Origin of the sequence: Pantoea sp. Ft-CA_14, from assembly GCF_024520875.1 — a bacterium.
Lineage (GTDB): Bacteria > Pseudomonadota > Gammaproteobacteria > Enterobacterales > Enterobacteriaceae > Pantoea > Pantoea agglomerans.
The window spans coordinates 1-115,343 of sequence record NZ_JALNPM010000007.1; the positions used below are offsets into that span (position 1 = coordinate 1).

General features: G+C 56.8%; 93 protein-coding genes, 4 tRNA genes and 2 other RNA genes (1 of these 99 running past the window's edge). 22 read left to right on the forward strand and 77 right to left on the reverse strand.

All coding sequences use genetic code 11. The features are described 5' to 3' along the window. Positions 1-207: 207 nt before the first annotated feature. Genes hemG through pepQ form a run of 4 tightly spaced genes read right to left on the reverse strand, consistent with a single transcriptional unit; the run spans position 208 to position 4,191 of the window. Positions 208-741 (reverse strand): menaquinone-dependent protoporphyrinogen IX dehydrogenase, encoded by a 534-nt coding sequence (hemG, locus tag NR195_RS12230; protein ID WP_256844562.1) that lies wholly within the window; start codon positions 739-741, stop codon positions 208-210. 17 nt (positions 742-758) lie between these two features. Next, the gene (gene trkH / locus NR195_RS12235; RefSeq protein ID WP_010257200.1) at positions 759-2,210 is read right to left on the reverse strand and encodes a Trk system potassium transporter TrkH; all 1,452 of its coding nucleotides are present in this window, start codon (positions 2,208-2,210) and stop codon (positions 759-761) included. A gap of 32 nt (positions 2,211-2,242) precedes the next feature. After that, positions 2,243-2,860: an IMPACT family protein gene (locus NR195_RS12240; protein ID WP_132499507.1), complete on the reverse strand. Its 618-nt coding sequence runs from the start codon at positions 2,858-2,860 to the stop codon at positions 2,243-2,245. After that, positions 2,860-4,191: a Xaa-Pro dipeptidase gene (pepQ, locus tag NR195_RS12245; RefSeq protein ID WP_010257210.1), complete on the reverse strand. Its 1,332-nt coding sequence runs from the start codon at positions 4,189-4,191 to the stop codon at positions 2,860-2,862. Before pepQ ends, NR195_RS12240 begins: the two co-directional genes overlap by 1 nt. A 186-nt stretch (positions 4,192-4,377) precedes the next feature. Between pepQ and fadB the strand changes: the two genes are divergently transcribed. Next, positions 4,378-6,561 carry a fatty acid oxidation complex subunit alpha FadB gene (fadB, locus tag NR195_RS12250; RefSeq protein WP_256844563.1) on the forward strand — a complete coding sequence of 728 codons (2,184 nt, stop codon included), beginning with the start codon at positions 4,378-4,380 and terminating at the stop codon, positions 6,559-6,561. Between the two features lie 10 nt (positions 6,562-6,571). Then, positions 6,572-7,735 (forward strand): acetyl-CoA C-acyltransferase FadA, encoded by a 1,164-nt coding sequence (fadA, locus tag NR195_RS12255; protein WP_256844564.1) that lies wholly within the window; start codon positions 6,572-6,574, stop codon positions 7,733-7,735. A gap of 81 nt (positions 7,736-7,816) precedes the next feature. Here fadA and fre read toward each other — a convergent pair whose 3' ends face one another. The 3 genes from fre to pepE all read right to left on the reverse strand — a co-directional run bounded on the left by fre (position 7,817) and on the right by pepE (position 10,850). Next, positions 7,817-8,518 (reverse strand): NAD(P)H-flavin reductase, encoded by a 702-nt coding sequence (fre, locus tag NR195_RS12260; RefSeq protein ID WP_256844565.1) that lies wholly within the window; start codon positions 8,516-8,518, stop codon positions 7,817-7,819. A 41-nt stretch (positions 8,519-8,559) separates the two neighbouring features. Next, a complete protein-coding gene (ubiD, locus tag NR195_RS12265; protein ID WP_010257222.1) occupies positions 8,560-10,044 on the reverse strand; it encodes a 4-hydroxy-3-polyprenylbenzoate decarboxylase in 1,485 nt (494 codons plus the stop codon). 80 nt (positions 10,045-10,124) lie between these two features. Beyond that, positions 10,125-10,850, reverse strand: a complete 726-nt coding sequence (gene pepE, locus NR195_RS12270) for a dipeptidase PepE (RefSeq protein ID WP_022624874.1) — start codon at positions 10,848-10,850, stop codon at positions 10,125-10,127. Between the two features lie 206 nt (positions 10,851-11,056). On the opposite strand from pepE, the gene rfaH reads away from it, so the two are divergent. Further along, a complete protein-coding gene (gene rfaH, locus NR195_RS12275) occupies positions 11,057-11,545 on the forward strand; it encodes a transcription/translation regulatory transformer protein RfaH (RefSeq protein ID WP_010257230.1) in 489 nt (162 codons plus the stop codon). Here rfaH and tatD read toward each other — a convergent pair. The 10 genes from tatD to udp form a co-directional block, all read right to left on the reverse strand. Continuing rightward, positions 11,542-12,324 carry a 3'-5' ssDNA/RNA exonuclease TatD gene (tatD, locus tag NR195_RS12280; protein WP_010257234.1) on the reverse strand — a complete coding sequence of 261 codons (783 nt, stop codon included), beginning with the start codon at positions 12,322-12,324 and terminating at the stop codon, positions 11,542-11,544. The two genes, rfaH and tatD, sit on opposite strands and share 4 nt — an antisense overlap. Positions 12,325-12,412: 88 nt before the next feature. Further along, entirely contained in the window at positions 12,413-13,171 is a 759-nt protein-coding gene (gene tatC / locus NR195_RS12285) for a Sec-independent protein translocase subunit TatC (RefSeq protein ID WP_010257238.1), read from the reverse strand. Further along, positions 13,171-13,836 carry a Sec-independent protein translocase protein TatB gene (gene tatB, locus NR195_RS12290; RefSeq protein WP_256844566.1) on the reverse strand — a complete coding sequence of 222 codons (666 nt, stop codon included), beginning with the start codon at positions 13,834-13,836 and terminating at the stop codon, positions 13,171-13,173. Before tatB ends, tatC begins: the two co-directional genes overlap by 1 nt. A gap of 3 nt (positions 13,837-13,839) precedes the next feature. After that, complete coding sequence (tatA, locus tag NR195_RS12295) at positions 13,840-14,094, reverse strand: Sec-independent protein translocase subunit TatA (RefSeq protein WP_010257244.1); 255 nt, start codon at positions 14,092-14,094, stop codon at positions 13,840-13,842. Positions 14,095-14,203: 109 nt separating this feature from the next. Beyond that, a complete protein-coding gene (gene ubiB, locus NR195_RS12300) occupies positions 14,204-15,841 on the reverse strand; it encodes a ubiquinone biosynthesis regulatory protein kinase UbiB (protein ID WP_010257248.1) in 1,638 nt (545 codons plus the stop codon). Next, positions 15,838-16,443 (reverse strand): SCP2 domain-containing protein, encoded by a 606-nt coding sequence (locus NR195_RS12305; protein WP_033785768.1) that lies wholly within the window; start codon positions 16,441-16,443, stop codon positions 15,838-15,840. Before NR195_RS12305 ends, ubiB begins: the two co-directional genes overlap by 4 nt. Before the next feature lie 11 nt (positions 16,444-16,454). After that, positions 16,455-17,213 (reverse strand): bifunctional demethylmenaquinone methyltransferase/2-methoxy-6-polyprenyl-1,4-benzoquinol methylase UbiE, encoded by a 759-nt coding sequence (gene ubiE / locus NR195_RS12310; protein ID WP_256844567.1) that lies wholly within the window; start codon positions 17,211-17,213, stop codon positions 16,455-16,457. A 75-nt stretch (positions 17,214-17,288) separates the two neighbouring features. Then, positions 17,289-18,788: a DNA recombination protein RmuC gene (rmuC, locus tag NR195_RS12315; RefSeq protein WP_256844568.1), complete on the reverse strand. Its 1,500-nt coding sequence runs from the start codon at positions 18,786-18,788 to the stop codon at positions 17,289-17,291. A gap of 85 nt (positions 18,789-18,873) precedes the next feature. Next, positions 18,874-20,142, reverse strand: coding sequence for a tetratricopeptide repeat protein (locus NR195_RS12320; protein WP_256844569.1), 1,269 nt, complete (start codon positions 20,140-20,142; stop codon positions 18,874-18,876). Between the two features lie 92 nt (positions 20,143-20,234). Continuing rightward, positions 20,235-20,996: a uridine phosphorylase gene (gene udp, locus NR195_RS12325; RefSeq protein WP_045140888.1), complete on the reverse strand. Its 762-nt coding sequence runs from the start codon at positions 20,994-20,996 to the stop codon at positions 20,235-20,237. Between the two features lie 303 nt (positions 20,997-21,299). On the opposite strand from udp, the gene NR195_RS12330 reads away from it, so the two are divergent. Next, on the forward strand, positions 21,300-22,133 hold the full coding sequence (locus tag NR195_RS12330) for a dienelactone hydrolase family protein (protein WP_010671680.1): 834 nt from the start codon (positions 21,300-21,302) through the stop codon (positions 22,131-22,133). A 55-nt stretch (positions 22,134-22,188) separates the two neighbouring features. Here NR195_RS12330 and metE read toward each other — a convergent pair whose 3' ends face one another. Further along, positions 22,189-24,459, reverse strand: coding sequence for a 5-methyltetrahydropteroyltriglutamate--homocysteine S-methyltransferase (gene metE, locus NR195_RS12335; protein ID WP_256844570.1), 2,271 nt, complete (start codon positions 24,457-24,459; stop codon positions 22,189-22,191). Positions 24,460-24,603: 144 nt separating this feature from the next. On the opposite strand from metE, the gene metR reads away from it, so the two are divergent. After that, positions 24,604-25,530 carry an HTH-type transcriptional regulator MetR gene (metR, locus tag NR195_RS12340; protein ID WP_003854400.1) on the forward strand — a complete coding sequence of 309 codons (927 nt, stop codon included), beginning with the start codon at positions 24,604-24,606 and terminating at the stop codon, positions 25,528-25,530. Positions 25,531-25,613: 83 nt separating this feature from the next. Further along, entirely contained in the window at positions 25,614-26,093 is a 480-nt protein-coding gene (locus NR195_RS12345) for a DUF1456 family protein (protein ID WP_010257278.1), read from the forward strand. A 531-nt stretch (positions 26,094-26,624) separates the two neighbouring features. Here the strand turns inward: NR195_RS12345 and NR195_RS12350 are convergent. Then, positions 26,625-27,482, reverse strand: coding sequence for a carboxylate/amino acid/amine transporter (locus NR195_RS12350; RefSeq protein WP_033780862.1), 858 nt, complete (start codon positions 27,480-27,482; stop codon positions 26,625-26,627). A 374-nt stretch (positions 27,483-27,856) separates the two neighbouring features. Between NR195_RS12350 and glpT the strand changes: the two genes are divergently transcribed. Next, the gene (gene glpT / locus NR195_RS12355; protein ID WP_010257284.1) at positions 27,857-29,197 is read left to right on the forward strand and encodes a glycerol-3-phosphate transporter; all 1,341 of its coding nucleotides are present in this window, start codon (positions 27,857-27,859) and stop codon (positions 29,195-29,197) included. Positions 29,198-29,247: 50 nt separating this feature from the next. Here the strand turns inward: glpT and yigL are convergent, their stop codons facing one another. Both yigL and pldB read right to left on the reverse strand, forming a co-directional pair. Continuing rightward, positions 29,248-30,048: a sugar/pyridoxal phosphate phosphatase YigL gene (gene yigL, locus NR195_RS12360; RefSeq protein WP_010257286.1), complete on the reverse strand. Its 801-nt coding sequence runs from the start codon at positions 30,046-30,048 to the stop codon at positions 29,248-29,250. 52 nt (positions 30,049-30,100) lie between these two features. Then, positions 30,101-31,093 carry a lysophospholipase L2 gene (pldB, locus tag NR195_RS12365; RefSeq protein ID WP_010257288.1) on the reverse strand — a complete coding sequence of 331 codons (993 nt, stop codon included), beginning with the start codon at positions 31,091-31,093 and terminating at the stop codon, positions 30,101-30,103. Between the two features lie 112 nt (positions 31,094-31,205). Here pldB and rhtB point away from each other — a divergent pair, with 112 nt between their 5' ends. Continuing rightward, positions 31,206-31,829, forward strand: a complete 624-nt coding sequence (gene rhtB, locus NR195_RS12370) for a homoserine/homoserine lactone efflux protein (RefSeq protein WP_010257290.1) — start codon at positions 31,206-31,208, stop codon at positions 31,827-31,829. Between the two features lie 53 nt (positions 31,830-31,882). On the opposite strand, the gene NR195_RS12375 is transcribed toward rhtB, so the two are convergent. From NR195_RS12375 to pldA, 4 genes are all read right to left on the reverse strand, one after another. Then, a complete protein-coding gene (locus NR195_RS12375; protein WP_256844603.1) occupies positions 31,883-32,692 on the reverse strand; it encodes a DUF1460 domain-containing protein in 810 nt (269 codons plus the stop codon). A gap of 223 nt (positions 32,693-32,915) precedes the next feature. After that, entirely contained in the window at positions 32,916-33,539 is a 624-nt protein-coding gene (gene rhtC / locus NR195_RS12380; RefSeq protein ID WP_010257296.1) for a threonine export protein RhtC, read from the reverse strand. A gap of 12 nt (positions 33,540-33,551) precedes the next feature. Next, positions 33,552-35,381: an ATP-dependent DNA helicase RecQ gene (gene recQ / locus NR195_RS12385; protein ID WP_010257299.1), complete on the reverse strand. Its 1,830-nt coding sequence runs from the start codon at positions 35,379-35,381 to the stop codon at positions 33,552-33,554. Between the two features lie 24 nt (positions 35,382-35,405). Next, complete coding sequence (gene pldA, locus NR195_RS12390) at positions 35,406-36,284, reverse strand: phospholipase A (RefSeq protein ID WP_010257301.1); 879 nt, start codon at positions 36,282-36,284, stop codon at positions 35,406-35,408. A 194-nt stretch (positions 36,285-36,478) separates the two neighbouring features. On the opposite strand from pldA, the gene NR195_RS12395 reads away from it, so the two are divergent. Both NR195_RS12395 and rarD read left to right on the forward strand, forming a co-directional pair. Beyond that, on the forward strand, positions 36,479-36,949 hold the full coding sequence (locus NR195_RS12395; protein ID WP_010257304.1) for a thioesterase family protein: 471 nt from the start codon (positions 36,479-36,481) through the stop codon (positions 36,947-36,949). Between the two features lie 23 nt (positions 36,950-36,972). Beyond that, positions 36,973-37,872 (forward strand): EamA family transporter RarD, encoded by a 900-nt coding sequence (gene rarD, locus NR195_RS12400; protein ID WP_010257306.1) that lies wholly within the window; start codon positions 36,973-36,975, stop codon positions 37,870-37,872. Here the strand turns inward: rarD and NR195_RS12405 are convergent. The 10 genes from NR195_RS12405 to NR195_RS12445 form a co-directional block, all read right to left on the reverse strand. Further along, a complete protein-coding gene (locus tag NR195_RS12405; RefSeq protein WP_033767570.1) occupies positions 37,843-38,895 on the reverse strand; it encodes an AbrB family transcriptional regulator in 1,053 nt (350 codons plus the stop codon). The two genes, rarD and NR195_RS12405, sit on opposite strands and share 30 nt — an antisense overlap. 97 nt (positions 38,896-38,992) lie before the next feature. After that, entirely contained in the window at positions 38,993-39,946 is a 954-nt protein-coding gene (gene corA / locus NR195_RS12410) for a magnesium/cobalt transporter CorA (protein ID WP_003854370.1), read from the reverse strand. A gap of 176 nt (positions 39,947-40,122) precedes the next feature. Then, positions 40,123-40,179, reverse strand: a complete 57-nt coding sequence (gene ysgD, locus NR195_RS22970) for a YsgD/CorL family protein (RefSeq protein ID WP_353748370.1) — start codon at positions 40,177-40,179, stop codon at positions 40,123-40,125. A 67-nt stretch (positions 40,180-40,246) separates the two neighbouring features. Further along, complete coding sequence (gene uvrD / locus NR195_RS12415) at positions 40,247-42,409, reverse strand: DNA helicase II (RefSeq protein WP_010257313.1); 2,163 nt, start codon at positions 42,407-42,409, stop codon at positions 40,247-40,249. Positions 42,410-42,563: 154 nt separating this feature from the next. Then, entirely contained in the window at positions 42,564-43,280 is a 717-nt protein-coding gene (yigB, locus tag NR195_RS12420) for a 5-amino-6-(5-phospho-D-ribitylamino)uracil phosphatase YigB (RefSeq protein ID WP_022624864.1), read from the reverse strand. Continuing rightward, a complete protein-coding gene (xerC, locus tag NR195_RS12425) occupies positions 43,277-44,182 on the reverse strand; it encodes a tyrosine recombinase XerC (protein WP_033780856.1) in 906 nt (301 codons plus the stop codon). The genes yigB and xerC overlap by 4 nt, the downstream gene beginning before the upstream one ends. After that, complete coding sequence (locus NR195_RS12430; protein ID WP_256844571.1) at positions 44,179-44,883, reverse strand: DUF484 domain-containing protein; 705 nt, start codon at positions 44,881-44,883, stop codon at positions 44,179-44,181. Before NR195_RS12430 ends, xerC begins: the two co-directional genes overlap by 4 nt. After that, positions 44,880-45,704 carry a diaminopimelate epimerase gene (gene dapF / locus NR195_RS12435; RefSeq protein WP_010257326.1) on the reverse strand — a complete coding sequence of 275 codons (825 nt, stop codon included), beginning with the start codon at positions 45,702-45,704 and terminating at the stop codon, positions 44,880-44,882. The genes NR195_RS12430 and dapF overlap by 4 nt, the downstream gene beginning before the upstream one ends. 28 nt (positions 45,705-45,732) lie before the next feature. Continuing rightward, positions 45,733-45,933: a lipoprotein gene (locus NR195_RS12440; RefSeq protein WP_010257328.1), complete on the reverse strand. Its 201-nt coding sequence runs from the start codon at positions 45,931-45,933 to the stop codon at positions 45,733-45,735. A 147-nt stretch (positions 45,934-46,080) separates the two neighbouring features. Further along, a complete protein-coding gene (locus tag NR195_RS12445) occupies positions 46,081-48,639 on the reverse strand; it encodes a class I adenylate cyclase (protein WP_010257330.1) in 2,559 nt (852 codons plus the stop codon). Positions 48,640-48,954: 315 nt separating this feature from the next. Between NR195_RS12445 and hemC the strand changes: the two genes are divergently transcribed. The 4 genes from hemC to hemY are packed head-to-tail and all read left to right on the forward strand — an operon-like array spanning position 48,955 to position 52,979. Then, positions 48,955-49,896 (forward strand): hydroxymethylbilane synthase, encoded by a 942-nt coding sequence (hemC, locus tag NR195_RS12450; RefSeq protein ID WP_031292611.1) that lies wholly within the window; start codon positions 48,955-48,957, stop codon positions 49,894-49,896. Beyond that, positions 49,893-50,621: a uroporphyrinogen-III synthase gene (gene hemD, locus NR195_RS12455; protein WP_033767572.1), complete on the forward strand. Its 729-nt coding sequence runs from the start codon at positions 49,893-49,895 to the stop codon at positions 50,619-50,621. The genes hemC and hemD overlap by 4 nt, the downstream gene beginning before the upstream one ends. Positions 50,622-50,646: 25 nt before the next feature. After that, positions 50,647-51,780 (forward strand): uroporphyrinogen-III C-methyltransferase, encoded by a 1,134-nt coding sequence (gene hemX / locus NR195_RS12460; protein ID WP_256844572.1) that lies wholly within the window; start codon positions 50,647-50,649, stop codon positions 51,778-51,780. A gap of 2 nt (positions 51,781-51,782) precedes the next feature. Further along, positions 51,783-52,979 (forward strand): protoheme IX biogenesis protein HemY, encoded by a 1,197-nt coding sequence (gene hemY, locus NR195_RS12465; RefSeq protein ID WP_010257339.1) that lies wholly within the window; start codon positions 51,783-51,785, stop codon positions 52,977-52,979. A 1,117-nt stretch (positions 52,980-54,096) separates the two neighbouring features. On the opposite strand, the gene NR195_RS12470 is transcribed toward hemY, so the two are convergent. The 20 genes from NR195_RS12470 to trxA all read right to left on the reverse strand — a co-directional run bounded on the left by NR195_RS12470 (position 54,097) and on the right by trxA (position 70,002). Continuing rightward, a non-coding RNA gene (locus NR195_RS12470) (RtT sRNA) lies at positions 54,097-54,226 on the reverse strand. A gap of 31 nt (positions 54,227-54,257) precedes the next feature. Continuing rightward, a non-coding RNA gene (locus tag NR195_RS12475) (RtT sRNA) lies at positions 54,258-54,387 on the reverse strand. A gap of 31 nt (positions 54,388-54,418) precedes the next feature. Next, positions 54,419-54,495, reverse strand: a tRNA-Pro gene (locus NR195_RS12480). Between the two features lie 20 nt (positions 54,496-54,515). After that, positions 54,516-54,602, reverse strand: a tRNA-Leu gene (locus NR195_RS12485). A gap of 16 nt (positions 54,603-54,618) precedes the next feature. Next, positions 54,619-54,694: transfer RNA gene (locus NR195_RS12490), tRNA-His, on the reverse strand. 98 nt (positions 54,695-54,792) lie between these two features. After that, positions 54,793-54,869: transfer RNA gene (locus tag NR195_RS12495), tRNA-Arg, on the reverse strand. A gap of 158 nt (positions 54,870-55,027) precedes the next feature. After that, positions 55,028-55,768 (reverse strand): lipopolysaccharide N-acetylmannosaminouronosyltransferase, encoded by a 741-nt coding sequence (gene wecG, locus NR195_RS12500; protein WP_031292610.1) that lies wholly within the window; start codon positions 55,766-55,768, stop codon positions 55,028-55,030. A 25-nt stretch (positions 55,769-55,793) separates the two neighbouring features. Beyond that, on the reverse strand, positions 55,794-57,137 hold the full coding sequence (gene wzyE, locus NR195_RS12505) for an ECA oligosaccharide polymerase (protein ID WP_039390475.1): 1,344 nt from the start codon (positions 57,135-57,137) through the stop codon (positions 55,794-55,796). Next, positions 57,134-58,201: a TDP-N-acetylfucosamine:lipid II N-acetylfucosaminyltransferase gene (locus NR195_RS12510; RefSeq protein ID WP_062759457.1), complete on the reverse strand. Its 1,068-nt coding sequence runs from the start codon at positions 58,199-58,201 to the stop codon at positions 57,134-57,136. The genes wzyE and NR195_RS12510 overlap by 4 nt, the downstream gene beginning before the upstream one ends. Continuing rightward, positions 58,198-59,448 (reverse strand): lipid III flippase WzxE, encoded by a 1,251-nt coding sequence (gene wzxE / locus NR195_RS12515; protein WP_163799629.1) that lies wholly within the window; start codon positions 59,446-59,448, stop codon positions 58,198-58,200. Before wzxE ends, NR195_RS12510 begins: the two co-directional genes overlap by 4 nt. After that, positions 59,448-60,578 (reverse strand): dTDP-4-amino-4,6-dideoxygalactose transaminase, encoded by a 1,131-nt coding sequence (rffA, locus tag NR195_RS12520; RefSeq protein WP_010671668.1) that lies wholly within the window; start codon positions 60,576-60,578, stop codon positions 59,448-59,450. Before rffA ends, wzxE begins: the two co-directional genes overlap by 1 nt. After that, positions 60,565-61,272, reverse strand: coding sequence for a dTDP-4-amino-4,6-dideoxy-D-galactose acyltransferase (gene rffC, locus NR195_RS12525; protein WP_256844573.1), 708 nt, complete (start codon positions 61,270-61,272; stop codon positions 60,565-60,567). Before rffC ends, rffA begins: the two co-directional genes overlap by 14 nt. Continuing rightward, positions 61,250-62,131: a glucose-1-phosphate thymidylyltransferase RfbA gene (gene rfbA, locus NR195_RS12530; RefSeq protein ID WP_010257356.1), complete on the reverse strand. Its 882-nt coding sequence runs from the start codon at positions 62,129-62,131 to the stop codon at positions 61,250-61,252. Before rfbA ends, rffC begins: the two co-directional genes overlap by 23 nt. A 19-nt stretch (positions 62,132-62,150) precedes the next feature. Continuing rightward, positions 62,151-63,221, reverse strand: a complete 1,071-nt coding sequence (rffG, locus tag NR195_RS12535) for a dTDP-glucose 4,6-dehydratase (RefSeq protein WP_256844574.1) — start codon at positions 63,219-63,221, stop codon at positions 62,151-62,153. After that, positions 63,218-64,477, reverse strand: a complete 1,260-nt coding sequence (gene wecC / locus NR195_RS12540) for a UDP-N-acetyl-D-mannosamine dehydrogenase (RefSeq protein WP_159227214.1) — start codon at positions 64,475-64,477, stop codon at positions 63,218-63,220. The genes rffG and wecC overlap by 4 nt, the downstream gene beginning before the upstream one ends. Further along, a complete protein-coding gene (wecB, locus tag NR195_RS12545; protein WP_010257363.1) occupies positions 64,474-65,604 on the reverse strand; it encodes a non-hydrolyzing UDP-N-acetylglucosamine 2-epimerase in 1,131 nt (376 codons plus the stop codon). The genes wecC and wecB overlap by 4 nt, the downstream gene beginning before the upstream one ends. Before the next feature lie 10 nt (positions 65,605-65,614). After that, positions 65,615-66,664, reverse strand: a complete 1,050-nt coding sequence (gene wzzE / locus NR195_RS12550) for an ECA polysaccharide chain length modulation protein (RefSeq protein WP_010257365.1) — start codon at positions 66,662-66,664, stop codon at positions 65,615-65,617. Between the two features lie 27 nt (positions 66,665-66,691). After that, entirely contained in the window at positions 66,692-67,777 is a 1,086-nt protein-coding gene (gene wecA, locus NR195_RS12555; protein ID WP_022624853.1) for a UDP-N-acetylglucosamine--undecaprenyl-phosphate N-acetylglucosaminephosphotransferase, read from the reverse strand. Positions 67,778-68,057: 280 nt separating this feature from the next. Continuing rightward, positions 68,058-69,317, reverse strand: coding sequence for a transcription termination factor Rho (rho, locus tag NR195_RS12560; RefSeq protein WP_010257369.1), 1,260 nt, complete (start codon positions 69,315-69,317; stop codon positions 68,058-68,060). Between the two features lie 352 nt (positions 69,318-69,669). Continuing rightward, complete coding sequence (gene trxA, locus NR195_RS12565) at positions 69,670-70,002, reverse strand: thioredoxin TrxA (RefSeq protein ID WP_003851963.1); 333 nt, start codon at positions 70,000-70,002, stop codon at positions 69,670-69,672. A gap of 117 nt (positions 70,003-70,119) precedes the next feature. On the opposite strand from trxA, the gene rhlB reads away from it, so the two are divergent. Both rhlB and gppA read left to right on the forward strand, forming a co-directional pair. Next, the gene (gene rhlB, locus NR195_RS12570; protein WP_022624852.1) at positions 70,120-71,412 is read left to right on the forward strand and encodes an ATP-dependent RNA helicase RhlB; all 1,293 of its coding nucleotides are present in this window, start codon (positions 70,120-70,122) and stop codon (positions 71,410-71,412) included. A gap of 7 nt (positions 71,413-71,419) precedes the next feature. Continuing rightward, positions 71,420-72,904, forward strand: coding sequence for a guanosine-5'-triphosphate,3'-diphosphate diphosphatase (gppA, locus tag NR195_RS12575; protein ID WP_010671664.1), 1,485 nt, complete (start codon positions 71,420-71,422; stop codon positions 72,902-72,904). A gap of 43 nt (positions 72,905-72,947) precedes the next feature. Here the strand turns inward: gppA and rep are convergent, their stop codons facing one another. Beyond that, positions 72,948-74,969, reverse strand: a complete 2,022-nt coding sequence (gene rep, locus NR195_RS12580; RefSeq protein WP_010257384.1) for a DNA helicase Rep — start codon at positions 74,967-74,969, stop codon at positions 72,948-72,950. Between the two features lie 75 nt (positions 74,970-75,044). Here rep and ppiC point away from each other — a divergent pair, with 75 nt between their 5' ends. Then, positions 75,045-75,326: a peptidylprolyl isomerase PpiC gene (gene ppiC, locus NR195_RS12585; protein WP_010671663.1), complete on the forward strand. Its 282-nt coding sequence runs from the start codon at positions 75,045-75,047 to the stop codon at positions 75,324-75,326. Here ppiC and NR195_RS12590 read toward each other — a convergent pair whose 3' ends face one another. Then, positions 75,327-77,387, reverse strand: a complete 2,061-nt coding sequence (locus NR195_RS12590; protein ID WP_050680420.1) for an AsmA family protein — start codon at positions 77,385-77,387, stop codon at positions 75,327-75,329. It abuts the gene before it with no gap. A gap of 284 nt (positions 77,388-77,671) precedes the next feature. Between NR195_RS12590 and NR195_RS12595 the strand changes: the two genes are divergently transcribed. Both NR195_RS12595 and NR195_RS12600 read left to right on the forward strand, forming a co-directional pair. Beyond that, positions 77,672-78,604, forward strand: a complete 933-nt coding sequence (locus NR195_RS12595; RefSeq protein WP_187494921.1) for a sugar kinase — start codon at positions 77,672-77,674, stop codon at positions 78,602-78,604. Positions 78,605-79,127: 523 nt separating this feature from the next. Then, a complete protein-coding gene (locus tag NR195_RS12600; RefSeq protein WP_010671660.1) occupies positions 79,128-80,000 on the forward strand; it encodes an alpha/beta hydrolase in 873 nt (290 codons plus the stop codon). 2 nt (positions 80,001-80,002) lie between these two features. Here NR195_RS12600 and NR195_RS12605 read toward each other — a convergent pair whose 3' ends face one another. The 8 genes from NR195_RS12605 to bcsR form a co-directional block, all read right to left on the reverse strand. After that, complete coding sequence (locus NR195_RS12605) at positions 80,003-81,493, reverse strand: pitrilysin family protein (protein WP_010257399.1); 1,491 nt, start codon at positions 81,491-81,493, stop codon at positions 80,003-80,005. A gap of 246 nt (positions 81,494-81,739) precedes the next feature. After that, a complete protein-coding gene (locus NR195_RS12610; protein WP_256844575.1) occupies positions 81,740-83,029 on the reverse strand; it encodes a dicarboxylate/amino acid:cation symporter in 1,290 nt (429 codons plus the stop codon). Between the two features lie 225 nt (positions 83,030-83,254). Continuing rightward, positions 83,255-85,261 carry a biofilm formation regulator HmsP gene (hmsP, locus tag NR195_RS12615; protein ID WP_010671659.1) on the reverse strand — a complete coding sequence of 669 codons (2,007 nt, stop codon included), beginning with the start codon at positions 85,259-85,261 and terminating at the stop codon, positions 83,255-83,257. A 116-nt stretch (positions 85,262-85,377) separates the two neighbouring features. Beyond that, a complete protein-coding gene (bcsC, locus tag NR195_RS12620; protein WP_256844576.1) occupies positions 85,378-88,842 on the reverse strand; it encodes a cellulose synthase complex outer membrane protein BcsC in 3,465 nt (1,154 codons plus the stop codon). Beyond that, positions 88,835-91,123: a cellulose biosynthesis cyclic di-GMP-binding regulatory protein BcsB gene (gene bcsB / locus NR195_RS12625; protein WP_256844577.1), complete on the reverse strand. Its 2,289-nt coding sequence runs from the start codon at positions 91,121-91,123 to the stop codon at positions 88,835-88,837. Before bcsB (NR195_RS12625) ends, bcsC begins: the two co-directional genes overlap by 8 nt. A gap of 4 nt (positions 91,124-91,127) precedes the next feature. Next, positions 91,128-93,731, reverse strand: coding sequence for a UDP-forming cellulose synthase catalytic subunit (gene bcsA / locus NR195_RS12630; RefSeq protein WP_167433270.1), 2,604 nt, complete (start codon positions 93,729-93,731; stop codon positions 91,128-91,130). Beyond that, positions 93,728-94,459: a cellulose biosynthesis protein BcsQ gene (gene bcsQ, locus NR195_RS12635; RefSeq protein WP_010257415.1), complete on the reverse strand. Its 732-nt coding sequence runs from the start codon at positions 94,457-94,459 to the stop codon at positions 93,728-93,730. The genes bcsA (NR195_RS12630) and bcsQ (NR195_RS12635) overlap by 4 nt, the downstream gene beginning before the upstream one ends. Next, positions 94,459-94,656, reverse strand: a complete 198-nt coding sequence (bcsR, locus tag NR195_RS12640; protein ID WP_050680410.1) for a cellulose biosynthesis protein BcsR — start codon at positions 94,654-94,656, stop codon at positions 94,459-94,461. Before bcsR ends, bcsQ (NR195_RS12635) begins: the two co-directional genes overlap by 1 nt. A gap of 200 nt (positions 94,657-94,856) precedes the next feature. On the opposite strand from bcsR, the gene bcsE reads away from it, so the two are divergent. Genes bcsE through bcsG form a run of 3 tightly spaced genes read left to right on the forward strand, consistent with a single transcriptional unit; the run spans position 94,857 to position 98,241 of the window. Next, entirely contained in the window at positions 94,857-96,392 is a 1,536-nt protein-coding gene (gene bcsE, locus NR195_RS12645) for a cellulose biosynthesis protein BcsE (protein WP_256844578.1), read from the forward strand. After that, complete coding sequence (gene bcsF / locus NR195_RS12650; RefSeq protein WP_033767599.1) at positions 96,392-96,580, forward strand: cellulose biosynthesis protein BcsF; 189 nt, start codon at positions 96,392-96,394, stop codon at positions 96,578-96,580. Before bcsE ends, bcsF begins: the two co-directional genes overlap by 1 nt. Next, positions 96,580-98,241, forward strand: a complete 1,662-nt coding sequence (bcsG, locus tag NR195_RS12655) for a cellulose biosynthesis protein BcsG (protein WP_256844579.1) — start codon at positions 96,580-96,582, stop codon at positions 98,239-98,241. Before bcsF ends, bcsG begins: the two co-directional genes overlap by 1 nt. 128 nt (positions 98,242-98,369) lie before the next feature. On the opposite strand, the gene NR195_RS12660 is transcribed toward bcsG, so the two are convergent. The 12 genes from NR195_RS12660 to dppA form a co-directional block, all read right to left on the reverse strand. Further along, positions 98,370-99,377, reverse strand: coding sequence for a glycosyl hydrolase family 8 (locus NR195_RS12660; RefSeq protein WP_256844580.1), 1,008 nt, complete (start codon positions 99,375-99,377; stop codon positions 98,370-98,372). A gap of 8 nt (positions 99,378-99,385) precedes the next feature. Continuing rightward, the gene (gene bcsD / locus NR195_RS12665; protein ID WP_010671651.1) at positions 99,386-99,829 is read right to left on the reverse strand and encodes a cellulose biosynthesis protein BcsD; all 444 of its coding nucleotides are present in this window, start codon (positions 99,827-99,829) and stop codon (positions 99,386-99,388) included. Beyond that, positions 99,829-103,644 (reverse strand): cellulose biosynthesis protein BcsC, encoded by a 3,816-nt coding sequence (locus NR195_RS12670; RefSeq protein WP_256844581.1) that lies wholly within the window; start codon positions 103,642-103,644, stop codon positions 99,829-99,831. The genes bcsD and NR195_RS12670 overlap by 1 nt, the downstream gene beginning before the upstream one ends. Before the next feature lie 11 nt (positions 103,645-103,655). Continuing rightward, a complete protein-coding gene (gene bcsB / locus NR195_RS12675) occupies positions 103,656-106,607 on the reverse strand; it encodes a cellulose biosynthesis cyclic di-GMP-binding regulatory protein BcsB (RefSeq protein WP_256844582.1) in 2,952 nt (983 codons plus the stop codon). Then, complete coding sequence (gene bcsA / locus NR195_RS12680; protein ID WP_010671648.1) at positions 106,604-108,715, reverse strand: UDP-forming cellulose synthase catalytic subunit; 2,112 nt, start codon at positions 108,713-108,715, stop codon at positions 106,604-106,606. The genes bcsB (NR195_RS12675) and bcsA (NR195_RS12680) overlap by 4 nt, the downstream gene beginning before the upstream one ends. A 49-nt stretch (positions 108,716-108,764) precedes the next feature. Then, entirely contained in the window at positions 108,765-109,568 is an 804-nt protein-coding gene (gene bcsQ, locus NR195_RS12685) for a cellulose biosynthesis protein BcsQ (protein ID WP_010671647.1), read from the reverse strand. Continuing rightward, positions 109,559-110,149 carry a cellulose biosynthesis protein BcsO gene (bcsO, locus tag NR195_RS12690; protein WP_256844583.1) on the reverse strand — a complete coding sequence of 197 codons (591 nt, stop codon included), beginning with the start codon at positions 110,147-110,149 and terminating at the stop codon, positions 109,559-109,561. Before bcsO ends, bcsQ (NR195_RS12685) begins: the two co-directional genes overlap by 10 nt. 760 nt (positions 110,150-110,909) lie before the next feature. Beyond that, a complete protein-coding gene (gene dppF / locus NR195_RS12695) occupies positions 110,910-111,932 on the reverse strand; it encodes a dipeptide ABC transporter ATP-binding subunit DppF (protein ID WP_022624835.1) in 1,023 nt (340 codons plus the stop codon). After that, positions 111,922-112,908: a dipeptide ABC transporter ATP-binding protein gene (dppD, locus tag NR195_RS12700; protein ID WP_010257423.1), complete on the reverse strand. Its 987-nt coding sequence runs from the start codon at positions 112,906-112,908 to the stop codon at positions 111,922-111,924. Before dppD ends, dppF begins: the two co-directional genes overlap by 11 nt. Before the next feature lie 12 nt (positions 112,909-112,920). Beyond that, positions 112,921-113,823 (reverse strand): dipeptide ABC transporter permease DppC, encoded by a 903-nt coding sequence (gene dppC / locus NR195_RS12705; protein ID WP_010671643.1) that lies wholly within the window; start codon positions 113,821-113,823, stop codon positions 112,921-112,923. Positions 113,824-113,832: 9 nt separating this feature from the next. After that, complete coding sequence (dppB, locus tag NR195_RS12710; RefSeq protein ID WP_010257427.1) at positions 113,833-114,852, reverse strand: dipeptide ABC transporter permease DppB; 1,020 nt, start codon at positions 114,850-114,852, stop codon at positions 113,833-113,835. Positions 114,853-115,023: 171 nt separating this feature from the next. Beyond that, positions 115,024-115,343: the 3' end of a dipeptide ABC transporter periplasmic-binding protein DppA gene (gene dppA, locus NR195_RS12715; RefSeq protein ID WP_010671642.1), read on the reverse strand. It continues 1,291 nt past the right edge of the window; only the last 320 of its 1,611 coding nucleotides appear in the window; its start codon lies beyond the right edge, outside the window; its stop codon occupies positions 115,024-115,026.

Below are 115,343 nucleotides of genomic sequence, written 5' to 3' on the forward strand. Positions count from 1 at the left end.
GTATATTACGCTTTCCTCCTGCAGAGTCAACCTCTTTCTCAGAAGTTTTTCTCCGGCGGCGCAGTCTCCTGTGCCTCCTGACCCGTTTTCCGTTTCCGGTTTGCCGTGTCAGTGGAGGCGCATTATAGGGAGTTCGCGCGGGCTGACAAGTGTTTATTACGAAAAGATTATCGTTCGCAGTAATTTTCATCAAATCGCGCTATTTCGCTACGATTTGCCTGGTAACTGTGCAAAATCATTGGCAAAAGTGCTTACCTGCTGCCAGTCCGTGTACTCCACTTCTTTCGTCGAATCTGTCTCACCACTGGTCATGCGCATAATCAACTGGATCATGACGCGATCGAACCAGCGATAGCGCGGATAATAGAGCGCGCCTGCGAACACGGCACAGCAATCAGGCTGCCACGGCGAGTGTGCCAGGAACTTCTGCGTATAGGCATTGGTTTCAGGAGAGCGCTTCTCAGGTTTGCGCGCCGTCAGGTTCACCGAAAAGAAACCGCTGGTACGCTGCTGCAACTCATGAAGGTGTTGTTTAACGAACTTATCGACGACCGGCTGAAAATGGCCATAGCGGATAGATGCGCCAATTAACACGCGATCATACTGTGCCCAGTCAGGCAGAGTGGCATCCTGAATGTTCAGTACATCACACTGCTGCTGCTGACGGATCACATCAGCAATAGAAGAGGCAATCTTCCTGGTTTGTCCGTCGCGAGTGGAATAGAGAATCAGCGCTTTCATGTCAGCATCCTTATTAATTATTCACGCCAGAAAGTAGGCGTGAACAGCACCAGCAAGGTGAATACCTCGAGACGCCCGAACAACATGGTGGAAATAAGAATCCATTTCGCCACGTCATTCATTGAAGTGAAGTTATCAGCTACGACCCCTAAGCCAGGGCCGAGGTTATTGAGCGTCGCGGCAACGGCAGCAAAAGCCGAGAAGTCATCAACACCGGTAGCGATGATCGCCAGCATGCTGATCAGGAACACCAGCGCATAAGCCGAGAAGAATCCCCATACAGCTTCAAGGATACGTTCCGGCAGCGCCCGGTTGCCCAGCTTAATGGTGTAGACCGCATTGGGGTGAACCAGACGCTTAAGCTCACGGTTACCCTGCTTGCATAACAGCAGTATGCGAATCACCTTCAGACCACCGCCGGTTGAACCGGCACAGCCGCCGATAAAGGCGGAGCACAACAGCAGTACCGGCAGGAACAATGGCCAGCGTGCGATGCTGTCGGTCGTGAATCCCGCCGTCGTCGCCATGGAGACCACCTGGAAAAAGGCCTGGTTCAGCGTCTGCCAGCCACTTTCATAGACATTATGGAACCAGAGCACCAGGGTACAGATCAACACCAGCGTCAGCTGAACGCCAATAAACATGCGGAACTCAGGGTCGCGCCAGTACACACGCAGATTGCGTCCGCTTAACATGGCAAAGTGCAGGCCGTAGTTGCAGCCGGAGATCAGCAGAAACACCGCCACGATGGTATTGATAGTGCCACTGTTAAAATAGCCGATACTGGCATCATGGGTTGAGAAGCCGCCAATGGCGATAGTCGAGAAACTGTGGCCAATAGCATCAAACGCTGGCATTCCCGCCAGCCACAATGCCAGCGCACAGGCTATCGTCAGCAGGACGTAGATCAGCCAGAGTGTTTTAGCCGTCTCGGCGATACGCGGTCGCATTTTATTATCTTTCAGCGGCCCCGGCATTTCAGCGCGATAGAGCTGCATGCCCCCGACGCCCAGAATCGGCAGTATCGCCACGGCTAATACGATGATCCCCATACCGCCCAGCCACTGCAGCATCTGCCGATAGAAGAGAATCGCCTTAGGCAACGAGTCCAGCCCCACCAGCGTGGTGGCACCGGTGGTTGTCAGGCCAGAGAAAGATTCAAAGAACGCATCCGTCACCGAAAGATGCGGCTGTTCGGCAAAGATAAAGGGCATCGCCCCTACGCTGCCCAGCACCGTCCAGAACAGGACCACAATCAGAAACCCTTCCCGCGGTTTGAGTTCGGTTTTCTTTTTGCGATTCGGCCACCACAGCAGCGAGCCGATCACCAGCGCCATCATAAAGGTCTGGCTAAACGCCCGCCCTGCGCCATCGCGATAAATTAAGGCGACCAGGCCGGGCAAAATCATCGTCACTGAAAAGAGGATCACCAGCAGACCGACTATGCGGGTAATGGCGCGAAAGTGCATTCAGCCGTTCCTTTAAATAAAAGAGATGAACATCATGGTGTGAGCGGGATCAGCGATAACGCGCCCCGACTAAAGTCTGACAGATTTTTTTTGAACCCGTCGATCTGTCCGTAAGGTACAGCCAGCGTCAACGCAATACGATCCTGAAACTGGCTGTCGGTCACCTTACCTTCAAAACGCTGTACCAGCCGTTCAATATCACTGAGCTGCGCATAGTCACATTGCAAAGTGAACAGCTTCATCGGCACTTTGCGCTGCCTTGGCAACTGCTTAAGCCCCTGCTGGACGCCACCACCATACGCTTTCACTAAGCCGCCGGTTCCCAGCATGATGCCACCGTAATAACGCACCACCACAGCGGTAATCTCGCCAATATCCGCGCCCATCAGTTGCGCCAGCATCGGTTTCCCTGCCGTACCCGAAGGTTCACCATCATCAGAGAAACCGAGTTGCTGAGAATCATTCGGCGCGCCCGCTACCCAGGCCCAGCAGTGATGCCGGGCAGTGGGATGCTCGCTTTTAACCTGCTGGACAAACGCGCGCGCCGCCTCTGCACCCTCGGTGTGCGCCAGTAGCGTAATGAAGCGACTCTTTTTGATTGTCTCCTCAATGCTGCTTACTGGCACAGCGGGAATATCAAAGGCCTCCATCAGGCCAGATGCAGATCGCGGGTCATGTTCTCAACGCGATGCGCATGGATCACCACGTTATCCTCGATACGAATCCCGCCATAAGGCCGAAGCGCATCAATGGCCTGCCAGTTAAAGTGCTGACTGAAACGGCCTTCACGCAGCGGCTTGAGTAACGAATCAATAATATAGAAGCCCGGCTCAATGGTTAATACCATGCCCGGTTGCAGCACGCGGGTGCAGCGAAGATAAGGATATTGCGCTGGCGCGGCGAGATGGGTGCCCTGCTCATCCTGCATAAAACCGGCAACGTCATGGACCTGCAGACCCAGCGGATGCCCCAGGCCATGTGGCATAAACGGACCGGTCAGATCTTCAGCCACCAGCGCTTCTTCGCTGATTCCCTGAGCCAGCTCAAACTTCAGCAACATCTTCGCAATACGCTGATGCATCTGAAGGTGGTAATCGGTGTAGCGTACGCCCGGTTTCAGCGTGGCTATCAGGGCCAGCTCTTCAGTGTTCATCGCCTCAACCATTCTGGCATAGAGCGAACTGCTCTGCGCCGCATAGCTGCGGGTCAAATCAGCGGCATAGCCAAGATACTCGGCACCCGCATCAATCAAAAAGCTATGGCGTTTCGCCGGTGGCTGATGATCCAGCCGGGTGTAGTGCAGCACCGCAGCGTGCTCATTCAGCGCAATGATATTGCCGTAAGGTACATCGGTGTCGCGATGACCGGTAGCGGTCAGATAAGCCTGATTGATATCGAACTCGCTTAAGCCCGCCGAGAACGCCTCTTTCGCCGCGCGATGACCGGCAACCGCCAGCTTCTGCGCCTGGCGCAGACAGGCGAGTTCATAATCAGTTTTGATGCTGCGATGGAAGTGCAGGAAGTCGATGACCGCTTTGGGATTAATATTGCCAGAGGCGATGCCGAGCTGAGATGCACGCGCGTTAACCGGGCCGATATAGGCGACGTTATCACGCTGTGCAGGCAGCAACTGCGCAATCTCGTCCGCATTTTTCAGGCCGATAACGTCGACATCCCCGGTCCAGAAGCTATCCGGCAACGGTTCAACGTTATGCCAGTAATCCACCGGAGAGTAGAACCACAGTTTCGGTTTGTTTACCCCATCAATCCAGAGCCAGCAGTTGGGCACCTGCGTCACCGGCACCCAGGCCTTGAACTGCGGATTCACCTTAAACGGATAAGTGTGATCATCCAGAAACACCGTCAACAACTCACCGGAATGGATCAACATCGCATCCAGTTTATTGCGTGCCAGCACCTGCTGCGCCCGTTGTTGCAACGTGGCGATGTGCGCGTGATACAAGGTCTTCAGTGAATCCATGGACGTCTCTCCAGTGTCGCGAAATGGCCGCAGTTTAGCATACCCCTTGCGCAGATGCCGAAGTCGGCGCAGCTGTGATCTTGTTAGCAAATAAGCAAAGACCAGTTTGCAAAAAATTAACATCGCTCCCACACTCACGATCATCTGGTATGACCAGATCACCTTTCGCGGTTTCAGGAGACGCACATGCTCTACCAAGGCGCTAACCTTACTCTTCACTGGCTGGACGATGGCATCGCCGAGCTGGTTTTTGACGCTACGGGCTCGGTCAACAAGCTCGATACGCAAACTGTCGCCAGCCTGGGCGAGGCAATAGCTGTGCTGGAGCAGCAGCCAGAACTGCGCGGCCTGCTGCTGAGCTCCGCTAAACCTGCCTTTATTGTAGGGGCAGATATCACCGAGTTCCTTTCACTGTTTGATGCACCCACCGAAAAACTGAGCCAGTGGCTGAGTTACGCCAACAGCATCTTCAATCGTCTGGAAGATTTGCCGGTACCGACTCTGGCCGCCATTGACGGCTATGCACTGGGCGGCGGATGTGAATGCGTACTGGCAACCGATCTGCGTATCGCTACTGCGGACGCCCGTATTGGCCTGCCGGAAACCAAACTCGGCATCATGCCGGGATTTGGCGGCAGCGTGCGATTGCCGCGCCTGCTGGGCGCCGACAGTGCGCTGGAAATTATTGCGGCGGGAAAAGATGTCGATGGCAATGCCGCTCTTAAACTCGGTCTGGTCGATGCCGTGGTGTCTCGCGAGAAACTGCGTGAGGCGGGAATCACCATGCTTAAGGCCGCTGCCACTGATGGCAGCTGGCGCGCCCGCCGGGCCCCTAAGCTGGCTCCGCTGAAACTCAGCCCGATTGAAGCGGCCATGAGCTTCACTATCGCGAAAGCCATGGTGCTGCAAACCGCAGGCAAGCATTATCCCGCTCCGCTGATGGCGGTAAAAACCATTGAAGCTGCAGCCAGCCTTGGCCGCGATGACGCGCTGAAGCTTGAAACCGCAGCGTTTGTGCCGCTGGCACAGTCTGATGAAGCACGCGCGCTGGTCGGCATCTTCCTCAACGACCAGTATGTGAAAGGTCTGGCGAAAAAGCGCGGCAGCGAAAGCGGCGCACCCGCTCAGGCAGCGGTACTGGGCGCAGGCATCATGGGTGGCGGCATCAGCTACCAGTCTGCGTGGAAAGGCGTGCCGGTCAGAATGAAAGATATCAATCCACAGGCGTTAACGCTGGGGATGAGCGAAGCCAGCAAGCTGCTCAATAAGCTGCTGGAACGCGGCAAAATCGACGGCAACAAACTCGCCAGTGTGATCGCCACTATCCAGCCCACGCTGGATTACGCCGGTTTTGAACAGGCTGATGTGGTGGTTGAAGCGGTGGTAGAGAACCCGCTGATCAAGGCAAAAGTGCTGGCGGAAACCGAACAGCATCTGCGTGAGGATGCGATTCTGGCCTCCAATACCTCGACCATTCCCATCAGCCAGCTGGCGCAGGCGCTTCAGCGTCCGGAAAACTTCTGCGGCATGCACTTCTTCAATCCGGTACCGCGTATGCCGCTGGTAGAGGTGGTTCGTGGCGAGAAAACCAGTGAAGCGACCCTGAGCAAAGTGGTGGCCTGGGCCAGCAAAATGGGCAAAACCCCGATCGTAGTGAATGACTGTCCGGGCTTCTTTGTTAACCGGGTGCTGTTCCCTTACTTCGCCGCTTTCAGCCTGCTGCTGCGCGACGGCGCCGATTTCCGTCAGATTGATAAAGTGATGGAAAAACAGTTTGGCTGGCCGATGGGCCCCTCATGGCTGCTGGATGTGGTCGGCATCGATACCGCGCACCACGCGCAAAGCGTCATGGCTGACGGTTTCCCGGATCGTATGAAGCATGACTATCGTGATGCGATCGATCTGCTGTTTGATGCCGGTCGTTTTGGCCAGAAAAATGGCAAAGGCTTCTGGCGCTGGGAAGAAGATAAAAAGGGCAAGCTGACAAAAGTGGCTGATACCGAAGTGGATACGCTGCTGGAGCAGGTCTGCCAGCCTAAGCGGGTCTTCAGCGACGAAGAGATCCTGAATCGCATGATGCTGCCAATGCTGAATGAAGTAGTGCGCTGCCTGGAAGAGAAGATTATTGCCTCGCCAGCGGAAGCGGATATGGCGCTGGTCTATGGTCTCGGCTTCCCGCCTTTCCGTGGCGGCGCTTTCCGCTATCTCGATACCCTGGGCAACAGCAATGTGGTGGATCAGGCCCGGCGTTATAGCGCGCTCGGTGGCTTATATGCCCTGCCTGCGCTGCTGGTGCAGAAAGCCCATCAGCATGAAAGCTGGTATCCCGCCGCCAAACCGATTGATGAAGCCGCGCTGAAAAGCGCCTGAGGGCAAAAAGATGGAAAATGTGGTGATTATTGATGCGGTGCGCACGCCAATGGGACGTTCAAAAGGCGGCGCCTTTCGTCACGTGCGCGCTGAAGATCTCTCTGCGCACCTGATGCGCGAACTCCTGAGCCGCAACCCGGCGGTGAACCCGACATCACTGGACGATATCGTCTGGGGCTGCGTACAGCAGACGCTGGAACAGGGATTTAATATCGCGCGTAACGCTGCGCTGCTGGCCGAAATCCCGCATTCAGTGCCGGCCACCACCGTCAACCGACTGTGTGGCTCTTCAATGCAGGCGCTGCATGATGCGGCCCGCGCCATTATGGTCGGCGATGCGCAGTGCTGTCTGATCGGTGGCGTGGAGCATATGGGACATGTGCCGATGAATCACGGCGTCGACTTTCATCCCGGTCTGGGCCGAACCGTGGCAAAAGCAGCAGGCATGATGGGCTTAACGGCTGAAATGCTGGCGCGAATGCATCATATCAGCCGTGAGCAGCAGGATGCATTTGCCCTGCGTTCGCATCAGCGGGCCTGGCAGGCCACCCAGCGTGGGGACTTTGCAACAGAGATTGTCGCCACCTATGGTCACGACAGCGACGGCATTCTTAAACGCTATGACTTCGATGAGGTGATTCGCGAGGAGACCAGCGCCGAAGGACTGGCGGCACTCAAACCCGCCTTCGATCCGGTAAACGGCACCGTCACGGCGGGTACGTCGTCGGCGTTGTCAGATGGCGCGGCCGCCATACTGGTCATGAGTGAATCACGCGCCCGTGAACTGGGGCTGACACCGCGTGCGCGCATCCGCAGCATGGCGGTGGTGGGCTGTGATCCTTCGATAATGGGTTATGGACCGGTACCGGCCAGCAAACTGGCATTGAAACGGGCGGGACTGAGCGTCAGTGATATCGATGTGTTTGAGCTGAATGAAGCCTTTGCCGCGCAGACGCTGCCGTGTATCAAGGACTTAGGTTTGCTGGAACGGATGGATGATAAGGTCAATCTGAATGGCGGCGCGATTGCGTTAGGCCATCCGCTGGGCTGCTCCGGCGCACGCATCAGCACGACATTGCTGAATATTATGGAGCGACGCGATGCCCGTTTTGGCCTCGCCACCATGTGTATCGGACTGGGTCAGGGCATTGCGACCGTATTCGAGCGTCTGTAATACGTTGAGTCTTACTTTGTCAGATTTACCCGCCAGTAAATCGGCGGGTTTTTTCTGTCTGCTACAGGCTGCTACAGGGAATCAGATAAAGGCAAACGCATCGCCATACATCTGTGACTCCACCGCGCCACGCTCGGCACAGAAACGATCGCGGGCAATCTTCGCCATCTCAAAACGTCCGGCGATGTAGATCTCATGCTCGCTCAGCGTACTGAAGTCCTGCATCACTGCCGTCAGTACCGTGCCTGAGCGGCCCTGCCAGCCCGCTTCAGGTTGCTCGACAACCGGGATCACCTTCAGGTTCGGGTGCTTCACCGCCAGCGCATCCAGCTCTTCCAGATCGTACAGATGCTTGAGCTCACGTCCGCCCCAGTAAATGGCGATATCGCGCTCTGGCTGTTCCGCCAGTGCAGTGAGCAGAATCGAACGGGCATAGGAGAAACCGGTGCCGCCTGCAATCAGGATCAGCGGCTTGCTGCTCTCTTCACGCAGCCAGGCATCGCCGTGCGGCATATCAACCGTAATCTGGCGATCGTTACGGATGCGATCCATGACGGCCATGGCATAGAGGTTCAGATCGGACGCGCCGATATGCAGCTCAATGATATCTTTTTCCATCGGCGTTGAGGCCATTGAGAACGGACGCTTGTCACGCTCGTCCATCACCACCATCAGATACTGTCCCGCGCGAAAACTGAATTCCGCTTCAGGGATCAGGCGAACGCGATAGACCGTGTCGGTAATCGCCTCAACCGAAGTTACTTTACAGCTTAACGTTGTCATGCGTTCCCTCTGTCGGGTCGTCTTTATGGTTGTGCTCGCCATCAACGCTGTGGCGGCTGATCAAAAATACCTAGCTCATCCCAGATAGCATCAATGCGCGCGGTGACCGCAGGATCTTTGACGATAGGTGTACCCCATTCGCGCTGCGTTTCACCTGGCCACTTATTGGTCGCATCCATCCCCATCTTCGATCCCAGCCCGGAAACGGGCGAAGCGAAATCGAGATAATCGATTGGGGTATTTTCCACTAATACCGTATCGCGGGCCGGATCCATACGCGTAGTGATCGCCCAGATCACGTCGTTCCAGTCACGCGCATTAACGTCATCGTCACACACAATAACAAATTTGGTGTACATGAACTGCCGCAGAAACGACCAGACGCCAAACATGACACGTTTGGCATGCCCCGCGTACTGCTTTTTAATCGTCACGACCGCCAGCCGGTATGAACATCCTTCTGGCGGCAGATAGAAGTCCACGATCTCCGGGAACTGCTTCACCAGAATCGGCACCAGCACTTCATTCAGCGCCACACCCAGCACCGCAGGTTCATCTGGCGGACGGCCGGTATAGGTGGAGTGATAGATAGGCTTATGGCGCTGCGTAATATGCGTAACGGTAAACACCGGGAAGCTATCTACTTCATTGTAGTAGCCGGTGTGGTCGCCGTAAGGTCCTTCCGGCGCCATATCGCCCGCTTCGATATACCCTTCCAGCACGATTTCCGCACTGGCGGGAACTTCGAGATCGTTCGAGAGGCATTTCACTACTTCGGTTTTATTGCCGCGCAGTAAACCGGCAAACGCATATTCTGACAGCGTATCAGGCACCGGCGTTACGGCCCCAAGGATAGTGGCGGGATCGGCACCCAGCGCCACCGAGACCGGAAAACGCTCACCCGGATGCGCTTTCGTCCACTCCAGATAATCGAGCGCACCGCCACGGTGCGACAGCCAGCGCATGATCAGACGATTTTTGCCGATCACCTGCTGCCGGTAGATCCCAAGATTCTGCCGCTCTTTGTGCGGGCCGCGCGTCACGGTCAGCCCCCAGGTAATCAGCGGTGCCGCATCGCCCGGCCAGCACTTCATCACCGGAATCCGCGTCAGATCGACTTCATCGCCGCTGAACACCTCTTCCTGACAGGGTGCATTGCGCAGGCGTTTGGTCGGCATGTTCAGGACCTGCTTAAACTGCGGCATCTTATCGAACAGATCGCGGAAGCCTTTTGGCGGCTCCGGCTCTTTCAGGAAGGCCAGCAGTTTACCCACTTCACGCAGTGCGCTGACCTCTTCCTGGCCCATGCCCATTGCCACACGCTTTGGTGTGCCGAACAGATTGCACAGCACCGGCATGTCGTACCCTTTCGGGTTTTCAAACAGCAGAGCCGGGCCACCGGCACGCAGAGTGCGGTCGGCGATTTCGGTCATTTCCAGTTCAGGATCGATCGACTGGGTAATGCGCTTTAGCTCACCGCGCTGTTCGAGCAGCGCGAGAAAGTCTCTTAAATCGTGATATTTCATGCGGCTTTAGCTTTCCGGCCAGAGTGAATCGGCCATTATAGGTCTGATTAAGCGGTTATGCTGAGGTTTATATGGCAGCGTCATACGCACTGAAAGGGAACCAGCGGTTGTAACGCGCGGGCATCGTGATACCCCTGAATCGGCTCGCCGTGGCGAAACAGTTTAAAATCTTCGTTTCGCACGCTGTGATAGCGCAGCTGATTGTCGTGAACGTGCAGAAAACTGCCTTCACGCAGTGCAATCACCGACTCAGTCGGATTAACTGCACAGAACTCTGCCAGCCGTTCGTCACGGGTTTCGCCCATATGACTGCTGACGCTGGCATCCAGATAGTGGGGATTAATCTGCACCGGAAAGAGTCCCAGCGCAGGCAGCACCACGCTGCTGCGCACCGGCATATCGTTCGTGGTACGGATTGAGGGCGTCGCCACGTTGCAGCCTGCGCTCCAGCCGACATAAGGTACCTGCCGCTCCCGCACCGCGCGCTGAATCGCCCCGATCAGACCCTGCTCATGCAGCATCTGATTCAGGAACCAGGTGTTGCCGCCGCTGACTAAAATCAGCTCTGCCTGCGCAATCGCTTCAGCCGGTGAGGCGAATGCCTGAACCCGCTCTACCTGAATGCCCAGAGAGGCACTGAGTTCGGCGGCGCGTTGCTGCTGATCGCCACGAATAATCGCATAGGGGATCAGTACCGCCGAGCGGATAGCGCGTCGGGCGATCATGGCGTGCAGTTGCGGCTGCGCATAGCCCAGCAGCGGCGCATCATCCGCCAGCTTGCCGTTGCTCAACAGAAAGAGTTCCATCAGAGGATCCTTTTGCAGATGTGATGGACATTGAGTCTGATACAGAGCAATAGCAGACGTCAATTTTCAGTCACCTTTTCTGCTGCTCTCGGGCATCTTAAGAAAAGTCTCAGTTTATTTTCTTTGCGAGACGCTTTACCCTGCCCCTGCGCTATAACTCTGGCAACAGGTTTGCTATTCTTAGCGTCCATTCAATGGGAGCAGTTATGGAATCCTGGTACTTACTCTATTGCAAACGTGGACAGCTACTGCGCGCGAAGGAGCATCTGGAGCGGCAGGAAGTGCATTGCCTCAGCCCGATGATCGCTCTGGAAAAGATCGTGCGCGGTAAACGCACCACCGTGAGTGAGCCACTGTTCCCGAATTATCTGTTTATCGAGTTTGATCCGGAAGCCATTCACACCACGACGATCAGCAGCACCCGTGGCGTCAGCCACTTCGTGCGCTTTGGCACGACGCCCGCGACAGTGCCTTCAGCCGTGATTGAAGCGCTGGAAACAGACGTCCCGCAAATCCTGCTTGACCCTGAAACGCCGCAAAGCGGTGATGAAGTGGTCATCACCGACGGGACGTTTGAAGGGCTGCGCGCCATCTTTGCCGAGCCGGATGGTGAAACGCGCTCAATTCTGTTGCTTAATTTGCTGAACAAGCAGGTAATGCGCAGCGTCGACAACAAGCAGTTCCGCAAGATTTAAGCCAGTCTGAATAACGTCCGCGCATTATGGTCGATGCGGGTCGCCAGTTCCTCAGCACTCTCACCACGCCATGTCGCCACCTGGTGCACAATATGCGGTAAAAAGCAGGGTTCATTACGGCGCGAAGTCGGGCGTGGACGCATGTCGCGCGGCAGCAGATATGGGGCATCCGTTTCCAGCAGCAGGCGATCGGCCGGAATCAGTGGCAGCAGCTCGCGCAACTCCAGACCACGGCGCTCATCGCATACCCAGCCCGTAATCCCTACCGATAATCCCATGCCCAGACAGGCTTCCAGTTCGTCACGCGTGCCGGTAAAGCAGTGGATTACCGCGCCAGGCAGTTTTGGCAGCCAGGGCGCCAGCACTGCAGCGAAACGCGCATGGGCTTCGCGGCAGTGCAGAAAGACCGGCATATTGAGTTCTGCCGCCAGAGCCAGCTGCGCATCAAACGCATACTCCTGCTGCTCATGAGCCGACAGATTGCGATTGAAATCGAGTCCGCATTCACCGATGGCAACCACTTCCGGTTTTTCAGCCAGGCGACGTAGGGTGCTGGCAATTTCCGTTGACCATTCGCTGGCATGATGAGGATGGACGCCCGCGGTAGACCAACAGAAGCCCGCTTGATCTTCAGCCAGTCGCTGAGCCTGCTGGCTCTCCAGCGCGTTAGTGCCGGTAATAAGCATGCCGGTGACGCCCGCATCACGCGCGCGTTTAACCACCTTTTGCCGGTCGGAGGCGAATTGCGTGCTGGTCAGGTTTACACCGATATCAAACATAATTTTTCCCACAGTTTATAAACAAAAACCGCCCATCAGGGCGGTTTGGATTGATCGCTTCCCGCCAGTGCGGGTAAAGCTGTCCGCATCAGGAGTCGGTATTCTCTTCTTCATCCTGTAACCGGCGGCCTTTACCCACATAGTAACGGGAAAAGAATACGCCGACTTCAAACAGGCAGTACATCGGAATAGCGAGCAAAGTTTGGGAAAAAACATCCGGCGGTGTGAGCAACATCCCGACCACGAAGGCGCCCACCAGAATATAGGGACGTTTCTTCTTCAACTCTTCCGGGCTGGTGATACCGGTCCAGCACAGCAACACAATCGCCACCGGCACTTCAAACGCCACGCCAAATGCCATAAACAGCGTCATGACAAAATCGAGGTATTTGGAGATATCCGTTGCTACAGTCACGCCGATCGGCGCTGTCTTGGTGAAAAAACCAAATGCCAGCGGGAAGACCACGAAATAGGCAAAGGCCACGCCGAAGTAGAAAAGGAAGGTGCTGGAAAACAGCAGCGGCATAACCAGCCTGCGCTCATGACGGTAAAGCGCCGGGGCGACAAATGCCCAGACCTGATAGAGGATCACCGGCACCGCAAGAAACACCGACACAATAATGGTCAGCTTAATCGGGGTGAAAAACGGTGAGGCCACATCGGTCGCGATCATGCTGGAGCCCACCGGCATCTGGCTGATTAGCGGTGCCGCGACCAGCTGGTAGATGTCGTTGGCGAAATAAACCAGCACCAGGAAAATCGCTAATACGGCGATGATGCAGTTCAGTAGTCGCTTACGCAGCTCAATCAGATGACTGATGAGCGGTTGGGTATCTTCAACGGCCATTATCGTTCATCACTTGCAGAAGAGGGGGTAGCGGATTGACGCGCAGGATCTGCCGGCCTGGCGACGTCGCCAGCGGGCGCCTGTGCCGGTGCGCTGGCCACAGCGGTTGGTGCGGCAGAGGATTGCACCGCCGGACCTGATGAAACCGCTGAATAAGCCGATGCCGGAGCAGTGGCGACGGCAGAAGGTGCAGCAGAGGGTTGCACCGCCGGACCTGAGTCTGAAACCTCAGACGGTGTCTGTGCCGGGGCACTGGCCTGGTGTTCTGCTGTAGCCGGTGTCGCCGAAGGCTCAGCCGGAGCAGGCGCGGGCCTGTGCTGAGCCGAATGGATGGTGTTTGCCTCGTCTTCCTCTTTTTCAATGTCGATGCTCTGACTGACCGAGCGTTTCATTGAATCCGCAGTTTTACGCAGCTCTTCCATCGACTCTTTCAGCTCGGGTGAGAGCGTGCCACGGCCCGCTTCTTCCACCTTTTTCAGGCTCTCCTGCAACTCCTGCAGCTTGAGCTCCTGCGCCAGTTCATGTTGTACATTGGCTGCCAGCGAACGAATCGCCCTGATCCAGCCGACCACGGTTTTCACCGCAACCGGTAAACGTTGCGGGCCGAGTACAATCAGCCCGATCACGAACACCAATACCAGTTCACTAAAACCAATATCAAACACGGTTTACACCTGCTTGTCGTTCTTGGCTTCTTCTTTGTTAGCCGAAGTTTGCTGTTTGTCCGCCAGCGTTTTGGCAGCGAAGTCAGCGTCCTGCTCTTTCGGTTGATCCTTTTTGTCGTCCTCGTCACCCATGGCTTTTTTGAAGCCACGAATCGAAGAACCCAAATCTGAACCCAGATTACGTAATTTGTTGGTACCGAACAGAAGTACAACAATCACGGCAATGATTAACAATTGCCAGATACTGATACCGCCCATGAGATAGCCTCTAATATTCTGTGAAAACGATGAGGTAATGCACCACAGAGTGCCCTTTTCAACCGGGCCTGAGCCAGCGACATTACCTTTTTTTAGACGGACGTGACAATCAGTTTGTCTTACGCCAGCCGATTAACCAGGAGACAATTCCTGCTGCCATCAAAACCGCCGGGAAAAAGTCCCAATCCGGTCGGGTGAGCAGCACAGCCGTTCCGCTTAACAGCAACGTTGCACCGACGCCGAACAGGTAACGCGCCTGATGGTGCCGGACGCGCTGCGCATTCATATCGCCCACTAATTTATCGACGCTGTGCCGCAAAAGTTTGTGCTGGCGCATGCTGTCGTAAAACAGCTCCGGCAGCTCAGGGAGCTTCTCAGCCCAGAATGGCGCTTTCTCTTTTACCGCACGGATAATAGCCGGTAATCCCACCTGATCTTTGATCCACTCTTCCAGGAAGGGCTTGGCTGTCTTCCACAGGTCGAGCTGCGGATAGAGCTGACGGCCGATGCCTTCAACATAGAGCAGCGTTTTTTGCAGCAGGACCAGCTGCGGCTGCACTTCCATATTAAAGCGGCGTGCGGTGTTGAACAGGTTCAGCAGCACATGCCCGAAGGAGATTTCAGCCAGCGGTTTTTCAAAAATCGGCTCGCAGACCGTACGAATCGCAAACTCGAAATCTTCTACGTTGGTATCGGGCGGCACCCAGCCTGAGTCAACGTGCAACTCCGCGACCTTACGGTAGTCACGGTTGAAGAAGGCGATAAAGTTTTCAGCCAGATAGCGCTTATCTTCTTTGTTCAGTGAACCCACGATACCGCAATCGATGCCGATATATTGTGGATCTTCCGGATGTTCATAGCTGACAAAAATATTGCCAGGATGCATATCCGCATGGAAGAAGCTGTCGCGGAAGACCTGGGTGAAGAAGACCTGCACGCCACGTTCTGCCAGCAGCTTCATATTAACGCCATGACGTTCCAGCGTGGCAACGTCTGAAATCGGAATGCCGTAGATGCGCTCCATCACCATCATGGTTTCGCTGCAGTAGTCGGAATAGACTTCCGGCACATAGAGCATGCGGCTATCTTCAAAATTCCGGCGCAGCTGAATGGCGTTGGCCGCTTCACGTAACAGATTCAGCTCATCAAGCAGGGTTTTCTCATAATCACGCACCACTTCAACCGGACGCAGACGACGGCCATCCGGCAACAGGCGCGGGACCCAGCGGGCCAGGCGATAGATCAGCTTCATGTCCGCCCGAATCACCGGCAAAATATCGGGGCGAATCACTTTAATCACCACTTTCTTGCCAGTTGATTTCAGCGTGGCGGTGTGCACCTGCGCAATGGATGCCGAAGCCAGTGGCTTGATATCAAAATCATCAAACCAGGTTTCAATCGGCGCGCCCATTGAAGCTTCAATCTGCGCTTTGGCTTTGACGCCATCGAACGGCGCAACACGGTCCTGCAGGATCGCCAGTTGATCGGCAATCAGCGGCGGGAAGAGATCACGACGGGTCGACAGCATCTGGCCAAACTTGATCCAGACCGGACCCAGCTGCTCCATCGCCATGCGCATACGTGCGCCGATCGGTTCATGCTGATGCAGATTAGGGATCCAGAAAACAGAGCGACGCCACAGGCGAAACAGGAAAGTGAGGCGTGTCTGAGGAATCAGTTCATCAAGGCCATAGGTCAGAAACACCTTCATGATCAGATATAAGCGGCGGATCTCTCCAAAACTCATTTTGCCTCCAGCTGCGCCAGACGCGCATCAAGCGCCTCAAGCGAACGTTCCATCGCGTCGACCTCCTCAGAAAACCAGGCTAACTCCAGCGAGCCAGGCGCAACACGCCACTCTTCGGTTATGGCCTGTCCGAGATAATCCTGGCGACGCTGCACTTCACCTTTGAAAAAGCGTAATGCCTGTTGTGAGCGCTGGCTGATCCCCTGTGCGGCGATATCGCCGACCCAGGGAGCCAGATATTCTGCCGGATCCAGCTCAGCCAGATCCATCAGCGCAGAGAACTGCTGCACCACCTGCAGGTCACCTTCAACCTGCAGTTCACCGCTGCGGATCAGCGGCGTCAGCTGCTGGCGATCGCGCAGCTTCGGCAGGGTTTTCAGCGAGGTGATCACCGTGCAGTCACTGCGATCCTGCCAGTCAGCTAACACATCGACCTGCTGTTCACTGAAGACCAGCACCAGCGGATGAGAGAGCTCATTCAGGCGCAGCGTCAGCACTTTACCATTCAGGCGTTGCCGCGCCGGTTTCAGGCCACGATCGCGATAGAGAATACGGTTCAGCGCCGTTTCCAGGCCCGCGGTAATCAAGGGCGTCAGGTTCATTACCATCTCACTCAGAACTTAAATCCACGATGCAGCGCCACAATGCCGCCGGTCATATTGGAGTAAGTGGTATTTTCAAAACCGACATCGTTCATCATCGCTTTCAGGGTCTCCTGATCGGGATGCATGCGGATCGATTCGGCCAGATAGCGATAGCTCTCTGCATCCTGCGCCACCAGCTGTCCGATACGCGGCAGAATGTGGAACGAGTAGGCGTCATACGCTTTGCTCAGCGGATCCAGAACGGGTTTAGAGAACTCCAGCACCAGCAGGCGTCCGCCCGGCTTGAGTACCCGGAACATAGAGGCCAGCGCCTTCTCTTTTTCCGTAACGTTACGCAGGCCAAAAGAGATGGTAATGCAGTCGAAATAGTTATCGGGGAAAGGCAGGGCTTCGGCGTTGGCCTGTACGTAACTCACGTTGCCGACCACGCCCTGATTGCGCAGCTTTTCGCGGCCCATCTTCAGCATGGAACTGTTGATATCGGCCAGTACAACCTGACCCGTTTCGCCCACCAGGCGAGAAAATTTAGCCGTCAGATCGCCGGTACCACCCGCCAGATCCAACACGCGCTGACCGCGACGTAAGCCGCTGCTGTCAATGGTAAAACGCTTCCAGATACGATGGACGCCAAACGACATCAAATCGTTCATCAGGTCATATTTTGCCGCTACGGAGTGAAACACGTCCGCGACTTTGTCAGCTTTTTCGCTTTTGGCGACCGTCTGAAAGCCAAAATGGGTAGTTTCCTGCTGTGATTCATCTGCCATCGGTTTTACCTGCTCCACAAACAATACTTCCCGAAGTGTATCAGAGTCACGGAAGTCAGGCACGCTGCGCCCATACTATTCGTGGAGGCGCCTCACATGCATCTCACTCTCATCCGCATCACTGTCATCATTTGCGTCATCAGCCGCCCGGTTTTCCGGCATGGCTCGTTCGGCCAGCTGAGGATTAATTGGCCGTTTGATCTCCACGCCCAGCGCACGAAATCCTTCAGTCTGCGCAATCAGGTTGCCGCGCCCTTCTGACAGCTTTTTCATCGCCTCGCGATAGCTGTTCTGCGCCTTGTCCAGGCTGTGACCAATGCCGCTCATGTCATCGACAAACAGCCGCATCTTGTCATAGAGCCGCGTTGCCCGATCGGCAATACGCTGTGCATTGCGGCTCTGGTGCTCATAGCGCCACAGATTATTAATGGTACGCAACGCCACCAGCAGCGTGGTGGGGCTGACCAGCATGATGTTCTGCTGCAGCGCCTCACCAATCAGCTCAGGCTGGCGGTCAATGGCCAGCAAAAAGGCGGGCTCCACCGGGATAAACATCAGCACATAATCCAGCGATCGTAAGCCGGGCAATTGTTGATAATCTTTTCGTCCCAGCAGGCGGATGTGCGCCCGCATGGCAGCGACATGTTCCTGAATAGCCTGCTCTCGTTCGATCTCATCATCTGCATTGAAGTAGCGCTCATAGGCCACCAGCGTCATTTTGGCGTCCACCACCACATCTTTGCCCTGCGGCAGGCGCACAATCACATCCGGCTGCATCCTGCCCTGCTGTTCTGACTGAATGCTCACCTGGGTTTCATATTCGTAGCCTTCACGCAGTCCGGAAGCTTCCAGTACCCGGCTCAGCACCACTTCACCCCAGTTACCCTGGATTTTATTATCGCCCTTCAGCGCTTTGGTCAGGTTAAGCGCCTCCTGCGCCATCTGCGCATTCAGCTGCTGTAACTGCCGGATTTCATGGGTCAGGGTATGTCGCTCACGCGCTTCTGCGCCAAAGCTTTCATGAACCTGACGACGGAAGCCATCAAGCTGTTCACGCAACGGACCAATCAGCCCGTCCAGACTTTGCCGGTTCTGTTCATCGACGCGACGGCCGCTGTTTTCGAATATACGGTTGGCGAGGTTTTCAAACTGGGCGCTAAGGCGTTGTTCGCTGTTGGTCAGCAGGCGCTGTTTCTCTTCTGCGGCGAAACGGGTCTCTTCAAGGCGAATGGTCACCTCACGCAGCTCCGCTTCCTGTGCGCTGTTGACCTCCAGCTGATTGCGCAGTTCACGATTAAGCTGCTCACTTTCATTACGCCAGTAATCAAGCTGTTGCAGTCGCTCATTGGCGCCGCTCAGCGCGCCGTGCAGCTGACGAAGCTCCTGCTCACGCTGCTGCGTCTGCTGCTGAAGCTGTTCGATTTGCTGCTGCTGACGCTGTTGCGCCTCTTCCTGCAGACGGCGCTCGGTCTGGAAACTGGCGACCTGATGGCCGGCACGTAACTGTGCCAGCATCCAGCCAATCCCTAACCCGGCAAGCGCCAGACAGGCGCTGATAATGATGTGCTGATCCATGATTTCCCCCGCGACTCAGGCTGCTGAGGGAAAGGTAGAGTCGCACTGTATGAATGTCCAGATAATTTTAGCAGGATTCAGCGCCTTACAGCGCCGTCACCGTAAGCTTGCCAGCCTGCCACTCATCAATCAGGAAAAACGGCATGGGCAATAGCCATTCACCCTTTTTAACCTGCGCCAGATAGTGCCAGGTTGTCCCGCCCGAGGTAATCGCGACGCGCTGTCTGCTTCCCTCAGCGGCGCTGGATTTGCCGGTCATACTGGCAAAACCGGCATTGCTGCCCACATGGAAATGCGGCGTCTGCCAGCGCACGGGGGCATGGTCAGGCCACGGCTGGGCGTGATGAAAATGAAACAGTTCATCGTGGCTCAGGAGGCTTTCACGCACCGTCGGCCACAACGCCACCTTGAGGAAATATTGATCGGTGAAGCGCTGGCTGCCCTGATACTGCGCAATGAAATCGCGCATCGCCTGTTCCACATCCCGGAAGACGCCGTGACAGCCACCCCACATCCCTGCCAGCAGCAGCTCAGTATGGGAGAAGTAGTCACGCATATGGTGGAACCAGTAAGGCGACGCCAGCCAGGCGTTAACCGCTGCCGCTTCGCGCTCCGAGAGCAGCGAGTCGGCATCACGCACGATAAAACGCTTCACGCCCGGATCGTCCATTACCAGGAAACGCCACAGGGTCGGAAACAGCGTTTTCTCGTGGGACATATCGATCAGCTGGACGTGCGGCTGGTCAAGGCGCTGCCAGACATGCTGCGGCACGCTGTCATCGAGATAGATGCGGCAGACCCAGCCGGGATAGAGTTCAGGCGCTACTTCAACGTTTTTGATTAAGGTTTCACAGTAGCGCGGCTGATCGCCATAGAGGCAGAAAGCGATGACATTCTGGTGTGGATGAGTGAGATCGACAGGCTCCGGTTGCGGAGCGGGAAACGTGGCGCGCTGCCCCTGACTGAAACGCGCATCAGAGCGCATCAGCGAGGCCAGGCCATGACGCGCTACCTCGTCCTTTTTATCCAGCCAGCCACACACTTCGGTCAGGCCATCCAGCCAGGTTTCAGAGGCGGTAGCCTGCACCGCGGGCGGCGACTGATAAATCTTCTGGTAGATTTTGTACGATTTATTGTACTGACCCAGACGCAGCAGGCAGAGCGCGTAGTCGCTCAGCACCTGCATCTGATTGGGCATCGTGCGCAATACCTCTTCACAGCATTGAGCGGCCAGCGCATAGTCGCCCTGTTGCATGGCGGCACGGAAACGTTCGGCACTGCGTTCCAGCATGGCTTTGAGTGCGGCCGGATTAGCACCAGGGGCAGGACGTCGGACGGGAATCGTATTGCGCATAAAAACTCTCAGGTTTCACTGATGTTACGCGCCGTTAACTACCGGCAGCAGGTTTTGAGTCTGGACAAAAAACCTGCTGCCAGACGCGGTCGTTATAGTAAGCGACGCGCCGCTTCGACCACAATCTTCACTGCGTCACTTTCTGTCTGTTTCATGGTGACCGCATCCGGGATCTCTTTCTGAGTGCGGTTCACAATCACGCCCGCCACCATGCCGGCTCGCAGACCCTGGCTGGCGCACATGGTTAACAGTGTAGCGGATTCCATCTCATAGTTGAGAACGCCCATATCCTGCCACTCTTTCATCGATCCCCTGAAGCGACTGACTACGCGGCCCGAGACGGTGTCGTAGCGCTCCTGACCCGGATAGAAGGTGTCAGAAGAGGCGGTGATGCCGATATGCGTTTTCGCGCCACAAGCTTCTGCGGCGGCAACCAGCGCGGTGGTGCAGGCGAAATCAGCCACTGCCGGAAACTCCATCGGCGCAAAATGCAGGCTGGCCCCGTCCAGGCGAACGGATGCGGTGGTCACCAGCACATCGCCGACATTGATATGCGGCTGGATAGCGCCCGTGGTACCGACACGCAGGAAGGTACGCACGCCAAGCTGCGCCAGCTCTTCGACCGCAATCGAGGTCGAAGGACCGCCAATGCCGGTTGAGCAGACCACGACCGGCTTACCATCAATTTTTGCCAGCCAGGAGGTAAATTCACGGTGTGAGGCGAGATGCGTGGCATCTTCCATCAGTCCGGCAATTTTCTTCACGCGCTCCGGATCGCCCGGCACAATCGCCAGGGTGGCGCCCTGCAGATCGGCTTTGGTCAGGCCAAGATGGAAAACGTCAGACTGTGTCATTTTCAGACTCCTGTTAAGGGAAGGTAGCGCGCCACTCTACGCCAGCACGCCCAATAAATATGTGACAACATTCACTTAAGAAAATGAAAGTTACATTTCCCGAAAGATAAATTGTGACAGCAATCACACAATAGCATCTTCCGGGTGCGGATAGCTCTCAGTGGGGCTGTGTCAGGGTCAGCGCAATGTTAAAGAGGAGGATGATTTTATTCGCTGCTGATTCTGTGACCCGACACCTGGCGCATACGCTTTCCGGCCAGGCTATAGTTACGTGATTGCGCAAATGCTTGCACGGAGAGAATAATGAAACCCAGTGATAATATGGCACAAAAACCGGCGACGGGCGGCTTTGCCCCTGCCGTGCAGCCCACCGCCTCCACCACCATCATTACCGACAGCCCGGCGATTCACGCGGGTGAAACCTCAGTGCCCAGTCAGGGCGAAAACATGCCGGCATTCTTTGCAAAACCCCAGTCAGCGGAAGGCCCGTGGCCTGTCGTACTGGTCGTGCAGGAGATCTTTGGTGTGCATGAACACATCCGGGATATCTGCCGCCGTCTGGCGCTGGAAGGCTATCTGGCGATTGCGCCTGAGCTCTATTTCCGCGAGGGCGATCCCGCTGAGTATAACGATATCCCGACGCTGTTCAGCGAGCTGGTCAGCAAAGTGCCTGACAGCCAGGTGCTGGCCGATCTCGATCATGCCGCCAACTGGGCCGCACGCAACGGCGGCGATATTCGTCGCATGGGCATCACCGGTTTTTGCTGGGGTGGTCGCATCAGCTGGCTCTACGCCGCGCATAACCCGCAACTGCGCGCCGCCGTGGCGTGGTATGGACGACTGACCGGTGAGCGCACGCTGAAGCAGCAGAAGCATCCTATTGATATTGCGGTCGATCTGAATGCGCCAGTATTAGGTTTGTATGGTGGCCAGGATGAGGGTATCCCGCTAGAGAGCGTCGAGCAGATGCGTCAGGCACTGCATGCCGCCAATGCAACCGCAGAGATCATCGTCTATCCCGAAGCGGGTCATGCCTTTAATGCTGACTATCGTGCAAGCTATCATGCTGAATCTGCCAATGATGGATGGCAGCGGATGCTGGCCTGGTTCAGGCAGTATGGTGTTGCATCGCAGTAAATAAAAAAGGGGCGCTTATGCGCCCCTGATTTTTTCGCCCACCAGACCCGATTCCCTACGCCGTTTCTCCACGCAATCTCTTCGCTGCCGTCACCATGTTCGCCAGCGCCTGACGCGTTTCCGTCCAGCCCCGTGTTTTCAAACCGCAGTCCGGGTTCACCCACAGACGCGCTTCCGGAATACGTTTCGCCGCCTTAAGCAACAGTGCTTCTATCCACTCCACGCTGGGGACGTTAGGCGAATGGATGTCGTAGACGCCGGGACCGATTTCATTCGGGTAGTCGAAGTTCTCAAACGCCTCCAGCAGGTCCATGTCAGATCGCGAGGTTTCGATGGTGATCACATCGGCATCCAGCGCCGCGATAGCATCCATAATGTCGTTAAATTCGCAGTAACACATATGGGTGTGAATCTGGGTTTCATCCCGCGCCACCGCCGCATTCAGTCGAAAGGCCTCCACCGCCCAGTTCAGGTAGGCGGCCCATTCAGACTGGTGCAGTGGCAGACCTTCACGCAGCGCAGGCTCATCAATCTGGATAATCCCGATGCCCGCCTTCTCCAGGTCTTCGACTTCATCACGCAGCGCCAGCGCGATCTGTTTCGCGATGGTTTCGCGTGACACATCTTCACGCGGGAATGACCAGCAGAGGATGGTTACCGGACCGGTCAGCATCCCTTTTACCGGCTTGTTGGTCAGCGACTGGGCATATCTGGCCCACTCAACGGTGATCGCCTCCGGACGACTGACATCGCCGATGATAACAGGCGGTTTCACACAGCGTGAACCGTAGCTCTGAACCCAGCCATTCTGTGTAAAGACAAACCCCTCCAGATGTTCGCCGAAGTACTCAACCATGTCGTTACGTTCCGCTTCACCGTGAACCAGCACATCCAGCCCCAGCCGCTCCTGTTCGAGAATCGCCTGCTTAATGTGCTCCGCGATGCCGGTGCGGTAATGGTTGCTGTCGAGCCGGCCCTGTTTAAAGTCGAGGCGCAGGCCGCGAATTTCAGTGGTCTGCGGAAAAGAGCCGATGGTGGTGGTAGGCCAGGCTGGCAGATTGAAACGCTGACGCTGCAGGACCGCCCGCACCGGATAAGCGCTCTGGCGTTCACTGTGCTGTGAGATAATGGCCTGCAGACGCTGGCCCACCGCCGCATTATGCACGCGGCGGGAGTGAGCGCGGGCGTGTACCGGTGCGCTCCAGGCTTCCAGCGCCGTCGCATCGTTGTTGTTGAGTGCCTGACTCAGCAGTGATAGCTCGGCACATTTCTGCAGCGCAAAGGCGAACCAGCTTTTGACTTCATCATCCAGACGGGTCTCGACGCTCAGGTCGATAGGGCTATGCAGCAGCGAGCAGGAGGAGCCGATCCACACCTGTTCACGCGCTCTGGTCAGCGGTTGCAAGCGGCTGAACCAGCGGCTCAGATCGGCGCGCCAGACGTTGCGTCCGTTGATCACGCCGAGCGACAGCAGCCAGCTGGCGGGCAGTTGCTGATTCAGTTGCTGAATATCATCACGACCATGGACCAGATCGACATGCAGCCCCTGCACCGGCAGCGCACGAATCACATCAATGTTCTGGCCGATGCTGTCAAAATAGGTGGTCAGCAGCAGTTTGCTGTGACCCTGCAGTGCGTCATACGCCGGCTGGAAGGCTTCGCGCCACGTCTGCGGCAGCTCCAGTGCCAGAGCGGGTTCATCAATCTGTACCCATTCGATGCCGCGCTTAGCCAGTTCCGCCAGCACCTGCTGATAGACCGGCAGAATTCCCTCCAGCAGCGACAGACGTTCAAACGGCTCACCCTTCACTTTACCCAGCCACAGATACGTCACCGGCCCCAGCAGCACTGGCTTGATGTTGTGTCCCAGCGCCAGTGCCTCATCCACCTCGTCCAGCAGCTGGGTCCAGGTCAGTTTAAACGTCTGACCCTGGGTAAATTCCGGCACCATGTAGTGATAGTTGGTGTTAAACCATTTGGTCATTTCTGCCGCCGCCGCAGGCTCGCCGGTCGGCGCACGACCGCGTCCCAGGCGGAACAGGGTGTCGAGGTCCACAGTGCCGGCTTTGTTCTGATGACGCGCGGGCACGTTGCCCAGCATCAGGCTGGTGGTCAGCACATGGTCATACCAGGCGAAATCGCCGACCGGCAGCAGATCGACGCCCGCCTCTTTCTGTTGTTGCCAGTGTCGCGCACGCAGCTCACGGCCCGTCGCCAGTAATGCCTGCTGCGTGCTGTCGCCAGCCCAGTAGCTCTCCAGCGCTTTTTTCAGTTCACGGCGCAGGCCAATACGGGGAAAGCCGAGGGTATGGTTCAGGATAGTCATGTGCTGTTCTCCAGATAATCTTTCACTTTGGCTGAAATGGGCAGCCAAAGATGTTTAGCCGTCCAGATGTTTACACTGCTATACTCTGCGGGTACTGTATATTGCTCAAGCGCAATATGTTCATTTTCGATGTGAAGGACTCTCATGATCGAACTCAAGCACCTGCGGACGCTTCAGGCTCTGCGCAATACGGGCTCGCTGGCGGCGGCGGCGGCCCAGCTTCATCAGACGCAATCGGCGTTGTCTCATCAGTTCAGCGATCTGGAGCAGCGGCTGGGATTCCGCCTGTTCGTGCGTAAAAGTCAGCCGCTGCGCTTTACGCCGCAGGGCGATATTCTGCTGCAGCTGGCAGAGCAGGTGCTGCCGCAGATTCAGCAGGCATTGCAGGCCTGCCATGAGCCACATCAGACCACGCTGCGGGTGGCAATAGAGTGCCATAGCTGCATTCAGTGGCTGACCCCCGCGCTGGATAAATTCCGTCAGAGCTGGCCGCAGGTGGTGATGGATTTCAAATCGGGCGTGACCTTTGATCCTCAACCCGCCCTGCAACAGGGTGAGCTGGATGTGGTGCTGACCTCCGATATCCTGGCGCGCTCGGGTCTGTTCTACTCCCCGATGTTTGATTATGAAGTGCGTCTGGTGCTGGCAACGGATCACCCGCTGGCGCAGGTTGAGCAGATTTCGCCGGAAGATCTAGCCGATGAGGTGTTGATGATCTATCCGGTGCAGCGTCAGCGTCTGGATATCTGGCGTCACTTCCTGCAGCCCGCAGGCGTCAGTCCGGCACTGAAAAGTGTGGATAACACCCTGCTGATGATTCAGATGGTCTCGGCACGTATGGGGATTGCCGCGCTGCCGCACTGGGTGGTGGAGAGTTTTGAGAAGCAGGGTCTGGTGGTCACCCGCACGCTGGGCGATGGCCTGTGGAGCCGTCTTTATGCGGCCGTGCGCGAAGGGGAGCAACGTCAGCCGGTGCTGGAAGCGTTTATCCGCTTTGCCCGTCAGCACGCCTGTGAGCATCTGCCTTTTGTGCGCGACGCCGCGCTGCCCGGTGCGGTGTTGCAGCGATAATCTGGCGGGCACAAACCTGCGCGAAGGCGGGCAAAATCCCCTATAATGCGCAGCCTGTCGACTGACCACGAGAAGATTTCACCATGACTAACAATGATATTCTGCGCAGCGTGCGCTATATGCTCAACCTGAGCGATGCCAAAATGGTGGAGATTTTTGCGCTGGCGCAATGTGACGTGCCGCTGGCGGATATTCAGGCGTGGCTGAAAAAAGATGACGATGCTGCGTTCCGTCCCTGCCCCGATGTGCTGATGGGTTATTTCCTGAATGGCCTGATCTTCTACCGTCGCGGCAAAAGTGAAGATGCGCCCGCGCCGTCGATTGAGCGCAAGATGACCAATAACATCTTCATGAGAAAGCTGCGTATCGCTTTTGATCTGAAAACCACCGACATTCCTGATGTACTGAAACGCGTGAATTTTACCGTTTCACAGGCTGAGATTGGTGCGATTTTCCGCAAACCTGATCATAAGAACTACCGCGAATGCGGCGATCAGATTCTGCGTAACTTCCTTAAAGGGCTGGCGATGATTCAGCGTCCTAAGAGTGAAAAGCCTGCTTAACGTCTGTGGCTGATCGCTTCGGGTACCTGCGTGGTCAGAAGTGGCGCATCTGATCGCAAAGAAAGCCTGCATCCATGCAGCACGGCCTCGCCATCCCTGGCTCGGACGCTTTGCTCCTCAGTTGCGCCACCTCTTCCCTTAAGCTTCTTCATGGCTTTTTAATCAGCAACACCAGGCCAGCCCTGGGGAGTGAAAGCGGGTCATCGGTAGAGCCTTCGTCGCAGGGGAAAAAAGCGCCGGGAGCATTTCTGAACCATCCTGGAAGATTCCTTCGCGATCGCACACGCCAGCTCCATCGCGAATGCTCTACGTTTCAGCGCTCCATCCCCTCCTTCATATTCGCTCTGAGCCATTAATAATCGCGATGATGCTGTTAAGTCTCCCGGGCTGGCGCGTCTGAAGAGCGAAGCGTCCGGGCCAGGGATGGCCCGGCCGATCCACAGGGATGTGAGATTCCTTCGCGATCGGACGCGCCAGCCCGGGAGGCCGCACCCATGCAACAGCCGCTATTGATAGCCTGGCACCTGATCATTAGTCACCGCGCCCCACCACCCAGCGCTTATGCACCCACAGCGAGGCGAGGATCACCAGCGCGCCCGCAATAAAGCTTGGCCAGTGCGGTTTCTCCTGCCAGATAGCCAGATTCACCAGCAGCCCGGCAGGAACGTGCATGTTATTCATAATGCCCAGCGTGCCGGCATCGACCTGGGTCGCACCATAATTCCACATAAAATAGCCGAGACCGGAAGCCGCAATGCCCAGCCAGACCAGAATGCCCCACTGCAATGAGGTGGTCGGCAACTTCTGCGGATTGCCCCAGGCACACCAGGCGATCACCGCAATCAACACTGCACCCAGATAGAACCAGGAGAAGGCGGTGTGCTGCGGCATCGGGCGGGTCTCCTGCAGACGCTTATAGCCCACCATTCCCGCCGCAAAGCAGATATTTGCCAGTTGCACTAACAGCAGACCAAACCAGAAATGATCGCTGACTTTGTCATAGCGAATAATGGCCGCACCTGCCACAGCCAGCAGTGCACTGAAGATATAACCCATGCGCAGTGGACGACGGCTGATCAGATCGTAAATCAGCGTCACATAAAGCGGCGTCATCACCGTGAACAGCAGGAATTCCGACACGCTAAGGTAGAGATAGGCTTCAAAACTCAGCAGATACATCACGCCCAGCTGCAGCATCCCGACCAGCATGTAAAGCAACAGCGTTGAAGGGCGATGACCACGCCAGCGCAGGAAAGGTAAAAATACCAGCGCAGCCAGCGCCAGTCGCATCAGTACAGAGAACCAGCTGTCCACCTGCCCGGCAAGGTATTCGCCAATCAGACTGAACGAAAAGGCCCACAGAATGGTGGTAATAATCAATAAAAACACGGTGACGACCCCGAAATTAACAGGCCGTCAGTGTAAACAATGTGCTGCCATCAGGCTGTGAAATCTGGTTGACATCTGATTACAAACCAGGCGATCAGAATAGCCATCGGAAAAGGGCTTTCGCTTCCTGACATAACTGTCTGCATAAAGATCTTTCAGCCAGATAAAATGCGCGAAATGATCCATCGCATGATCACTTCCGCTCCAGAATGTAATAAAAGTGTAACAAATGTGTCATTCATCACAGTAACGTTGCGCAACTAACACTATTCTTTGCGCGAAATGGAACATTCTGCGTCCATTTTCTTCTGCTATTTTCCTGCCCCAACCTGCTGGGAATTAAAAACCATAATGTGCCCTGGAGGGCCTCACTGATGCTGAGCATTTTTAAACCTGCACCACGTCAGCCGCAGGTGGCGGAGGATCACGTTGATCCGCTCTACCGTCGTCTGCGCTGGCAAATTTTCATCGGGATCTTCTTTGGTTACGCCGCCTACTATCTGGTCAGAAAAAACTTCGCACTCGCCATGCCCTACCTGGTAGAGCAGGGTTTTTCACGTGGCGATCTCGGTTTTGCCTTATCCGGCATATCCATCGCCTACGGCTTTTCAAAATTCATCATGGGATCGGTCTCTGACCGCTCAAACCCGCGCGTCTTCTTACCGGCAGGCCTGATTCTGGCTGCGACAGTGATGCTGATCATGGGATTCGTTCCCTGGGCCACCTCCAGCATTATGGTGATGTTCGTGCTGCTGTTTATCTGCGGCTGGTTCCAGGGCATGGGCTGGCCACCTTGTGGACGTACCATGGTTCACTGGTGGTCGCAGAAGGAGCGCGGCAGGATCGTTTCGGTCTGGAACTGCGCCCATAATGTCGGCGGCGGTATTCCGCCTCTGCTGTTCCTGCTCGGTATGGCGTGGTTCAACGACTGGAAAGCGGCACTCTATATGCCGGCGTTTGGCGCCATCGCCATTGCGATTCTGGCCTTTGCGCTGATGCGTGATACGCCGCAATCCTGTGGTCTGCCACCGATTGAAGAGTACAAAAACGACTATCCGCCCGACTATGATGCCAGCCACGAAGAGGAGCTGACGGCTAAACAGATCTTCATGAAATATGTGCTGCCGAACAAGCTGCTGTGGTACATCGCGCTGGCCAACGTGTTTGTTTATCTGCTGCGCTACGGCATTCTCGACTGGTCGCCGACCTATCTCAGAGAAGTAAAACACTTCACGCTGGATAAATCGTCGTGGGCTTACTTCCTGTATGAGTATGCGGGGATCCCCGGAACGCTGCTGTGCGGCTGGATGTCGGACAAAGTGTTCCGCGGTAATCGCGGTGCGACCGGGGTGTTCTTTATGACGCTGGTAACCATCGCGACCGTGATCTACTGGCTTAACCCGGCGGGCAATCCTGGCGTCGATATGGCCTGTATGATTGTGATTGGCTTCCTGATCTACGGTCCGGTGATGCTGATTGGTCTGCACGCGCTGGAGCTGGCCCCGAAAAAAGCGGCGGGGACAGCGGCGGGCTTCACCGGCCTGTTCGGCTATCTGGGTGGATCGGTGGCGGCCAGCGCCATTGTCGGTTACACCGTCGATTACTTCGGCTGGGACGGCGGCTTCATGGTGATGATTGCTGGCTGTGTGCTGGCGGTTATCCTGCTGTTACTGACCATGGTCAGCGAACACAAACACAAAAAGACCCCTGCCTGACGGCAATAAAAAAAGGGCCGGATATCCGGCCCTTTTTTTGCGCTGACGGCTTAAGCAAGATAGAGCGTGCGCAGCGTCTGCGGCACGGCATCATCGGCATTTGAACCGATCACATCCAGCTCCGGCAGCGTATCTTTCAACCGCTGATGGGCATTCTGCATGATAAATCCCTTACCCGCCATGCTCAGCATCTCCACATCGTTCATGCCGTCGCCAAAGGCGATACAGCTTTCCAGTGAATGGCCCAGCGTTTTCGCGACCGCTTCCAGCGCATGCCCTTTCGATACGCCGCCCGCCATCACTTCCAGACAGGTAGGCAGTGAGAAACTGACGTTAACCCGATCGCCCCAGCGCGCTTCAATCGCCTGTTCCATCGGGATCAGATGCTCGGGATTTTCGCAGGTGAAAAAGACCTTGCTGATATTATCGGTTGGCAGCAGACCCGGCTCATAGACCTGATAGTTGAACACCGACTCGCGGAAATAGTCCTGCTCAGCCGGGCTTGAGCGGCTGACAAACCACTCATCGTCGCGGTAAACGTGGGTCAGAATATCGCTGTGATGATATTGCAGGCCAAACAGATCGCTGGCGATATCCTCATCCAGATTATGACTGAACACCAGTTCGCCCTCGGCGTTGTGCACGCGCGCGCCGTTTGAGGTGATCATATAGGCCGGAATCGCCAGGCTGTCGCGCATCTGTCCGACATCGATATGATGACGGCCGGTGGCGAATATAAAGTGAATATCTTTCGCGACCAGCTGCTGCAGCGTTTCACGCGCAAAAGGGGTCAGACGATGTTCGGGAGAAAGCAGCGTGCCATCCAGATCGGATGCAACGATGTGATACATGAAAACCTCGGGTATCTGGTTCTGCCGGCCTTAACCGGTCGGATAAATAACGTCAGTGGTGCGAGGAAAAGAAGTCGACCACTGCATTGAGTGCTTCGGCGCGCATCTCATCCTTTTCAAACAGGATCTCATGACGCGCACCGTCGATCACCCGTGGCTTATTGCCCTCACACGGATGACCCGCCGCCGCCATCGCGGCACAAAAAAGGTCCTGCGAACGATTGTCGACCACCCGATCATCGCTGGCCTGTAACAGCAGCAGTGGCGTGGTGATCTTATCGACCTGACTGATGATGTTGCGACCTGCATGGATGCCTTCACGTACCCAATGGTAGGTTGGCCCGCCAACGCGAATCGCCGGATCGTCCGCATAAAAGCGCAGATTTCGCCGGTAACGCTCGGTGCTGTGCGTCAGCCGGTTAATGCCAAACGGATGCGCACGCCAGCGGCCGGTGCCGAGCGCATAGCCATCGCGCATCGCCGGACGCTTCTCCGCCCAGTCCAGGATCCGATGGGCCAGAAAAGAGGGCAACGGTAAAGCAATGCCAAACATCGGCGCCACCAGCGCGACCGCATGAAACGCCTGCGGCTGACGCGCCAGAAACAGCGTTAAGATTGCGCCGCCCATGGAGTGAGCCAGCGCATAGCGCTGCTGGTAGTGACCGCTGATAATCTCTTTCAGATAGAGCGTTTCAAGGTCGTCGACATAATGGGTAAATTCCGCCACGTGACCGCGGTGTGAATCTTCCAGCAGGCGATCGGAACGCCCCTGACCGCGATGGTCAAGGATCACCACATCAAATCCGCAGTGAAACAGATCGTACGCCAGCTCAGGATATTTTATGTAACTCTCGATGCGTCCCGGCACAATCAGGATCACACGCTTGTGTTGCGGTGATGTGAAGCGGACGTAGCGCAGCGTCAGATTACCCACGCCGGTAAACTCAAGCTCTTCGCGGCTGTGCCAGAAATCGAGCAGTGGCCCGGTAGCGAAGGCAGCAAAGGCTTTTTCTCGTCGCAGCCAGCTGGCTTTGTGTTGATTCATTCGCCCTCCTGATGACCGGATAAAGAGTCCTGAATGCCATGCGCAGGCCGTAGCGCCGCGCTTATTTCTGGCGTATTGTGTCACAATTCCGCTACTAAAGAGAGCCTGACCCATGACCATCGAATGGTGGCTGACCTATCTGCTTACCACTACAATTCTCAGCCTGTCGCCCGGTTCCGGCGCAATCAACACCATGAGTACCGGTATCAGCCACGGCTATCGCGGCACGGTGGCCTCTATCTCCGGTTTGCAGGTCGGCCTGGCGCTGCATATCGTGCTGGTCGGCATCGGTCTGGGCGCGCTGTTTTCTCAGTCGCTGCTGGCGTTTGAGATTCTGAAATGGGCTGGTGCGGCCTATCTGGTCTGGCTGGGTATTCAGCAGTGGCGCTCAGCGGGTGGCATTGATCTGGATGCAGTCGCCAGAGCGATGCCGCGTCGTCGCCTGTTCAAACGCGCCGTGCTGGTTAACCTGACCAACCCGAAAAGTATCGTCTTTCTCGCCGCCCTGTTCCCGCAATTTATTCAGCCGCATCAGCCGCTATTTATGCAGTATCTGGTGCTGGGCGTCACCACCGTTGTGGTCGATATCATCGTGATGATTGGCTACGCCACGCTGGCAACGCGGATTGCGGGCTGGATTAAGGGACCAAAACAGATGAAGTTAATGAACCGCATTTTTGGCGGGCTGTTTATGGCGGTAGGCGCGCTGCTCGCCAGCGCCAGAAAAATCGCTTAACGTCTGACGCGCCGAATTCGGCGCGAAAGATTATCCCTTCTTCCCTGGCCCCGCTATGGCGCTGTCAGTGGAACCGCACGCAACACAATGATGCCCGGCTTCGAGCGCATATATTCCCTGAACGGCGCATCGACAACTTTTCGATTAACGGCCAGCGAAGAGGCGTTCCTGAACCATAAGCGGCCATCATGCCGGACAGCAATCCCCACATGCGTAACATCCAGGCTCTGACTGGTGGCGTAAACCCCCACGTAATCGCCGGTCTGAATCTGCTTCAGCACCTGCGGTGTGATCGCCCGGGCCGGAATGTAATTGACAGGACGTGCAATCACACCCAGACCGGGCACCTGTTCTGCTCCGCTGGCCTGACGATTCAGGTGCTTCACCACCGTCACCGTATCCGGGCTAAGAGTGCGGGTCACGTCATCGGCATTGCGCGGGCTATCGGCAAACCAGTCGGAAAAAAAGTGGCGACGATTCCGGTAGCTGACCTCACCGCCAGCGTAGCGGGTCCGAATCAGGTTAGCCTCAAAGCTGGCACGATCGTGGCTGCGGCTCAGCGCCTGCACGTAATCAAGCAGCGTGTAACAATCCACACCGTTGAAATTGATCACCAGCGCTTCCGGACGCGTGGGAGAACCGATCAGCGTATCCGCTTCATAGGGTGTTCCGAGAAACGTCGCAGAGATCCGGCTAATCCTTTCGCCCTGCGTCTGATCGACATCGGACAGCGTCTGCATCAGGATCGAGGTGACCTCATCGGTCTGGCCCGGCGCTGGCAAAGGGTTGCGGGCGGCATCAGGCGAGGCGCAGGCGCTGATACAGGCCGTCATCAACACCAGTAATATGAACTTCACTCTCATCATCCTCTCCATAAACGTTGCGCCTGCTTCCCGACTTTAATGGAGATATGGATATGAATGATTAATAAAGAGTGACGATTTATCTGCGGTTGCAACAGCAAAACTCCCTGAGCCCTGGAATGTGACATCCGTCACACAAGCGAACTCTCTGGAGGAAGCGACAGCAAGGGAGGTTTCTGCCGGAGGCGCAACGCGCACGCCGGCATAAGGACTGAAACGTTGTTTAACGCGAAAGAATCAGGTGGATACCAAAACCGGCAAACAGTACGCCGGCCATGCCATCGACCCATTTCGCCAGTCGCTGATACTTAGCGCGGATCCACGGCAGCGCAAAAATCGCCGCCACCAGGGTAAACCAGGCAAAGGTTTCACCGACAATCAGCAGGAACAGACCCCAGCGCTCCGCCGAACCGACATCGTCGCCAACAAATAGCGAGAAGACGCTGCCGAAGTAGATAATGGCTTTAGGATTCGACAGGTTCGTCAGCAGGCCTTTGAGAAAGCTCATGCCGCGTTTCGGCAACGCAACCACCGGCTCATCCTGCTGCGGCTGTTTATGACGCTGACGTGCCGAGCACATCAGCTGCCAGCCCATCCACAACAGATAAAGTCCACCGCCGACCATGATGATCTGATGCAGCCAGGCCATTTTTTCCAGAATCAGATGCAGCCCCATCAGCGCCACACCCGCCCAGACCACAATGCCCAGCGTAATGCCCAGTACACCCATCATCGCCTCTTTGCGCGAGCGGCTGGCGGCAGTCTGTGACACGAAAAAGAAATCGGGGCCGGGGCTCATCAGCGCCACCAGATGCACCAGCGCCACAGTGGCGAATAACATCAGCATAATCAGTGTCCTTTACTCTTCATCATCAAGATGCTCTTTGATCATCACCAGGAAAGGTTTGCCAAAGCGCTCCAGTTTGCGGTGACCCACGCCGTTGACGCTGAGCATCTCGGACGCGCTGACCGGCATCTGTTCTGCCATCTCTATCAGTGTGGCGTCATTGAACACCACGTAAGGCGGAATATTCTCTTCATCGGCGATCGCTTTTCGCAGCTTACGCAGCTTGGCGAACAGTTTGCGATCGTAGTTGCCACCGTGAAACTTCGCCGGACTGCTGCTTTTTGTTTTTGCGGTGATTAAACGCGGCACCGCCAGCATCAGTGGCACTTCACCACGCAGCACCGGCCGCGCCGCTTCGGTGAGCTGCAGAGCCGAATGCATAGCGATGTTCTGCGTCACCAGCCCCAGATGGATTAGCTGACGTAACACGCTCACCCAATGTTCGTGGCTCTGATCTTTGCCCAGTCCATAGACCGGCAGTTTGTCATGACCCTGCTCACGGATACGCTGATTGTTGGACCCGCGCAGCACCTCAACGATATAGCCCATACCAAAACGCTGACCCACGCGGTAGATGCCGGAGAGGGCTTTTTGCGCTTCAACCAGGCCGTCATAACGTTTAGGTGGGTCAAGACAGATATCGCAGTTATCGCACGGCTGCTGGCGGCCCTCGCCAAAATAGTTCAGCAGCACCAGACGGCGGCAGGTCTGCGCTTCAGCAAACGCGCCCATGGCGTTGAGTTTGTGACGCTCAATATCCTGCAGCGGCCCGGGCACTTTCTCTTCCAGACATTTACGCAGCCAGGCCATATCGGCCGGGTCGTAAAGCATCATCGCTTCGGCAGGCAGACCATCACGTCCGGCCCGCCCGGTTTCCTGATAATAGGACTCAATGTTGCGCGGGATATCGAAGTGGACCACAAAACGGACGTTGGGCTTGTTGATGCCCATGCCAAAGGCCACCGTCGCTACCACGATTTGCAGATCGTCACGCTGAAACGCTTCCTGCACCCGACCACGCTGTTCGCTGTCGATACCGGCGTGGTAGGCTCCAACGCTGAACCCCCGGCTTTGCAGCCGCGCGGCGGTGTCTTCCACCTTCGCCCGGCTGTTGCAGTAGATAATGCCGCACTTGCCGCGCTGATCCTGAACGTAACGCAGCAGCTGATCGGTGGGTTTAAATTTCTCCACCAGCGTGTAGCGAATATTGGGGCGGTCAAAGCTGCTGATCTGGATCAGCGGATCCTGCATATGCAGCAGGTTAACGATGTCGTTGCGGGTGGTTTCATCCGCGGTCGCGGTCAGCGCCATTACCGGTAATTCCGGGAAGCGCTGACGCATCTTGCCGAGTGCGCCATATTCCGGACGGAAATCGTGGCCCCACTGGGAAATACAGTGCGCTTCATCCACCGCCAGCATCGCCGGTTGCCAGTGCGCCAGACTGTCCAGGAAGTTATCCATCATCAGGCGTTCCGGGGCGATGTAGAGCAGCTTAACCCGACCGGTTCGGCAGTCGGCCATCACCGTCTGCTGCTGATCGCGCGTCATGGTGGAGTTGAGATACGCCGCCGCCACGCCGTTCGCCAGCAGCTGATCGACCTGATCTTTCATCAGCGAGATCAGCGGCGACACCACCAGCGTCAGCCCCTCGCGCACCAGCGCAGGGATCTGATAACAGAGCGATTTACCACCGCCGGTGGGCATCACCACCAGACAATCGCGCCCGCTCAGCGCCTCATTGATGATCGTCTGCTGACCGGGACGAAAATGCTGGTAGCCGAAGGTATCCTGCAATACCTGCTGCGCCAGCGCTTCCTGATTAAGAACTGCCGAGGTTGCCACGCGATTCCTGTCTTTCGTTATGGATTAGAACAAGTCGTTAAGTGTTACACCCACACCCAGACGCGTCTGGCGATGGTTGTAATCGATCAGTGATTCACCGTAACCGCTAAACACCTGAGTATAGAAGCGAACGTGCTCAGTGATAGGGTAGCTCCAGCCCAGGGTAGCGCCGCCATAACCGCTGTTCCAGTTATAGTTGCCCTCTACGCTGAAGATATTGTCGCCGAGCTTATAGCCCAGACGGGTGCGGTAGTAACCCATATATTTGGTGATATCAGGATTATCATCGCTGTTCGCCCCTTCAGGGATGCGATACCAGGGTTTGATTTCCGCCAGGAAGTTACCATTCTCTGCCATCAGACGCGCATAGACGCGGTTCCAGCTGCGCGAGGTGGGATCGCTTCGTCCATTGGATTGGTGATTCAGACCCACTTCGACATCACGCAGTGTCCAGCCCGCCAGCGAATAGTCGGTCGCCCAGCCCAGGAAAATCTGCGGCTCATAGTTGGTCTCACGGAATGGCGATGACTCAGCGCTATTCGACAGCTGCCACCAGGAACGCTGGGTGTAAGAGGCTGCCAGCACCGAGTTGTCGCCCAGAATACCGCGCCACAGCGGAAACGCCAGGCTGAGCTGGAATTTCACTTCATCTTTGCGGGCATTCTCTCCCCAGTTATAGGAGGAGATCGCCTCTTTATTGAGGTCGCTGGTATAGGTATAAAGCAGATAGTTGTTCTCGTAAGGATAGAGAACAAACGGGTTGTCATGCTTCTCCAGCAGGTTAGCAATAATGCTGCCCTGAACCTGTGGCGCGTCATGAACCTCTTTAATATGGGCTTCATCCGCCTGCGCCAGCGCAGGAAATATCAACATTGCCGCCAGCAAGGCGCGATGCTTACGCATAAAATTCTCCGGTGAGCAGCTGCGTATCAAAGTAACTGAAAGGGTGTCGTAAAAAGCAGGCCATTCTACACGCAAATGGCAGTGAGCATGAGTGCTGATTTCTTAAACTGGAAACACCCTCGCAGGCGGCATAGAATACACAACTCATTCATATTCCGCGCCCCTCTGGCCCGATTTTTTCAGGACACATCATCATGTCATCACCCGTGCTGACACAGCAGGACGCTCGCCAGCTGGTCGGCGAAATTTTCGTTTATCACATGCCGTTTAATCAGGCGCTGGGCCTGGAACTGATGCGCCTTGACGCAGACTACGCAGAGATCAGCTTCAATAACAAAACCATGCTGGTGGGCAACCAGGCGCAGCAGATTCTGCACGGCGGCGTTATCGCGTCGGTACTGGATGTGGCGGCGGGCATGGTCTGCGTCAGTAATGCGTTAACCCGTCAGGAAAGCATCAGCGAAGCGGATCTGCGCCAGCGTCTGTCACGCATGGGTACCATTGATATGCGCGTCGACTATCTGCGTCCCGGACGCGGCGAACGCTTCACCGCCACCAGCAGCCTGCTGCGCGCCGGTAACAAAGTCGCCGTGGCGCGCGTGGAACTGCACAATCAACAGGGCGATTATATCGCCACGGCTACCGCCACCTATCTTATCGGCTAACCACGCCATTGAATGGAACGCATATGGATACGCAACAAACCCGACAGGGCGTTGGCTTTGCACTGGGCGCTTACTTTATCTGGGGCATTGCGCCCGCTTATTTCAAACTGGTAAAGCAGGTTCCCGCCACGGAAATCATGACGCACCGGGTGATCTGGTCTGCACTGTTTATGCTGTTACTGATTACCCTGAGCCGCAGCTGGCCCGGCGTTCGCAGCGTGTTGCGCCAGCCTAAAAAAGTGCTGCTGCTGGCGCTGACGGCCGTGACTATCGGCGGCAACTGGCTGCTGTTTATCTGGGCAGTCAACAATCAGCATATGCTGGAAGCCAGCCTGGGCTACTTTATTAACCCGCTGATCAACGTGGTGTTCGGCATGCTGTTTTTGCGCGAACGGTTTCGCCGTCTGCAGTGGCTCGCCGTGCTGCTGGCCACCGTCGGTGTGCTGGTGCAGCTGTGGCAGTTTGGCTCGTTACCGATTATCGCGCTGGGCCTGGCGCTGAGCTTCGCCCTGTATGGCCTGGTGCGCAAAAAGATTCAGGTCGATGCGCAGAGCGGCATGCTGATTGAAACCCTGTGGCTGTTTCCGCTGGCGGCGATTTACCTGTTTGGCTTTGCCGACAGCGCCACCAGCCACTTATCCGCCAACCCACTGAGTCTCAACCTGAAGCTGATAGCGGCGGGCATTGTGACCACCATTCCGCTAATGCTGTTTGCGGCAGCCTGCAGCCGTCTGCGACTTTCCACCGTAGGCTTCTTTCAGTATCTCGGTCCGACGCTGATGTTTGTGCTGGCGGTCGCGTTTTACGGTGAGACCATCACGCCGGACAAGATGGTGACCTTTGGCTTCATCTGGCTGGCGCTGCTGGTATTTGTCTGCGATGCGGTGGCGTTTTCATTCCGTTCCCGTTCGCGCATAGCGTGAAATAAAGCGCGCTAAAGCCGGGCCGGTCAGCAGGATGGTAAACAGACGCAACGTCTGCAACGCCATCACAAACGCCATGTTGACCTGGGTTCCCGCCGCAATGATCGCCACCGTGTCCAGCCCGCCTGGACTGGTGGCGAGATAGGCCGTCATCAGATCGATATCCAGCATTCGCGTCAGCATCCACGCCAGGCCGCCACACAACAACATGAGCCCGAAGATCGAGGCCAGCATCTGCGGCAGCGTGCGCAGTGCCAGCAGAAAAATCGGGCGGGTGAAACGTAATCCCACGCTCCAGCCAATCAGTGCATAGGCCACGGCCAGCAGCCATTCCGGCACCTGTAACACCGCGATGTCGCTACTGTGCAGTGCTGCGCCCGCCAGCGCAGGCAGCAGCAGCGCGCCAGAAGGAATGCGCAGTCGGGTGCCCAGCCACGCGCCCGTCAGCATCACCACCAGGGTGATAACAAAGCCATGATTCAGCGGTGGAAACCAGAGCAGCGAGACGCTGTGCGCCTCATCGCCCAGTCCGATGCGCGCCACCAGCGCGGCCGCCGAGGCGACAAACAGCACCCGCAGATACTGCATGAATGCGACCAGCCGCACGTCAGCGCCAAAGTCACCCGCCATCGCCACCATGGCCGTTGCACCGCCCGGCGACGATCCCCATGCGCCGGTCGGGCCAGGCAGATGACTGAAGCGCACCAGCAGAAAACCTGACAGGCCGCTGGCCGCCAGCGTCAGCAGCAGCACCGCCAGCACGATCGGCCAGTCCTGGATCAGCGGGGCCAGAATCGAAGGCGACAGACTCTGCGCAATCATGCAGCCCAGTACGGCCTGAGCGAGCAGGAACAGCCGTTTATCAATTCGCAGCGTGGCACCCGACAGCCCCATCACTACACCCACAATCATCGGTCCCAGTAACAGCGCAGCGGGCACATGAAAATAGTGCAGCACCGCGCCCAGCAATACTGAGATCAGCAGCAGCAGCGTCCACTGCGCGCGCAACGAAAAAGCGTCCATAAGAAGTTAATAATTTGTAAAAACAGGAGGGTAAGATTACGCAGAAATGGGGACAGGAGCCAGCAGAACGGGCCATCTCAGATGGCCCGTTCTTATTTTAAAGCCAGTTTTTACGCTTGAAATAGAGATAAGGCGCCAGTCCGGCCAGAATCATCAGGCCGATCGCGGCCGGATAACCAAAGCTCCACTTCAGTTCCGGCATAAACTCAAAGTTCATCCCATAGCTGGAGGCCACCAGCGTCGGCGGCAGAAACACCACGGAGACCACCGAGAAGATCTTGATGATGCGGTTCTGCTCGATGTTGATGAAACCCATCGCCGCCTGCATCAGGAAGTTGACCTTCTGAAACAGTGATTCGTTATGCGGCAGCAGCGATTCGATATCGCGCAGAATTTCACGCGCCTGCTCCAGCTGATTGCCCGGCAAACGTGCTTTGCGTACCAGGAAGTTCAGGGCGCGCTGGGTATCCATCAGACAGAGACGCACCTTCCAGCCGATATCTTCCAGTTCCGCTAGTCGCGACAGCGCCTGATCGTACTCTTCGCCCTGCTGACCTTCCATGATCACCCGGCTGAGTTTCTCCAGTGCGCTGTAGATGTTCTCGATTTCGTCCGCCAGCTGTTCGATTTTGGTTTCAAACAGGTCAAGCAGCAGCTCAAAGGCATTGCCGTCGATCAGAGTCTGATTACGGGCGCGCATGCGATAGAGACGGAACGCAGGCAGCTCACGTTCGCGCAGCGTGTAGAGACGGCCTTCACGGATGGTGAACGCCACGGTGGAGTTACCGGCGTGATCGTCAGCATCTTCATAGAAGAAGAAGGAGTGGATATGCAGACCATCTTCATCTTCGAAGAAGCGTGCCGAGGCCTCGATATCCTCCAGCTCAGGCCGTGTTGCCAGACTCTGGCCCAGCTCAGATTGCACGCGATCACGTTCGCCCTCTTCCGGCTCGATCAGATCGACCCAGACAGAGGTCGTCAGTTTGTCGTTTTCGTCTTCCAGCTCCAGTCGCGTCAGGCGGCTGTGATCCAGTTTAAATGCGCTCAGCATAGCAATACTCCCCATTGCAGACTAAATGGGACAAGGCAGTCCGCCGTTCCTCAACATGGAACGGGCAGCCTGAACACGGAAACAGAGTTTCAGAGATAAATCAGTGCTGACTCGCGACGGAATCAAAAAGGGAGGTCGCTGATAACCGCTAAGGCTACCCGCGTAAAGAGGTAGCCTTAGATGTTATTCCTGGAATCCAGGTCATTGAGCCAGCATCGACTGGGCGTGTCCAAGGCATTGTCCTCTCATGATAATAGTGGGCGCATGTTACGCTGAGACGAAAAAGCCGTCAACCGCACGCTAAAGCGTTTCAAGCTTCGCGTAAGCCGCCACCAGCCACTTGATTCCCTGCCCCTGAAACGCCACCTGAAGACGGCTATGCTCGCCGCTGCCTTCCAGATTAATGATGGTGCCTTCGCCAAATTTTGCATGATGAACACGCTGACCCAGCGCGAATCCACTGTCATTTTTGGTCACCGGGGCACCCATCCGCTGATGGTTTACCGGACGGCTGACGCTGGCGCGCAGACGCACTTCTTCTATGCACGCTTCGGGCAGTTCGCCGATAAAACGGGACGGCCGGTGATACACTTCCTTACCATAGAGTCGGCGGGTTTCGGCGTAGGTCAGCGTCAGCTTGAGCATCGCACGGGTCACGCCGACATAAGCCAGACGACGTTCCTCCTCCAGCCGGCCACCCTCATCCAGTGACATCTGGCTCGGGAACATGCCCTCTTCCATGCCGACGATAAACACCTGGCTGAACTCCAGCCCTTTTGCCGAGTGGAGCGTCATCAGCTGAACCGCATCCTGCCATTTGTCTGCCTGGCCTTCGCCCGCTTCCAGCGCGGCGTGGGATAAAAAGGCCTGCAGTGGCATCAGATCTTCATCTTCATCCTGATAGCTGAACTGCCGCGTAGCGGTCACCAGCTCCTCCAGGTTTTCGATACGCGCCTGACCCTTCTCACCTTTTTCCTGCTCATACATCAGCCACAGGCCAGAGTCTTTGATGACCCGGTCGGTCTGAACATGCAGCGGTAACTCGGCGGTTTCGGTTGCCAGTGAATCAACCAGTTCACAGAAGCGTTGCAGCGCAGACGCGGCCCGGCCAGCCAGCGCACGGCTTTGCAGCAGTTCACGCGTTGCCTGCCACAGCGTCATCTGACGTTCACGGGCCGTCTGACGCACCACGTCGAGCGTGCGATCGCCCACGCCGCGCGTCGGGGTATTCACCACGCGTTCAAATGCCGCGTCGTCATTGCGGTTCGCCATCAGACGCAGATAGGAGAGCGCATCTTTGATCTCCTGACGTTCGAAGAAGCGCATGCCGCCATAAATACGGTACGGCATGCTGCTCTGCAGTAATGCCTCTTCCAGCACACGCGACTGGGCGTTGCTGCGATAGAGAATGGCGCAGTCGTTGAGCGCACCGCCGTTCTCCATCCAGACCTTAATGCGGTTGACCACGAAGCGTGCTTCATCCAGCTCATTAAAGGCGCAGTAGATCGAGATCGGTTCGCCATCGCTGCCTTCGGTCCACAGCTCTTTACCCAGGCGACCATTGTTGTTAGCGATCAGGGCGTTGGCGGCTTTCAGGATGTTATTGGTTGAGCGGTAGTTCTGCTCCAGACGGATCGTTTCCGCGCCGGGGAAATCCTGCAGAAAGCGCTGAATATTCTCGACCTGTGCGCCGCGCCAGCCGTAGATCGACTGGTCATCATCGCCCACGATGATCACCCGGCCGCTGTCGCCCGCCAGCATCCGAATCCAGGCATACTGAATGTTGTTGGTATCCTGGAACTCATCCACCAGCACGTTGGTAAAGCGTTCGCGGTAGTGATTAAGAATGTGTGGCTTGTTGAGCCATAATTCATGGGCGCGCAGCAACAGCTCGGCAAAGTCGACTAAACCGGCGCGATCACAGGCTTCCTGATAGGCCTGATAGATGCGCAGCCAGGTCTGCTCAATCGGATTGCCGTAGCTTTCGATATGCTTTGGTCGCAGGCCTTCATCTTTTTTGCCATTGATGTACCACATGCCCTGACGCGCAGGCCACTGTTTGTCATCAAGGTTCATTGATTTGATCAGGCGCTTGAGCAGACGTAGCTGATCTTCGCTGTCGAGGATCTGAAAATCCTGTGGCAGACCGGCGTCAAGATGATGGGCGCGCAGTAAGCGGTGCGCCAGACCGTGGAAGGTTCCGATCCACATCCCGCCCTGACTGGTGCCGATCAGATGCTCGATACGGTGACGCATCTCCGCTGCCGCTTTGTTGGTAAAGGTCACCGCCATAATCGAATAGGGTGAGCAGTTCTCCACCGACATCAGCCAGGCTATGCGATGCACCAGCACCCGCGTTTTACCACTGCCCGCGCCTGCCAGCACCAGCAGGTTACTGCGCGGTGCCGCAACGGCAGCGCGCTGATTGTCATTCAAACCATCGAGCAGTTCAGAAACGTCCATAAGCACCGATTACCAAAGAAAAAAACGCCGTCGTCACACTGATTATTCCGCCTGCCGCAAGGCATTATCGCTGCCAGTCAGGCGGCGATACAGGTGCCGGATAAGGGACGGCGGCAAAACAAAAAGTGGAGACGACTGGATAAATTTACAGCCATTATAGCAGTGAGGTGAGTGATGCCAACCGCGAAATTTCGACATGCGGCAACAGGCGCGCATCCGGGATATGCATCAGATTGCCCTGCCGCAGGTTAATCCAGCAGGCCTGCAGCCCGCAGCGCAGTGAGCCCGCCACGTCGGTGGTCAGGTCATCACCCACGTGCAGAATATGGTGTGGCGCGATATCAAGGCGTTGCGCTGCAAGCTGATACATATCCTGCCACGGCTTGGCGCGCCCGTCCGGGCCGGCCCGCAGTGTGAAGCGGAAGTATTCGGCAATGCCCATTTTTTCCGGGCAGGCGTTGCCGTTGGTGACCGCCACCAGCGGGATTTTCTCCGCCAGGGCTTTCAGCGTCTGGTGCGTCTCATCCGGCATCTCGACCTGACTCCGCCACTGATGGAAGACCGCCATCACTTCTGCCGCGCCCGCGGTGGCTTCAGCAGCAGAGAGGCCGATATTCAGCATCGCCAGCTCAACCGAACGGCGTCGCCACTCCGAAACATCATGATAGATATCAGGTTCTCGCTGCAGCAGCTCATCGCGCAACTGCTGATAATCCTGCGGCGTGAAGTCACGCAGCGCCGGATGAAAAGCCTGCAACGCGGCATGGGACTCCAGCGTGGTACGACGGATGACCGGGTAGTTATCGTAGAGAGTGTCATCAAGGTCGAAGGTCATGGCTTTTATGGCCGACAGCGGACGATAAAACTTCATTCGTTCTTTCCTCGTTTGGCGCGGGGATGCGCAGCGTCATACACCGAAGCCAGATGCTGGAAGTCGAGATGGGTGTAGATCTGGGTCGTCGACAGGTTTGCGTGACCCAGCAACTCCTGCACGGCACGCAGGTCACCGCTGGATTCCAGCAGATGCGTGGCAAAAGAGTGTCGTAGCTTATGCGGATGGATATGGCTGGCCACGCCCTGTCTGATGCCCCATTCGGCAAAGCGTTTCTGCACGTTGCGTGGCGAGATGCGGTTGCCGCGCGTGGAAAGAAACAGCGCATCATCCTGGCCGCCAAAGGTTTCACGCAGCGGCAGCCAGTGCTGGATCCAGGCGACCGCCGTGCGACCAATCGGTATCCGGCGCTCTTTGCTGCCCTTACCGACTACCCACACTTCGCCTGAATCGAGATCGACGTGGCGACAATCCATATTCACCAGTTCAGAGAGACGCAAACCGCCGCCATACATCACTTCAAGCATCGCCCGGTCGCGCACCGCCAGCGGATCGTTAAGGTCGATCTCCAGCAGCTGGTTTACTTCATCAACATCAATGTTTTTAGGCAGATGGCGCGCTTTACGCGGCGTCATCACCCCTTTGGCCGGGTTGGCAGAAAGCAAACCCTGGCTCACCTGCCAGTCGAGAAAACTGCGCAGGGCGGAGAGCCGCAACGCGAGGCTGCTGGCGGCCAGTCCGGCGCGACGGCTGCGCGCCGCCATGCTGCGCACCTGCGCCGGTTCCAGTTGCGCCCAGCTGCTCAGCTTCATCTCATCAGCAATCGCCACCAGCGCGGCAAGCTGGCGCGCATAGCTGCTCTGGGTTAACGGACTGAGCTGGCGCTCCACTTTCAGGTAGCGCAGAAATCCGTCGACGGCCTCCTGCAGCGCGCTGCTCATGCGCGTTCAACCCAGCGGGAGAGCAGATCAGGCATCATCTGCGACAGATGCTGCAACAGCAGTGTCCCCATGCCCGATTGATAATGCTGGCTGTCACGACTGCTGAACACCAGCACGCCGAGATCGCCCTCCTCACCCATCAGCGACATGGCAACCGACCCGATCGCTTTGGCCTGCGGCAACAGCAGCAGCAGTTCCGGCCCGTTAATGTTGCCAAGATAGTGATGCTGGTTACCGAAGCGCTGAATACGCAGCGGTTCAAACGCCTGACGCGAGAGGCTCAGCTGAAAGAAATCGGAGGGCGCGCCCAGCAGCCATTTATCACTGAACAGCCGCACATTGGCACCCGCCAGGCCCAGCTCACGCGCCCAGCGATGCAGACGGTTGAGCATATCCTGCAGCGAGTCAGCCGCGGCCAGATGGCTCTCCAGCGACAGCAGACGATCAAACAGTTCGTGGTTAGCGCTGGCCTGCTCCATCAGCAGCGTGATCTCTTCTTCCAGCCGCTGAATATGGTTGCGTTGCCGCGACATATGCCATTCGACCAGAGAGACGCTGCCACGCACCGGATGCGGCACGGCCATCTGTTCAACTGCACGGGCATTGCGGATAAAGAAATCGGGATTCTGCCGCAGATAATCACTGACGGCCTGATCGTCCAGCAGAACCGAACTGTCAGCCTGCTCTTCGATATTTTTCATAGATGAATAAACCCATCGTAGACGTGTGTCGCAGGCCCGGTCATATAGAGCGGCTGACCGGCGCCTTTCCAGGTGATGTGCAGCGTTCCGCCAGGCAGGTCGACACGCACTTTGGGTGCCAGAATGCCCTGCTGAATGCCACATGCAACGGCAGCACAGGCGCCGCTGCCGCACGCCTGCGTTTCACCCGCTCCGCGTTCGTAGACGCGCAGGCGGATATGTTCGGGATTGATGATCTCCATAAAACCGACATTAACGCGATCCGGGAAGCGTTCATGACTCTCCAGAATCGGGCCCAGCAGTTCAACCTGCGCGGTTTTGACACTTTCAACCTGGATAACGCAGTGCGGGTTGCCCATCGACACCGCACCCAGCATCACCGTCTGTTCGGCCACGCGCAGCAGATAGAGATTTTCGGCTTTGTTGGCACGGAACGGCACCTGCTGAGGCTCAAAGTTTGGCTCGCCCATGTTCACGCGCACCTGGTCGTCAGGCGTGACGGTCAACACCATGCGGCCATTCTGCGTACTGACCCGGATGTCACTTTTGTTGGTCAGCCCTTTCAGCTGAACAAAGCGGGCAAAGCAGCGCGCACCGTTGCCACACTGTGCGACTTCACTGCCGTCGGCGTTGAAAATGCGATAGTGGAAATCAAGATCGGGATCGTAAGGCGGTTCAACAATCAGCAGTTGATCAAAACCGATCCCCAGATGACGATCGGCCAGCCGGCGGATCAATTCCGGCGAAAAGAAGACGTTTTGTGTCACCGCATCCACAACCATAAAATCGTTGCCGAGACCGTGCATTTTGGAGAACTGCATTTTTTGCTCCGCCGGATAAGCCATCAGATTAGTTCGCTTTTACGCCTGAATTGCCGGTAACCAGCCCGCCGACATCGGCTTTAGAGGCATCCGCTTTCTGGCGGTCGGTTGGGGCTTGTTGTTTCTTCGGCTGATCCTTCGGCGGGAAGTAGAGCGGTCCTTTCAGACCACAACCTGCAAGGCTGATTACTGCCAGTGTCATGGCCAACAGGCTTATTACTTTCTTCATTCTTTATGCTCTTCATGTCCTTTACCTGGATGCTTATCATCGCAGTTGAAGGTGGAAAAGCAACAGGAAATGCCCGCAAATAGCGTGAAGCGGGTGACAAGCCGGGAAGATAGCGGCCACCTGCAGAGCGCAGGCAGCCCGTCAGCATCAGTGCACCTGATAGCGTGGCTGATAGTCGCTGTTGTCGTTGTCAGGCTGCGAGGTACACAGCTGCGTCAGCGTCTGGCTACGGAACGGAATCACCTGGAATCGCTCACCGGTGTTCACAATCTGGTAGAACTGCGGCAGGTTGAAGTTGATAAAGCTTGAACCATAGGTAAAGCGATCGTGCGATGAGGAGTAGAACCGGCTGACGTCGCGCACCAGCTCCTCTTTACTGCCTTCACAGTGATGATAAACCTCAACCCGATTGGTCTCATCGAGGATGTAGATATTGAAGCCGCGCTCATCGGTGGTGTTTTCAAAGAAGAACTGAATAATGCCTTCGCTGGCATAACCGTTGACCACGGGTGGCAGCGGCGTCTGATTCGTTTCGACTTTGATCGACAGTCCGTGCAGCTTGTTGTTGGAGATCGCGCCATAAAACTCAACCGCATTTTCCAGCTTCTGCACCGAAACGCTCATGCGTTCAAAGAACAGGCCCCAGGTCTCGCCCGCCATACGCAGCGCTTTAAAGCGACCCGGCTCCTGACGTGTGCTGGAGAGGCGCAGTTCAATGCATTCTGAGACCAGTTGCTGTACCCGCGTCCGAATCAGACCGCGCAGATGCTGGCTGTAGCAGAACACTTCCACCGTATCGGGCGGTGCAGCATCCTGATGCATCTTGCCGAGAATGGTTTTCAGCCCTTCGATCATCGCCTGTTCGCCGCTGAAGTGCAGCGTACGCACCTCATTCCAGGAGTTGCGATAGAGCAGATCGATGCTGCCAATCAGGCACTGCTGCTGCTGACCAAAACTAAAGACATCCAGCTTACGGAAGTCGAAGTGCACCACCTGATTGCGGAAGGCCGCCGTCGGATCGTGTTCAAGGTTAACAATAATCGCAAGGTGCCGGATTTCGCACGGACTGTAGAGCGCTTTTGGCGTCGGCGAAGGCAGACGCAGCGGGAAGTGGCTGGAAACATCGTTAACCAGCTCCTGCAGACGCGCCAGATCGCAAACCTCATTGCCTTTAATATGCAGCCGGGTTTTACGGGTCAGCAGTCCGTTGAACCACGCCCACGCCACCAGCTTGTTCAGGTAGCGGTTATATTCCAGCGGCTGATGGCTGATAATCGAATCCATGTCCGGCGCCTGGTTATAGAGATACCAGCCGGAACGGTTGGCGCGTCCAGGCGGCACATGAATAAAGGTCAGATTGGGCTCGGAGAGATCGGGCGAAATTTGCGGATTCACCAGCGTCACTTTGCCCGGCAGCGCTTCAAACGCGGCATACAGTTTACGGGTCAACACACCGATATCCTGCGGGCTGGCGCTGACGCTTAAGTTATTGCGGCGGGCAAATCGGATCAGGTTGCGATAACTCTGCATCATCGCATCCAGCAATTCATTGTGGGCTTCGCGCACCCGCTCGATTTTCCACTCAGCGCGGTTGTCCAGAATGGCAATCTTCTCTTCGTTCCAGCCCCACTCTTTGACCAGCTGCGATAAAATTTCACGACGCCAGCCGGTGCGGTGCTGATGATCTTCGGTGCTGAGCTTTTCACACACTTTGAGGTAGAAGCAGCGACGCACCAGGTCAAGACGCGGCTGATCGTCAACGCTGGTCAGATAGTGCGTAACGCGCTCCAGCATCATGCAGTAAGGATCAAGCCCGAAGCAGATGATTTCACCGTCATGCAGGCGCTGTTTAATATCCATCGCCAGCAGTTGCGTATTCGGGTATTCCCAGCTGTACGCTTCCAGCAGCAGCGTTTTCAGTACGGCTTTATACGGGGAGTCGATGCTTTTATAAAGCTGCCACAGGCTGGCGCCGAAATACTCTTCCGCCGACAGCGTGCCGAGGCCGCCAAGATCGAGCCACTCATTAGGGGTCAGCACGCCTTTGGCGTAAAGCGACATCACGTAGTCGTCGTAATTGTGCTCTTCTTCGCCCGGCACCATATTCCACAGGATGCGTTTACCCGCCATACGAACCGCGGTACGGTAAAACTCATCCAGCAGTAAAATGTGTTGTGTTGAACCGCAATCTTCACCGCCCAGACTGCCGCTTTCGTTGTGGCGGAAGCGGTTCTCATCAATCAGAAAGAAACTCACCTCCACGCCCATCGAAACGCACCACTTCTGCAGCAGCGTACATTTGCGCTGCAGATTCAGACGCTCTTCATTATCAAGCCAGGATTGATGGCAGACCCAGATATCGAGATCCGAGACGCTGTTCTGGCCGACAGATGAGGTGCTGCCCATAGAATAGATCGCCGTGATCGGCATTTCGCCTTTCGGCGCATCGGCATGACGCAGATCGCTGTCGCCGGTGAGATCGGCCAGCAGCTGACGCTGATTTTCATCAGGCGTGAAGAAGCTGATGCCATGTGGAACGCTACCTTCAAGGTAACCCGGCATCTGCGGATGTTGATAATGTAATAAGGTTGGCAGCAGACTGTAGACGCGCTGAAAAGCGGGTCCCATAGCAGCCAGCGCACGATCAACGCGCAGCTGGTTGATTGCATCCAGTCTCTGTTTCAGTGTCTCAATGTAGAGGTACAAGACGTTTCGCCTGATTGTCCCAGTGTTTAAGCACCCTGTTTCCACACTCTGCCGCTTATAAAGTAAAAAAGTGGGCAGATAATTGCTGGAAACGTGATCAATCTAACACCCTGCAGATTGACCGTAAAGAAAGTTGCGCTACCTGACAGTTTAGCACGTTCTTACCAGCTTCCCGCCTTTTCAGCTCTGGTTCCCACGTTATGGCTTAACAAACCGGCCTGAAACCGCATGCAGGCCGTTTTCAATCCGTTGAAACTGACAGTCTTCACCCAGAGATGATAGGATATTCAGTGAACGATAAAAATGGTTAACAGCATGTTAGACAAAATTTTCAGAATTGCTACAAGACAAAGCCCGCTCGCATTATGGCAGGCACATTATGTACAGCAACGACTCATGAGTGCCCATCCGGGACTGCGCGTTGAGCTGGTGCCTATGGTCACGAAAGGTGACATCATCCTTGATACGCCGCTGGCAAAAGTGGGTGGCAAAGGGCTGTTTGTCAAAGAGCTTGAGCTGGCGATGCAGGATGGCCGTGCCGATATGGCGGTGCACTCGATGAAGGATGTGCCGGTCAATTTCCCGGAAGGTCTGGGCCTGGTAACCATCTGCGAGCGCGACGATCCGCGCGATGCGTTCGTTTCTCATCATTATGACTCTATCGACGCGCTGCCACAGGGTGCCATTGTCGGCACGTCCAGCCTGCGCCGTCAGTGCCAGATTAGTGCGCGCCGTCCGGACCTGGTTATCCGCTCGCTGCGAGGCAATGTCGGCACCCGCCTCGGCAAGCTTGATGCCGGAGAGTATGACGCGATTATTCTTGCTGTCGCCGGGCTGAAACGCCTGGGACTGGAAGATCGCATTCGTCAGGCGATGCCTGCCGAAGTTTCCCTGCCCGCCGTGGGTCAGGGTGCGGTCGGCATTGAATGCCGTCTGGACGACACCACCTTAATTGGCCTGTTGCAGGCGCTGAATCACGATGACACCGAAGTCTGTGTCCGAGCGGAGCGCGCCATGAATACCCGTTTAGAGGGTGGCTGCCAGGTGCCAATCGGCAGTTTCGCGGTGCTGGAAGGCGATGACCTCTGGCTGCGCGGCATGGTCGGCGCACCGGATGGCCGGGTCATGGTCAGCGGCGAACGCCGTGGTCCCCGCGCTCAGGCTGAACAGATGGGTATTTCACTGGCCGATGAACTGCTGAATGGCGGCGCGCGTGAAATCCTGCAGGAAGTTTACCAGGGGCAGCCGCCGGCATGACCATTCTGGTGACGCGCCCGGAACCCGCAGCGGCAGAGCTGGTGTCACGCCTGCATGCCCTTGGCAAACAGGCGTGGAGCCTGCCGCTGATCGAATTTGCGCCGGGCGCTGATCTCACCTCTCTGCCACAAAAGCTCGCCGCACTTCGCCCTGGCGACCTGGTTTTTATCCTTTCTCAGCAGGTTATACATTACGCACAACACACCGTCACAGCATGGCCCGCTGAGCTGGACTATTATGCAATTGGTCGCAGCACCGCACTGGCGTTTCATACCGCCAGCGGACAGCAGGTGACCTGGCCTCATGCGCATGAAACCAGTGAAGAATTGATCCGGCTGAATACCCTTCAGCAGGTTGCGGGTAAACGTGCGCTGATCCTGCGTGGCGATCCCGGACGCGAGTTGCTGGCTCAGACGCTAACCCGGCGAGGTGCTGAGGTGTCGTTTGCAGCCTGTTATCAGCGCTGCCAGAAGTATTATGATGGACCCGTTGAAGGACGCCGCTGGCGCGATCGCGGTGTCTCCGTGCTGGTGGTGACCAGCGGTGAAATGTTACAACAGCTTTTTTCGCTGTTCCCCGCAGTTGATCGCGAGGAATGGCTGCTCAACTGCCGACTGGTTGTCGTCAGTGAACGTTTGGCTACCCTGGCCGCAGGATTGGGTTGGCAGGATATTCAGGTAGCCGATGGTGCCGATAACGATGCGCTGCTGCGCGCGTTACGCTGAACTTTAACAATGGGATGTGCCACATATGACGGAACAAAAAGACTCCTCCGCCATGGTTGAAGAAACCACCCCAGCGGTCGACCGCTCTCCTTCCAGCAACAGCACACCACCGCGTAATGCGAAAAATGGTGGCATGGTGCTGGGTGCAGTTGCGATTGTGATTGCGCTGGCGATTGGTGCGGGTTTATACCTTAACGGGAAACATCAGGCTGATTTACAGGCACAAACCAATCAGAAGCTGAGCGAACAATTAAGCGCGTTGCAACAGCAGGCCAGCAGCGACAAACAGCAGCTGACTCAGCAACTGAGCGGCGCCGAAACCGCGTTGCAGACAGCCCAGACACAGCAAAACGCGTCAGCAAAAGAGCTGCAAACCCTGCGTGAAAAAGTGGCCGTGATTTCTGGCAACGACGTGCGCAGCTGGTTGCTGGCACAGGCGGACTATCTGGTGAAACTGGCTGGCCGCAAACTCTGGAGCGACCAGGATGTCACCACCGCCGCTGCACTGCTGAAAAGCGCCGATGCCAGCCTGGCCGACATGAACGATCCCAGCGTCATGAATGTGCGTCGTGCGCTGACCCAGGATATCAGTAACCTCTCTTCGGTTACGCAGGTCGATTATGACGGCGTGATCCTCAAACTGAACCAGCTGTCGAACAACGTTGATAATCTGCGTCTGGCCGATAACGACAGCGATGATGCGCCGATGGACAGCGATGGCGGTGAACTGTCAGGTTCCGTGCGCGAATGGCGTCAGAATCTGGTGAAAAGCTGGCATAACTTTATGGATGATTTTATTACCATCCGCCGCCGCGATAACACCGCCCAGCCGCTGCTGGCACCTAATCAGGATGTTTACCTGCGTGAGAATATCCGCTCGCGTCTGCTGATTGCTGCTCAGGCGGTACCGCGTCATCAGGATGAGATTTATAAACAATCTATCGACACCGTGTCCGCATGGGTTCGCGCCTGGTACGACACCAATGATGCCGCTACCAAAGCCTTCCTTGCCCAGCTGGATGAGCTGAGCCAGCAGAACATCAATATGGACCTGCCGGATAACCTGGAAAGTCAGCCGTTGCTGGAACAGCTGATGCAGACCCGCGTCCGGAACCTGTTAGCGCAACCTTCTGCCGCTGCTAATCAGCAGGGAGGCTAAGCATGCTTAAGGTATTTATCCTCTTTATCCTGCTGATTGCTGGCGTGGTGCTGGGACCGATGATTGCCGGTCATCAGGGTTACGTGCTGATTCAGACCGATAACTGGAACATCGAAACCAGCGTCACCGGCCTGGTCATTATCCTCATCCTCAGCCTGCTGGTGATTCTGGCCGTGGAATGGCTGCTGCGCCGCGTGCTGCACACCGGCGCGCGTACCCGTGGCTGGTTTACCGGACGTAAACGCCGTCGCGCCCAGCGTCATACTCAGTCGGCACTGATGAAGCTGGCAGAAGGCGATCACCGTCAGGTGGAAAAACTGCTTTCTAAAGATGCCGATCACGCTGATGTGCCGGTGGCGAACTACCTGCTGGCAGCAGAAGCTGCGCAACAGCGTGGTGATGAAATCCGTGCTAATCAGCATCTTGAACGTGCTGCAGAGCTGTCGGAGAGCAACACCATTCCGGTAGAAATTGCCCGCGCACGTATTCAGCTGGCACGTAACGAAGATCATGCTGCGCGTCATAGCATTGACCGTCTGCTGGAAGTGGCACCGCGTCATCCTGAAGTGCTGCGCCTGGCCGAACAGGCGTATGTCCGTACTGGTGCCTGGAGTGCATTGCTGGATATTCTGCCCGCCATGCAGAAGGCGCAGGTCGGCGATGAGCTGCATCGTGATGCATTACAGCAGCAAGCCTGGCTGGGTCTGATGAATCAGGCGATGGCTGACCAGGGCAGCGATGGGCTGAAGCGCTGGTGGAACGATCTGAGCCGCAAAACCCGTCAGGAAACGACGCTGCAGGTGGCCATGGCGGATCATCTGATTGAATGCAACGATCACGACACCGCGCAATCGATCGTGCTGGAGGGCCTCAAGCGTCATTATGACGATCGTCTGGTACTGCTGATGCCTCGTATCAAAAGCGGTAATCCGGAAGCGCTGGAGAAAGTTCTACGCCAGCAAATCAAACAACACGGCGCAACACCGCTGCTGCACAGTACGCTGGGGCAGTTGCTGATGCGTCATGGTGAATGGCAGCAGGCTGCTGAGGCACTGCAGCAGGCGCTGGCACAGCGTCCTGACGCGTTTGATTATGCATGGCTGGCGGATGTTTATGATCGTCTGCGTCGCCCGGAAGAAGCGGCGAAGATGCGTCGTGAAGGGTTGTTGCTCACCTTGAAGAACAATCCCAACGCCTGATCCTCTTTTCATACCTGATAAAGCCGGGCTTGCCCGGCTTTTTTGTGCCCGCAATCTGCCAGCACGCTTTCGCAGGCAAAAAAAAACACCTGCCAGTGGCAGGTGCAAGATCAGGTCGGTAAGACAACCGGGAGGTACCTGACTCAACGTGGTGTCTGTTAACCCTGTAAGGCTTTCGCGATACAGGCAGGCAGACAACAGGTACCTAAAATTGGCTCTGCATCATTCCCAGGTTTATGTAGCATCAGCAGACATAAGAGGTGGAATGAGCATCTACAGCAGAAGTATTGCACAAGCCGTGCCAGGTTTATGATTATTTTTAAAATCACAATAAATCAGCAGGTTAAATAATTAGCTCAAAACTTCATTCAACAGGCCTGTCGGGAAATGTCTGTATCCAGCGACAGCTGGCATTTTCTCTGTCTCTGAATGGAGACAGCAAGGTTAAACTCTCTGTGAACTCAACAATAACAATGACTTATTTGTCGGCAATTCACGACGCTGTTGCTACTGTTTAAGCAACTTTATCTGAAAACTGGCGAAATCAAGGGTGAGCTGGCATCAAAGGATTAGCTAACAAGCAGCCCGCTCTCACTGCTGTGCGGGCTTCAGGGAGCATACGCCTTTCGCAAAGACGCAAAAGACGCCATCCCTGGCGGGCTCAGCGCGGGCGATTACGCACCTCATCCCTGAGTGCGCCCGTAGCCGGGCCAACGCTTTGCGTTGTTCAAAAACGCTCCCGGCGTTTTTATCCGGGCGGCGCGATGCTTTGCTACAGGCGTATGCTCCCTTCGCTTCACGTATGGCAGACGCATCTGATACTTACAAGGACGCTTCAGGCAAATGACAGATCTAAACCCGGATGCATCTGACCACAGCGCATAAGCTCAACGCGCAGGGAGCATGGTCAGAAGAGGAAAGCGTCCCACGCCAGGGACGGCGTGGGCCGAGCGGCCATGGATGGCTTAAGCGACTTTCCGATCTGACCATGTTCCCTTCGCAGGCTCGGATTTACAGCAAACTTATTTAGCTGTACCCACCTAAACCTCCTTCGGAGGTCCTCATCCTCTTTTCTGCAGACGAAAAAAAACCTGTCTTTTCAGACAGGTTTCTAAAATGGTCGGCGAGAGAGGATTACTCTGCTCTGCGAGCAGCGCCCTTCGGGCCGTTGCTGAAGCAACGTTGTCTCGCTACGCTCGGCTCAAACCTCCTTCGGAGGTCCTCATCCTCTTTTCTGCAGACGAAAAAAAACCTGTCTTTTCAGACAGGTTTCTAAAATGGTCGGCGAGAGAGGATTACTCTGCTCTGCGAGCAGCGCCCTTCGGGCCGTTGCTGAAGCAACGTTGTCTCGCTACGCTCGGCTCAAACCTCCTTCGGAGGTCCTCATCCTCTTTTCTGCAGACGAAAAAAAACCTGTCTTTTCAGACAGGTTTCTAAAATGGTCGGCGAGAGAGGATTCGAACCTCCGACCCACTGGTCCCAAACCAGTTGCGCTACCAAGCTGCGCTACTCGCCGATTTTTTTAACTGTTTTGCCTGGTGCGAAGAGAGGGACTTGAACCCTCACGTCCGTTAAGACACTAACACCTGAAGCTAGCGCGTCTACCAATTCCGCCACCTTCGCGTTTCCCAGCAAAATCTGGGGTGGCTAATGGGACTCGAACCCACGACAACTGGAATCACAATCCAGGGCTCTACCAACTGAGCTATAGCCACCACAATACTTAATGTCACAAGTTAAAAACCTGCAGCATTTAAATCTCTACTGCCAACCGCGGTAAATCAACCACCGAAGCTCATGCGCACAAACGATATGGCGCGCCCGACAGGATTCGAACCTGAGACCTCTGCCTCCGGAGGGCAGCGCTCTATCCAGCTGAGCTACGGGCGCGTAGCGCCGTTGCGGATGTGCATACTAGAGATAAGCGCCCATCGTGTCTAGTGCTTTTTAAATAAAAAGACGCGTTTGATTACGCTTTGTGCATTTTGTCGACAAATAGTGCATTTCCTCTCTCACAACGCGTAAAAATGCGGCATTTATCAGCAATATCAGAGATCGCCACGCCAGTGATAGCGCAAATATTTAAGCAGTTTTAATTGCCGGCGCAGGCGGCCAGGCTGCCGAATCAGACGATAGAGCCACTCCAGCCCCAGCCGCTGCCAAATCTCAGGCGCTCGCTTCACATGGCCGGTGAAAACATCGTACGTTCCACCCACGCCCATATAGAGCGCATCAGGCCAGTGCGCACGGCACGCCAGCATCAATAGCTCCTGACGGGGCGACCCCAGCGCTACAGTCACCAGCTTCGCGCCGCTGGCCGCAATCCGGGCAAACAGCGCATCCTGATCGGCTGGCGCAAAATAGCCATCCTGCGCCCCGACAATATTCACATTCCACTGACGACGTAGCTTATCGCAGGTTTCATCCAGCACCTGCTGACGACCGCCGATAAGAAACACAGGCGTCCCTTCCCGCCCGGCGCGTTCCATCAGCGCTTCCCATAAATCAGCACCCGCAATGCGCTGCACCGACGCGTGTGGATACTTTTTACGAATCGAGCGCACAATGCTGATGCCATCGGCGTATGCATATTCCGCCTGCGCTAACAGCGTGCGTAATCCCTCATCCCGCTCAGCGGTCAGGATCTTCTCCGCATTAATCGCCACTAAAATACCGCTGCGTACGCTCTGCGGCGGCATCAGAAAATTCACCGCCGACGGCATGTTTTCGAAGCCATACAACTCAACGCCGCGAATCCGGTACTGCGGCGTCTCAGTTAACTTTGTCATATCTTCCGTCAATCCCAGAGGTTACTCAGAGCGGGCTGTGCAACACCCGCCCGCTGCGGTCGCGAATCAAACCTGCGCGATCCAGTAACCAGAAAAGTAATTTAGCCATGCCCAGACAGGCAGCAAAAATGATGCAGAAAAACACCACGCGTGAACCGAACGCATCAAGGCCTTCGCGTGCCAGCACGATCATGTTAAAGACCGCGCCAAAACAGAAGCTTTGCAGGATGGCGCCGGTGTAACGGTTGGTCTCAAGGCAGCCACGCTGATAGATCGCATCAAAAGCTTTTATAATCATCCCTACCGCGACCGCACCGATCGGAATCGCCCAGACGCCGCCCATCACCACCAGCGACCCTATCAGCGTGGGTGAAATCGCCAGGCCAGAATGGTTGTTCAGCACTTCCCAGGTGAAGTAGTTAGCACTGTTTAACACTGCCAGCGGCCGATCCGGCCAGAGCCAGGTCGGAATGAAAACGTAGAAATCACGCCACAGCGGTGCCAGCCCCTGAAACTCAATTCTGGCGTAGTTATCCAGCAGCAAGGCGAGATTCTCCCACGGCGAGAAGGTATCACGCGTCAGATAGAGGAAAGTATAAAACGCTTCATCGCCCATAACGTCGAGGTTATAGCGGCGCAGTGCCAGCCAGAACATTCCTGCAATCGCCAGCACGCCCGCCGTTGCCAGCATCCACAAAGTGATCCAGCCACGGGTAATCCCGATAAACAGGAACAGGGCAAACGCAATAATGATATTGGCGCGGGTACCACCCACCAGCGCGTAGGTCAGTAAACCAAAGGCAACGGTCACCACCAGGAACAGCAGCCAGTTGCGGCGCGTCGGGCTCAAAAAGTAGGGGATCAGCATCGCCGGAATAAAGAAATAGAAGAAGCGCTTAAGCGCTACACCCGACACTTCACTGGAGAAAATCTGGTTATAGGCAGTCAGGCGGAACAGCAGAAAACCGTTATGAATGAAGAACACCGTCACCGTACCCAGCGCCACCAGCGCCAGGATCACGCAGGTCAGATGGGTTTCGACGCGATTCATCTGCAGCCAGGGCTTCGCCGGAGACGCGCTGGCGGGTTTCAGTCGCACTTTATAGCTGACGTAATAAATGGCGTAAAAAGCCGTGGCCGACAGCAGCGCCTCCAGCAGGTTCTCAACCGGCACCACTTCAACATTAAAGCGAAACACCAGCACGGAGGTCAGCGGGAAACCGAAGTAAAAGGTCAGTAAGAACAGCAGCGTGAAGAACAGATGAAAGTTAAAACGGACGCGCTTAAACTCCCGCCAGGTCAGGGTCAGGATAAAAACCAGCGACAGCAAATAGACCACCAGCAGGCCGCCAAACTGCATAAGACTCATGACAACTCCCCTTCGCTGAGCTGTAACGCGGCTCGCCAGCCCGCCAGATAACCCGGCGCAAAAAAGGCGATAGCCTGTTTATCACAGCTCATCAGCTGACGACGTGCCTCGGCGATCACCGCAGGCGACAGCGTATCTTCGCTGAACAATACCGGAAGCTGCTGCTCTGCCACATCACGCCAGAATGGATTTTTGCGGGTCAGGACAAACGGCACGTTGGCCTGAATCAGCAGGCAGAGTGTTCCCACCCCTTGCTGACGTTCAAACATAAAATAGCCGACATGGCAGCGCGCCAGCAGGGCTAAGTAATCATCAAACGCCAGGTTTTCACGCATCAGATTCACCTGACCGTTTGGGAACAGCGCATCGGCAGCGGCCTGAATCTGGCTGATATAAGCCTCATTACCTGGCGGATAGCCCAAAGGGACCTCGATACGCACCTGCTCGCCAAACTGCGCGTGAATCGCTTTTAAGCCTTCGATGTGTCGGTTACTCGGATCGCCCGAGTTGCCCAGCAACAGCGTAAAAGGCTCCGACGGGACAGATTCAACGGCTGCGGCGGGCATTCTGGTGGGAAAATAGAGCAGTGAACCGGGTACGCGCCGATGGCGCTGCTGATAGTGATGCAGGTCGCCCCGGGTCGCAAAAACCTGTGCAACCCGCCCCTGCGCTATCCGGCGGACCAGATAGAACAGACGGAACTTCAGGCTGCGCGAATCTTCATAAAGATCGGCGCCCCAGACGTGCCAGAACAGCTGTGAACGACGCAGCTTACCGCTGAGTAACGCCAGCCAGATCCACGGGTTAAACTGTCCGTGGCAGAAAAAACGCTGCTGACGATTTCTGGCGCGCTGCAGTACCGCCTGCGCCAGCGCTTTCTTGCTGGTAAAGCACTCGATCTGCAACGCACTGAACGGCGCCAGGCTCTCGGGCTGCTGCGTCACCACCATAAAATGGCGTGGCGCAGCCGCAGGCTGCTCAACGCTGAGTACGTCGTTGAAAAAGCGCAGCACCGTAAGATTGTGGTGGGGAATGTCCGATCCCAAAACGTGAATTAAAGTCATTTTTTCCGGCAGTAAACAATAAAAGCGCCACAACACAGGGCAAAGTAAGCCATATAGGTAAACATATAGGCCTGCGCCGCACCCGTCGCGCCATGTAACGGGATCAACCAGCGTGAAAACAGGGTCAGCAACAGGAACTGGCTGATCTCAGTCAGAACATAAAAGCGCAGCGAGGCTTTGGCGATAACCAGATATCCGAAAACATAGGCGCCGACCTTAAAAACATCGCCGCACAGCTGCCAGACAAAGAGATCGCGCATCCCGCGAAACGCTTCAGAGAACAGCAGGCTGATGGCGAAATCGCGCAGTACCCAGACACCCAGGCTGGCAACCGCTACGGCGGGCAGGACAAAGCGCAGTGCACGGCCAATCTCGCGCGCGATGTCGCGTTTGTTATCCAGCCGCGCCAGCGTCGGCAGCAGCCAGACGCTAAACGTCGCGGTAATAAATTGCAGATAGGCATCGGAAATGCTGGTGACGCCCTGCCACAATCCGACCTGTGCCCAGCCCTGCTGCTCCGCCAGCAGATTACGCATCAGCACCCATGCGACCGGCAGGGTCACGGCGGTGATCAGCGCCATCAGGGTATATTTTGCCAGATTACGGGCCAGCTCAGGATGCCATTGCGGTCGCAGCCAGCTAAGCGGCAGCGGCGCACGGCGTTTCAGCATCAGGAGTGCAGGCAGCAGCAGCAAAGCCGGCACCAGCGCCAGACCCGTCAGCGCGCCCTGATAGCCGCCCAGCCACCAGCAGAGCAGATAGCCCGCCACGCCAATCAGGCTGCCGAGAATCAGCGCCAGCGCATTACCGCGCGCGTCGCGATAGCCCTTCAGCAGCGCCAGGGTAAAGTTGGCCCAGGCGATGCCGAGCTGAAGAAAGGCCACCACGCGGATGACGCCCTGATAACGGTCGTGACCAAACAGCGCGATACTGATGGGTGCCGCCGCCAGCAGAAACAGCAGCGCCAGCATACCGGAAAAACCCAGCACCATGGTTGATGCCGTGCCCACCATCGCCCGCAATTGCTCGGGCTGCTGCTGATACTGCGCCACATAGGTGGTGACGCCATTAAAGATGCCTGCGCCCGCCAGCACGCCCAGCACGGTGATCAACTGACGGAAGTTCCCCGCCTGGCCGACACCCTCGGGTCCGAAGCTGACCGCCAGCAGTTTGACGACCAGCAGGCCGGCCACAATTTTTACCAGCGTGGACGATGCGGTCCACACTGAGGCTCTGGCTAATGACATCAGGAAAAGAAGCTCAGCAGTGAGCTGATAACCGTGCTCTGATTGTTATCCGACAGGTTATAAAACAGCGGCAGACGCAGCAGGCGTTCACTTTCCCGCGTGGTAAAGCGATCGTCGCCGACAAACTGCGAGAACCGCTCACCGGCGGGCGAACTGTGCAGCGGAATATAGTGAAACACCGTGAGTATCTCGGCTTCTTTCATCCAGTTTATCAGCGCCTGACGATCGTCCTGATCGCGCAGTTTGATGTAGAACATATGCGCATTGTGTTCACAGCTGGCGGGGATCACCGGCAGGCTGATGCGTCCCTGAGCCGCCAGCGGCTGCAGCGCATCGTAATAACGCTGCCAGATGCGTAACCGCTGCTGGTTAATACGTTCAGCGGCTTCCAGCTGCGCCCAGAGATAGGCTGCCTGCAGATCGGCCATCAGATAGCTCGATCCCATATCGCGCCAGGTGTATTTATCGACCTGACCCCGGAAGAACTGGCTGCGGTTGGTGCCTTTTTCCCGCACGATCTCGGCGCGCTCGACCAGGCTGGCGTCGTTAATGAGCGTCGCGCCACCTTCGCCGCCGGCGGTGTAGTTCTTGGTTTCGTGGAAACTGAAGCAGCCAATATGACCGATGGTGCCGAGCGCACGACCTTTGTAGCGTGACATCACGCCCTGCGCCGCATCTTCAATCACAAACAGCTTATGCTTTGCCGCCAGCGCCATAATGGTGTCCATTTCACAGGCCACGCCTGCGTAATGCACCGGCACAATGGCGCGGGTTTTTTCAGTGATGGCCGCTTCGATCAGCGTTTCATCAATGTTCATGGTGTCCGGGCGCACATCGACAAACACAATGCGGGCGCCGCGCAGCACAAAGGCGTTGGCGGTAGAGACAAAGGTGTAGCTCGGCATAATCACTTCATCGCCGGGCTGCAGATCGATTAACAGCGCCGCCATCTCCAGCGAAGCGGTACAGGAGGGGGTCAGCAGCACTTTTTTGCTGCCAAAACGCTGCTCCATCCACTGCTGACAGCGACGGGTAAATCCACCATCGCCGCACAGCTTGCCGCTGTTCATCGCCGACTGCATATACTCAATTTCTGTGCCCACAATCGGGGGCGCATTAAATGGAATCATGACCTTTCCTGTAAAACCAGTACGCGGTGCTGTCGAGCCGGGCACCGCTGCGTAAATAGAGGCGCATCGCCGTGAGATTGCTGAGCTGGGTAGCAACCCGAAGCTGAGCCAGCTGTCGTACCCGCGCCCAGTCTGCCGCCGCCAGCATCAGTCGCTGACCCAGCCCCTGGCCCTGCGCGTCGGGCAGTACGCCCAGCAGGCCAATGCGGGCATCGCCATCCACCGCGCGCAGCGAAACAAATCCCTGCAGCTGACCCGCGGCATCGCTTGCCACCAGACACTGATCGTCAAACGCCCCGCGTACCGCATTTTCAATCCACTGCGCATAGAAGCGTCCGCTGGCGTCCGGCGCATACCAGGGCGCGCGAAAACGACTCTGGCTGAAGAGCTGTGAGGCAGCATCGCGCAGTAGCGGAATCTGGGCTTCGCGCGCGATGCGAATTCCCGCCTGCCGTTCAGTCTGTTTCACCGCCAGCGTCAGATCTGCTTCGCCTTCTGCCAGCCGGAACTGGTGCTGCTGCAGCGTATCAATCAGCGCCGTCTCGCTGGCAGCGACTTTTATCTGCATCAGCGCACAGGGATGACGCAGCGCCTGTTCCAGCGGAATCTCACCTTGCGGCTCCAGCCGCACAGTATTAACACCGAAGAATGCGCTCTCCCAGTTAAGGGGATTAATATTGACGTGGACGGGCATGTAATAAATCCAGCAGGTATTGGCCGTAGCCGGTTTTTGTCAGCGCTTCACCCGCGGCCCGCAGCTGGTCATCACTCAGCCAGCTGTTACGCCAGGCAATCTCTTCCAGGCAGGCAATTTTGAAGCCCTGACGTTTTTCCACCGTCTGCACAAACATGCTGGCTTCCACCAGGCTGTCGTGCGTGCCGGTATCCAGCCAGGCAAAACCTCGTCCCAGCAGTTCGACCGTCAGCTCACCACGCTCCAGATACATCTGGTTAATGGCCGTGATTTCCAGCTCGCCCCGCGCTGAGGGTTTCACCTGTTTCGCGAATTCAATAACCTGATTGTCATAAAAATAGAGCCCGGTTACTGCCCAACGCGATTTCGGCTGCTGTGGTTTCTCTTCAATCGAGATCGCTTTGAAGTTATCGTCAAACTCCACCACGCCGAAACGTTCCGGGTCCATGACCTGATAGCCAAACACCGTTGCGCCACGATTCTGTTCAACAACTTTCCGGAGCTTGGGGCTGAAGCCCTGGCCAAAATAGAGGTTATCACCCAGAACCAGGCAGCAATTATCCTCGCCGATAAAGGATTCGCCGATGATAAAGGCCTGCGCCAGCCCATCGGGACTTGGCTGCACCGCATAGCTGAGGCGTATCCCAAATTCACTGCCATCGCCCAGCAGACGTTCAAACTGCGCCCGGTCTTCCGGCGTGGTAATTAACAGGATGTCGCGAATACCCGCCAGCATCAGCACGGAGAGCGGATAGTAGATCATCGGTTTGTCGTAAACCGGCAGAAGTTGCTTTGATACTGCACGGGTTATCGGGTGTAACCGCGTGCCCGACCCTCCCGCTAAAATGATGCCTTTCATCGCTGCTCCTTACGCGGGTTTATTGCGATAAGCCAAGGCGTTCGCCCTGATAGCGGCCATCCAGAATAGCCTGCCACCAGGTGGGATTGGCCAGATACCATGCCACGGTTTTACGCATGCCGCTTTCAAAGGTTTCCTGCGGTACCCAGCCAAGTTCATGCGCAATTTTACTGGCATCAATGGCATAGCGCTGATCGTGACCGGGGCGGTCAGTGACATAGGTAATCAGGTCGCGGTAATGCGCCAGCCCGGCAGGTTTCTGCTCTGCGGCCAGCTCTTCAAGCAGGCTGCAGATAGTTTCAACCACCTCAATATTGCGTCGCTCGTTATGGCCGCCAATATTATAAGTTTCGCCTGGCTTGCCATGGCTGACCACCTGATAGAGTGCGCGGGCGTGATCTTCGACGTAGAGCCAGTCACGAATCTGCTGTCCGTTGCCGTAAACCGGTAAGGCTTTCCCGGCCAGCGCATTGATAATGGTCAGCGGGATCAGCTTCTCCGGGAAATGGCAGGGGCCGTAGTTATTTGAACAGTTGGTGACCAGCGTGGGCAGACCGTAAGTTCGCAGCCAGGCCCGCACTAAATGGTCGCTGCTGGCCTTGCTGGCGGCGTAAGGACTGCTTGGCGCATAGGGTGTGGTTTCGGTGAAGTAAGCCTGGCAGTCGTGCAGATCGCCAAAGACTTCATCGGTCGAGATATGGTGGAACAGAAAGGCGGTTTTGCGCGCGTCATCCAGGTTTTGCCAGTAAAAACGCGCGGCTTCCAGCAACTGATAAGTCCCGACAATATTGGTCTCGATAAAGGCTACCGGCCCGTCAATCGAACGATCCACATGGCTTTCAGCCGCAAGATGCATCACACAGTCTGGCTGATGACGGGCAAACACCTGATCAAGTGCCGTGCGATCGCAGATATCGACCTGCTCAAAATGAAAGCGGGGCGAGTCGGCAACGCTGGCGAGTGACGCCAGATTTCCGGCGTAGCTGAGTTTATCGACCACCACCACCTGATGTTCGGTTTCTGCGATCAGAAAGCGCACCAGTGCAGAACCGATAAAACCGGCACCGCCCGTGATCAGAAAACGCCTCATCGCCACACACCTTTGGTGTCGACAATCCAGTTCTGCTGAACGCTGGCGCCATCAATGGCGCGGAAGGCACGGTGATCGACCAGCATCACCAGAATATCGGCCTGTTCCAGTGCCTGCCCGGCAGAGACCAGCACGGCGTTGTCGGCCAGTGCGTCAGCAAGCTGCTCAATATGGGGTTCAACCACCCAGGTGGTGCCGCTGTGCCACTCTGCAATTTTCTGTGCCACGCCCACCGCCGGGCTTTCGCGCAGGTCGTCAATATTGGGTTTAAAGGCCAGGCCAAAGCAGGCGATGGTGATATCGCTGGCGCGCTTGCCGGTCTGTGTCAGGCAGTCCGCCAGCGCGGTTTTCACCTGGTCCAGCACCCACTGCGGCTTGGCGTCATTGACCTCGCGCGCGGTGCGGATCAGGCGGGCTAATTCAGGATTCTGCGCCACGATGAACCAGGGATCGACGGCGATACAGTGACCGCCGACGCCTGGACCCGGCTGCAGAATGTTGACGCGCGGATGGCGATTCGCCAGCGCAATCAGCTCCCAGACGTTAATCCCCTGATCGGCACAAATCAGCGACAGCTCATTGGCAAAGGCGATATTCACGTCACGGAAGCTGTTTTCTGTCAGCTTACACATCTCGGCGGTTCGGGCGTTGGTTTCAACGCATTCGCCTTTTAAAAACAGCCGATAAAGCTCGCTGGCGCGGGCGGAACAGGCTGGCGTCATGCCGCCAATCACCCGGTCGTTGTTAATCAGCTCAACCATCACCTGACCAGGTAGCACGCGCTCCGGACAGTAGGCGACAAAAATATCGGGCGTATCACCGTGCTGAGGAAAGCGCAGGTCGGGACGCGCCGCCGCCAGCCAGTCGGCCATCTGTTCGGTGCTGCCCACCGGTGAGGTCGACTCCAGAATCACCAGGTCGCCCTTTTTCAGTACCGGCGCAATCGACTCCGCCGCGGCTTTCACAAAGCGCAGATCGGGCTGATGCTCATCTTTAAAAGGGGTCGGTACGGCGATAAGAAAAGCGTCGGCGGCTTCCGGCTGCGTGGTGGCGCGCAGATCGCCACGCGTAACGGCCGCATGCACCACCTGATCTAAATCGGGTTCCACGATATGGATCGCGCCACGATTAATGGTTTCAACGGCGCGCGCGTTGATATCCACGCCCACCACTTTTTTTCCCTTTGAGGCAAAAACGGCTGCCGTCGGCAGCCCAATGTATCCCAGTCCAATCACGGAGATGGTTTCAAAACTCATAATTCGGCTCGGTTATCTTTTAAGGCTTGTAAAATACGACCACAGGCTTTGCCATCGCCATACGGATTATGGGCGTGGCTCATCGCCTGCCAGGCAGCGTCGTCAGTCAGCAAGCTGCTGACCTCCGCCACGATTCGGGCGATATCGGTCCCCACCAGTTTGACGGTGCCGGCGTCGACCGCTTCAGGCCGCTCGGTGGTGTCACGCATCACCAGCACCGGTTTACCCAGCGAAGGCGCTTCCTCCTGAATGCCACCGGAGTCAGTGAGGATGAGCCAGGCGCGGTTCATCAGCCAGACAAAAGGCAGATACTCCTGCGGTTCAATCAGAATGATATTCTCAATGCCGCTGAGAATCCGGTTTACCGGCTCGCTGACATTGGGATTAAGGTGCACCGGATAGACAATCTGCGCCTCGGGATGCTGGCGGGCAATCTGCGCCAGCGCGCTGCAGATACGTTCAAAGCCGCCACCAAAGCTTTCGCGACGATGTCCGGTGACCAGCACCAGTTTCTTATCCGGGTCGAGAAACGGATAGCGCGCCGCCAGTTGTGCATTCAGATTGCTGTCATCCAGCACCCTGTCGCGAACCCACAGCAGCGCATCAATGACCGTATTGCCGGTCACGATAATGCGCGCATCGGGCAGATTTTCCTGCAACAGATTCTGACGCGATCGGGAGGTGGGGGTGAAATGCAGATGGGCAAGATGACCGGTAAGTTTACGGTTACCCTCTTCCGGCCATGGCGAGGCGAGATCGCCGGTACGCAGACCGGCCTCCACATGCCCGACCGGAATCTGATGATAAAATGCCGCCAGGCTCGCCGCCAGTGTGGTGGTGGTGTCACCATGCACCAGCACGATGTCCGGTTTGAAGTCGAGCAGAACGGTTTTCATGCCCTCTAAAATGCGGCAGGTGATCTCGGTCAGTCCCTGCTCGGGACGCATAATATTGAGATCGTAGTCCGGCTGCAGCTTGAACAGGCGCAGCACCTGATCGAGCATTTCGCGATGCTGTGCGGTGACGCACAGTCGCGATTCGAAAGCGGGATCCTGCGCCAGCGCCTGAACCAGCGGTGCCATTTTGATCGCTTCGGGACGAGTACCAAATACCGTCAGAACTTTCACACTGTTTCTCTCACTCATGCGTGTCTGACATCAGACGCGGACGACGTGCCAGCGCCACTCCCGCGCCTGTTAATGCCCCAATGGCACCCCACATAATCATCATGAACAGACGTCGCGGACTGTCACGTGATACCGGCTCTTCCGGCGTACGCAGATAACGGTAGGTCTGGAACTGGCTGTTCAGTTTTGGCCCGGTCTGCAGCGTGGTCAGCATTGCTCTGTTCTGATCATAGCTGATATCAAACTCCGGACCGGTAGCGCGCAGCGTATCCAGCTGTCCCTGTAAAACGGGCTGGCCCAGCAGGAACAGGTCGCTGTCTGCCAGATTTTCACCCGCTTCACGCGTCTGTTTCTCATTAATGCCCTGCTGGCTGGCGATCTTCAGCGCCTGCTCCAGTCGATGCTGCTGGCGCTGAAACACCGCGTTAGCCACATCTTCCTGACGTTTCACCTGCGCCTGCAACTGGTCGGTACGCGCCCGCCAGGCACCTTTTAGCTCATCATTCAGATGACGCGCGGCGCGCTCACTGGCATAGGCGATGTACTGACGCAGCAGATTATTGGCGTCGCCAGCGGTTTCCGCTTTCAGTTTGACGTTATCGGGCAGGTTATGTGCCGCGTCAGCGGGCGTGAACAGGATATTGCCGATCATATCGTCGAGCAGCGCGGCATCATTATGCGCATTACCGGTTTTACGACTCTTGTAATAATCCGTTTGCTGCCAGAACTCACGACGCGTATCCCAGGAGGCGAGTTGCATGGTGAACTCCTGATAAACCTGATCCATCACCGTAGGTGAAGGTGCGGCCAGGGTTAAGGCGTTGTTGCGCACATCCAGATTGGTCAGAAATTGCTGCTGTGCATAGTAAGAACCCAGCATGTTCACCGTCGGACGATCGGTGATCGCCGTGGTGCTCCAGACCTGTTTCAGCAGCAGCGTGGCCAGCCAGGCGACCAGAGCAAACAGCAGCGCCAGCCCGATAATCCAGCGCTTGCCACGCCATAAACGGCAGCAAAAGCTGCGAATATCCAGTTCGTTGTCCACAACGTCAGAAGGCATGGCAGAGGTATCCTTTATCAGCTCTTTTCAGGGTAATTTGTTTTTTGCTTCGCGATGATGGCTCAGACGGCGCTTAATGCGGCGGACACGTCGCGCCACGCGCCATGCATGTTTGAGGCAGTAGCCGTAAACCATAAACGCGCCCAGGAATAGCAGCAGCATCACCCACTCCGGGATAAATGCCAGATATTCGCCCAGCACACCGATACCGGCGAGAATAGCCGCCGCAACGGTAATCAGTACAAAGGCCTGACGGGAGGTAAAGCCGGCACGCATAATCAGATGGTGGATGTGCTGACGGTCAGCCGAGAACGGACTCATGCCTTTACGCAGGCGACGATACATAATCGCCACCATATCCATCAGAGGAATGGCAATAAGCCACAGTGCGGTAACGGGCGTGATGGGATGGCTCAGACCCTGCGTCGTTTCCAGCAGAATCCAGATAATGGTGAACCCGATCATGGTGCTGCCGGCATCGCCCATAAAGACTTTGAAGCGACGGCCAAGGAAGCCGAGGTTAAGCAGGATATAGGGCAGCGTGGCGGCAATCATCGCAAAACACCACATCGCGAGGCTGGTCTGGCCGTCGAAGTAGAGGATGATCCCCATGGCGGCAAAAGTGACCGAGGAGAGCCCGCCCAGCAGACCGTCGATCCCATCCACCATATTAAAGGCGTTGATCGCGGCCCAGACGGCAAACAGCGTCAGCACATAGCCGAAGGGTCCCACGATAAGCTCGAACGGGCCGACGATAAAGCCCAGGCTAAGCAGATAGAGTTTTGCGCCAAACATCATCACCAGTGCGACAATCGCCTGCACCACCGCGCGGATCTTGACGCTGATATCGAAACGGTCATCCAGTGCGCCAACCAGCACCAGAACACCGGCGCAGCCCAGATAGAGCAGCGCGTGAGGCAGATAGTAGTTGGTAATGGCAAACGTAAAGCAGATACCTGCGAACACAGAAATGCCGCCCACCAACGGAATCGCGCCATGATGGCGTTTACGTGAGTTAGGCTTATCAACTAAACCAATTTTTTTAGCTGCTTTTCGAGCAAAAAAGAGGAAAGCCAGGGAAAAGAGAAAAATTAAACCAAGCTCAGTACTCATAGTGAGTAAATTCACGTTAAACGCTCTCAGCTAACATCCCGCACAACAATACGCGAAAAAACGCGCCTATCGCTGTGTCGGATTCCGAATTCTGCATAAAGAGACAGACGAACGGTCAAAAGTTCGCCATCGCTACCACAGTCATTATAAATGCTCCTGCCAGTGTTCAATCCTATAGCTCACAAATGAAAAACGCCACGTTGAGACGTGGCGTGAGGTCGATTTTCTGCGCATCTGGACTAAAAAAGCCGAATCTGTGGTTCGGCCAGGCAGTATCGGATTAAGAACGCTTCATCATATCGAAGAATTCATCATTAGTTTTGGTCATCGCCAGCTTGTTGATGAGGAATTCCATTGCGTCGATTTCGCCCATCGGGTGAATAATCTTACGCAGGATCCACATCTTCTGCAGCTCTTCCTGAGAGGTGAGCAGCTCTTCTTTACGCGTACCAGAGCGGTTGTAATCAATCGCCGGGAAGACGCGTTTTTCAGCGATTTTACGGGCGAGATGCAGTTCCATGTTACCGGTACCTTTAAACTCTTCGTAAATCACTTCATCCATCTTCGAACCGGTATCAACCAGCGCGGTCGCGATGATGGTCAGGCTACCGCCCTCTTCCACGTTACGTGCAGCACCAAAGAAACGCTTTGGACGATGCAGGGCGTTGGCATCCACACCACCGGTCAGGACTTTACCTGAAGCAGGAACCACGGTGTTGTAAGCACGTGCCAGACGTGTAATGGAGTCGAGCAGGATGATGACATCTTTCTTGTGTTCAACCAGACGCTTGGCCTTCTCGATCACCATTTCAGCAACCTGAACGTGGCGTGAAGCTGGCTCATCGAAGGTTGAGGCGATAACTTCACCTTTCACCAGACGCTGCATCTCGGTGACTTCTTCCGGGCGCTCATCGATCAGCAGTACCATCAGGGTACAGTCCGGATAGTTGTGCGCCAGGCTCTGCGCGATGTTCTGCAGCAGCATGGTTTTACCGGCTTTCGGTGGTGCAACAATCAGACCACGCTGGCCACGACCAATTGGCGATGCCAGATCCAGTACGCGAGCAGTTAAATCTTCCGTTGAGCCATTACCCCGCTCCATACGCAGACGTTTATTTGCGTGCAGCGGCGTGAGGTTTTCGAACAGAATCTTATTACGCGCATTTTCCGGCTTGTCGTAGTTAACTTCGTTAACTTTCAGCAGCGCAAAATAACGTTCACCCTCTTTCGGTGGACGGATTTTGCCAGAGATGGTGTCACCAGTGCGGAGGTTGAAGCGGCGGATTTGACTAGGGGAAACGTAGATATCATCAGGGCCGGCGAGGTAGGAGCTGTCTCCGGAACGGAGGAATCCAAATCCATCCTGAAGGATCTCCAGCACGCCATCACCGAAGATGTCTTCGCCGCTTTTCGCGTGCTGCTTCAGGATTGAAAAGATAATGTCCTGCTTGCGCATACGAGCCTGGTTTTCCAGTCCCATATTTTCGCCGAGAGTAACCAGCTCAGCAACCGGCGTATTCTTTAATTCGGTAAGATTCATAGTGATGGGTTCTTAAACTCGGGGTAATACTCGGAATGTTTTTCGTGAATGGTATGGCAACTAATCCATGCCGTTAATGGCTCTTTTCGGCTCTTCCTGACGATCATCGTATGGAATGGCGATCGGTATGCAGGGAGATGTCCGAATGTGATGCCAGAGTTGGAGCTAACCGTAAGATTGCTGAACCGTTCTATCTTTATAAGGTACAGGGCGACAGGGTTCAACAAGGGAAAACTTTTAGATGCTAACTACAAGGTAAGTTCGTAATGCAGTGCTGGTAAATTAGCACGCCTGAAAGCGAACGTCCAGCAGCAGGAGATAAATTCACCACTGCCGGACATTCAGCCCTGAATTACGCCAGATTGGCGTTCAGGAACTCTTTCAGCTGGCCTTTAGACAGCGCGCCCACTTTGGTCGCGGCGACTTCGCCATTTTTAAACAGCAGCAGCGTCGGGATACCACGAATGCCATACTTCGGTGCCGTGCCTGGGTTATCATCAATATTCAGCTTAGCGATGGTCAGTTTGCCATCATACTCTTCTGCAACTTCATCAAGGATTGGCGCGATCATTTTGCAAGGACCGCACCATTCAGCCCAGAAATCTACCAGTGTAACGCCGTCGGCTTTCAGCACGTCGGTGTCGAAACTGTCATCAGTCAGATGAACGATTTTATCGCTGCTCATGTTTTACTCCACAAGATTATGCCTGGCGAATTGGCGTAAAATATACCAATGTTGGTTGACTTTATTTCATCGGATACGCTTTCGTAAAGCGATAGTAAGCTGATATTCTACCACACTATGAGCAAAACACACTTAACTGAACAGAAGTTTTCCGACTTCGCCCTGCACCCAAAAGTGGTGGAAGCCCTTGATACTAAAGGCTTTCAATACTGCACGCCGATTCAGGCGTTAGCTCTGCCTTTTACGCTTTCTGGGCGTGATGTTGCAGGCCAGGCGCAAACCGGTACCGGGAAAACGATGGCGTTTCTGACGTCAACGTTTCATCATCTTCTCTCTCATCCTGCGGCGGAAGGTCGTCAGGTTAACCAGCCACGGGCATTAATTCTTGCGCCGACGCGTGAACTTGCTGTGCAGATTCATGCAGATGCAGAACCCCTTACCGCCTCAACCGGCCTGAAACTGGGTCTCGCCTATGGCGGAGACGGTTATGACAAACAGCTGAAAGTGCTGGAGCAGGGCGTTGATATTCTGGTGGCTACCACCGGTCGCCTGATCGACTACGCGAAACAGAATCACGTCAACCTCGGTGCTATTCAGGTCATGGTGCTGGACGAAGCCGATCGCATGTTTGATCTCGGCTTTATTAAAGATATTCGCTGGCTGTTCCGTCGCATGCCGCCGGCGACTCAGCGTCTGAGCATGCTGTTCTCGGCGACCCTCTCCTACCGCGTCCGTGAACTGGCGTTTGAGCACATGAACAGTGCTGAATATGTGGAAGTGGAACCGGAACAGAAAACCGGCCATCGCATTCAGGAAGAGCTTTTCTATCCGTCTAACGAAGAGAAAATGCGCCTGTTGCAGACCCTGCTGGAAGAAGAGTGGCCCGATCGCGCCATTATTTTCGCCAACACCAAGCACCGCTGTGAAGATATCTGGGGCCACCTGGCTGCCGATGGACATCGTGTCGGCCTGCTGACCGGCGACGTTGCTCAGAAGAAGCGCCTGCGCATTCTGGATGACTTCACCAAAGGTGATGTGGATATTCTGGTCGCCACTGACGTGGCTGCTCGCGGTCTGCACATCCCGGCTGTTACCCACGTCTTTAACTACGATCTGCCAGATGACTGTGAAGATTACGTTCACCGTATTGGCCGTACCGGTCGTGCAGGCGCCAGCGGTCATTCAATCAGCCTGGCCTGTGAAGAGTACGCGCTGAATCTGCCTTCGATTGAAGAGTACATCGGCCACAGCATCCCGGTCAGCAAGTACAGCAGCGAAGCGTTGTTAACGGATTTACCGCCGCCTAAGCGTCTGCAACGCAGCCGTTCCGGCAATGGCCCACGTCGCGGAGGGAATAACGCCAATCGTCGCGGTGCTCCACGCAACAACAACCGTAAACGTTCAGGTTAAGGCCACCATGCTAAGCGCATCGTCACTTTATGCAGCGATTGATTTAGGGTCTAACAGCTTTCATATGTTGGTGGTGCGCGAGGTCTCTGGCAGTATCCAGACCGTTGCAAAAATTAAGCGCAAGGTTCGCCTTGCTGCCGGTCTGGATAAAAATAACCTGTTGTCAGCCGACGCGATGTCGCGAGGCTGGCAATGCCTCAGACTGTTCTCTGAACAACTGCAGGATATTCCCCCCGATCAGATCCGCGTGGTGGCGACCGCCACGCTGCGTCTGGCTGCCAATGCGCAGACCTTCCTCGACACCGCCCAACAGATCCTTGGCTGTACCATCAACGTCATCAGCGGTGAAGAAGAGGCGCGCCTGATTTATCAGGGCGTGGCCCACACCACCGGCGGTTCCGACCAGCGTTTAGTGGTCGATATCGGCGGCGGCAGCACCGAGCTGGCTACCGGCGATGGTTCGCACGCGTCGGTGTTGTTCAGTCTGTCGATGGGCTGTGTGACGTGGCTGGAGCGCTTCTTCAGCGATCGTCATCTGGCAAAAGAGAACTTTGACCAGGCCGAGCTGGCGGCGCGTGAAATGATCCAGCCTATTGCAGCGCAACTGCGTGAGCAGGGCTGGCAGGCCTGCGTTGGTGCTTCAGGCACGGTTCAGGCGCTGCAGGAGATCATGGTGGCGCAGGGCATGGATGAGCGCATCACGCTGAATAAGCTGCAGCAGCTGAAGCAGCGCGCCATTCAGTGCGGCAAACTGGAAGAGCTGGAAATCGAAGGGCTGACGCTGGAGCGGGCGCTGGTGTTCCCCAGCGGCCTGTCGATTCTGATCGCCATCTTCCAGGAGCTCAGTATCGATAGCATGACGCTGGCGGGCGGCGCACTGCGTGAAGGACTGGTCTACGGCATGCTGCATCTGCCCATCGACCGGGATATCCGAACCCGTACGCTGCATAACGTCCAGCGCCGTTTCAGCATTGATGTCGAGCAGGCGGATCGCGTGCGTCAGCTGGCGGAGAGCTTTTTCCGTCAGGTTTCCACGTTGTGGAAGCTGGATCAGCGCTGTCGTGAGTTGCTGCTCAGCGCCTGCGCGATCCACGAAATCGGCCTGAGCGTTGACTTCCGTCATGCGCCGCAGCATGCGGCGTATCTGGTGCGTCACCTCGATCTTCCTGGTTTCACACCGGCACAGAAGAAGCTACTGGCCTGTTTACTGCAAAACCAGAGCGGCAGCATCGATCTGGCTTTGCTGACTCAGCAGAACGCCCTGCCGCCGCGGCTGGCGGAACGGATGTGCCGTCTGCTGCGGCTGGCGATTATTTTCTCCACCCGCCGTCGCGATGACACCCTGCCTGCGGTGCGGCTACAGGCAGACGATGATGCCCTGCATCTGACCCTGCCCGCGGGCTGGCTGGAGGCCCATCCGTTGCGCAGTGAGCTGCTGGAGCAGGAAAGCCATTATCAGTCTTACGTCCACTGGTTATTAACCCTGTCTTAATTGCCGTCGCGTGAGGCGAATCTCCTTCGCCTCCTGCACTGGTTTAACTCTTTTTCGCCTTATCCAGCATCGCTCTCAGACCGGCCACCCGGCTCTGACCGGTTTTCATCCGCTCCTCCGCACTGACCACTTTGCGCTCGGTCTCCCATTGCAGATCGTCCTGCGGCAGTTCCAGCAGAAAACGGCTCGGCTCCGGCCGGATTAATTCGCCATATTGCCGGCGTTCGCGACACAGGGTAAAGGTCAGCTCTTTCTGCGCCCGTGTGATCCCCACGTAGGCCAGGCGACGCTCCTCTTCGATATTATTCTCATCGATGCTGCTCTGATGCGGTAACAGCCCCTCCTCCATGCCCACCAGGAACACATAGGGGAACTCCAGCCCTTTGGAGGCGTGCAGCGTCATCAGCTGCACCTGATCCAGCTCTTCATCGCTTTCACCGCGTTCCATCATGTCGCGCAGTGTAAAGCGCGTCACCACCTGCGCCAGCGTCATCGGCTCATCAATATCGCTGCCCTCCAGCATTTCTGTCATCCACTGAAACAGCGTGTTGACGTTCTTCATCCGCATCTCTGCGGCTTTCGGGCTGCCGGAGGTTTCGAACAGCCAGCTTTCGTAGTCGATGCCGCGAATCAAATCACGCACTGCGTTTACCGGCTCACGTTCGGTCAGCTGGATAATCTCATTCAGCCAGTGGGTGAAGCGCTGCAGATGCTCCAGACCACGGCCACTCAGCGTCTGCCCCAGACCGACATCAAAACTGGCGTTAAACAGGCTCTTGCTGCGCAGGTTGGCCCACTCACCGAGCTTCTGCAGCGTGGCCGGGCCAATCTCACGGCGCGGCGTATTGACGATGCGCAGAAACGCGCTGTCATCCTCAGGATTGGTCAGCACGCGCAGATAGGCGAGCAGATCTTTGATCTCGGGCCGTGAGAAGAACGAAGTACCGCCAGAGATGCGATAAGGGATGCGGTTCTGCATCAGAAACTTTTCAAAGGTCCGGGACTGATGGTTACCACGATAAAGAATGGCGTAATCTTTGTACTGCGTCCGGTTGATAAAGTGATGCGCAATGAGCTCGCCAGTGACCCGCTCCGCTTCATGCTCTTCGCTGTTGGCAGTAAGCACCTTCAGCTCGCTGCCCTGCCCCAGCTCCGAAAAGAGCCGCTTCTCAAAGACGTGCGGGTTATTGGCAATCAGGATATTTGCCGCTTTCAGTATGCGCTGCGAAGAGCGGTAGTTCTGCTCCAGCTTCACCACCTCCAGCGCCGGGAAATCCTGATTCAGCAGCACCAGATTCTGCGGGCGTGCGCCGCGCCAGGAGTAGATAGACTGATCATCATCGCCCACCACCGTGAAGCGCGCCCGCGCGCCCACCAGCAGCTTAACCAGTTCATACTGGCTGGTGTTGGTGTCCTGATACTCATCCACCAGCAGATAGCGGATACGCTGCTGCCAGCGTTCACGCACCTCCTGATTACGCTGCAGCAACAGCGTCGGCAGCAGAATCAAATCGTCGAAATCGAGCACGTTGCACGACTTAAGATGCTGGCTGTAGAGGGCGTAGCAGTGAGCAAAAATATTATCCTGCTGTGATCGCGCCAGCGCGGCGGCGCCCTGCGGATCGATCAGATCATTTTTCCAGTTCGAGATGGTGGAGATGAGCTGCTGTAGCAGCGTCTTATCCTCTTCCAGCCACTCTTTTGTCAGCTCTTTCAGCAGGGCGAGCTGATCCTGATCGTCGAACAGCGAGAAGTTTGACTTCATGCCCAGCGCCGCGGTTTCGCGTTTGATGATCTCCAGCCCCAGCGTATGGAAGGTGGAGATCAGCAGACCGCGCGCCTCTTTGCGGCCCAGCGTCTGCGCCACACGCTCTTTCATTTCGCGCGAGGCTTTATTGGTAAAGGTCACCGCGGCGATGTGGCGCGCCTGATAGCCGCATTCACGGATCAGATGGGCGATTTTATTGGTAATCACGCGGGTTTTGCCCGATCCCGCGCCCGCCAGCACCAGACAGGGACCGGTAACAAATTCGACGGCACGTTGTTGGCTGGGGTTTAAACGCATAGGAGAAATCGCCTGATTGAATCAAAAGAAAGGGGTTTATACTGGGCGGCAATTATACACAACCGAGATACCAACATGGCGAAAACCGCGGCGGCTTTACACATCCTGGTCAAAGAGGAAGCGCAGGCAAAAGAGATTCTGGCGAAACTGGCGAAGGGTGGCAATTTCCAGCAGCTGGCAAAGAAGCACTCAACCTGTCCTTCCGGCCGGAATGGCGGCGATCTGGGCGAGTTCCGGCAGGGACAGATGGTGCCGGCCTTTGATAAAGCGGTCTTTACCTGCCCGCTGCTGACGCCTTACGGGCCGGTAAAGACCGGCTTTGGTTATCACATTATCAAAGTACTCTATCGCAACTAGTTACTTCTTCTGCTTCATCTGCTGCAGGACGGTGCTGCACTGGTTGTCTTCGTTATCACTAGGAGAGATCAGTGCCAGCAGCGCCGCCGCCGGGCCGACTACTGCGCCCAGTGCCACTGCAGCGGCACCACGTGCCAGCAGTGGCCCCGTTTTCACGCCCGCATCAGGATTTTTAAAGGTGCCGCGCACGTAGAGCGGGGAGCGCAGCGTTACGATGCGGACGCCCTTACTCTCCGGATTCACCGACAGATCCAGCCGCTCACTGGCGAAGTTCGCGTTGCCTGAAACATTGATAATCGCGTTCTCGGTATCAAACACAAACAGGTTAGGCGTCGCCACACCATTCTGCAGTTTGAGATCGGTGGCGGCGCAGTTGATACGCACCTGGTCATCGCCAAACAGTTTGCCCACCACGTAGTTACCGACGTTGAGTCCGGCAATTTCCATCAGGCTGCGGCTGATCAGACCATCATTCATCAGCAGCTTAAGTTGCCCGTTGCTGGTCGCCAGCAGATCGGCTACGGAGTTACCGGTGCCGGTAAAGCTGGCATCGCCATTGAGCTGGCCACGGCTGTTCTTCATCGCCTCCACATTCGGGAAGAGCTGACGCAGCTGCAGCTTACGGACATGAAGATCAACTCGACCACGCATCGGCGAGTGATCGCCCTCCAGCCGGATAGTGCTGTTGAGATTGCCGCCCGCCACACCAAAGCGCAGCGGGTCCAGCAGCAGATCACCGTTTTTGAGCTGTAAATGGGTATAGAGATCGCTTAACGGCAGTGAATTGCTGTGTTCGATCCGTTTGCCGCTGAACTTCACGTCGGCATCCATCACGTCCCAGTTTTTGGTTTCGAATTTATCGTGTGGCAGCACGCGGTCTGCGGGCTGATTCGATTTCTCCCCGCGCCGGGCTTTGGCCTGAGCCGTTTTTTCACTACCTTTGCCAGAGTCGACCCCAATCAGCGGCCCCAGATCGGCCATGCGCAGTTGCTCAGAGGTCAGCTCGCCGCTGAGTGTCGGGCGGGGTTTAACCTGACTGTAGATCAGCGACCCATGAATATCGCTGTCGCCAATATGTCCGTTAAATTTCTCATAGCGGTAGACCGCACCCTTTTCGCCGCTGAATTTAGCAATCAGATGGCCGTCGGTTTCATAAGGTGGCGTGTCAGGCAGCAGGACGCCGGTCAGGCCATAGAGATTGGCCAGCGTATCGCCCGAGAAACGCAGTCGCACGTTAAGCCCGCCGAGGTTCATCGGATCCTGCAGACCGCCGGTCACCTGAACGCGGGTGCTGCCGTTGCGCAGATCGGCCTGAATCGGGAACGGGGTGTTCTGACTGCGCAGTGACAGCATGCCGCCAATCTTACCGTCGCCGCTGAGTGACTCATTGTTATAAGTGCCCTTCGCCTGCCAGCCAAAGACGAAGTCGCCTGCGCCCTTCTGCTGGTCATTGCCTCCGGCAATCTGCGTATACGGCACCGGTTTACCCAGCGGATTAACCTGCACCGTGACATCTGCGCGGTTAATGGCGTCGCGATAACGAATCTGGCCCTGATCGAACAGAATATTATCCAGACGGAATGACCAGGCCGATGGCGCAGCACTCTTCTCATCCTTGCCGCTATCGGCAAGGGTAAAGGTCCAGTTGTTCTTTTTATCCGCGGTCTGGATCAGACGCGCATCCGGCCGCTGCAATTTAATCCACGGGATGAACAGTTCTTTGTGCAGCAGCGACAGCGGTGACAATGTGGCATCGACCCGCTGCAGATGTACCATGGTGACGTCAGCAATGTCAGGCGGATTCCCCAGCATGATATCTTCCGCATGGATCTGCGGCCACGGCACCCAGCGCCGCCAGCCTGCTTCGTCGCGATTTCGTGCCCAGTCGATACCCAGATCCCCGCGTATCGCAAAGGGGCGGTTTAACTCGGTTGAAACTTTTTGATTGATGGTGGGCTTCAGGCGATTCCAGTCAAAGGTCGCGATGACGACGATAATCACCACGATCAACAACACCAGAATTCCTGCTACCCAGCTGACTATTTTCCCGGTACGCGACATTACGCTTTCTCCTTGCACATTCACGGTCTGCGTTAAAGATAGTCGAGACCGCGGGCAACAGCATCAGGGAAGCGGGATAGTAAGATGATTCAATTCAGAAAAAGGGGTTTCTCAGCCATTTCGTTAGCATAAGCGGTAAAAAAAGCCGACATTCCCGGCGTTTATCCCCGAGACCGGGACTAATGGCCACCTTAAAAGGTAAATTAAAACACCGTTTTAAAACCATTGACGTCTGCCATACCAGACGCGAGACTAAGGCGATATTTCACTACAGGTCTGAAACCATGACGCAGAAAAAAATCGCCATCATCGGCGAATGCATGATTGAGCTGTCCGAAAAGGGTGAGAACATTAAACGTGGCTTTGGCGGCGATACGCTCAATACGGCCGTTTATCTCGCCCGCCAGGTTGATGAGCAGCAGTTACGGGTCGATTATGTCACTGCGCTGGGTACGGATTCGTTCAGCGATCAAATGATCGCGGCCTGGCAGCAGGAGAAGGTCAATACTGACCTGATTCAGCGGCTCGATAATAAAATGCCGGGCCTGTATTTCATTGAAACCGATGCCGACGGTGAGCGCACCTTCTGGTACTGGCGCAGTGATGCCGCCGCGCGTTACTGGCTCGACAGTCCGCAATCAGCAGAGATAGCTGAGCAGCTGTCGCACTACGATTATCTCTACCTTAGCGGCATCAGCCTGGCGATTCTGCCGCCTGCCAGTCGTGAAAAGCTGATGGTGCTGCTGGCGCGCTGCCGGGCTAATGGCGGCAAGGTGATTTTCGATAACAACTACCGCCCGCGTTTATGGGCCGATCGGGCCAGCACGCAGGCCGCTTATCGCGCCATGCTCAACTGCACCGATATCGCCTTCCTGACACTGGATGATGAACATCTGCTCTGGGGCGAAGAGCCGCTGGATGATGTTATCGCACGTACCCGTCAGGCGGGTGCCAGCGAAATCGTGATTAAGCGCGGTGCAGACTCCTGCCTGGTGGTCACCGGCGATGCGCCGCTGATTGATGTGCCTGCGGTACGTCTGGCGAAAGAGAAAGTGATCGATACCACCGCAGCCGGTGATTCGTTCAGTGCCGGTTATCTGGCTCGCCGTCTGACCGGCGCTTCTGCAGAGCTCGCCGCGCAGCGCGGACATCTGACTGCCAGCACAGTGATTCAGCATCGTGGCGCGATTATTCCGGCAGAGGCGATGCCTGACTGACAGAGCGGCAGCCAGCGTCGTTGATACAGGCACTGATCGTGCCGATGCCAGAAAATGCGCCCGAGGGCGCATTTTTTTAGGCTGCTGGTAACGTCTGGCTGCGTGACTGTAACCGATGCTATCCGTTCCCAGATGAGACTGGCACGTTAGCCCCTGCAGCGTGGCGGTGTGATCCTGACGCTAAAATCATTATGTCGCCTTAAGAACGCACAGCGTGATATCCGGTAAATTGCGGCTAATAAAGCGGGCCGTGCCAGCTATTTACCTTAAGCGGAAAAATTGTGGTTAATCACAGATCCCCTGCGGTCTCCCCCTTCAATCTCTCTTATAATTTATTGATTAAAATTAATAAGTTAAACAAACAGATCCACCACCAGGCATAGTCCGAATCTGGTCAGATCCCCCCTTTTCGGATGGACGACCGCCTGAAAAAAGACCATCTTTTAATCAAAAGACAGCAGGACGCTGTTCTCTCCGGCCGCGAACAAAACAATTAAAATATTCCCCGCATCAGGATCTATTTATGCACACAGAAATTATTAATATCTGGCCACACGGTGATGCGCCAGGCGCCAGCGATTCGCGCGCACAGCCGCAGATTGTCGACATGGCAAAAGAGTATGAGCCTTACGATCGGGCCGCTACCGGCGTGCGTTGCCCGGAGATGGCGATCTGGCATCCGGTCGAATCAAACGGGATTACCCTGCTGGTCGCACCGGGCGGTGGCTATCAGCGCGTGATGATCGATCGTGAAGGCAGCGCCCTGGCGACATTCTTTACCTCAATGGGTTACACCCTGGCGGTGATGACTTATCGCCTGCCCTATGATGGACATCACGAAGGGCCCGACGCGCCGCTGGCCGATGCTCAGCGCGCGGTACGCGTCCTGCGTGAACGGGCGCAGCGCGGCCTGAATGGTAAATATATCGTCATGATGGGCTTTTCGGCGGGTGGTCACGTGGCTGCCAGTCTGGGTACGCGTTTCGCAGAGAAACTCTATCCGGTGCAGGATGGCGCAGAAAACTTCTCGCCGCGTCCGGATGCGATGGTCCTGGTCTATCCGGTAATCAGCATGCGGGACGGCATCGCCCATGAAGGAGCCAGAACCCGCCTGCTGGGTGCGTGGCCCGATCAGAAAACCATTGACGCTTATTCAATGGAAACCCGGGTTCATCCGCTGGTGCCGCCAACGCTGTTGATCCACGCAGCCGACGATGATGATGTATCAGTGAATCACAGCATGGCGTTTTTTGGCGCGCTGCGTGAGCATAAGGTCCCGGCAGAGGTGCATTTCTATCAGAAAGGCGGGCACGGATTTGGTATCCGCGGCGTGGCAGATTTGCCCCTCGCCAGCTGGCCGATGTTAGTGACCGAGTGGCTCAGGGCAAAAACCTGACTTTATGCGGCTGGCGGAACGTCTTTGACGTTGCTATCCGGCGGACTGGCTTCATTGCTGGTCGCCGGTGCCGCTGGTGGTGCCATCACTTTGTCCCAGTTGTTTTGCAGGCTCTTCACGTTGGTTTCCGCTTCGCCTTCCGGCTGAATCAGTACCATCATCAGTTCCTGCGTCAGCTGCTGACGCAGCTCCTGGTTTAACTGTTCGCGGGTCAGGCCGGCCAGGAAAGTCTGACGCAGCTTCTGATACTGCTCAGGTGCGATATCGACTACGGCGTTCTGCTGGGAGCGCAGACGCTGGCTCATCAGCACATCCGTATCGGTGCGGGCATAGGTGGTAAACAGCTTGTTCAGCTCCAGCAGCTTCTGCGCCATCAGCGCATCAAACTCCTCCTGCGGCAAGCCTTTGTCACGCACGTTTGCCAGCTCACGCGCCACCAGATTCATATTCTGCGCCAGATTTTCGTTGCGTCCATCCAGGTTGATGGAGCACTGCGCACGCTGATAGAGCACACGGCAATCAAATCCCACCTGTATGCCCTGTGCCTTGCTGTCACTGAGCGCACGCTGGACATGCCAGAACAGCGCTTCACGTGCCAGATCGCCCTGCCAGTAACGCTGCAGATTCTGGGAGTCACGAATCGGTTGCCACGGCGTATCCCACACCAGCGAGAGGCGATCCTGCGTCATGTTGCTGCTGACCAGATTTACCGGCTCGTGCGGCAGCGGCGACAGGGTGGGCAGTGGCGCAGGCGTTTCTCGTTTACCGGTTAACGCCGAGAAGGTTTTATTGATCTGCTCAGAGAGGTTGCGGCTGTCGACATTCCCTACCACGTAGAGCGTCATTGCATCCGGGGTGTACCACTGATGATAAAAATCATTGAGCTGGGTTAAATCAACCGGCGCGCGTGGTTGCGCTGCGGGGTCATGCGCCAGCAGCGCGGAGCCTTTCAGGCGGTAGCGCCACCAGACATCCTGGGTATCTTTCGGCCAGGTCGCCACCGGATCCGATGCCGCCAGCGCGGTGTTGACCACCTGTTCGGTGATGGCCATATTGCCTGCCGTGGCCGCCAGCCAGTTCAGCGCTTCTTTCAGCAACTCGGGGCGGTTATTCGGCAGGCTCAGATTATATTGGGTGGAATCATAAGAGGTGATCACAGGTGGCAGCGGATGCTGAGGATCCATCGCCTGTTGCCATAGCGCGCGCTGCTGATGGTTATCAAGCGCGGTGTTGTGCACCATCGCCAGACGCGGCAGCAGATGGCTGAAGCCGGCCTGTTGCGCACTCTCTACCAGCGAGCCGGTATTCACCACCAGCCGCAGTTCAATACGGTCACTGGGGCGTTGCGGTGTGGCCAGTAACTGCCAGTTAAATCCATTATCCAGCTTGCCTTCCTGCCAGGCCGGATCCGGTTGCAGCGTTTCTGCCTGGAGACCAAAGCTGCTTGCCAGCACTAATCCACCAACCAAAAGCCGAATTCTGGTGCCCTGCATGTGAACCCCTACTCAAATAATTCAAATATCGTTATCACTGGCGCATATTGCCGCTGTTATTAACGATTCGGCTGGCGCCGAATCGCGCTGTTATCCAACAACAAAGTGTTTGACCACAGGAAGCTCAGGATGTCGCGTAACGAAGTGAAAAACGTCAAAAAAAACAAGTGGGGTTTATTATGCAAATGCCCGCTGTCAGGGCAAGAGACAGCGGGCATTTGTGGGGATTTAAGTGAAATTCAATGATTAAATTGAAGATTCAGACGCTTTATTCTCCTTATTCCGGCCTGCCAGCGTGTCGGTCAGCTGTTTATGATCCAGCTGATCGACCCACTTCGCCACCACCACGGTCGCCACACCGTTACCGATCAGGTTGGTCAGCGCACGGGCTTCGGACATAAAGCGGTCGATACCGAGAATGAGCGCCAGACCCGCCACCGGCAGATGTCCCACCGCAGAGAGCGTCGCCGCCAGCACGATAAATCCGCTCCCGGTTACCCCCGCCGCGCCTTTGGAGGAGAGCAGCAGCACCACCAGCAGCGTAATTTGATGGAAAATGTCCATGTGCGCATTGGTCGCCTGAGCGATAAATACTGCCGCCATGGTCAGGTAAATCGAGGTGCCGTCCAGGTTAAAGGAGTAACCGGTGGGGATCACCAGCCCTACCACCGATTTCTTGCAGCCCAGCTTCTCCATCTTATCCAGCATACGCGGCAGCGCAGACTCAGAAGAGGAAGTGCCCAGCACAATCAGCAGCTCTTCTTTGATATAGGCGATGAACTTAAAGATGCTGAATCCGGCGAACAGGCGTGCAATCAGCCCCAGCACGATCACCACAAACAGAATACAGGTGATGTAGAAGCAGATAATCAGCTGGCCGAGCTGCACCAGTGAGCCCACGCCATACTTGCCGATAGTGAACGCCATCGCGCCAAATGCCCCTATCGGTGCCAGACGCATGATCATGTTGATGATGCCGAAAATCACTTTTGAGAAGCTTTCAATCACGTTGAAAATCAGCGTGCCAGTGTTACCCAGACGATGCAGGGCAAAACCAAACAGAATGGCAAACAGCAGCACCTGCAGAATATTGCCGCTGGCAAAGGCGCCAATCACGCTGTTGGGGATGACATCCAGCAGGAAAGCGACGATGCCCTGCTGTTCTGCCTGCTGGGCGTACATCGCCACGGCTTTAGCATCCAGTGTGGCAGGATCAACGTTCATCCCGGCACCTGGCTGCACCACGTTAACCACGATCAGGCCGATAATCAGCGCGATGGTGCTGACAATTTCAAAATAGAGCAGTGCAACCGCGCCGGTCCGTCCTACCGCTTTCATGCTTTCCATGCCAGCGATGCCGGTCACCACGGTACAGAAAATCACCGGGGCGATAATCATCTTGATTAACTTAACAAAGCCATCTCCCAGCGGCTTCATCTGGGTCCCTAACTCCGGGTAAAAATGGCCTAACAAAACGCCGATGCCAATCGCCATCAGCACCTGGAAATAAAGGCTTTTAAAAAGTGAGGTTTTCATAAACAGGTGTCCACTAACGCCGTGAGGTGATGTTGTCGGATTCGTTATTGTGACTGGCGGGCAACAGAGGTGGCGCCTGACAGTAACCCGAAAATAACACTCTGTTTACGTGATTAATACAGGGTGACAAACGCCCAGGAAACCCGGGGATCGTAATTCTGAACTGAAACGCTTCAGCAGGGGGTTTTGTAACTAAAATTCTCGCAAAATCAATGAATCAGGCAATTATTGCGGTAGTGAGGAGTTTTCGATCCATGCCTGATTGAATCGGGTCAGAGGCAGCGCTTCAGCATACAGATAGCCCTGTCCGATAGAGATGCCGCGCGCCAGCAGCCAGTCGCGTTGTTCCGCTGTCTCCACGCCTTCGGCAATCACCTCCAGATGGATAATCTCGGCGATGGCCGCCACGATGCAGACCATGGTGTCGTCATGCGGCAGCGCCGCCACGAAGCTGCGATCCATCTTCAGCTTGTTAACCGGCAACGCTTTCAGCTGATGGAGGTAGTTAAGGTTGGAGTAGCCCATGCCGAAATCGTCCAGAGCCACGGCTACGCCGGTCTGCTGCAACATCCGCAGCATCGATATCGCCTGTTCAGCATCATCAAGCTGAGCCGTTTCTGTCACTTCCAGCACGAAGGTGCCAGGTACGATGCGGTGGCGCGTCAGCAGGGATTGCAGATGAGAGACCACGCCCGAGTCACGCAGTTGCACAGCGGAAATATTCACACTCAGCGGCAACATAATGCCCTGTCGCTGCCAGCCTGCCAGAATGCGGCACGCCTCTTCAAACACCCAGCGGCCAATCGCGCTAATCACGCCAATCTCTTCGGCACTGGCAATAAACTCTTCGGTCAGACCGTAGCTGCCGTCTGGCTGGCGCATACGCAGCAGCGCTTCCGCGCCGACTAACGTGCCGGTGCGCATATCGACCTGCGGTTGCAGATAGAGGGCGAACTGCTCATTGTGCAACCCCTGCAGAATATCATGCTCCTGGGTCAGACGTTTTTGCGCGCGCTCGGTTAACGCGGCGTCAAAGAACAGGATCTGATTTTTGCCCTGATGACGGGCCGACATCATCGCTGAGGTCGCGCGGCCAAGCAGATCACTGGCGCTCAGCGGCTGATCATCGCGCAGCGCCAGACCAATGCTGACGTTAGGACGCAGCTGCAGCTGATAGAGGTTGACCGGCTGATTAAGGCGAATCATCAGGTTACGGGCCAGACGCAGGGCGCGGAATGGATTGCTGGCGCGCTTCATTAACAGAACAAAGTCGCTGGTCCCGGTCTGCGCCAGCAGAGTATGGTCATCCAGCGTATTACGGATCTTCTCCACCAGCGTCAGCATCAGCGTATCGCGCTGCTCATCGCTTAATACGCCGTTGGCTTCCTGCAGGGTTTCAATGCGGATCACCATCAGCCCCAGCGGCTGTTCCGGGCTGCTCATGAACTGCTCTACCAGCGCCAGAAACAGGGTACGGTTGGGCAGATCGGTCACGGGAAAATGGGTGGTCAGCCGGCTCATCTCATCATGTATCGACTCCAGCACCTGCTGATTGCGGTTGTAGCTGCGGATCAGCATGCCGATTTCATCATCGCGGTGGCTCTGCGGCAGTGACAGCTTATGCGTCAGAATCGACTGCGGCGGCAGCTCCTGCAGCTCCCGCGAGAGATTGCGCAGCGGATGCACCACCAGCCGGTTGATACACCAGCTGATCGCCACTGACAGGATCAGTGCCAGCAGCAGATAGGTGATAATCATGGTCGAGAGCGTGCTGAGAATAAACTGGTAGACGCGCGTCGAGTTAGCCTGCAGCACCAGATAGGCCAGCGGTTTCGGCATCCCGGTATTTTCCACTGAATAGAGCGGCAGGGTAATCTGCACCGGCAGCTCAAACAGTCGCGCCACCAGACGCGGCACCGGTTTCTCCGTTTCGAAGTCGGCATGCAGAGCCTGAAACGCATTCGGCAACACCACATCGGCGCGCGATAAAATACCGGCAGGTTTCAGTGAATGGAGAATACGTTCAGCCTGAGAAATATCGGCGCGCAGTACCGCTTCCGACAGCGGCTGGCGGACGGTGTGTGCGATATTCTCCATCTGCTGGGCATAGTCAATCCTGCGCTGCTGCACAAAATGAAACAGTTGGATGACGATAAAGATGCTGATGGTGATAACCGCAACCAGCGAAACTGTCGCCATCTGCTTTATCGTAAGTGACCGGCTTACGCGCAAAAATATTCTCCTGACGATGAAAAAAGCCCAGATAGCAGACAGTACAATGCCCGCCAGTATATCCCATAAACTGACTTTTTTACCGTCTGAAAAGTCCGGCTTTTTCCCGGCCGGGATTATTTGAAATCTGCGTAAGGGGTCAGCGGCTGTGGCGGCATATCCAGATCCCCTTCCCAGCCTGCGGCAGAGTAACGCACGTAGATAAGCCCGTGACTTGGGGTATAGTCTTTCGCCTGTTGAATATCGACGCCCACCCCGATAAACCAGGCGGGCGTGATACGACGTTCAACCACGCCCTGCAGCGTATACCCCGTGCCGCTGCCGGTGCTGCTGGCGGAAACGGGATTGCTGGCCAGGGTAAAGCCGGGATTGACCGGATAGCGCTGCTGCGCATCGGTTTTCGAATGTGACCAGGAAACCGAGCCGCCCAGGTCGAACGACCAGTTTTCTGTCCGCTGTCGCCAGGTGACCGGCACGGAAAAAGAGAGATACTGCTGCGGACTGTAGTAGCCGCCCTGACCGAAGGTGTAATCGCTGAGATCCTTCTGATAGTGCCAGAGCATACTGTTCAGCCCGACGGTGGCCCGGCGATTATCGCTATTAATGAGCTTGTAGTAGTAGCCGGCCATTAAGCGCTCGCGACTGTTATCCGCAACGTTTTTACCGGTGATCTGATGCGCGCTGATGTCGCCCCAGACACCGTGTGCGCCGCCCTGATCGTAACTCAGCCCGATGCTGCCACCCGTTGCCACTACGCCGCCCCAGCTTTTTCCACCGTTGGCTGATGGATCGCGCGCGCCCGCATAGGAAAGCAGCGAACTGGCGATCGGCCGTCGCGAGGCGGTCAGCGTCACGCCAAGATCCCTGACGTCAGTTTTCCAGCTCAGGCCGCCGGTCCAGTTGGTCACCTCAAAGCCCAGCGGCGTGGTACCCAGATCCGCTGACCAGCGATCATTATGCCAGCCGACGCCCAGCGCAGTGCCCTCGGCGCGCTGACTGGCATCGCGGCTGCATCCGCCGGAACTGGCGTCGTCGCAGCTACCAAACTGCTCGTCGAAGCTGCCGTTGCGGGTGGTAAAACTTCCTGCCGAGACGTCCACCTGGTCGAGACGGAAAAAGCCGCGTCCGTCGGCAAACGGACTTTCCGCCTGCAGCATGGTGGTATGGGCAGTAAAGTCGGAGACCCCAGCCGTACCCTTATTGCGCGAATAATCCTGCTGCACCGTCAGCGTGGTCTCACGCTGACGATAGAGATCTGCGGTGTCGCTGCGAATACTGCGCTTCAGCCAGTCATCCTGTTCCTGAGAGCGTGTCGCGCGGCTGATACTTTCGCCGCTGCCGATACCGCTGGCCGTCATCGCCTGACGATAATCCGCCAGCGCGATCTCTGGCTGCTGCGCGCGCTCCAGCCGTGCCGCATCACGAAACACCAGTGCCTTATCCTGTGATGGCGGCAGTGACGCAGCGCGCTGCTTCAGGCTGGCAAAGCGCACGGCAGCCTGCGTGGTTTCGCCCACCGCCTGCCATGCCAGCGCGGCGCGGCGATCGGCATTAAGAGTATTGGCCTGGGCTGGCTGCTGCTCAAGTGCCTGCCGTGCTTCGCTGTTGCGCTGGAGGGCAACCAGCGCTTCGATTCGTCCCAGCGCTGCGTCGCTGTTGTCAGCTTCACCTGACAGCACCTGCTGATAGATCTCCAGAGCCTGCTGCGCGTCCCCGCGAGCCAGCGCCCAGTCGGCCAGCGTCAGGTTGCGTTGGCTGGAAACCGGCTGCTGGTAAAGCAGCGTCACCGCTGCCCGCTCCTGCCCTGACGCACGAAGCGCTTCGGCGCTGGCAAAAATTTTATCCTGCCCGAGCCGGTCAGCCAGCTCATGTATATTGCTGTTCCACTGCGTTTCAGGCAGGCGATGCAGCGTTGCCAGTGCGGCGTCATCATTATCCCGGCTGGAAAGGTAGAGCGCGGCGGCGTAGAGCGCGGTCGCATCGCCGGGATGCTGCTGTTGCAGCGTCGCGATCTGCGCATCCGCCTGTTGGATGGCCCCACCGTCGCGTAGCGCGCTCGCCAGCCGATAACTGAGCCAGACGTCATCCGGCTGCAGCGCCAGCGCCGCCCGATACTTCTCTGCCGCCTGCGGCCATTTATTCTGCCGGGCGAGCGCATCGGCCTCGGCGCGCAGGCTGTCACTGCGCAGCGCGCGCAACGTTCCCGCCATCTCGCGCTGCTGCCCGGCGGGTAGCGTACTGATAAACTGCATGACGCGGGCAGGCGACTCGGCCTGATAAAGCCCGGCCAGGCGACGCACGGTGGTGGTGTTGGTCGCGTCAAGCCGCAGCGCATGCTGCCAGAACAGTTCGGCACCTGCCGCATCTTTACGCGCCATCGCCACATCGCCCAGGCCAATCAGGGCATAGCTGTCGGTGCTATCAATTTTCTGTGCGGCGCGGTAAGCGCGTTCGGCCCCCTCAACGTCATGCTGCGCCAGCGCCTTGTCGCCCTGTTCGACCGCCAGCCAGTAACGGTTAGTCTGCAGCAGTGACTGCCATTTGCCGATCAACGTGCTCTGCTTGCCCGCTTCAACGGCGCGTTCCAGCCAGAGCACCGCCACGTCACGATGGCCGGCGCGTGCCTGAGTCTGCCCCATTGCACCCATCAATTCGGCGTCGTTGGGGTTATCCTTCAGTGCCCGGCTAAGCGCTGCCATCGCATTATTCACATCGCCCGCCTCGACCAGCGCCAGGCCACGCATCCGTTCGCGATAGGCGGGATCGGCGAGCTGCGCCTGCTGCTTCGCCAGCACATCCGCGCCCTGCTGGTGCGCGTCGCCGTCGGTAAAAACAGCCAGGTAGGCGTTTAACTGCGCCACGCTGCTGTCACTGACCGGCTGATCGTTGATCTGCTGCAGCCAGAGATCGGCGGCAGCGGCGCGTCCGCCATTGCTGTTTGCCAGCTTTTTCAACTGCGCTATCGCCTGCTCCGGCTGCTGTTGATCAAATGCCATGCGTGCAATTTGCAACTCAACCCCGATATTGCCCGGGTAGCGCTGCTCCAGCGCCTGCAGCTGCTGGTAAGCGACGCTCTCCTGACCGGGAGTGCGTGCCAGCAGCCGCCAGTATTCCAGCGCCGTGTTCGCATCCGGAAAAACCCCTCCGAACAATGCATCGTAAGCACTTTTCGCCTCCGACAGGCGCCCCGAGGTGGCGAGCAGGCGCGCCTGCTGCAGCTGCTGACGCCCATCCGACGACATCAGCGTCAGGCCGACGGCGGATTCACGCGTCGCGGCGGAGTCGGGCGCAACCTTTTTCAGCTGCTCCAGCAGCATCTGCGCTTTAGGGATATCGCCCTGACGCAGCGCCAGCCGCAGGCGAGCCGCCAGCACCTGCGGATTATCAGGATCGATCTTCTCAAGCCGGTAGAGCGATTGCTGCACCAGATCGTATTTGTTGGTCGACTCGCCGGTGCGTACCTGTGACAGCAACCATTCGACCGGCGACACCTCCGGTCCGTCGACCGGTGCAGCCAGCCCCGGCAGCGCACTCAGTGCGCCGAGCAGCATGCCTGCCCGCAGCACCTGTGCGTTATTCATCTTCATCCAATAAACGACGACGGGTAATAATTCGCATCAGACGCCAGGTCATCAGCGCGAACAGTACCACCACAAAGAGTGCGCAGAGTGCCAGCCAGAAGGGATGGACGGAGAGTAGCGACCAGAGACGCTCCCACCACGGCAGATGACCAACGTAGTAGCTCTCTCCCACGCGCAGGCTGTTAACCCCTGACTCACGGATCACCACGGTGGAGCCAGACATCGTGCCACGCTTGCCGCTGTCACCCATCGCCTCGTTGAGCAACTGCCAGCTGCGCGGCGCGCCATCGGCGAGCAACGCGACAACGCTGCGCTGATCGTAAAAAGGTGACTGGAAGCCAATCACCGTTGCCAGCGGGCCGCGGGAGCTGATAGTCGTCGTGCTTTCTGCCGCCTGCTCGCGCTGACTTTGCGGGTTCACCTCCGGAGTGATCCGTCGCACAGGCTCTTTCAGCCAGCTGGCGGTGGCGCCGACCAGCGCCGGGATCCGCTGGTCATCCTGAAGATCTTGGGGGATGACGCCGATCATCAGCAGATCCACATCCTGCTTCTTCGCCGTGGCCCAGTCATCGGTCAACTGAACGCGCAGCGCCGGATAGCCGGTTTGCGCACCCATATTGCCCAACGTATTCAGCAGCGTGCTGACCTGCTCTGCATCGGGTTTTGGCGGCATCAGTACCAGGGTTTGCGCCAGATCGGCGTAGCGGCTGAACGGAAAGCCCGCATTCGCCCAGGCGCGCAACGACGGCATTTCGATGTAGTGGCGATAGCCGGAAAAATCGATGCTGGAATTGTCGTCCACCACCACATGATGCGTAATCGGCGTTACAGTTTCGCAGCGTCCATCCGCGTTGCCGCTGATGGTGATGTTGGCGTAATCAAAATCGAAGCGCAGCTGATTCACCACCCCGAGGCGCAGCGCCGGAATCAGCAGCTCATGGCTCTTGTCCAGCATTCCCTGAATCAGCGGAATATGCAGCAGCTGCTGACCCGTCGTATTTTTCGGCGGCAGCGGATAATCCTGAATGAACTGATTATTCAGGTTGACCGCCAGCCGTGAGCCATCCGACTGGAAAGGCGCGGTATAGCGATAGCTCAGATCCATGTCGATACCGCGCGCGCGAACCAGGAAGAGATCGGGCGGCAGATTGAGAGTCAGGCTGACGGGATTAGGCTGCACCCCATCAGACTGCAACTGATTCTCATATTGCGTCAGTTCGGCGAAAGTGGTGCGGCGATCGGTCCGCACCCAGTTAGGGGCGTCATAAGCCTGGCGCGGGGAGAGCAGCTTAACGCTGTCGATGGTTGAGGTATCGCCGCGCAGCAGCAGCTCACCCTGGGCGAGACCCTGAACCGCCGTCAGCAGGTCCTCATCGTTGCGTCCCAGAATCAGCAGCATTTTTTCATACGGATTATCGGGCTGGCTGACAATCTCTACTGTGGGTTTTGTCACCGGCGGCAGATCTTTCAGGAAGTCCGGGCGCGCATCGTTGGTGGCAAACACCACCGCATGCTGCTGTTGCGGCAGCTGGTTATACAGCACCGGGAAACGCTGCCCGCGCCAGCCCGTTTTGCTGCCAAACCAGGAAGCAAGAATGGCGGCAGCCCGCTGCTGCGTGACATCCGGCTGGGCGCTGAACACCATCGGCAGGGTCAGCGGTCGCGTATCCCGCGAATCAAAAAAGGGTTCCGGGAAGTGGGAGAGGTCATTTTTCAGCGGCAGTTTTTGCAGCGTCAGATCGATGCCGCTCTGTTTGCCGATATCCAGCCAGATTGCGCTATTGGCAGGATTTTCACAGACGTTGGCGTAGTGGCCCACCAGCTCGAAACGCACGCGGTTAAAGTCGGCGATGTAACGCGGATCGATCGACAGCTGCGTCTGGATCTCTTTACCCAGCTGTTCCGGCGTCAGGGTAATCAGACCGACCAGCTCATCATTGAGATAAACCTTCAGCTGCGACAGCGTCGGCAGCAGTGCGGGCGAAGGCCGAAAGCTGAGGTTCAGCAACGCGCGCGTCACCACCTCATCGCTGCGCACACCGAACTCAATCTGTCCGGTAGTGCGGGTGCCACGCAGCGTCATGCTGCCAGGCGGCGGTGCCAGCTGGGCAAAGCTCAGCTGGCTGTTCCGCAGCGGCGCGCCGTTATCCTGCGGTAAAGATTGCACAGGCGTTACACCATTGATGTTTGCGGGCGCGTCCTCCTGCGCGGCGGCACAGCTTAACGTTGCACTGCCCAGCAGCAGAGCGGCAAACCACCTGTTTACTCTCGGTATCGTCATATCATCAACTCAATGCGTTTTTTGAAGCTGGCACACGTCCGATGCCTTGCGGCAACAGCGAAGCCAGCCAGCTCACCCCAACGGTAAGCAGGTTAAACAGCCGACGTAACTGCGGCGGGCCATATTCCGCCAGGCGCAGGTAACCTTTGAAACCGAGGATCATGATATCGGCGAGGCTCTGGACCGGTTTATCTTCCGGAAAACCGTCCTGCCACAGCGCCCAGGTATCGGCGCGGGCGAAGGTACACTGGATAAATTCAATATGCTGCTGAGTGGTCAACTGATGGAGACGCACGCCAGCCCGGTGGCCAAAGACACGCTGCACCTGGCACGGGAAGCTGAACTCCTGCTGTCCACGACGCAGCAGCAGCCACACTTTTTCATTCTCCCGCAGCGCATCCGGCTCGCGCATCTCCAGCCCGACGCCGCCGTCAGAGTAGTCACGCAGCGTACAGGGCAGCATATGACCATCTTCGCGTGCAATGGCGGCCGGCATGGCGATCTCCACCCGGTGCGCCTCACGGATCTGCCGTGCTTCAACCGAAACCGCTACCGCACCGCCAAGAATAATCATGTTGTAGAGCACCCAAATCAGGCTCACCCATACCGTCAGTACCTCATTGGCCGGACCGTGCTGCATGCGCCAGAACGCCATCAAAACCCCTGCGAGGTTGAGCAGCACCAGCAGCATATAGGGCTTGGTTATCACCCAGTCCAGATGCTCCTCCTCCACCAGCCCGCCTTTTGCGGTGACGTTAAACTTCCCTTTATGAGGATTGAACAGCGCCACAGTGGTAGGCCGGGCGATATACCAGGCCAGCACCGTCTCGTAGACCTCGCTCCAGAAAGAGTGTCGCCAGCGTCCCTGAATACGCGAGTTGGTGAGGCTGGTATGCAGCATATGGGGCAAAACATAAATGGCGATCGCCAGCGCAGGTGCGTAGATGATGTAGGCATGACAGAGCAGAAACGCCAGCGGCGCCAGCAGGAAGACCAGCCGCGGAATGCCAGAGAGAAAGTGCAGCATGGCGTTGGCATAACAGAGCCGCTGTACCCACTTCAGCCCCTTACCAAACAGCGGGTTATCAAGGCGGAAGATCTGCACCATACCGCGTGCCCAGCGGATGCGCTGTCCGATATGCGCTGACAGACTTTCGGTCGCCAGTCCGGCCGCCTGAGGAATGCGGATGTAGGCCGAGGTGTAGCCGCGCCGGTGCAGCCGCAGCGAGGTATGGGCATCTTCGGTAACGGTTTCCACCGCAATACCGCCAATTTCATCCAGCGCGCTGCGGCGCAGCACGGCGCAGGAGCCGCAGAAAAAGGTGGCATCCCAGGTATCATTACCGTCCTGCACCAGCCCATAAAAGAGCGAACCCTCATTGGGCGTACGACGAAACCGCCCGAGATTGCGCTCAAACGGATCAGGCGAGAAGAAGTGATGCGGCGTCTGCATCATCGCCAGCCGGGGATCTTTAATAAACCAGCCCATGGTCATCTGCAAAAAGGCGCGCGTCGGCACATGGTCACAGTCGAAAATCACCACAAATTCGCTGCGGCAGTACTTTTTCAGCGCGTGATTGATGTTGCCGGCCTTGGCGTGCTCATGGGTGGGACGGACGACATAGTTGATACCCACGCTGGCGGCAAAGTCGCGGAATTCCGGCCGGTCGCCGTCGTCGAGCAGATAGATATTCAGGCGGTCTTTCGGCCAGTCGATGCCCATGGCAGCGTAGATGGTGGGTCTGACCACGCTGAGCGGTTCGTTGTAGGTTGGCACCAGCAGATCGATGCCTGGCCACTGATCCCGATCGACAGGCATCGACACCGGCTGACGGTTAAGTGGCCAGAGCGTCTGAAAATAGCCCAGCACCAGCACCACCCAGGCGTAGGTCTCTGCCGCAATAAGCAGCAGACCAAACACCAGACTCAGCGGATCGTCCCAGTTCAGCGTCGAGGTATAGCGCCACCAGAGGTAGCGGCACGATACGGTCAGCGACAGCACAATCAGCATCATGGTCGGGAAACGCCCCGGGACGCGTCGTACCAGCATCGCCAGACTCCAGAGCAGTACCACAAAGATAAACTGCGTCATCAGGCCAAACGGCTGGCTGATACAGAGCAGCGCCAGCAACGTGGCAAACAGGGCAGTGACGGCGAAGAGGCTGCGTCGCACCAGCGGCGACAGCCGCTTCAGCCATTGTTCGATGCGCACATCGATTCCCTGGGTCTGTGAGTGGGCAACGGCCTTGTCCAGCCAGCGGTAGCCATGGTGGCGCCAGCCAGACAGCGCACCGAGGCCACGGAAACCGCCGCGATCGCGATCGCTCTGCGGCAGGATCACCAAAAGCCACAGCGTCTGGATCAGATAACGCAGGATATCCAGCGGTCGTGGCCGCTCCGGCGAAATGTGCGGATAGAGCCGGCGGCGCTGCTGAATAATCCGCTGCCAGCCTGGTGTTTCGAAGCGAAGCAGCATCAGGCCCAGCACCGACCAGAACAGATGGAGCGCACTGGCGAAGCGGGACGCGCCATTGCCTCGCGCGGTGGTGTAGCCCCTGTGCAGCGATTGCCAGGCGGGCGCCGTTAACAGCCAGCACAACGGATTCAAGAGCTCACTCCATTCAGATTGAGCAGCAGCCAGCTTGCCAGCGTGATGATCTCTTCACTGACCAACGCATGTGGCCGGTATTCACCGACCGGCTGCTTCATCATCAGCGCTTCTGCCAGCGCCTCATCCCGGTGGATCAGCAGCGGTATCAGCGGATTCAGCGAGGCCATCCAGAGCTGATGCAGATCCTGCTGCAGACGACTGTTGGCATTAAACTGATTGATAATAAACCGGGTGCGCGCCGGAAACTGGCGCTGGCTAAGCCGTAAATGGCAATTCGCGTCTGGCTGAGTGACGCACAACAGGCTGTCCAGCGTGGGATAGAGCGTTTCATGCCAGGGCAGGGTATCGGCAGGCAGATCGAAAATAATCCACTGATAGCGCGCCCGCAGGTCCGGCAATGCCTGGAGCAGCGGCGCGGCGATCGCCTCATTCTGTCTGGCAATAGTCAAAGCATGCTGATGGGACAGCACCCCGTGAGGCAGCAAATCAGGACCATCGGGATAGCGAAGCCCGCTGTGCTGCCAGTCACCGCCCTCACACAGTGCTTTCATCCAGCCATTATCCTGCTGAGCGGGCAGATTAAAATGCACGCCAAGCTGGCTGACCGGGGAGCCATCGATCAACAATACTCGTTCGCCGAGTGCCGCCAGCGCCCAGCCTAATCCGGCACAAAGAGAAGTCGTGCCGACGCCGCCCCGTACGCCCTGAAGCGCGATCTGCGGCATCAGCGATCGGTCTCAGACTGGCTGGCAAGGGTTTCCGCTAATAGCGGCCAGCGCGACATGATCGCTTTCAGGCGCTCTTCCCGCGCAATGTCGACATAGCGGAAAGAGTGCAAAGAAAACGCATCGCGCAACGCGCTAATATCATCCTGACGATCGCCATCAGCGGCAACAGGGTTATAGAGATTGTGGTTTTTCATTACTGTTCGCCAAAAATAAAACAACGTCACACTCAGGATGACCGACTGCGCGTAAAGGAAAGTTGAAAAATATTTCCAGAAACGCGGCAATTGCAGAACAATGTGAGCCGGCCTGTGATTAGCAATGTTTAAATTTCTCAGGTTACATCCCGGCCTGTCTATAATAAGCTAGCCTGGACTGGAAAAATAACGAATTCAATATGAAAAATTCTTTTTCGCTGGGGCTGTTGCATGTTCAGCCTGAATTAACGGCATTGCAAACGCCTGGCTGTTATTGGGTGACCTGTGCGCGGCAGGATGACGCCCGCACTTTTATTCGACAGGTAATTTCACATCAGCAGGCCGTAACGCTGATCAGCGCTGACCAGCCGCCGCGTGATTTGCTGACGCCCGACCCACCTGGCGGACCCGATCGTATTCCGCTGTTTTCTCTTTCCAAAAGCAAAGGCAGTTTGTTGCAGCTGGAAAGTGATTTTCTGCGCACGCTCGGCAGTAAAAATGGGTTAGTGATATTTAATAGCAACGCAGCGCAATGGGATAAGCTTGATGACGCAGAATTATCCCGCTGGATAAAGGGCATGCGTCAGACGCTGCATAAAAGAAAGCTCACCCTTTTAATCGTGACCTCCGGCACCACAATAATAAATCTGAGTAATCATCTTCAGCGTTATTTTCGTCAGCTGGATGGCGTTGCGCATTTGAGCTTTCAGCAGGATAGCTGGCAGTATCGAATTAACTGGTGGTATGCCGCGGAACGCCTGCTTGCCGATCGGGCAATACGTCTGGGCTGTGAAAATGAACGCTTTTTTACCTTAAATGAAAAGCAGGAACCACTGAGCCTCAACGACGAGCAGCATTATCTTGCGGACAACATCGTGCTCGAGGGCGCGCCGCCGCTTTCACGCCAGTGGCAACTGTTCGAGGATAATGAGCAGGTCTGGTTGCGGGCGCAGCAGGCCAATGCCGCAACGGTGATTTTCAGCCTGACCCGCAGCGAATATATCAACGAACTGGCGAAGATGGTGCACAGCCTGCGTCGTACACGCGGCAACGGACTGAAAATTGTGGTGCGCGAGATGGGTGCCAGCCTGCGTTATAGCGACGAACGTCTGCTGCTGGCCTGCGGTGTAAACGCCATCGTCCCGACCAACGCCACAATGTCGCGCTTTCTGACCACGCTGGAGGGCCTTCAGGGACAGGTGTTTAACCGTCGCGTTCCCGCCAGTCTTGAGGCGTTAACCGCTTCGTTGCAGCCTCTGCATGAGAAAGGCTACCTGCGTCTCGATGCCTTCTGTCAGTCAGTCGGCCAGTTGATCAGCAATACCCTGCTGCCGGAAAATGATAAGGGCCTGCTGGTCGCGTTGCGGCCTGTGCCACAGCTTAAGCCTCAGCAAATCCTGACGCTCTGTAAACCGCGCCGCTTTGGCGACCTGGTCACGGTACTGGAAGATCGTGTCATCCTTTTCCTCTCTTCCTGCCGCTATAACGACCTTGATAAGGCATTGAAATATATTTTTTCTCTGCCTCACGACGAGCTGTTTGCTAACCGGATGGTCTGGTTTGAAGATAATCAGATCCTCGCGGAAGTCAGCAATATTAAGAAACTGACGCCGATGGCAATTCAGGATCTGGCTCCGGTATCAGAGACGGCCCGCGCCGCCGTTGAGAGCCGGCCTGAAACACATGAACGCTCTGTACCGCAGCCCATCACTTTACTGCCGGAGAACAAAGCCTGATGAATCTGATGGACTGGGTACAAATTGCGCTACTTATTCTGGTTATCTTGCTGTTTTTAAAGCCGTTATATCAAAAATGGCTACCCCATCGCTGGAACGGCATCATGAATCGTTTGTTGCCAGCGCGCGCGCTTAAATCGGAAGGTCACTGGCAGCGTCAATCCTCTGAAACGGATAGAAAAAATTAATGAATACTGATCAACCCGCGGCGGCCTCCTCTTCCCGCTTCTGGTCCTCCTGGCGCGGACTGGGCGGCTGGAATTTCTACTTTTTACTGAAGTTCGGCCTGCTGTGGTATGGCTATCTCAATTTTCACGCCCTGAGCAATCTGGTGTTTCTCGCCTGGCTGCTTTTTCCGTTACCCTCGGCGCGCCTGCATCGCATCCGCCAGTTGATCTCGATTCCGGTTGGCATCGCGCTATTCTGGCACGACACCTGGCTGCCAGGACTCAGCAGCATACTCAGCCAGGGCGATCAGCTGGCGGGCTTCTCTGCGGCCTATCTGCTCGACCTGGCCGATCGCTTTATTAACTGGCAAATGGTGGGAGCCGCCTTTGTGCTGCTGGTTCTCTATCTGTTTGTTTCACAATGGGTTCGCATCACGGTGCTGGTTTCCCTGATGCTGATCTGGCTTAACGTGCTGACGATTGCTGGCCCGGCGATGTCGCTGCTGCCGACCCGGACGGCTACGCCACAGGTCGTATTGAATCAGACACCCAGCGGCGGCCAGCCAGCCGCCACGCCGGATGGACTGGAGCAGTCTGCGCCGCCGACCAGCGCGAATCTCACCGCCTGGCTGAACCGCTTTCATGAAAGTGAACGCCAGCGCGTGACGCATTTTCCCGACAATCTGCCTGCCGATTCGCAGCCTTTCGACATCCTGGTGATCAATATCTGTTCGCTCGCCTGGTCTGATATGGATGCTTCTCAGCTGCGTAACCATCCGCTGTGGCAGCATTTCGACATCATGCTGAGCAATTACAACGCCGCAACCAGCTACAGCGGACCGGCGGGTATCCGACTGCTGCGTGCCAGTTGTGGCCAGACCTCGCATAGCGATCTCTATAAACCTGCCGATCCGCGTTGCTATCTGTTCGACAATCTGGCGAAGCTGGGCTTTAAAGAGCAGTTGATGATGGATCACACTGGGGTATTCGGTAACTACCTGAAGGAGGTGCGCGAGGGCGGCGATATTCAGGCACCGCTGATGTCACAGGCGGGTATCGCACCAGAACTGACATCATTCGACGGCTCGCCGGTATTCAACGATGCGCAACTGATGCAGCGCTGGCTGGACGACCGCAGCAAAAGCAGCGATGCACGCAGCGCCACCTTCTACAATCTGATCCCGCTGCACGACGGCACCCGTGAACTCGGCAGCACCAAAACGGCACCGTGGAAACCGCGCGCGCAACGACTATTCGATCAGCTTGATGCCTTTATGACGCAGCTGGAGAAGTCGGGCCGCCGCGTCATGGTACTGGTAGTGCCCGAGCACGGTGCCGCGCTGCAGGGAGACAAAATGCAGATGTCCGGCCTGCGCGATATTCCCAGCCCGGATATTACTCACGTACCGGTGGGCATTAAGTTCGTCGGAATGAAGGCGCCGCATCAGGCTCAGCCATTGAACATTGATGCGCCGACCAGCCTGCTGGCCTTGTCAGAGATTGTGTCGCGCGTCGTAGATGGGCAGGTATTTAATGCCCCGAATGTGAATATGTCGGTGCTGACTGACAAGCTGCCACAGACGCCGGTGGTGTCGGAAAATGACGGTGCAGTGGTGATAATGTATCAGGGCAAACCCTGGATCAGGCTGAACGGCGGCGACTGGGTCGCCTATCCGCAGTAACGCGTAACCGCCGGGTTGCAGAGCCGTGACCCGGCAGTTAAAGGCGGGTCAGGCGCGGCGCCTGCTCCCTGTTGAGCGCGTGGCTGTCGATGGCAGAATAGCGGCCAGTGCCGCCATTCTGCCAGTTATCAGCGCTTCTCCTGAAACGCCTGCCAGGTCAGCAACTGCAGACTGGCAGAAAAGTAGTTCTGATCCGCAGCCAGCTTATCGCTCAGATAGCCGGTTTCATTCAGCGTCAGGTCACGTACCGCCAGCAGTCCGCCCTCAAGATGGTAAGGTGCAGGGGCGTTCGCCAGCACGTCGAACCAGGCGGGTGTCAGCATGCGGCTGTAACTCTGCCAGACGCGCTGAAACGGCACCAGTGCCAGACTGTGCGGGTCATACCACCAGATGTTCAGCGGCACGCGAATCGCATCGTAACTGAAGCGGTTCGAGTAGCCGACGGCCGGGGCAACCGAACCGTCGGCATTCAGTGCGACCCAGTCCATTGGCAGCCCGGTTTTGCCAAAGCTCAGCTTACCCAGCAGATCAAAGCCATCGTTAATCAGCTTATCCCAGACCTGAAGATGGCTGTGTTCACCAAACTCGCGCCATGCCTGAAACAGGAAGTAAGAGGGATTGAGCACCACATAACTGACTTTGTTAAAGCCCTGCGCACCCGGCAGCATCACGGTGTGGCCGCCAAAGCTCGTGACATCCAGCCTGATAATGGCGCGCTGAATACGGTCAGATTCCTGCTGGTAGCTCTCCACCTGCCATTTCTGTGCAGCACGCTGTAGCGCCCAGGCCAGCAACACATCGCCATCCGCGGCGTTATTCTTGTCGGCGACCGGGTTGTCACTGCCCGGCACGTAGCGCCAGTAAAAAAGCTCGGTCTGCGGATTACGCAGCTGGCTGCGCGTCCACTGCCACAACCGATCAAAGGTGGCGCGATCGTCGTTGGCCACCGCCAGCAACATGCCATAACCCTGGCCTTCGGTATGACTGACGTTGTTATTGGCGGTGTCAGTGATCCGCCCTTCTGAGGTCACAAAGCGACTTTTAAAAGTCTCCCAGCCGCTGGCACTCGCCTGCGCGCTGCAGGCCAGCAGTAAAACAGAGCAGAGCCAGACCCGCCAGAGTGGATTACGTTTCATTTCCGATCCTATTGATATCGATAGTGCAGCGTGCTGCCATCGTTGAGTTCAAGCGTAACCGGCACAATGCTGCTGCCGCCCTGGCCCTGCAACCAGCCCGAAAAAAGTCCGGCCATCACCGCACCAAACGCCGCCTGCCAGTCAGCCGGAGAGTGGATGTTGTCGCCTGCCGGTAAGGCGTGATACGCAATCAGCAGCGCCTTCTCTTCCGGCTGAAGCTGCACAAAGCCCCAGTTAAACCGCGCCAGTTGCAGATTGCACTCGCGCTCCAGATCCTGCACGGTACGCGACTCTGGCAAAGGATAGCGGTTCGCCAGCGATTCCCCCATCTTATAGAGAAAGGCTTCCGCCTCCTGCTGACCGGCGTTGGCGATCATCCCGTCAATCAGCACGCTGACCAGGTCAAACCAGCCTGGCTGATACGGATGCGATACCCCCGAATGCTCACTCATTACTTCTCTCCGAACAGGTAACGGACATAGAGCTGCGCGCTGCTTTCGTTGTAGTCACCAAAGGTGTCATAACCCAGCTGGCCGCCAATCGTCACATCTTTATTGAGTTTGTAGTCCGCCCCGGCGTGCAGGTTGTAGCCGATGCCGTTTTTACTGCCGCCGGAGTAGTAAGCGTCTTTCACGCTGCCGCTGGCGGCAAGGGATTCCAGCTCTGACTGCAGGCTGGCATCCGACGGGAAGTACGCGCTCTTATCCTGACTGTAGGTCTGATAACCGGCTGCACCGCCAATATTCACTTTCAGATCGTCAAACTTGCGTGAGAACTCTATCGGGAACGAGACCGACGCATAGTTCTGCGGGCTGAAGTAGCCGCCCTGACCGTAGCTGAAGTAGCTGAGGTTTTTCGAGAAGTCCATCCACGACAGGCTCATGCCCACTTTCAGCTCGCGATCCTCAGTGTGAAACGGACGAACGTAGGCACCGGCAGTTGCCTGCAGGTTGTTGTTGCTGGCGACATTCTCGCCGAGATAGCTGTAAGCGCCCGCACCAGCATAGAAGCCGGCATCGCCATTGTCGTAGCTTAACAGGGCGTTAGCGCCGTTTTTGGTGACGCGTCCCCAGCGTTTGCCGCTGGCTTTATCTTCTGCGCCGACGTAAGAGAGCAGGCTGTCGGTAATCGCGCGGCGCTCACCGGTCAGGATTAGCGTCAGGAAGTCGGTGAGTTTCGGTGACCACTGTACGCCCCCGACCAGAGTACTGAGATCCTGGCCCAGCGGCGTACTGCCGATATCCACTTTATACCTGTCGCCCTTCAGCGCCAGATTCAGCTCCACACCTGAGGCGGTTTGCGAATCGGTGGTGGCGTTCGGCAGGTCATTCACCGTCGCACCGCCTGCGGCGACCACTCTGCCCTGACTCAGCGCATTAGTGCCAAAACGGCGCCAGGCATCGGCTGCGCCACTGCCCGCCGTAAGTGACACCGGCGTGGCGGTAAAGTCGAAGCGCGCCGTTTCAAACGGCACGGTAGAGAAGGTCAGCGGCGCTTTGGCTTCCGTCAGCTTGCTCAGGCCCGACTCGCCATCACGCCCGCGCACCTGCACCGTGCCCTGACTCCAGCTGCCGGTTTTTTCCTGCAGCGAATCCATCATGGTGTCGACGTCGTGCAGAATCTGTGACTGTTGAGCAACGGTTTCGCTGCCCGCGGCCGGTTCACTCTGCGTTGTCACGCCAGCGGCAACGCCCGCCGGTGCCGCCTGCCACGGCAGCACGGTGCCGTAGCTGGATGGTGAACGTCCCACCGGCGAAGTATCACGGTTGATAAACGGATTATCCGCCAGCGCCAGTCCGCCCACGGTCGGCACGCTGCCAGGCTGCGCGCCCTGCAGGCCAATCAGCTGACCGCGCGCTGAACGCAGATAAGTCATCGCCTGAGAATGCTCGCCATTGGCTTCCGCGACCCGCGCCAGCAGCAGCAGACGATCCGGTGTCTGAGTCGTACTGTTAAGGCCGCGACTCAGCTCATTAGCGCGCTGCACATTGTTCTGCGCCAGCGCGACGTTGATGGCCCCGACGCGCGCATCCTGCGTCGGCGTATCCTGGGTCATCAGGTAGTCATAGACCACGCCCGCATCCCGGTTCATCTTGCCGTCCTGGTAGAGACGGGCCATCGCGAACATCAGATCGCGGTTCTGCGGATCCTGCTGCAGTGCACCAATCAGCTTGTCATACGCCACCGCGTACTGACGCTGCTGCCGCAGACGATCCACTTCGTTAATCAGATAGCCATTGCGAATACCGGCCAGTTGCGTTGGCGTACTGCGCGCCTGCAGTTCCGGATTGCTGAGGAAGCGCTGCGCCTCACTGCCGAGGCCCGCCTGATTCAGTACCGTCATCTGCGCGGCATAATCGCCCGCATTGCCCTGCACGCCACGCTGCAGGTTAGTCCGCACCACCGAAACGGCGCTGGTGAGATCGCCCGCCTGCGCCAGCTTCTGCGCCAGGTTTCCGGCATCAACCGGGTTGGTGGGTGGATTAACCGTGAGCGCCTTCAGGGTATTGGCGGCGGCAGCCGTCGCGCCCTGCGCCAGATACTGGTCGGCCGTGCTCATCTGCAGATTGAAATTAACCCGCTGCGCCAGTTCACGCATCGCCGCCGTCTTCGCGTTAGCGGGAATGCGCGACAGCAACGTGCTGGCCTGCTGCCAGCCGCCGCTTTCGCTGGCGTTAAGCGCACCGGCATACAGTTCGCTGGTGCTGGCCCCGTTGCGCATCACCGGCTGCATCACGTTGGCCGCCAGCAGCGTGTCGCCTTGCTGACGATAGAGCCGGGCTAAATCGAGCCGCAGCCAGCCATCCGTGGGATAGCGCTGAATACCCTGCTGCAGCGTCGCGATGGCAGCGGCATTGTTACCGGCTGCAAGCTGACGCTTCGCCTGCTGACGCAGCGCATCGGCTTCATTGCCCCGTGGCGTGACGCTCTGGCGTACGCTGTCCGGCAATGCACCCAGCAGCGTGTTAGCTTCGGTGCCCCGATTCTGCTGACGCAGAACGTAGAACAGTCCCTCTTTGGCGCTGCGGTTATCCGCATCGCTTTGCAGAATAGTGCGATAGAGTTGCTCCGCCTGCTGTGGCTGATTGGTGCGGCGCAGCACGTCGGCGCGGAACAGCCTGGCGGCCAGCCCTTTTTCGCCGTCAGCCTGCACCAGCGGTTCGCTTAATGTCAGCGCCTGCGCCGTGTCTCCGCTTTTCAGTGCCTGCTGGGCGCTGGCCAGCTGTGCATAAAAACGCGCATCGTCAGCCTGCTGCTGACGCGATGAACCCTGATCGCCGCCGAGCTGAGCAGACCGCTGCAGATAATCCGCCGCTTCCTGATAACGTCCGGCTCGCTGGGCCACATAGCCCATGCCCGCTAACGCATCGGCATCCTGCGGATTCGCACCCAGTACTTTTTCAAAGCTGGACTGCGCACCGCCGACGTCACCGCTGTTCAGCGCGCTGAATCCGGCCCCTTTTTCTGCGCCGCCGACGTTTTTACGGTAGTAGTCGATGACGGCGGAGTCCTGCGGATGACGCTGCTGCCAGGTCTGATAGAGCGCCGCATCTGACGGCTGCGGACCGAGCCACAGCAGCGCCTGACGCAGTGAGCGGTCGGCATCCTGATTACCGCTCGCCAGCGAACTCAGCACCTCAATGCCTTCGCGACGGGTTGTTTCCTGATAGGTCAGCGCTTTACCCAGCGCCAGCCGTGCGCCGGTGTCCTGCGGATGCTGAGCCGCAAACTGGCGCAGTGCCTCAACCGCCTGCGGCAGCAGCGTACGGTCGCCCGCCATAGTGAGATAATATTCTGCCGCGACGCTGGGTGGTGGCGCATTGCCGCTGAAGGTGTTGCGCCAGGTCTGTAACGCCGCCGGAATATTGCCGCTGCGCGCCTGCTGACGCGCCAGCGCAAGCTGCGCCTGCGGAATGGTCTGCATCTGGCGCGCGTTATCCAGCTCGCCAAGATGCGGATCGTTGGGGGAGACCTGACTCAGACGGGCGCGATACTGCGCCGCCGCCGCAGTGTCGCCACCCTGCTGTGAATAGAGCGCCAGCAGGTAGAGCGCCTGAGTGTTGTTGGGTTCAACCATCAGCACCTTTTGCAGTGAGGCTGTCGCCAGGTCGTCATGCGCTTTCTGATGCCAGTAAGAGGCCTGATCGAACAGCGCCTGCAACGCCGGATTGGCGCTTTCCGCCGCCAGCAGCGGCTGTGACAGGGCCAGCGCACTGCCCAGCAGCAACGCCTTACGGATACCGGCACTTAACAGATTTTTTTTCATTATTATTATCCTTACTTCCTGCCGGAATCACGGCCCTGCTTTGGGTTCAGACGTCGCCAGGCGTGACGCTTCAGCATCACCCAGGCCGCACTGCCCACCAGCGCGGAGAGCAGCATCGCCGCCACCGCCAGCAGCACCGAGTGCTGGTTGGCATACCACACCACCATCATGTACCAGGGCAACTCACCGCTGGGAAACTGCGCGCCGACGCGGAAACTGCGAATGCCGTTTTCATCGGTAATAATCGCGGTATCGCCACGAATGCCGGCGTTAATCTGCGCTGAACTCAAATCGTTATGCAGTCGCAACAGCTGATCGTCGCTGGTTGCCACCGTCATCACCACCAGCCGATCGCGGTTCCATGGCGATCGGTAGCTGAGGAAGCCTCGCCACGCTTCGTTGGAGGAGAAGTAACGATCGGCATCCAGCTGCTGACGGCTCCAGTCACCGGTCAGCCAGCCGCGTAATTTTTCCAGCGTGTCAGGCTCTTTCACCCCAAAAGTGCTGCTGGTGGCGTCATAAGGGGAAGCCGCCAGCATCGCCTGATTAAAGGCGCTGTTGCCGGTGGTGCTCACCGCCAGCAGATCGCTCTGCTGTATGCGCGCCAGATGGGTTCCGCCAGTCGGCAGGCCAAACAGTACCTGATTCTGTGTCAGCGCCAGACCGGTGGCTTTACCAGCCCGCGCCGCCAGATCCAGCAGCGTTGACAGTTCAGCATCGCTGGGCGTTTCCGGCAGCAGCAGCGTGGTCTGGCTGAAATCGGCCAGACGTGAGAACGGGAAAGAGGCACCCACAAAGTAAGAGAGGTTCGGCAGCATGCTGAAGTGACGGGTATGGCTCAGATCGATCCATGAATCCTCTTCAATCCGGCTCTTGATGTTGTTGTTCAGTAACACACCGCAGGGCGCATCAGCCCGCGGTTTGATATTGAAGTAGAGCGCCAGCTGGTTATCGCCATAGATCAGGTAGGGTTCGAGATTAAGCTGATACTGCTCCTGACGCGCATCACCGCCCAGACGGTGCCAGGCGTTCTCCAGCAGGCCGACTTTGTTCACCGTCAGATTGCGCAGAAAAGTGCCGTTAAGCATGACGTTAAGGAAGGAATTATCCTCATCGATCCAGCTTTCGGACGGGAAGCGATAGTGCAGATTGACCGGCACTGTGTCGCCATCCCACAGGAACAAATCAGGCGCGGCGCGGAAGTTAACACGCAGCGCATCATGCCAGATGCCGCTACTGGTCAGACTCTGATCTTTACGCAGCAGTTCGCTCAGTCGTACCGGACGGTCAGTGTTAATCCAGCGCGGGGCATCGTAAGGTTTGCGGTTTGCAATAGTCTGTGCGGGGACCTGCAGATGACTCTCATCCGTCGTCAGTGGCTGCGTCGTCAGACGGTTCGCCGCCTGACGCAACTGCTCCTCATTGTTGCCACTGACCAGCAGCAATTTGTAAACCGGATTATTGGGATTATCCACCACCTGCAACATCGGACCGTTACTGGCCGGGAAAGTCAGGGTGCCGATCCGGTCACCAGGATGACCAAACAGGATGCCGTTGTGTTCCGGCAGTTCGCCGCGCACCACCGGGAAACGGATGCCGCGATAATCACTCTGAATGCCGAGCCAGGATGTCACCAGTGCCGCCGCGCTGACAGCATCGGCTGAAACATGACTGGCAAAGCCCACCGTCACGGTGGACGCCGTCATCCGCTGAGGATCCAGGAAGGGGCGCGGGAAATTACGCAGGCTGGTGCCGATATTGAGCTTCTGACCCTCAAGGTGCAGCGATGTGTTCGGCAGAATGGTGACCTGATACTGCTGTGCGCTCTCTCTTTCACACAGCAACTTGTCCGCATCATTGATTTTAAAACTCAGATTGTTCGCCGACACCACCATCGCCGCCGGAATATCCAGCTCATAGTCGCTGACATCGCTGTCCGTCGCACCCAGCGGCAGCGTGCCGAGCGGCTGACCATTCAGCATCAGTTGCAGCGACGTATTGCGTGCCGCCAGCGCAGCTGAGACGCGCAGCGTCAGATTAAGTCGCGCATTGGTGATGACTTCATCGCCGGGCAGGGTAAAGGTGATGCCCGACTGAAGCTGGCCGCCGGTCAGCGTGATGCCGCGCGACTGGCCCATCTGGGCCACTGAAATAACACTACTGATTGGCTGATTGATGGCAGCCGCGATCGGCGGCTGCGCTTCTGCAACCGGTGCAGCTACCTGACCTGGCGCGTAGGGCAGCGCACTGGCGGCCGCTTCCAGCGCGGGATCGGCACTGCTCAGGCCCTGCGGCAGGGGTACTGCTGACAGCGCGCTGCTGTCCTGGGTCACCGCGCCGGTGGCGGCCATCGGCGCGGTGGTCTGGGCAGAAGCCGCCGCCTCACCGGTCGATGACGCGGTCTGAGGCGTTGAGGTCGCGTCACCGGTCACTGAAGATGGCTGAGTTTGTGATGTCGCCTCGCTACCTGGGGCGTAAGAGGCGTTCACCGGGGGTGCCATGGCATTGGGTGATGCACTCTGTGGCGCCGATGCCGGTGCAGATTCTGCGGACGGTGTCGCAGATGGCGCATTTGCCGCTGGTGACACTGACGGCATTGCAGACTCTCCACCGCTGACCGGGACCGCTACCTGGTCTGAACCTGCCGTCTGGGTGGAACCATTATTCATGGGCACCACAGATGCCGCATCGCTGGCCGGAGCCTGATTTGTCGCGGGTGCAATGACGGTGGCATCGGCAGGCTGCGTGCTGGAAGCAGCATCAGGCGGCGTCGGAGCCGGACTGTTTACCGGCGCACTGGCAGGCTGCGTGGTGGAAGCAGCATCAGGCGGCGTCGGGGCTGAACTGTTTACCGGCGCAGCACTGCTGTTATCAGCAGTAACCGGCGTTTCCGCGCCAGCGGGCGTCAGCCATAACGCTGCGGTCAGTGAACTGACCAGCAAAGTTTGCGTCAGGATCTTCATGCCGCCCCATCCTCTTTCGCCGCCGCGGCAACCGGATCGACATTTTTACGTTTATCGTGGCGGCCTTTCCAGGTCAGCCAGAACAGCTCAAAGACGGTACGGATAATAGTGCCCAGCGAAATCAGCGGGTTGTCCTGCTTATACTCCGGCTGAATCCAGGCATCAGCACGAGCCAGCACCACACGGACCAGTTCGCGACGACGCGCCAGCGGCATCGCCTCAAAGCGCAGACGGATGCTCTCATCATCGCCGGAAATCTGACTGACCGGGATAGTGATCGCGCCGGATTTCAGCAGCAGATCAATCTCTTCAATCTCATCAGTTTCATGACGTCCATCGGGTGCATCAAGCTGCGCGCCGCCCATCGAAAGGTTGCTGGTCTGGGTGCGCGATGAAATGCCGCTGGCGTAATGAATAATCGCCGGGATTTGCACTTCAACACGGATGGTTTTACGTACCTGCTTGGTTTCGCGCGCCACGGCAATCGCCGCCATCAGAATGATCAGGCTGAAGATCGCCCAGCCGACGTTGAGCGCGATAACGTAAGGATCGACGCCAAAATAGTCATGCATCACAGCACGCACCACGCCGGCTACAATGCCAATGCCCAGCAGCAGCGCCACAATCACATGCGGACGCACAATGTGGAAATCGAAGAAGCCCTGATCCAGCACGCCGCCTTTATCGGTCACGTTAAACTTGCCATGTTTTGGCGACAGCAGGGTCAGAATGGTCGGGATTACCAGATGGAAGCACATCACCGTCTCATAAATTTCACCCCAGAAGGTGTAACGGAAACGGCCATTCATTCGTGAGTTAACGTAGAGCGACATCACCAGATGGGGCAGCACATAGGCAAAGATCAGCGAGGCCGATGAGTGAATAATATTCAGGTTAAACAGCAGGTAAGCCAGCGGTGCGGTCAGGAAGGCAACGCGTGGCAGGCCAAACTGGAAATGCAGCATGGCGTTGAGATAGCAAAGACGCTGCTGCCACTTCAGGCCACGGCCAAACAGCGGGTTATCGACGCGGAAAATCTGTGTCATGCCACGCGCCCAGCGGGTACGCTGAATGATATGCAGGCCCAGACGTTCTGTTGCCAGACCGGCAGCCAGCGGGATCGACAAAAAGGCTGAGCCCCAGCCCAGTCGCTGCATTTTCAGGGCGGTGTGTGCATCTTCGGTCACGGTTTCAACGGCAAAACCGCCAATCTCTTCCAGCGCTGAACGACGGATCACCGCACAGGAGCCACAGAAGAAAGTGGCATTCCAGTTATCGTTACCCTGCTGCACCGGGCCATAAAACAGCGAGCCTTCGTTTGGAATGCTGCGTGCGGCGCGCAGGTTACGCTCAAAGGGATCGGGAGAATAGAAGTAGTGCGGCGTCTGTAGCAGCGCCAGCTTCGGATCTTTCAGGAACGGTCCGACCGTCGCCTGCAGGAAGGTGCGCGTCGCCACGTGGTCGCAGTCGAAGATGCAAATCAGCTCACCTTTGGTGATTTTCATCGCATGGTTGAGGTTCCCGGCTTTGGCATGTTTATTGTCGTCACGGGTGATATAACCCACGCCGACATCCGCCGCAAAGCGGGCAAACTCGCTGCGCTTGCCATCATCCAGCAGATAGACCCTGATTTTGTCACGCGGGTAGTCGATACACTGCGCTGCGAGTACGGTGTCGCGCACCACATCAAGACTTTCATTGTAGGAAGGCACATAAATATCGACCGTCGGCCACAGGCTGGTGTCGTCCGGTAAGGGTTCGATGGTGCGTTTTAATGGCCAGGTGGTTTGCAGGAAGCCAAGAATTAAGATCAGCCAGACGTACAGCTCCGCCAGATATAAGCCAATGCCTAAGATAGCTTCAACTTCGGAATTAAAGTGCAGCGTCTCGGTGGTCCGCCACCAGATATAGCGGCTGGACATCAGCGCAGAGAGAACCACCATCACCACCGTTATTTTGCGGCTCTTGCTGAAACCCAATAAAAACATCATGCCGATGCTGATCAGACCAAAAATATACTGTTTCTGGCTGTCCATTGGCGTAATGATGATCACCGCCGCAACGGGTGCAAGCACCAGCAGCAGCAGGTAAAACCCGATTTTACTCATGATTCACCCTGAGAAGAGCTGTGTAAGTCAGTCGCCTGGCAGAAGCCGACTAAAAGTGGTTTGTGCGGATGGGAGCCTGAACTTCGCCATTACCCACGGTGATATTCAGAATGCTGCTGACTCTTTTCGCGATCAGTTCAATATCAAATGCCGCTGCGGAGGCGGGACTGAAATCGTAAACAGACTGCTGCGAAGCATTGGCTTCACCCACACTTTCATCACGGTGAACCACGCCCAGTAAATTATCGCCCAGGCGCTGCTGCATAAACGCGGTGACATCGCGATTGATATTCCGGCGGTTGTCACACTGGTTAAGGATGAAATAGTGACCCTGCTTATTATTGAGAGGCTTACCGATCATCCGGTTCTCTTCAATCTGCGGTAATAACGATACTGATGCGGTATCGGCTAACATCACCACTAAATGCATATCGGCCAGCGCCGTCATTGCTTTAAGGGCGGGGCCCGGGCCCGGCGGGAAATCAGCCACGATCACCAGACCGGGATAATTGAGCACCGTATCCAGACCGCGCTTAATAAAGTGGGGATCTTTCATCAGGTTCTCTTCGAACCGTTCGCGCTGCGGCTCCGTGACGTCGCCATAGGGCAGCACAAAGATATTGCCGCCAGTGGTAAGAATCGACTGGCTCCAGTCCGCCTGCTCTTCTGAGCGCGCCACAAATCCGCGGCCATCATGAAGCGGCACGCCAAAGTGAAGACGCAGTGCATTCTGCACATCAAAATCAATCGCCAGAACTTTGCTACCGGAACGCGCCAGACTCCAGGCCAGATTCGCCGCCAGCGTGGTTTTCCCCACACCCCCCTTCGGCGAGCACACACAAACTAATGGCATAGCGCAATCTTCTCCAGTAACGGTTTGAGTAAGGTTTCTTTCGGCAGATTAATCTCGCGCGAGCGGAACAGCGCACCAAATCGCCCTGGCTCAGAATGGGTGGCGGTGGGTGCGACGACGGGCTGAAGCTCCGCCACGGTGGCAGGCCGGACCGACTCAGCACGCAGCGGGGTCGCAGGCTCAGCCACGGCCGCTTTTTGCAGTGGCGGCGGTGGCGGAAAGAGTGATGAAGGACCGCGTGCAGTCGTGCTGGTTGCTGGCAGGTTATTGCCTGACAGGCTATCGAGAATCGAGGTGCGGGTTGCCGTTGCCGGTTGCGCAGTAAGTGCGGCATGTCGTGCCGGTGCCCCAGGCGGTGGAGACGTAAACTCATCACCACGCAGCGGCTGAGGTTGCGGCAGGTCAATACGCTCGCCGCCGCCAAACGGTGTCTGATGTTCTTCTTTCGCCAGCTGGCGAATCAATGCCCATTTACTGTGTTCCGCCGCTTCCTGCGTCTGGCCAGACATATCTTTAAAGTCGATGTCGAGCGTTTGCGTTTTCTCTTTAAAACGCTGCAAATCATCGTAATTATTCTTCATTGGCCATGGCCTGCAACAAGGTGGGAATTTTCCTGGAATATAACACATCCCTTTAATATCAGTCAGAAAAACCTGATTACAAAAAAAGCAATTTCAATCAAATTGTTTAATCATAAAGATTCAATAGTGGCGGAAGAAAGCCTTTTTTTAGTCATTGCCGCTGATAATTAATAAGTAATACTTAAGTTAAATTCATTAGCACTGTTTTAATAATTTTTCTGAAAATACCGCTCTTACAACCTCTGGCACTGCCAGGCTGACTCCTGTAAACAGCCTTTCAAAGAGCGTTCAGGCTGCCGCAGGCGCAAAAAAATCGCATTTCTGCCATAAGTGATTGAGGCTATTTATCTTTTTTCATTGCAAATATCGCCAGAATAAAAACAGGTTAAAACTGATAACGGAAAAAGAGGAGGGATAACCAGGAAGTGCTCGCTGACCTGCGAGCAGTGCGGCTTGCAGCTGAGTTGAGATAAAAAAAGGCTCCAGAAAGGAGCCTTCGGCTGGGGAGTTAAGATCGCGAACAGGCTCAGGGGGCATACGCCTTAAGCAAAGACGCAAAAGACGCCATCCCTGGCAGGCTCAGCGCGGGCGATTACGCACCTCATCCCTGAGGGGCGCCCGTAGCCGGGCCAACGCTTTGCGTTGTTCAAAAACGCTCCCGGCGTTTTTGTCCGGGGGGCGCAATGTTTTGCTACAGGCCTGTGCTCCCATCGCTTTCAATTTTGTGCGGTCTGTAAACATCAGAATGCGCTGCCAATCCTCAGTTGACCTTTTCTGCCACGCCGACCGGTTGATTCTCATCCTGATCAACCGCGAAGCAGGCAATCTCCTGTCCGCCATAGTTTTTCAGCTTCGGCTGCAGCTGCACGCAGGTGCCAAAACGTCGGTGGCAGCGCGCATTAAAGGCGCAGCCCGGCGGTGGATTGAGCGGGCTCGGCAGCTCGCCGGTCAGCTTAATGCGCTCACGACGGTCGTCTGGATTAAGCCGCGGCGTCGCCGACAGCAAAGCCTGGGTATAAGGATGCCGCGGGTTGGCAAAAATCGCCTCTTTACTGCCCTTCTCTACGCACCGGCCGAGATACATCACCATCACCTCATCGGCAATGTGTTCCACCACCGACAAATCGTGCGAGATAAAGACATAAGAAAGCCCCATATCCTGCTGCAGATCCATCATCAGGTTAAGCACCTGGGCACGCACCGACACGTCGAGCGCCGAAACCGGCTCATCGGCAATCAGGACGTCCGGATCGAGCATCAGCCCACGCGCGATGGCGATACGCTGACGCTGCCCGCCTGAGAACATGTGCGGGTAGCGGTCGTAGTGCTCGGTTTTCAGGCCGACTTTTGCCATCATCTCCAGCGTCTTCTCGCGGCGTTCCGCGCGGGTCAGCTGGGTATTAATCACCAGCGGCTCTTCCAGAATCTGGCTTACTTTTTTGCGCGGATTGAGTGAGCCGTACGGGTTCTGGAACACGATCTGGATTTTCTGGCGACGCAGCTTCTGCGCCTGGGGATCATGTTTCAGCAGATCCTGACCGTGCCAGTAAAGCTGCCCTTCGGTCGGGGTTTCAATCATCGTCAGCAGGCGGCCCAGCGTGGATTTACCACAGCCTGACTCGCCTACCACCGCCAGCGTTTTGCCGCGTTCCAGATTAAAAGAGACGCCATCCAGCGCTTTGACCAGACGCTCCTGACCAAACAGCCCCTTCTTCACCGGGTAGTGCTTCTTCAGATCAATCGCCTGCAGCAGGAACTGATCTTTCGTGGTTTCATGACTCATAAGTTGGTCTCCCGGCATCGTCCAGCGGATAGTGACACTTGGACTGGCGTCCTGGAATGGTGCGCAGTTCAGGTTCTTCCTGACGACAAAGGTCAGTCGCATAGGGACAGCGTGGATTAAGCAGACAGCCAATCGGGCGGTCATACTTGCCCGGTACCACGCCAGGCAGCGAGGCCAGGCGTGCTTTATCGGCCGCGAACTCCGGTAGCGCACGCAGCAGCGCCTGCGTATAAGGATGGCGCGGCGCCTTAAAGATATCGGTCGCTTTCCCGCTCTCCACCACCTGACCGGCATACATCACGATAATGTGGTGCGCCGCTTCTGCCACTAACGCCAGATCGTGAGTAATCAGGATCAGCGCCATGTTCTCCTGCCGCTGCAACTCCAGCAGCAGTTCGATGATCTGCGCCTGAATGGTCACGTCGAGCGCCGTGGTCGGCTCATCGGCGATTAACAGCTTAGGCCGACAGGCGATCGCCATGGCAATCATCACACGCTGGCTCATGCCGCCCGACAGCTGGTGCGGATAGACATCGAGCCGTGACGCAGGATCGGGAATACCGACCTGATTCAGCAGGTCGATCGCCCGCTGACGCCGGGTGCGTTTATTGCCACCCTGATGCACCTTGATCGCTTCCATGATCTGGAAACCTACGGTGTAGCAGGGATTCAGGCTGGTCATCGGGTCCTGAAAAATCATCGCCACTTCGGCACCCACCAGCTGGCGGCGCTCACGTTCGGAGATGTTCTGCAGGTCGCGCTGGTTGAACTCCAGCTTCTCAGCCATCACTTTGCCGGGGAAATCGATCAGCCCCATGATCGCCAGGGAACTCACCGATTTACCGGAGCCGGACTCGCCCACGATACCCACGACCTGGCCCTGCTCAACCTGATAACTGATGCGGTCAACCGCGCGGAACGGTGCTTTATCGTCGCCGAAATGCACCGATAGTTTGTCTACATTTAATAACGCCATCTCGGTGCCTCTTTACTGCTTGAGTTTCGGGTCGAGTGCATCACGCAAACCATCGCCCATCAGGTTAAATGCCAGCACGGTAAGCAGAATGACCAATCCAGGGAAGGTCACTACCCACCAGGCACTTTGCGCATACTGCAGGACGTCGGAGAGCATCGTGCCCCACTCCGGCGTTGGCGGTTGCGCACCCATACCGAGAAAGCCCAACGCCGCCATATCGAGAATGGCGTTGGAGAAACCTAATGAAGCCTGCACGATCAGCGGTGCAAGGCAGTTAGGCAGAATATTCACAAACATCTGGCGCAGCATACCGGCACCGGCCACGCCGGAGGCGGTCACATAGTCGCGGTTCACTTCCACCAGCACCGCCGCGCGGGTCAGACGGATATAGTGCGGCAGCGCCACAAAGGTCAGCGCGATGGAGGCGTTAACGATCGAGGGGCCAAAGATGGCGACCAGCACCAGCGCCAGCAGCAGGCTGGGCAGCGCCAGCATGATATCGACCACACGCATGATGATGGCATCGACCACGCCGCCGAGATAACCGGCCAGCAGGCCAAATATCACGCCGAAAATCAGTGACAGCACCACCACCAGGCAGCCAACCAGCAGCGACAGCCGCGCGCCGTACATCAGACGCGACAGCACATCGCGGCCTACATCGTCGGTGCCCAGAATGTAGCTCCAGCTGCCGCCTTCCTGCCAGACCGGCGGATGCAGCAGCGCATCGCGGAACTGTTCAGCAGGGGCATGCGGGGCCAGCACATCGGCAAAAATGGCACACAGCAACACAATGATGATGTAAACCAGGCCCACGACGGCGCCCTTGTTACGTTTAAAGTAGTGCCAGAATTCCTGAAACGGGGTCATCGGCTTGGGTGCAACGGTAACGCTGCCGGGATCAACAACAGACATGATGCCCCCTTATTTCTTATGACGTATGCGCGGGTTAACCACGCCATACAGCAGATCAACCAGCAGGTTGACCACAATAATCAGTACTGCTGTGAGCAGCACCCCGCCCTGCACTACCGGATAGTCACGGCGCTGCAACGCTTCAATCAGCCAGCGACCCAGGCCCGGCCACGAGAAGATGGTTTCGGTCAGAATCGCCCCGGCCAGCAAAGTGCCGACCTGCAGGCCGATCACCGTAACCACCGGCAGCATGGCGTTTCGCAGCGCATGCACTACGATCACGCGCATGCGCGTCAGGCCTTTGGCGCGCGCCGTACGGATGTAATCTTCACCCAGCACTTCGAGCATCGCCGATCGCGTCATTCGCACAATCACCGCCAGCGGAATGGTGCCGAGCACGATGGCAGGCAGAATCATGTGCATCACCGCATCGTGGAAGTCGCCCGGCTCACCCCAGAAGAAGGTATCGATCAGCATAAAGCCGGTCAGCGGCATGGTGTCATCCAGGAAGACGGTGTCGCCGACCCGCCCGGAAACCGGCGTCAGGTTGAGCTGTACCGAGACCAGCATGATCAGCATGATGCCCCACCAGAAGATCGGCATGGAGTAGCCGGTCAGTGAGATCCCCACGGCGGTGTGATCGAAAATCGACCCCCGCTTCACGGCGGCCATGACCCCAACCGGGATACCAATGGCCACGGCAAATATCATGGCGCAGATGCCGAGTTCCAGCGTCGCTTTGAAGCGCGGAACAAACTCATCCCAGACCGGGATGCGGCTCTTGAGTGAAATGCCCAGGTCACCATGTAATACGCCGTTAATGTAGTTCAGGTACTGTTTCCACAGCGGCTGATCCAGACCTAACAGCGCCATTAACTGTGCATGGCGTTCAGGAGAAATACCGCGTTCGCCCGCCATGATCAGTACCGGATCGCCGGGGATCATGTGAACAAATGCGAAGGTGAGTAATGTAATACCGATAAACGTTGGGATGACAAGGCCCAGACGTCGGAGTATGAACTGCAGCATAATCCGGGTTCTCTCTTGTCCGCGCGACCGTCGCCGCGAGGGTAGTTATTGCTTACATCTGACGATCGGGTAGGCCCGACCGCGACGCAGACAGGCTGCGCCTCTACCGTTTCCAGTAAAACAGGGAGATAAAGCCGGGGCGACGCGCAGCCGCCCCGGAAAAGGCGACAATTATTCTTTAATGTCTACCTGAGCAAAGTAGTGTCCGCCCAGCGGATCGACTTTGTACCCGGAGACTTTCTTGCTGACCGGTTCGTATACCGTTGAGTGCGCGATCATCAGCGCCGGTACCTGGTCATGCATCACAACCTGTGCCTGCTTGTAGTACTCGATGCGCTTCGCCTGATCGGCGGTGGCGCGAGCTGGCTGAATCTGATCCTCAAAGGATTTATCACACCAGCGCGAGTAGTTAGAGCCATCTTTTGCCGCTGAACAGCTGAACAGGGTGGCCAGGAAGTTATCTGGATCCCCATTGTCGCCGGTCCAGCCCA

Coding starts and splice junctions, on each gene's coding strand:
- NR195_RS12610 (WP_256844575.1), bottom strand. CDS start 83,029: ATGAAAACCTCACTTTTTAAAAGCCTTTATTTCCAGGTGCTGATGGCG.
- dppF (WP_022624835.1), bottom strand. CDS start 111,932: ATGAGTCATGAAACCACGAAAGATCAGTTCCTGCTGCAGGCGATTGAT.
- uvrD (WP_010257313.1), bottom strand. CDS start 42,409: ATGGACGTTTCTGAACTGCTCGATGGTTTGAATGACAATCAGCGCGCT.
- ubiB (WP_010257248.1), bottom strand. CDS start 15,841: ATGAGTTTTGGAGAGATCCGCCGCTTATATCTGATCATGAAGGTGTTT.
- hemY (WP_010257339.1), top strand. CDS start 51,783: ATGCTTAAGGTATTTATCCTCTTTATCCTGCTGATTGCTGGCGTGGTG.
- wecA (WP_022624853.1), bottom strand. CDS start 67,777: ATGAGTACTGAGCTTGGTTTAATTTTTCTCTTTTCCCTGGCTTTCCTC.
- rhtB (WP_010257290.1), top strand. CDS start 31,206: ATGACCATCGAATGGTGGCTGACCTATCTGCTTACCACTACAATTCTC.
- rhtC (WP_010257296.1), bottom strand. CDS start 33,539: ATGCTGATGTTATTCGCCACTGTGGCGCTGGTGCATCTGGTGGCGCTG.
- ubiD (WP_010257222.1), bottom strand. CDS start 10,044: ATGAAATATCACGATTTAAGAGACTTTCTCGCGCTGCTCGAACAGCGC.
- bcsO (WP_256844583.1), bottom strand. CDS start 110,149: ATGAAGAATAATTACGATGATTTGCAGCGTTTTAAAGAGAAAACGCAA.
- trkH (WP_010257200.1), bottom strand. CDS start 2,210: ATGCACTTTCGCGCCATTACCCGCATAGTCGGTCTGCTGGTGATCCTC.
- tatA (WP_010257244.1), bottom strand. CDS start 14,094: ATGGGCGGTATCAGTATCTGGCAATTGTTAATCATTGCCGTGATTGTT.
- fre (WP_256844565.1), bottom strand. CDS start 8,518: ATGACAACGTTAAGCTGTAAAGTAACTTCGGTTGAGGCGATTACCGAC.
- rep (WP_010257384.1), bottom strand. CDS start 74,969: ATGCGTTTAAACCCCAGCCAACAACGTGCCGTCGAATTTGTTACCGGT.
- yigL (WP_010257286.1), bottom strand. CDS start 30,048: ATGTATCACATCGTTGCATCCGATCTGGATGGCACGCTGCTTTCTCCC.
- NR195_RS12510 (WP_062759457.1), bottom strand. CDS start 58,201: ATGACTTTAATTCACGTTTTGGGATCGGACATTCCCCACCACAATCTT.
- gppA (WP_010671664.1), top strand. CDS start 71,420: ATGCTAAGCGCATCGTCACTTTATGCAGCGATTGATTTAGGGTCTAAC.
- bcsA (WP_010671648.1), bottom strand. CDS start 108,715: ATGAGTAAAATCGGGTTTTACCTGCTGCTGCTGGTGCTTGCACCCGTT.
- NR195_RS12605 (WP_010257399.1), bottom strand. CDS start 81,493: ATGCAGGGCACCAGAATTCGGCTTTTGGTTGGTGGATTAGTGCTGGCA.
- yigB (WP_022624864.1), bottom strand. CDS start 43,280: ATGAAGTTTTATCGTCCGCTGTCGGCCATAAAAGCCATGACCTTCGAC.
- hemD (WP_033767572.1), top strand. CDS start 49,893: ATGACCATTCTGGTGACGCGCCCGGAACCCGCAGCGGCAGAGCTGGTG.
- bcsG (WP_256844579.1), top strand. CDS start 96,580: ATGAATACTGATCAACCCGCGGCGGCCTCCTCTTCCCGCTTCTGGTCC.
- bcsF (WP_033767599.1), top strand. CDS start 96,392: ATGAATCTGATGGACTGGGTACAAATTGCGCTACTTATTCTGGTTATC.
- NR195_RS12240 (WP_132499507.1), bottom strand. CDS start 2,860: ATGGAGGCCTTTGATATTCCCGCTGTGCCAGTAAGCAGCATTGAGGAG.
- fadB (WP_256844563.1), top strand. CDS start 4,378: ATGCTCTACCAAGGCGCTAACCTTACTCTTCACTGGCTGGACGATGGC.
- corA (WP_003854370.1), bottom strand. CDS start 39,946: ATGCTGAGCGCATTTAAACTGGATCACAGCCGCCTGACGCGACTGGAG.
- wzxE (WP_163799629.1), bottom strand. CDS start 59,448: ATGTCATTAGCCAGAGCCTCAGTGTGGACCGCATCGTCCACGCTGGTA.
- rmuC (WP_256844568.1), bottom strand. CDS start 18,788: ATGGATCAGCACATCATTATCAGCGCCTGTCTGGCGCTTGCCGGGTTA.
- dppD (WP_010257423.1), bottom strand. CDS start 112,908: ATGGCGTTATTAAATGTAGACAAACTATCGGTGCATTTCGGCGACGAT.
- wecC (WP_159227214.1), bottom strand. CDS start 64,477: ATGAGTTTTGAAACCATCTCCGTGATTGGACTGGGATACATTGGGCTG.
- NR195_RS12405 (WP_033767570.1), bottom strand. CDS start 38,895: ATGGACGCTTTTTCGTTGCGCGCGCAGTGGACGCTGCTGCTGCTGATC.
- hemG (WP_256844562.1), bottom strand. CDS start 741: ATGAAAGCGCTGATTCTCTATTCCACTCGCGACGGACAAACCAGGAAG.
- tatD (WP_010257234.1), bottom strand. CDS start 12,324: ATGTTTGATATCGGTGTAAACCTGACCAGCACGCAATTCGCCTCCGAC.
- bcsQ (WP_010257415.1), bottom strand. CDS start 94,459: ATGCCGCAGATCGCGCTTCAGGGCGTACGGGGCGGCGTCGGCACGACT.
- hemC (WP_031292611.1), top strand. CDS start 48,955: ATGTTAGACAAAATTTTCAGAATTGCTACAAGACAAAGCCCGCTCGCA.
- NR195_RS12670 (WP_256844581.1), bottom strand. CDS start 103,644: ATGAAAAAAAATCTGTTAAGTGCCGGTATCCGTAAGGCGTTGCTGCTG.
- NR195_RS12330 (WP_010671680.1), top strand. CDS start 21,300: ATGAAACCCAGTGATAATATGGCACAAAAACCGGCGACGGGCGGCTTT.
- NR195_RS12430 (WP_256844571.1), bottom strand. CDS start 44,883: ATGAAAAATATCGAAGAGCAGGCTGACAGTTCGGTTCTGCTGGACGAT.
- NR195_RS12395 (WP_010257304.1), top strand. CDS start 36,479: ATGTCATCACCCGTGCTGACACAGCAGGACGCTCGCCAGCTGGTCGGC.
- NR195_RS12660 (WP_256844580.1), bottom strand. CDS start 99,377: ATGAAACGTAATCCACTCTGGCGGGTCTGGCTCTGCTCTGTTTTACTG.
- metR (WP_003854400.1), top strand. CDS start 24,604: ATGATCGAACTCAAGCACCTGCGGACGCTTCAGGCTCTGCGCAATACG.
- udp (WP_045140888.1), bottom strand. CDS start 20,996: ATGACACAGTCTGACGTTTTCCATCTTGGCCTGACCAAAGCCGATCTG.
- NR195_RS12440 (WP_010257328.1), bottom strand. CDS start 45,933: ATGAAGAAAGTAATAAGCCTGTTGGCCATGACACTGGCAGTAATCAGC.
- bcsD (WP_010671651.1), bottom strand. CDS start 99,829: ATGAGTGAGCATTCGGGGGTATCGCATCCGTATCAGCCAGGCTGGTTT.
- NR195_RS12320 (WP_256844569.1), bottom strand. CDS start 20,142: ATGCGCAATACGATTCCCGTCCGACGTCCTGCCCCTGGTGCTAATCCG.
- bcsB (WP_256844577.1), bottom strand. CDS start 91,123: ATGACGATACCGAGAGTAAACAGGTGGTTTGCCGCTCTGCTGCTGGGC.
- wzzE (WP_010257365.1), bottom strand. CDS start 66,664: ATGCCTTCTGACGTTGTGGACAACGAACTGGATATTCGCAGCTTTTGC.
- tatC (WP_010257238.1), bottom strand. CDS start 13,171: ATGGCCGTTGAAGATACCCAACCGCTCATCAGTCATCTGATTGAGCTG.
- fadA (WP_256844564.1), top strand. CDS start 6,572: ATGGAAAATGTGGTGATTATTGATGCGGTGCGCACGCCAATGGGACGT.
- bcsB (WP_256844582.1), bottom strand. CDS start 106,607: ATGAAGATCCTGACGCAAACTTTGCTGGTCAGTTCACTGACCGCAGCG.
- xerC (WP_033780856.1), bottom strand. CDS start 44,182: ATGAGCAGCGCGCTGCAGGAGGCCGTCGACGGATTTCTGCGCTACCTG.
- NR195_RS12375 (WP_256844603.1), bottom strand. CDS start 32,692: ATGAGAGTGAAGTTCATATTACTGGTGTTGATGACGGCCTGTATCAGC.
- bcsQ (WP_010671647.1), bottom strand. CDS start 109,568: ATGCCATTAGTTTGTGTGTGCTCGCCGAAGGGGGGTGTGGGGAAAACC.
- dppB (WP_010257427.1), bottom strand. CDS start 114,852: ATGCTGCAGTTCATACTCCGACGTCTGGGCCTTGTCATCCCAACGTTT.
- wzyE (WP_039390475.1), bottom strand. CDS start 57,137: ATGAGTCTTATGCAGTTTGGCGGCCTGCTGGTGGTCTATTTGCTGTCG.
- pldA (WP_010257301.1), bottom strand. CDS start 36,284: ATGCGTAAGCATCGCGCCTTGCTGGCGGCAATGTTGATATTTCCTGCG.
- rfaH (WP_010257230.1), top strand. CDS start 11,057: ATGGAATCCTGGTACTTACTCTATTGCAAACGTGGACAGCTACTGCGC.
- dapF (WP_010257326.1), bottom strand. CDS start 45,704: ATGCAGTTCTCCAAAATGCACGGTCTCGGCAACGATTTTATGGTTGTG.
- rffA (WP_010671668.1), bottom strand. CDS start 60,578: ATGATTCCATTTAATGCGCCCCCGATTGTGGGCACAGAAATTGAGTAT.
- pldB (WP_010257288.1), bottom strand. CDS start 31,093: ATGAATCAACACAAAGCCAGCTGGCTGCGACGAGAAAAAGCCTTTGCT.
- rffC (WP_256844573.1), bottom strand. CDS start 61,272: ATGCCCGTCCACGTCAATATTAATCCCCTTAACTGGGAGAGCGCATTC.
- NR195_RS12600 (WP_010671660.1), top strand. CDS start 79,128: ATGCACACAGAAATTATTAATATCTGGCCACACGGTGATGCGCCAGGC.
- rfbA (WP_010257356.1), bottom strand. CDS start 62,131: ATGAAAGGCATCATTTTAGCGGGAGGGTCGGGCACGCGGTTACACCCG.
- ubiE (WP_256844567.1), bottom strand. CDS start 17,213: ATGGCAGATGAATCACAGCAGGAAACTACCCATTTTGGCTTTCAGACG.
- trxA (WP_003851963.1), bottom strand. CDS start 70,002: ATGAGCAGCGATAAAATCGTTCATCTGACTGATGACAGTTTCGACACC.
- wecG (WP_031292610.1), bottom strand. CDS start 55,768: ATGACAAAGTTAACTGAGACGCCGCAGTACCGGATTCGCGGCGTTGAG.
- hemX (WP_256844572.1), top strand. CDS start 50,647: ATGACGGAACAAAAAGACTCCTCCGCCATGGTTGAAGAAACCACCCCA.
- rho (WP_010257369.1), bottom strand. CDS start 69,317: ATGAATCTTACCGAATTAAAGAATACGCCGGTTGCTGAGCTGGTTACT.
- pepE (WP_022624874.1), bottom strand. CDS start 10,850: ATGGAACTCTTTCTGTTGAGCAACGGCAAGCTGGCGGATGATGCGCCG.
- pepQ (WP_010257210.1), bottom strand. CDS start 4,191: ATGGATTCACTGAAGACCTTGTATCACGCGCACATCGCCACGTTGCAA.
- dppC (WP_010671643.1), bottom strand. CDS start 113,823: ATGTCTGTTGTTGATCCCGGCAGCGTTACCGTTGCACCCAAGCCGATG.
- bcsR (WP_050680410.1), bottom strand. CDS start 94,656: ATGAAAAACCACAATCTCTATAACCCTGTTGCCGCTGATGGCGATCGT.
- rhlB (WP_022624852.1), top strand. CDS start 70,120: ATGAGCAAAACACACTTAACTGAACAGAAGTTTTCCGACTTCGCCCTG.
- bcsC (WP_256844576.1), bottom strand. CDS start 88,842: ATGAATAACGCACAGGTGCTGCGGGCAGGCATGCTGCTCGGCGCACTG.
- NR195_RS12590 (WP_050680420.1), bottom strand. CDS start 77,387: ATGTCGCGTACCGGGAAAATAGTCAGCTGGGTAGCAGGAATTCTGGTG.
- ppiC (WP_010671663.1), top strand. CDS start 75,045: ATGGCGAAAACCGCGGCGGCTTTACACATCCTGGTCAAAGAGGAAGCG.
- rffG (WP_256844574.1), bottom strand. CDS start 63,221: ATGAGGCGTTTTCTGATCACGGGCGGTGCCGGTTTTATCGGTTCTGCA.
- NR195_RS12595 (WP_187494921.1), top strand. CDS start 77,672: ATGACGCAGAAAAAAATCGCCATCATCGGCGAATGCATGATTGAGCTG.
- glpT (WP_010257284.1), top strand. CDS start 27,857: ATGCTGAGCATTTTTAAACCTGCACCACGTCAGCCGCAGGTGGCGGAG.
- NR195_RS12305 (WP_033785768.1), bottom strand. CDS start 16,443: ATGAACCTGACGCCCTTGATTACCGCGGGCCTGGAAACGGCGCTGAAC.
- rarD (WP_010257306.1), top strand. CDS start 36,973: ATGGATACGCAACAAACCCGACAGGGCGTTGGCTTTGCACTGGGCGCT.
- bcsE (WP_256844578.1), top strand. CDS start 94,857: ATGAAAAATTCTTTTTCGCTGGGGCTGTTGCATGTTCAGCCTGAATTA.
- metE (WP_256844570.1), bottom strand. CDS start 24,459: ATGACTATCCTGAACCATACCCTCGGCTTTCCCCGTATTGGCCTGCGC.
- NR195_RS12345 (WP_010257278.1), top strand. CDS start 25,614: ATGACTAACAATGATATTCTGCGCAGCGTGCGCTATATGCTCAACCTG.